Origin of the sequence: Vogesella oryzagri, from assembly GCF_040148885.1 — a bacterium.
Classification (GTDB): Bacteria; Pseudomonadota; Gammaproteobacteria; order Burkholderiales; family Chromobacteriaceae; genus Vogesella; species Vogesella oryzagri.
Map to the genome: position 1 here is coordinate 111,923 of NZ_JBEFLD010000007.1, position 111,813 is coordinate 223,735.

Sequence of the window (111,813 nt, forward strand, 5' to 3'; positions counted from 1 at the left end):
ATCGACCAGAATCAACTTCAGGGTGTCGTGTAGGGACTCCTCCTCTGACCAGTTACGATTGGCCAGTACCTGCAGTTTGTCCCAGGCTTCCTTGCCGTTATTGGCCTGGTGATACTTGATCGCCATTTTGTCGAGCACGCCGCAGATTTCCTTGCGTGCAACGACGGAGTCATCAGCAAAAAACACGTATTGGTCAAGTTCCAGCGGCGCTTGTGGCAGATCCGGGACGTGGGACTCACCTACGACACTGGCTAGGATTTGTTCAACATCCAGAATGGAGACCAGTTTGCCGTCGTCCAGCTCGGTAACGGCGGTAATCAGTGTCTGTTGGGAGGTGCTCATCACGTTTTCCGGGGCTCGCACTTTGTCCCAGTCCACACGGATGATGCGATCAACAGAATCTACCAGGAAGGCCTGCGTGCTCTTGTTGAACTCGGTCACGATCATGGTGCTGTAGCTGACATCCACGGTTTCACACCCAATGAACTTGGCCAGCGAGATAACCGGAATAATGTTGCCACGCAACGACAGTACCCCCTCGACCCCAAACGGCATGTTCGGTGTCTTGGTAATGAACGGGGTCTGCGACACTTCGCGGACCTTGAAAACATTGATGCCAAATGTTTCCCGTGTGCCTAGGGAGAACAGGAGGATTTCCATTTTATTGGAGCCTGCCAGCTTGGTTCTTGCGTCAATGCTGGCCAACAAAGAAGCTTCAGATGCCGCCATAGCGATTCCTTATTTATTCTGGTGTCTCTGGATCAGATCTTCAGCATTTCGCGGATCTTCATCGACAGCTTTTGTGGCTCGAACTTGGAGACATAGGCATCTACGCCCACGGACTCGCCCAGTTTTTGGTTCGACTGGCCGGACAAAGAGGAATGCATCAGTACCGGGATGCCAGCAAAGCGAGGATCGGACTTGACCATCTTGGTGAGCATGTAGCCGTCCATCTCCGGCATTTCCACGTCAGTCAGAATCAGATGCACAACTTCATTGAGTTTGCGCCCGGCCAGGTCCGCCTGACCGGCCATCCGCTGCAGGTCATCCCAGGCACGCATACCGTTAATGGCGTAGGCATATTTCACCTGCATGGCCTGGAAGGTGCGTTCGATCTGCTTGCGGGCAACTGCCGAGTCGTCTGCAAAGTAGACCATGCGTTCTTCGCGCAGCGGCTCGATGTTGATGAACTGGTGTTCGTCGCTGTACATGGCAGTTTCGGCCAGTACTTTTTCCACATCCATCATCATGACCAGCGTACCGTTTTCCAACTCGGTGACGGCAGTTACCAGACCCCCCATCCGGTTGGTGATCATTTCCGGCGGGACGCGCATAGCCGCCCAATCGAGGCGTAGGATGGTGTCCACTGCCTCAACCAGAAAGCCCTGGGTATGACCGTTGTATTCGGTCACGATCATGATTTCGGGCTTCTTGTCGCTGATTACGCCGGCATACTTGGCCAAGTCGATGACAGGGACCAAGCTGCCGCGCAGGCTGACCATACCCTCCACCGATGAAGGCATTTCCGGTGCCGATGTGATCTCCGGAGTACGCATCACTTCCCGGACTTTGAACACATTGATGCCAAAGGTTTCTTTTCTTCCCGTACGCTGGTCTACACCGAGCGAGAAGAGCAGGATCTCCAGTTTGTTGGTGCCTGCCAGTTTGGTACGGGCATCAATTTTTTTAAGCAGTTCTGACACGGAAACCTCCGGAGGGTTGGCCGTCGTGCAACGGGTTCGCTGACAATACTATTAATACAAGTTTCGCGCAAAAAGGCCAGAGTAACCACCTGGCGGTTTTGCAAGCCTTATTTGGGCATCTGGCAGGTCAGCGGGCATTATCATACTGTTCAAGCAAGTTTTACAAATCATGCGCTACTAGTATGTAAGGATTTTAACAATGCAGGGCAATAGTGAGCAGTTGCGCGAGGTGTTCGAGCACTTCAATAGCGTTACCGATGAGCTGATCAGTGCCTATAAGCTACTGGAAGGGCAGGTTGCCGAACTGAACAGCAAACTGCAGCGCGCGAATGATGAGCTGGTGCAGAAGTCTGCAGCCAACGAGCGGCTCGCTGCCAAGCTGACCGCGCTGTTGGCGGCCATGCCGGTGGGGGTTGTGGAGCTGGATGAGGCGGGTACTGTCACGGGAGTCAATGACGCTGCCACCATGTTGTTACCTGACTTGGCTGAGCAGCAGTCCTGGCAGTTGGATGCCTTGTTGGAGCGGGATGCCCAGGACGGTGAGTATTTATGCCGCGGTGCGGATGGCTCGGTTGCTTTTGTCTCCGTGGCGGAGGTGGCGCTGCAGGGGCAGGGGAGTTTCATGCTGCTGGTGGATGTGACCCATCTGCGGCAATTGCATGAACAACTGGCGCAGCAGGCCAAGCTTGCCTCAATGGGGCGGATGGCGGCTTCGCTGGCGCATCAGATACGCACACCGCTGGCAACCGCACTGCTGTATGCGGCCAACCTGCGCAGAGCGGATTTGCCCGAAGAGGCCAGAGGCCGTTTTGCGAGCAAGATTGTGGAGCGGCTGCAGGCGCTGGAGTCTCTGGTGCAGGATATGTTGAGCTTTGTACGCTCTGGCGTAGTGGGGGGCGTGCAGGAGCAGATCGAGGTGAACGCACTGCTGCAGGAAGTGGCATTGATTGTGCAGCCGCTACTAGAAAAGAAGCAGCTCGACTGGGATGTGGGAATGAGTGAGCCCGCTTTTATACAGGCAGTACGGTCCGATTTGGTTGGCGCTTTGACCAATTTGGTTGAAAATGCCTGCCAGTTTTGCCCTGAGCATGGGCAGGTGCGCTTGGACGCATCTGTTCAGGCCGGGCAGCTGCAGCTGCGGGTGGCTAATGAAGGTGAAGCCATTGCCGAGGGGCTGCAACAGCAAATATTCGATCCATTTTTTACCACAAGAGCACATGGCACTGGTCTTGGACTTGCCATTGTCAAAAGAGTGGTCGAGGATATGAATGGAGCGATCAGATACACGCGCGATGGCGAGATGACGGTTTTTGAGTTGAAGCTGCCAATTGCTGTCACTGCTATCACCAAGGGCAAGTAGGGGAGAGTATGAAGCCTATCGTCAGGATCGAAGGTAAAAAAGGGTCGATTGTGCTGGTTGGTCAGTTTGACTTCAATGTGCACAAGGACTTCCGCGCGGCAAGTCAGGAGCTGCTGGAAAACAGCGCTATATCCCATATCGAGGTGGACTTCGAGCAAGTGCCGTATCTCGACAGCTCCGCGCTGGGCATGCTCCTGTTGCTGAAAGAGCGCGCGGGGGCCGCTGGTAAGGAACTGGCACTGGTAAATTGTCGTGACACCGTGCGTCAGGTACTGGAAATCGCCTGCTTCACCAAACTGTTCACCATTCGCTGACCTCTGCCCGCTTGTTGGCAGTGATGTCGCGGAGGAACTGTTTCTTGCTGTAACCCTGCTCACCACAACTCGATTAACGCCCCCCCATTGTACTTGCGGGGCTGACTGGTGGTGGGCAACGGTACATTCCCTGGAATGATTGGATAGCTGGCTATGGCCAAAAAAATACTCACGGTAGATGACTCTGCCTCGATCAGACAGATGGTCACCTTCACTTTGAAAAGCGCCGGTTACGAAGTAGTGGAAGCCGCGGATGGCAACGCCGGTCTTGCCAAGGCACAGGTCTCCCAGGTTGACCTGGTGTTGACCGATCAGAACATGCCAGGCATGGATGGCCTGACCCTGATCCGCTCGCTGCGGCAGCTGCCCAGCTACGCTGCCACGCCAATCCTGATGCTGACTACCGAGTCCAGCGACCAGATGAAGGCACAAGGCCGCGCTGCCGGCGCCACCGGCTGGCTGGTCAAGCCGTTCGACCCACAGAAACTGATCGACGTCGTGCGTCGCTTGGTGGGCTGAAACCTGCGTTGATCTGTCCCAAGGGGGCTGCCGATGTCTTTTGATATGTCCCAGTTTCATCAAGTATTTTTTGATGAAACGGCCGAACACCTGGCCAGCATGGAGTCTTTGCTGCTGGTAATCGATATTGCCCGGCCGGACAGCGAAGATCTTAATGCCATTTTCCGGGCAGCTCACTCTATCAAAGGTGGGGCCGCAACCTTTGGTTTTTCTGATCTGGCCGATCTCACCCATGTACTGGAAAACCTGCTGGACAAGGTGCGCAAGCTGGAGCTGCCTCTCAGCCGGCAGATCGTGGATGCCTCCTTGCAATCTGGTGATTTGCTCAAAGACATGTTGGCACATCATCGTGGTGGCGATGCCGTCGCAGCCGAGCGTGTCCAGGAGTTGAAACAAGTTCTTGTCCAGCTGTCGCTGGCCGAGAAAGTCGTCGTGGCGCCCGCGCCGGTGATTGAGCCGGTTTGCGGGCGTTTACATATCGAGCTGCATCCGCCATTGGCGTTGTCCGAAGAGGATATATGGCAAAGGTTGGCCGCACTGGGGCAGGTGGAAGTCATCAGCAGCCTGCCTGCCGATGGCAGCGCAGGCCTGCCGGCGATTGCCCTGCTGACCAGCGCCGTGAGTTGTGACGATGTCAACGAAATGCTGGCTTTCGTGCTGGAGCCGGCCTCGTTTCGCGTGCTGGCGGATGTCACCACCGAAGATGACGGCTTCGGCCTGTTCGGCCCGGACGAGTCGATGCTGCCGAGCGCTACGTTGCCGGAAGACGTACTGCTGGAAGAGGACGGCTTTGGCCTGTTTGCCCCGTTGCCTGCGGTAGTCGCGGCCACCGACGAACATATCGCTTACGAGGAGCCGGGCTTCGGCCTGTTTCAACCCCTGCCTGCGGCGACTGGTACCGCGACGCCGGTCGTGGTGATGGAAGTGGCGGCAGCGGTACCGGCGGTGGCGGCTCGTTCCGATACGCGTTCGCCCAGCGCTAGCAGTCAGGGCGGTGAGAGTTCCATTCGGGTCAGCACCGACAAAGTGGATCTGCTGTTGAACCTGGTGGGCGAACTGGTCATCACCCAGTCGATGTTGGTGCAGTACGGTGGCGGGCTGGATACCGTGGCGCACGAGAAGCTGCTCAACAGCATCTCGCTGCTGCAGCGCAACTCGCGCGAGCTGCAAGAAGCGGTGATGTCCATCCGCATGATGCCGATTTCCTTTGTGTTCCAGCGTTTTCCACGGGTGGTGCGCGACCTGGCCGCCAAGCTCGACAAGCAGGTGGAGCTGAAAATGGTCGGCGAGGGCACCGAGCTGGACAAGGGCTTCATCGAGAAACTGTCGGACCCGCTGACACATCTGGTGCGCAACAGTCTGGACCACGGCGTTGAGTCGCCGCAGGAGCGGCTGGCCAAGGGCAAGCAAGCCTGTGGTTTGCTGACCCTGCGTGCCTTTCACGAAGGCGGCAGCATCGTGATTGAAGTTACCGACGATGGCGCCGGCTTGCGGCGCGAGAAGATCCTGGCCAAGGCCCGTGAGCGTGGCCTGCCGGTGCAGGACAGCATGACTGATAGCGAAGTGTGGGCGCTGATTTTCGAGCCCGGCTTTTCCACCGCCACGGAAGTGACCGATGTGTCCGGCCGCGGCGTAGGCATGGACGTGGTACGCAAGAACATCGTGGCCATGGGCGGGCGCATCGACATCAGCAGCATGGCCGATATCGGCACCACCATGACCATCCGCCTGCCGCTGACGCTGGCCATCATGGATGGCATGTCGGTGATGGTGGGCGACGAAACCTATGTGCTGCCGCTGAACTACATTCTGGAGTCGTTGCAGCCGCAGCCGGGCGATGTGAAGAACATCGTTGGCCGCGGGCGCATTGTCAGCATTCGTGGCGAATACCTGCCGATCATCAGTATCGCCGAAGTCTTCGAGATCACCCCGCAGCATCCCCAGCCAGAGCAGGCCATCCTCATCGTGGTGGAGGCCGGCGGGCAAAAGTTTGCGCTGATGGTGGACGAGCTGCTGGGGCAGCAGCAGTTCGTGGTGAAGAATATCGAAGCGAATTACCGGAAGGTGGCCGGTCTGTCCGGCGCCACTATCCTGGGGGATGGACGCGTGGCGCTGATTCTGGATGTTGGCGCGATTGTCCGAATGAATATGCAGAAAGCGCCGCAGACCGATGCGGTCGCGGTCTGATCCAACCGTAACAGGATGCGGCAAACATCATGGTGGATATGAGAACAATGGCAGAAGCCGACGCCCAGCGCCGGGAGTTCCTGGTGTTCACGCTGGGGCAGGAGGAGTACGGCATCGACATCCTGAAGGTGCAGGAGATCCGCGGCTACGATGCGGTGACCCGGCTGGCGAAGTCGCCGGACTTCATCAAGGGGGTGATCAATCTGCGCGGCCACATCGTGCCGATCATCGACATGCGCATCAAGTTCGGGGTCGGCAACATCGTCTACAACGACTTCACCGTGGTGATCATCCTCAACGTGCTGGGGCGTACCGTGGGCATGGTGGTGGACGGCGTGTCCGACGTGATCGAGCTGTCCGGGGACGATATCAAGCCTGCACCGGAGTTCGGCTCAGTCATGGACACCGCCTACATTCAGGGGCTGGGGGCCATCGGTGAGCGCATGATCATCATGGTGGATATCGAGAAGTTGATGAGCAGTCAGGAAATGGCGCTGATGGATACCGCGCTGGCGGCCAACGTGTAAGGGGCGGAAAACATGAAAGTAAAGAACCTGCTGGTGTTGGGCTTTGGCATCTTGCTGCTGCTGATCGCGGCGACCTCGCTGCTAGGCATTGCCCGGCTAAACCTGATCTCGTCGGAGATCGTGGCGGTGTCGCAGGATCACCTGCCGCGTGCGGCGGCGGCCAACCATGTGTCCGACCACGTCAACGAAACCGCGCGCGTGGTGCGCACCGCGCTGCTGAGCCCGGATGCCACGCTGGCAGCACAGCAGATCAAGGCGGCCGATGATGCCGTGCGTGCCATCGATACAGCGCTCGAGCAACTGAAGCAGCACCCAGCCACCACCGAAGCCCAGCCGCTGGAGGCCGCGATGAAGCAGGCCGACCTCAGCTATCGTGCCGACCTGCTGCATTTCCGCCAGCTATTCAATGCCGGGCAAACAGAGGAGGCCAAAGCGTTCCTGTTCGCCCGTATGCGTCCCAGCCAGCTGGCCTACCAGTCCAGCATCGAAAAGCTGGTTGAGTATGAAGAGGGTCAGGCCCAGGCGCGTGCCTCCAATATGCGTCAGGCTGCCGACAGCACGCTGCAGATGACCATCGTACTGCTGGGGGTGTCGCTGCTGGTAGGCGTGCTGGCTGCCTGGCTGATCAGCCGCAGCCTGTTCCGTACCCTGGGTTGCGAACCGGCGGTGGCGGCACAGGTAATGAAAGAGCTGGCGGCTGGTAGCCTGGAAACCAATCTGCAGGTGGCAGACGGCGATAGCAGCAGTCTGGCGCATTACATGAAGTTGGCCGCAGACAAGGCGGTGGACAATATCCTGGTTCGCAACGCGCTGGATGTCGCCGCCACCAACATCATGATCGCCGACGCCAACGGCGTGGTGGTGTATGCCAACCGTGCGGTACAGGACATGTTGGCCAATGCCGAAGCCGATATCCGCAAGGAACTACCCAACTTCAGCGCCCGCAGCGTGGTGGGCAGCAATATCGACGGCTTCCACAAGCACCCAGACTACCAGCGCAAGCTGCTGGCCAACTTGCGTAGCGCCCATCGCGCGCAGATCGCCGTGGGCGGCCGCTCCTTCGTGCTGCTGGTGAACCCGATCAGTGATACCAAGGACCGTGGTATCGGCATGGTAGTGGAGTGGCAGGACATCACCGAACAGCTCAAGCTGCAGGCGCTGGAGCAGGACAAGCGTCAGGAAGAGCTGCGCCTGATGGCGGAGAACACCCGCATCCGCAAGGCGCTGGACAATGTGTCGTCCAACGTGATGATTGCCGATCCCGAGCGCAACATCATCTACATGAACCGCAGCGTGCAGGACATGCTGCGCAATGCCGAGGCCGACATCAAGAAGGCGCTGCCGAACTTCGACTCGCGCACTCTGCTGGGCAGTAGCATGGACGGCTTCCACCGCAACCCGGCGCACCAGCGTGAACTGCTGGCTTCGCTCAAGCAGACCTACGCCGCACAGATCATGGTGGGCGGCCGTACCTTCCGCCTGATCGCCAACCCGGTGTTCAGCGATGGCGGCGAGCGCCTGGGCTCGGTGGTGGAATGGGCCGACCGCACCGACGAGGTGCGCGTGGAGAAGGAAGTGTCCGACATCGTGGGGGCCGCGGTACGTGGCGACTTCCTGCAGCGCATTCCGATGGACGGCAAGAGCGGCTTCTTTGCCTCCCTGTCCGAGCAGATCAACCAGCTGATGGAAGTTTCCAACCAGGGGTTGTCCGATGTGGCGACCGTGTTGGCCGCATTGGCCAAGGGTGATCTGACCCACACTATTGCTGCCGATTACCAGGGCATGTTTGGTCAGCTGAAAACCGACACCAACATGACTGTGTCGCGGTTGCGGGAAATCGTCGGCAATATCCAGGATGCCGCCTCGGCCATCAATACCGCTGCGCGCGAAATTTCCGCCGGCAACAGCAACCTGTCCAGCCGTACCGAGCAGCAGGCCGCCAGCCTGGAAGAAACCGCGTCCAGCATGGAAGAGATCACCAGCACCGTGAAGCAGAACGCCGACAACTCGCGCAAGGCCAACAGCCTGGCGGTGGGCGCTTCGGACATCGCCTCGCGCGGCGGGGTGGTGGTGGGGCAAGTGGTGTCCACCATGAACGAGATCAACCAGAGCGCCACCAAGATCGTGGACATTATCAGCGTGATCGACGGTATCGCTTTCCAGACCAACATCCTGGCGCTGAACGCCGCGGTGGAGGCCGCGCGTGCCGGCGAGCAGGGCCGCGGTTTTGCCGTGGTAGCCAGCGAAGTGCGCAACCTGGCACAGCGTTCCGCCGCCGCCGCCAAGGAGATCAAGGGACTGATCGGCGATTCGGTGGACAAGGTGGAGTCCGGTACCCGTCTGGTGGATGAGGCGGGCCGCACCATGGAAGAGATTGTGTCGTCGATCCGTCGCGTTGCCGACATCATGAGCGAAATCTCCGCCGCCTCCATCGAGCAGAGCTCCGGCATCGAACAGGTGAACTTGGCGGTAAGCCAGATGGATGAAAACACCCAGAAGAACGCCGCGCTGGTGGAAGAGGCCGCCGCCGCCGCCGAGTCGCTGGAAGAGCAGGCCTCGGTGCTACTGGATGCTGTCTCCATCTTCCATCTGGATGGCAGCGTCGCTCGTGCGCCGGCCAAGTTGGCCGCAGCGGCGCCGGTAAGGCAGGCCGCCATCGTACTACCCAAGCCTGTGGCCGCCGCCCCACAGCCAAGCGTACTGAATAACCGAGCGTCCGCCGTGCATTCCCCGCTGCACCCGGTACCGACTGACGAAGGCGAGTGGGAGGAGTTCTGAGAGCGCTAGCCGATACCGAGGCGATCTTTCCGCGCGATCTGCATTTTTCCGAGGCAGATTTTCGCGCGGTAAGGTCGCTGCTGTACCACAAGACCGGCATCGCACTGAGCGATGCCAAGAACCACATGGCGTATGCGCGGCTGGCCAAGCGGGTGCGCCACCAGGGCTTCAAGTCGTTTGCCGATTACCTGGCGTTGCTGGACTCCCCTGAGGGAGCGAACGAGTGGGAGCATTTCATCAATGCGCTCACCACTAACCTGACGTCGTTCTTCCGCGAAAATCACCATTTTGATCTGCTGCAGCAGCATGCACGGCAGTATGCTGGCGGCGCCGATGCATATCGGGTGTGGAGCTCGGCCGCCTCTACCGGCGAAGAGCCTTATTCCATTTTGTTTACGTTGGCGCAAAGTCTGGCGGCCCGCAGTTACGATATCGTGGCGTCGGATATCGATACACAGGTACTGGCCAAGGCGGCGGCGGGGGTATACGGCTATGACCGGGTGTCCAAGCTTGCGCCGGCGCTGCTACAGCGGTTTTTTGTGCGCGGTGTGGGCAGCAATGCCGGCAAGGTCAAGGTCAAGGCGGCCTATGCGCAGCAGATCCAGTTCCGCCAGCTCAATCTGGTTGACGACAGTTGGCCGCAGCTGGGACTGTTTGACGTGATCTTCTGCCGCAACGTACTGATTTATTTCGATAAGCAAACGCAAGCTGGCATTCTGGAGCACTTTGCCCGACACCTGAAGCCGCATGGCCTCTTGCTGCTGGGGCATTCCGAGAATATCCAGCACATCAGCAATACCTTTGCGCCTTGTGGCAAGACGGCTTATCGCCTGGCGCGTGGATAACGATATGGTGCAGGGGCGCAAGATCCGGGTAGTGGTGGTGGATGATTCCGCGCTGATCCGCGAAGTGCTGGGCAAGATCATCAATGCTGCACCGGATATGGAAGTGGTGGCGCTGGCGCCCGACCCGGTGGCGGCACGCGAGCGTATCCGTGAAACCAATCCGGACGTGATCACGCTGGATGTGGAAATGCCGCGCATGGACGGGCTGGAGTTTCTGCGCCGGCTGATGAGCCTGCGGCCAACCCCGGTGCTGATGATTTCCTCTTTGACCGCTGCCGGCTCCGACATCGCCCTGCGCGCGCTGGAACTGGGCGCCGTGGACTGCATCGCCAAGCCGCAGGGGGATATCGGCCGTGGCATGCAGGGGTATGCCGAGCTGATCTGCGAGAAAATCCGCACCGCCGCTGCTGCGCGCGTGCAGTTACCGAGCCGCTTCATCCAGCAAACGGCGACGCCGCTGGCCACCGCGCCCGGCATGACCATCCTGCGCAAGGAGGCGGTGATCGTGGTGGGCGCCTCCACCGGCGGCACCGAGGCGCTGCGCGAGTTCCTCAGCAGCCTGCCGGCCAATACCCCGCCGGTGCTGGTGGTGCAGCATATGCCGGAGCATTTCACCCTGTCGTTTGCGCAGCGACTGGACCAGTGCTGCGCCATGACCGTGTGCGAGGCAAGCGATGGCCAGCCGCTGGCTGCCGGCAATATCTATATCGCCCCCGGGCACTCCCATTTGAGCATCGTCAGTCGTGGCGGGCAGCTGTTTACTCACCTGGCGCAGAGCGAGCCAGTGAATCGCCACCGCCCGGCGGTGGATGTGCTGTTCGATTCGGCGGCCACGCTGCTGGGCAAGCGGGCGGTGGGGGTGATTCTTACCGGCATGGGCAAGGATGGCGCCGCCGGCATGCTGCGCATGCGTGAAGCCGGTAGCTACAACTTCGGCCAGGATCAGTCCTCGTGCGTAGTGTATGGCATGCCGCGTGCCGCCTACGAGCTGGGCGCGGTGCATGAGGTCGTACCGCTGCCGTGCATGGCCGAGCGGGTGCTGGCCTATCTGTGCGGCCAACGTAAGCGGGAGGACTGATGCCAAAAGGTCATGCCGCGCACCGTTATTTCGATAAGCATTTCAACAAGAATGCCGCCAAGCTGTTGCCGGGCGAATATCAGGCCACCGACGACGGTCTGCTGCTGGTGACGGTACTGGGCTCCTGCGTGTCGGCCTGTCTGCGCGACCGGGTTACCGGTATCGCCGGCATGAACCACTTCATGCTGCCGGATCAGGGCAGCAGCAGCAGCGACCGGCTGATGCCGGCCCGCTTCGGCACCCATGCCATGGAGCTGCTGATCAACGACATGCTCAAGCTGGGCGCCAACCGCCGCACGCTGGAAGCCAAGGTATTCGGCGGTGGCAGCGTACTGGATGGCATGACCAAGGTGAATATCGGTCAGCGCAATGCCAGTTTCGTGCATGCCTTCCTGGCACAGGAACATATCCCCATCGTGGCGGAAGATTTGGGGGCGGATATTGCGCGCAAGGTGTATTTCTTTACTGATAGCGGCAAGGTGCTGATCAAGAAAATCCGCCCGCAGCAGACCCTGGTGCAGGAAGAGGACAGCTACCGCCGCCGTATCGACCGCGATACGGAAAGCAAGGGCAGCGGCGATATCGACCTGTTTATCTGAGCCGCCGCGTCAGCGTTCCAGCAGATCCCGCTTGTCGCTGACGCCGGCCCAGTGCTCGTGGTCGGACAGCGGCTCTTTCTGGCTGACGATCACTGGCCAGGTTTTCGACAGCTCGGCGTTCAGCGCCAGCATCACCAACTGGCCCGGCGGCAGTTCCTCTTCGGTGGTGATGGCGTCGATCGGGCATTCCGGCACGCACAGCGTGCAGTCGATGCATTCGTCCGGGTCGATCACCAGGCAATTGGGGCCTTCATGAAAGCAGTCCACCGGACACACTTCCACGCAGTCGGTGTATTTGCATTTGATGCAGGCTTCAGTTACAACGTGCGTCATTTCCCGCCCTCCGTCAGTCGCCGGCCGCCCCGTGCCAACGGGGGCCTGTCTGTGATTATTGTCTGCCCGTCCTCGTATGTCTGCCCTGAATCCTGATTATCGTGGTCGTTTCGCCCCCAGCCCCACCGGCTTGCTGCATGCCGGTTCGCTAACCACGGCGGTCGGCAGCTATCTCGAAGCCCGCTGCCGTGGTGGCCAGTGGTTGCTGCGCATGGAAGATCTGGACCCGCCGCGTGAAATGCCGGGCGCTGCGGCCAACATTCTGCGCACGCTGGAAGCGTTCGGCTTCGAATGGGACGGCGAGGTGGTGTACCAGAGCCAGCGCCACCCGTTGTATCGCGCGGCACTGGACCAGCTCATTACCCAAGGCGATGCCTACGGTTGCGCCTGCACGCGCAAGGAAATCAGCGAGCACGGTCGGCGCGGCGTCGATGGCATGGTCTACCCCGGCACCTGCCGCCATGGCGTGGCAACGGGTCGCTCACCGCGCGCCTGGCGGCTGGCAGTGCCGGAGACCGAGCTGAGCTTCGACGACCGGCTGCAGGGGCATTACGTGCAGCAGCTACAGCGCGACATCGGCGACTTTGTGCTGCTGCGCGCCGACGGCTTCTGGGCCTACCAGCTGGCGGTGGTGGTGGACGACATCGCGCAGGGCATCAATGACATCGTGCGCGGCGCTGATCTGCTGGTGTCCACGCCGCGCCAGCTATGGTTGCGCCAGTGTCTGGCGGGGCCGGCGGTGACGCACTGCCACCTGCCGCTGATGGTCAATGCCGCCGGCGAGAAGTTGTCCAAGCAGACGCTGGCACCCGCCATTTCACCGCAGGCGGCGGCAGGGGAGTTGCGGCTGGCGTTGCAACGGCTCGGGCATCTGCCACCGGCGGAGCGGCAGTCGCTGCCAGAGCTGTGGCAGTGGGCACTCGCCAACTGGTCGCTGGCCCGCGTGCCGGCTGGCCCGGTGACTATCGCTTGAGTTAAGGCGCGGCTGGTTATCGCGCCAGTGCTGTCAGGCGGGCTAAGGGGTTGGCCGCAAAGCGAAATATCATGATTGCCAGCTGTGCACTTGCCGCAAGTGCCTGAAAAATGGACAAAACCCGACTTGCCAAGCTGGCGGCGGACAACGATAATCCGGGCATTCCGCAGGAGAGTGTAGCCGCTGCTAGCGCAGTAGGCTGCCGCCGAAGGCGCAAGTGCACCCGCAATCGCTCAGGCAAAAGGACTGCAAGAATCGGATCGCAAGGTCCGTAGAATCTGGAGAGCGGCGCAATACGCGCCCACCGAAGGGGCTAACGGCGCAATGCCGGAAAATCTCAGGTGCAGGGACAGAGGGGTGTGAGCTAGCGGAAAAACTCACTCCGAGGACTTGCCCATGACGGCCCCGAAACGTACCCCCCTGTTTGATGCGCACATCGCCGCCAATGCAAAGATGGTCGACTTTGCCGGCTGGGAAATGCCCATCCATTACGGCTCGCAGCTGAAAGAACATGAAATCGTGCGTAGTGACGCCGGCATGTTCGATGTTTCCCACATGACCGTGGTGGACATCAGCGGCAGCGATGCCAAAGCCTGGCTGCAAAAGTTGATTGCCAACGACGTGTCCAAGCTGGGCTTCGAAGGCAAGGCACTGTACTCCGGCATGCTCAACGAGCAAGGCGGCGTGGTGGACGATCTGATCGTGTACCTGGCCGCCAACGGCTACCGCATGGTGATCAACGCCGGCACCACCGACAAGGATCTGGCGTGGATGGACAAGCAGTCCGCCGGCTTCGACGTGCAGCTGCAGGTACGCCGCGATCTGGCCATGCTGGCAGTGCAAGGCCCGCAGGCTATTGCCAAAGTCTGTGCCGTGAAGCCGGACTGGGCCGCTTCCATCCAGGGCCTGAAAGTATTCCAGGGTCTGCCGTTCGGCGACTGGTTTGTGGCCCGCACCGGTTACACCGGTGAAGACGGCCTGGAAATCATGATCCCGGCCGCCGAAGCCATCCCTTTCTTCCAGCAGCTGCAGGCAGCCGGCGTAGCGCCGATCGGCCTGGGCGCGCGCGACACCCTGCGTCTGGAAGCCGGCATGAACCTGTACGGCCACGACATGGACGAAACCGTGTCGCCGCTGGAAGCTGGCATGGGCTGGACCATTGCCTGGAATCCGGAAGAGCGTGACTTCATCGGCCGCCAGGCACTGCAAGCGCAGAAAGCCGCCGGCGTGGCCATGAAGCAGGTCGGCCTGGTGCTGGAAGGCCGCGGCGTGCTGCGCGAAGGCCAGAAAGTAGTGGTCGATGGCCAGGAAGGCATCATCACCAGCGGCACCTTCTCCCCGACCCTGAAACACTCCATCGCCATCGCGCGTGTCCCGGCCACTACCGGCGCTACCGCCCAGGTGGACCTGCGTGGCACCCTGACCGAGGTGCGCGTGGTGAAAATGCCGTTCGTGCGCAACGGCAAGAAAGTTTTTGAATAAGCTGGTGTATAACGACGTGGCGAGAGCGTCACCCCGGTAATACCCAATCAAGATCCAAACTATCTGCATCAGGAGAATCACATGAGCAACATCCCCGCCGAACTGAAATACGTTTCCAGCCACGAATGGCTGCGTCTGGAAGCTGACGGTACCGTTACCGTGGGCATCACCGAGCATGCACAAGAGCTGCTGGGTGACATCGTGTTCGTGGAACTGCCGACCGTAGGCAGCGCACTGGGTGATGGCGAGCAGGCTGGCGTGGTGGAGTCGGTAAAAGCCGCCTCCGACATCTACGCCCCGATCGCCGGTGAAGTGCTGGAAGTGAACGGCGAACTGGAAGCCACTCCAGACCTGGCCAACAGCGAGCCGTACGGCGCAGGCTGGTTCTTCAAGATCAAGCCGGCCAACGCCGCCGATCTGGACAAGCTGCTCGACGCCGCTGCCTACGCAGCCGAAATCGGCGCCTGATCGAATGGCCCTGCTGTCACAAGACAGCGGGGCTTTTTTGCTTTTAGCCACGAAAGCACACGGAAGGACATGGCCATGACCGCCGCTGCGGCCAACCTTGTCGCCTGTGTTTCCGTGTGTTTTCGTGGCAATGAAATACGGAACCGAAGACATGTCGCTCTCGCAACTCTTCAATCATCAAGAATTCATCGAACGCCACATTGGCCCGTGCGAGGCCGAGAAGGCCGAGATGCTGGCCTATGTCGGCGCCAGCTCCTTCGAGGACCTGGTGGCACAGACCGTGCCGGCCAATATCCGCTTCAACCGCAACCTGGATCTGCCGCCGGCGCAGCGTGAAGCCGACGCCCTGGCCGACCTGAAAGCGGTGGCCAGCAAGAACGTGGTGAACAAGTCCTTCATCGGCCTGGGTTACTACCCGGTGCTGACCCCGGGCGTGATCCTGCGCAACGTGCTGGAAAACCCGGGCTGGTACACCGCCTACACCCCGTACCAGGCGGAAATCGCCCAGGGCCGCCTGGAAGCGCTGCTGAACTTCCAGCAGATGGTGATCGACCTCACCGGTCTGGAAATCGCCAACGCCTCGCTGCTGGACGAAGCTACCGCCGCCGCCGAAGCGATGGCCATGGCACGCCGCGTGTCAAAGTCCAAATCCAACCAGTTCTTCGTCGACAGCCGCGTGCTGCCGCAGACCCTGGACGTGATGCAGACCCGCGCCGAATACTTCGACTTCGAACTGGTGCTGGGTCACCCGGAAGAAGCCGGCAATGGCGACTACTTCGGCGTGCTGTTCCAGTACCCGGGCGAATCCGGCGAGCTGCTGGACCTGACCCCGTACATCGCCGCGGCCAAGGCCAAGGGCGCACTGGCGGTGGTTGCCGCCGACGTGATGGCACTGGTGGCACTGAAGTCGCCGGCCGAAATGGGCGCCGACGTGGCGGTGGGCAACACCCAGCGCTTTGGCGTGCCGATGGGCTTCGGTGGCCCGCACGCTGCCTTCTTCGCGTTCAAGGACGAGATGAAGCGCTCCGCCCCGGGCCGCATCATCGGCGTATCGGTGGATGCCAAGGGCAAGACCGCGCTGCGCATGGCGCTGCAGACCCGCGAACAGCACATCCGCCGCGAGAAGGCCAACTCCAACATCTGTACCAGTCAAGTTTTGTTGGCCAACATCGCCGGCATGTACGCCGTGTACCACGGTGCCGAGGGCGTGCAGCGCATCGCCGCACGCATCCACCGCATGGCCGCCATCTTCGCCCACGCGGTGAAGGCCGCCGGCGGCAAGCTGGTGTTCGACCGCTTCTACGACACCGTGCAGGTTGAGCTGGGCGCCAATGCGGCCAACGTTTACGCCGCAGCACTGGCTGCCGGCATTAACCTGCGCGATGCCGGCAACGGCGTGCTGGGCGTGGCCTTCCACGAAGCCGCCAGCGAAGCCGATCTCAAGCAGCTGATCGAGATCTTCACCGGCAAGGCCGCCGACATCGCCGCGCTGGACGCCGCCGCGGCCGACGCCATCCCGGCTGCACTGAAACGCGAATCCGCCATCCTGTCGCACCCGGTGTTCAACACCCACCACAGCGAACACGAGATGCTGCGCTATCTCAAGAAGCTGGAAAACCGCGACCTGGCGATGAACCACTCCATGATCAGCCTCGGCAGCTGCACCATGAAGCTGAACGCCACCAGCGAGATGATCCCGATCACCTGGCCGGAATTCGCCAACATGCACCCGTTCGCCCCGCGCGACCAGGCTGTTGGCTATCTGGAAATGATCGACGCGCTGCAGCAGCAGCTGCTGGCCATCACCGGTTTTGATGCCATCTCCATCCAGCCGAACTCCGGCGCACAGGGCGAATACGCCGGCCTGCTGGCCATCCGCCGCTACCACGCCAGCCGTGGCGACGCGCACCGCACCATCTGCCTGATTCCGCAATCCGCGCACGGTACCAACCCGGCTACCGCGCAGATGCTGGGCATGCAGGTAGTGGTGGTGAAGACCGACGACAACGGCAACGTCGACATGGCCGACCTGCGTGCCAAGACCGAGCAGCATGCGGCCAACCTGGGTGCACTGATGATCACCTACCCGTCCACCCACGGTGTGTTCGAGGAAGGCATCAAGGAAATCTGCGAGATCGTGCATGCGGCCGGCGGCCAGGTGTACATGGACGGCGCCAACATGAACGCGCAAGTGGGCCTGACCCGTCCGGCCGACATCGGCGCCGACGTGTTGCACATGAACCTGCACAAGACCTTCTGCATTCCGCACGGCGGCGGCGGCCCGGGTATGGGTCCGATCGGCATGAAGTCGCACCTGGCGCCGTTCATGGCTAACCACGTGGTGTCCGAGGTTCCGGGCGCCGTGGCTGGCCAGAGCGCGGTATCAGCCGCGCCGTTCGGCTCCGCATCGATCCTGCCGATCTCCTTCATGTACATCCGCATGATGGGCTACGAAGGCATGAAGCACGCCACCGAAATGGCGCTGCTGAACGCTAACTACCTGATGCAGCACCTGTCGGCGCACTACCCGGTGCTGTACACCGGCCGCAATGGCCGCGTGGCGCATGAGTGCATCATCGACCTGCGCCCGCTGAAGGCTGCCTCCGGCGTGACCGAAGTGGATGTGGCCAAGCGCCTGATGGACTACGGCTTCCACGCCCCGACCATGAGCTTCCCGGTAGCGGGCACGCTGATGATCGAGCCGACCGAATCCGAATCCAAGGCCGAGCTGGACCACTTCATCGCCGCGATGTTGTCCATCCGTCAGGAAATCGACAAGGTGCAGAACGGTGTATGGCCGGCGGACAACAACCCGCTGGTGAATGCACCGCACAGCAAGGCAGACATCGCCGGCGAGTGGACCCGCCCGTACAGCCGCGAAGAAGCGTTCTTCCCGCTGCCGTACGTGCTGGAAAACAAGTTCTGGCCGAGCGTGAACCGTATCGACGACGTATACGGCGACCGCAACCTGATCTGCAGCTGCCCGTCCATCGACAGCTACCAGTAAGCCGGCAAGGTTGGCCGCATGCGGCCAACCCGGCATGGCAAAGCCCCGCGCAAGCGGGGCTTTTTGTTTGTGCAGGAAGTGTTAGAACTTGTGGGCAAGCTTATGGGTTGTATCACTCAACGATGGCTGCAGATGTTTCCCAGATCAGACCGATACATGCTTGCAGCCACTATACTGTTGCACCCAACTTGCCCCACGGGGAGCGCCGGTCAAAATGGTATTCGCCAGGTTTTAAGACGGCAGCTGAGCCGTTTGACGTTAGCAAACGGCGAATTGCCGGCGCCTGGCGAGTTCCTTTTTGGCCGGGGTTTCGCGGACCATTGGGGCGAGCGGGGTTGCCAGGGGGCGGCGGCACGCCCCCTTGCCCGTGCGCCGGGCGGAACCGGCGACTTCAAACATCATCCGCGTAGCGGATTCCACTGCTTGCATCATGCGCAGCGCCGCACCGTCCACAGCGCGCCGCCCAGCAGCATCAGACCACCAAACTGCAGCGGGCCCAGCGCATGACCGTAGGCCAGCCAGTCGATGACGATGGCGGTGGCCGGGTAGATGAACTGCAGCACCGCGATGCGGCTGGTGGGCAGGCGGCTCATGCCGGCATACAGCAGCACGTAGGCAAGGCAGGTGTGCAGGCTGCCCAGGCCGATCAGCCAGCCCCAGGTGGCACCGGCCGGCGGCAAGCCATGCCATAGCGGCCACCAGGCGCTCAGTAGCACGCCCACCGCACACTGCCACCACGCCAGCGCAAAGGCGCTGACACCGGGCGCCAGCTTGGCGATCAGCGGCACGCCGGCATAACACAGCGAGCCGATCAGGCACAGCAGCAGGCCCTTGATGTAGCCGGCGGTCAGCACCTGTTGTGCCGGCTGGTCGAACAGCCCGGTGGCCAGCGCCAGGCCCAGCAGCGCCACACCACAGGCTAGCGAACGCGTGGATGACAGGTGCTCGCGCAGCAGCCAGGCGCCCAGCAGCAGCACCCAGAACGGCTGCAGGTGGAACACCACCGTGCTCACCCCGATGGAGGTCAGCGGGATGGCGGCAAAGAACAGCGCCCAGTTACTCACCATCAGCACGCCTGCCAGCACGGCGGCCAACAGCGTGCGCCCGCTCAGGCGCAACTCGCCCAGTCGGCCACTGGCCGCGCCCCACAGCAGCAGCGCCAGGCCGCCGAACAGGCAGCGGAACAGCACCGTGGTCACCGGGTCCTGGCCGGCTTCGGTAACGAAAATGCCGATGCTGCCCAGCAGCACGCCGCCAAGCGTCATCAGCAGCGTGCCGCGCTGTTCGGCGGCGGTGCCGCTGCCGGTGGCAGCAGCGCTCAGGGTGGAGGTAGCGGTCTTCATGCAGGCATTGTGGAAGCTGCGCGATATCGCGAAAAGCGGATTTATGGCGATGCTATCATTCGATTTTCGAATGCATGGAGTGGCCATGAACAGCACCGATCTGCAGCTGGACTGGCTGCGCGCCTTCGTTACCGTGGTGGACAGCGGTTCGCTTACCGCCGCGGCGCGGCAGCTGTATCGCTCCCAGTCGGCGATCAGCATGCAGCTGAAGAAGCTGGAAGACGCCGCCGGGCGGCCCTTGCTGGCCCGCGGCCCGCGCCACCTGGTGTTGACCGTGGCGGGTAGCGAGCTATTGCCGCATGCGCGCCGCATGCTCGCCGTACATGCCGAGGCGCTGGCGGTGCTGCATGGCCCGGCAGTCAGCGGCCGCATCAGCCTGGGCGCGCCGGACGATTACGCCATGGCCTACCTGGCGCCGGTGCTGCGCACCTTCTCCAGCCGCTACCCTGGGGTGGAGATCACCCTGGTATGCGAACAATCCACGGTGCTGATTCCGCGCGTGGAGCGCGGCGAACTGGACCTGGCGCTGGTAACGCGCGACCAGCCGCAGCGTGGCGAGCTGCTGTTCCGCGAGGCGCTACTGTGGGTGGCGGCGGAAGAGCACGAAGCCTGGCGCCGCGAGCCGCTGCCGATTGCCGTGTACGAAGCTGGCAGCCGCGCGCGCAACGAAGCGCTGGCGGCCATCGAGGCACAGCGGCGCGCCTACCGCATCGTCTACTACAGCCCCAACGTGGCTGGCCAGCTGGCGGTGGCCTACAGCGGCATGGCGGTGGCGGTGCTCAGTCGCTGCAGCCTGCCGCCAGACCTGAAAGTGCTGGACGAACGCCATGGCCTGCCGCCGTTGCCGGCACAGTCGGTGGCGCTGATCCGCAGCGATGCTTCGGCGCGCAGTCCGGCAGTGGATGCCATGTACGAGCAACTGCTGCGCACCCTGCGGCGCGAGGGCGTCAGCTAGCCGCTGGCAGGTCGACCACCACCCGCCACAGCGCATGGCCGGAGTGGTGGTATTTGCGCTCGAACGGGGTGAGGAAGTCTTGCGGCTGCCAGCGTTCGGCGTGGCAAGGTTGACCGCAGAGCTGGCTTACCGCCAGCGCATGCTCTTCGGCATAGGTCTGCCAGTTGCTGCGCAGCTCCAGCCGGCCGCCCAGCGCTAGCGCGATGGGGAAGACCGCGTGGCCGTGCCAGCGGCGTTGCAGGTGTTCCGGCTTGGGCCACGGGTTGGGGTACAGCATCCACTGCTGCGCCGGGCGGATGCCGTCGGCGGCCAGCAGGCGCCAGATGTCCACCATGTCGGCGCGTAGCAGCAGTGCGTTGTCCGGCAGCGGCGCCGGTTTGCCGCGCTGCAGGCGATCCAGTGACTGGTCGATGCCGACGATGAAGTGATCAGGCTGCTGTGCCGCCAGGTTCAGCGTGGAAGCGCCCACGCCGCAGCCGGTGTCCAGCACCAGCGGCGCGCGGCCGTCCCAGGCGGCCAGCAGCGTGGCGTAGGCGGTACGGTTGTAGTCGGCGAACGGCTTCTGGAACGGGTGCTGCGCATGGCGCGCCACCACCTCGGCCAGGCGGCTGTGCGGGCCGGGTTGCGAGCTGGTTACGGGGCGGGAGTTGGCGAACATGGTGAATCCGGTAACGGGAAAGGTTAGCCGCAGGCGGCCAACCTGGGTGAATCATTTGCCACGCATGAACAGGTTGTCCAGGTCGCGCATGCTGAGGCGGCTCCAGGTGGGGCGGCCGTGGTTGCATTGGCCGGAGCGCTCGGTGGCTTCCATGTCGCGCAGCAGCGCGTTCATCTCCGGCAGCGTCAGCTGGCGGTTGGCGCGTACCGCGCCGTGGCAGGCCATGGTGGCCAGCAGCTCATTGCGGCGCTCGGTCAGTACCTGGGTGAGGCCGAATTCGCGCACGTCCTTCAGCACCGCGCGCGCCAGCTCCACCGGGCTGCTGTCCTGCAGCCACACCGGCACGCCGCGCACCGCGATCTGGGTCGGCGATAGCGGCGCCAGCTCGATGCCGAGGCGCTGCATATCGGCGCCATGCTCATGCACGGTGGCGACTTCGAACTTGTCGGCGGCGAAGGATACCGGCAGCAGCAGCGGCTGCATCGGAATGGTGTCGGCTTCCAGCGCGGTTTTCAGCCGTTCGTAGACGATGCGCTCGTGGGCGGCGTGCATGTCCACCACGATCAGGCCGTCCTCGCACTGGCTGAGGATGTACACGCCGTGCAGCTGCGCCAGCGCGAAACCCAGCGGCGGGATGCCGTCGCTGGCATCCGGCAGGCGCTGCGGCGTGCTGCCGGCCGGCGGCAGGGTGTTGCTGACTGGGGCGGGGGCCGGGCCGCGCTCTTCGTCGCGCAGGCCGGAGAACATCTTGTCGTACACGCCGACTGCCTCACGTGCCACGTTCAGCGGAATGCTCTGCTGCTGGTAGCGGAACGGCTGCGGCAGCGAGCTGCGGCCAACGTTGCCGCCATCCGTACTGCCGCCGCTGCTGTAGCTGGTACGTGGGGGGAACAGCGCATCCTGGGTCGGGGTCTGGTTGCCATGGCCGCCAGGGGCGGCCGCGGCGGCAGGTTGGCCATCGGCCAGCTGCACCGCCGGGCTGGCGCCGGCGGTGGTACTGGCCAGCGCGCGATGCACGCTGTGGAACAGGAACTGGTGCACGCCCTGGCTTTCACGGAAGCGCACCTCGATCTTGGTGGGGTGCACGTTGACGTCGACATTGGCCGGGTCCAGCGTGAAGAACAGCGCGTAGGCCGGGTGGCGGTCGTGGTGCAGCACATCGCGGTAGGCCTGGCGCAGCGCGTGCTGTGCGGTCTTGTCGCGCACGAAGCGGCCGTTGACGTAGAAATACTGCGCGTCGCGGCTGGCCTTGGAGTAGGTGGGGCTGGCGATGAAGCCGGTCAGCGTCAGGCCGGCGGCCACGGTTTCCACCTGCAGCGCCGCCTCGACGAAATCCTTGCCCAGTAGTGCCGACACGCGTTCGGCCAGGCTCTGCTGCGGCAGGCGCCATACCACCTTGCCGTTGTGGCGCAGGATGAATTCCACCCGTGGGTGCGCCAGTGCGATGCGCTCGAAGGTGGCGGCGCAGTGCGCGTACTCGGTGTTCTCGCTCTTGAGGAATTTGCGCCGCGCCGGGGTGTTGAAGTACAGGTCCACCACTTCCACGCTGGTGCCTTCCGGGTGCGCCGCCGGCTCCACCGGGTGCAGCGTGCCGTCGATGGCGATGATCTGGTGCGCGTGATCGGCGTCATGCTGGCGGCTGGTGAGGGTGAGGCGCGACACCGAGGCGATACTGGCCAGCCCTTCGCCACGGAAGCCGAGGGTGCCGACGCTTTCCAGGTCGTCCAGGCTGCCGATCTTGCTGGTGGCGTGGCGGTCCAGCGCCAGCGGCAGCTGTTCGGCCGCGATGCCGCCGCCGTTGTCGCTGACGCGAATCAGCTTGATGCCACCCTGTGCCAGGTCGACGGTGATCTTGTCGGCGCCGGCATCCAGGCTGTTTTCCAGCATCTCTTTCAGTGCCGAAGCCGGGCGCTCCACCACCTCGCCGGCGGCGATCTGGTTGACCAGATGGTCCGGCAGCTTGCGGATCGGCTTCATGCCTGCCCCGCCTTGCCGGCCAGCTTGCTGCGCAGCACGGCGATGACGGTGGGCGCCAGCGAGATGGCGATGATGGCCAGCATCAGCAGCGACAGGTTGTTGCGCACTACGGGCAGGTTGCCGAAGGCGTAGCCCAGCAGGCAGAAACCACCGACCCACAGCACGGTGCCGGCAACGCTGGAGGCGAGGAAGCGCGGGTAGGGCATGTGGCCCATGCCGGCGATGAACGGCGCAAAGGTCCGCACGATGGGGGCGAAGCGCGCCAGGATGATGGTCTTGCGGCCATGCTTGGCATAGAACGCTTCGGTGGTGTGCAGATACTGGCGGCGGAAGAGGCGCGAATCCGGGTTGGCGAACAGGCGCTTGCCGATGGTGCGGCCGATCAGGTAGTTGCAGGAATCGCCGAGGATGGCTGCCGTCGCCAGCGTGGCCAGCACCAGCGGCAGCGACATGTCGCCGGTTGCCGCCAGCGCGCCGGCCATGAACAGCAGCGAGTCGCCCGGCAGGAACGGGGTGACCACCAGCCCGGTTTCGCAGAACACGATCAGGAACAGGATGGCGTAGATCAGCGTGCCGTACTGGGCGATCAGCTCGGCCAGATGCACGTCGATGTGCAGGATGAAGTCGATCAGGAAGCTAATGATTTCCATGCGGGATTACCGGAGTGGCTGACAGGGCAGGGCTGCGGGCAACCCGGCTGTGTCAGGCACCCAAACAAAGTTGGCCGCAGGGTATGCGGCCAACCTTGAGGGCGACGGGGCCGTGGTTTACACCACTGCCTCTTCCTTCGCTTTCACCACCTTGATCATGTGCTCGCGCTTGGTACCCAGCGCCAGCGCCAGTGGGCTGGCCACCAGTACCGACGAGTAGATGCCGAACACGATGCCGATGGTCAGCGCCATGGCAAAGCCGTGCAGCGCCGGGCCTCCGAATACCAGCATCGACAGCACCATGGTTTCGGTGGAGCCGTGGGTGATGAAGGTACGGCTCATGGTGGCGGTAATGGCGTTGTCGATCACCTCGGCAGTACTCTTGCCGCGCATCGCCGGACGGCGGAAGTTCTCGCGGATCCGGTCAAACACCACCACCGATTCGTTCACCGAGTAGCCCAGCACCGCCAGCACGCCGGCCAGCACGGTGAGGCTGAACTCCCACTGGAAGAAGGCGAAGCAGCCGAGGATGATCACCACGTCGTGCATGTTGGCGATGATGGCCGACAGCGCCAGCCGCCATTCGAAGCGGATCGCCAGGTAGAGCACGATGCCCAGGCACACCAGGGAAATAGCGGTCAGGCCGTGGGTGACCAGTTCTTCGCCGACGCTGGGGCCGACGAACTCCACCTTGCGCAGCTGCACGCTGCCGTCGCCCTGCTTGAGCAGGCCCATCACCTGTTCGGACAGCTTGGCCGAGTTGGTGCCCGGCTTGTTGGCCAGGCGGATCATCACGTCGCGACTGGTGCCCAGGCTCTGCACCTGCACCTCGCCCAGCTTCAGGCCTTCCACGCGGTGGCGGATATCCGGCAGGTTGGCCGCCTGCTGGTACTGCACTTCCATCACCGTACCGCCGGTGAATTCCACCGACAGGTTCAGCCCCTTGGTAAACAGGAACACGACGGCCAGGATGAAGGTCACCAGCGAGATCGCGGTGGTCACCTTGCCGTAGCTCATGAACGGGATGTCCCGTTTGATGCGGAAAAACTCCATCTTGCAGGATCCTTAGTTGTTTTCCGGTTTCCACACCTGACCGATAGACACGGTAGTCAGGCGGCGACGACGGCCGTACCACAGGTTGACCACGGCGCGCGATACCAGCACGGCGGAGAACATCGAGGTCAGGATGCCCAGGCAGTGCACCACGGCAAAGCCGCGTACCGGGCCGGAGCCGAAGATCAGCAGCGCCAGGCCGGCGATCAGCGTGGTGACGTTGGAGTCCAGAATCGTTGCCCAGGCGTGGCCGTAGCCGGCGTTGATCGCCGATTGCGGTGGCACGCCGTTGCGCAGTTCTTCGCGGATACGTTCGTTGATCAGCACGTTGGCGTCGATGGCCATACCCAGCGTCAGCGCGATCGCCGCGATACCCGGCAGCGTCAGCGTGGCCTGCAGCATGGACAGGATGGCCACCAGCATGAACAGGTTGGCCGCCAGCGAAATCACCGAGATCACACCGAAGGCGCCGTAGTAGATCATCATGAACACCGCGATGGCGGCAAAGCCCCACATGGTGGAGTGGAAGCCCTTCTCGATGTTCTCTTTACCCAGGCTCGGGCCGACGGTGCGTTCTTCGATGATGTTCATCGGTGCGGCCAGCGAGCCGGCGCGCAGCAGCAGCGCGGTGTCGTTGGCTTCGGCCGGGTTCATGCTGCCGGAGATCTGCACGCGGCCACCGCCGATTTCACTGCGGATGACCGGTGCGGTCACGACTTCGGCCTTGCCTTTTTCCACCAGGATCATCGCCATGCGCTTGCCGATGTTCTGCGCGGTTACGTCGCGGAAGATGGCGGCGCCGGCGGCGTCCAGGTTGATGTGCACGGCAGCGCCGCCGTTTTCGTCAAAGCCGGCCTGGGCGTCGTTGATGTTGTCGCCGGTCAGCTCCACATCTTTCTTCACCAGGATTTTCTGCGGGCCTTGCGGCGTCAGCTCGTCCAGCAGGTCGTAGCCGGCGGGCGTGCTGCCAGCCAGCGCTTCGGCCATCTTGGCGGAGTCGTCTTCCACCATGCGTACCTGCAACGTGGCGGTACGGCCGAGGATGTCCTTGGCCTTGGCGGTGTCCTGCACGCCCGGCAGCTGCACCACGATGCGGCTGGGGCCGGCCTGCTGGATCACCGGCTCGGCCACGCCCAGCTCGTTGACGCGGTTGTGCAGGGTGGTGATGTTCTGTTTCACCGCATCGCCCTGCACGCGGCTGATTTCTTCCTGTTTCAGCGTCAGGATCAGGCGGTTGCTGGCCTTGTCCGGGCTGAACGACAGCGTCGGCAGGGTGCGCGCCAGGGTATCGGCGGCGGCGGTCAGGGTGGCTTCGTCACGCAGCTGTACTTCCAGCACGGTGTTGCCGCTGCGCTTGATGCTGCCGTAACGGATCTTGGCATTGCGCAGTTCGCGGCGGATGTCGCCGGCGTAGCGCTCCATGGTCTTTTCCACCGCGGCCTTCATGTCCACTTCCAGCAGGAAGTGCACGCCACCGCGCAGGTCGAGGCCGAGGAACATCGGGCTGGCATGCAGGCGGGTCAGCCAGTCGGGGGAGGCCGGCAGCAGGTTCAGCGCGATGATGTAGTTGTCACCCAGCAGTTGCTGGATGGCATCGCGCGCCTTGATCTGGGTATCCGGATCCTTGAAGCGGACTTTCAGGCTGTTGCCGTCCAGGAAAATGCCCTGGGGGGCGATGCCCTGTTGTTTCAGGGCGTCTTCAATGCGGGCCATCAGCGCCGTATCCACCGGAATGGACTGTCGGCTGCTGGACACCTGGACCGCCGGCGTTTCGCCGAAGAAATTGGGCAGGGTGTAGATCGACGACGTGATCAGCACCAGCGCAATGAGTAGGTATTTCCAGATCGGGAAGCGGTTCATGGAAGCTAGGCAGGAAAAGGGCCGCACACGCGGCCCGGGGTTTTACAGGGACTTGATGGTGCCTTTTTCCAGCTTGGAACCCACGGCGCCACGCTGAACATTGATTTCTACACCACTGGCGATTTCGATGCTCAGATACTGCTCGCCGGTCTTGGTAACGCGGCCGATGATGCCGCCCTGGGTGACCACTTCATCGCCTTTGACGATTTCGGACAGCATCTTCTGGTGTTCCTTGGCGCGTTTCTGCTGCGGGCGAACCAGCAGGAACCAGAACAGCACGAAGATGACGATCATCGGCAAGAACTGCATGAATTCGGTGGCGTTAGCCATGGGGGTCTCCCTTGAAGGTGTTGATCTTGTATGCGGGACGGGCATTGTAGCCACGGCCTGCGGGTTTTCCAACCGCACTAAAGGTTGGCCGCAACGGCGTGAGACTGCGGCCAACCCTGCGGGTTCACTCTTGCCTCAGTTCACGCCACGGGCGCGGCGCTCGTGGAAGCCGGCTTTCCAGTCTTCGAACTGGTCGGTATCGATGGCATCGCGCATTTCCTGCATCAGCGCCTGATAGTAGTACAGGTTGTGGATGGTATTCAGTCGGGCACCGAGGATTTCGCCGGTACGGTGCAGGTGGTGCAGGTAGGCGCGGCTGAAGTTGCGGCAGGTATAGCACTGGCAGTGCTCGTCCAGCGGCTTCTTGTCGGCCTTGTAGCGCGCGTTCTTGATCTTGACGTCGCCCCACTGGGTGAAGATCCAGCCGTTGCGCGCGTTGCGGGTCGGCATCACGCAGTCGAACATGTCGATGCCGTTGGCCACGCCGTGCACCAGGTCTTCCGGCGTGCCCACACCCATCAGGTAGTGCGGCTTTTCCGCCGGCAGCATGTCTTTCAGCTCGGTGAGCATGCGGTACATTTCCGGCTTCGGTTCGCCCACCGACAGCCCGCCGATGGCGATGCCGTCAAAGCCGATCTGCATCAGGCCGTCGAGCGATTCCTGACGCAGGTCGCGGTACAGGTTGCCCTGCACGATGCCGAACAGTGCATTGGGGTTCTTCAGTTCGTCGAAGGCGCGGCGCGAGCGCTCGGCCCAGCGCAGGCTCATGCGCATCGATTTGGCGGCGGTGGCGTGGTCGACCTGGCCCGGGGTGCATTCGTCGAAAATCATCACGATGTCGGAATTCAGTACTTTCTGAATTTCCATCGATTTTTCCGGCGACAGGAACAGCTTGTCGCCATTCACCGGGCTCTGGAAGGTGACGCCTTCCTCGGTAATCTTGTTCAGTGCCCCCAGGCTGAACACCTGGAAGCCGCCGGAGTCGGTCAGAATGGGTTTGTCCCAGCCGATGAACTCGTGCAGGCCGCCGAATTGCTCGATGATTTCCAGCCCCGGGCGCAGCCACAGGTGGAAGGTGTTGCCCAGAATGATCTGGGCGCCGATGTCGGTCAGCTCGTGCGGGCTCATCGCCTTCACCGAGCCGTAGGTGCCCACCGGCTGGAACACCGGGGTTTCCACGGTGCCGTGGTTCAGTTCCAGCGTGCCGCGACGGGCGCCGCCGGAGGTCTTGTGTAGGGTAAACTTCAGCATGTGCTTGATATTAATCGCGAGATTTCCGAATTCAGCCGCGCAGTATACACCGCCGTACCGGGCTCTGCGCGGCGGCGGCTTGTCAGTGCGCTGATTTGCCGCTAGTATTGCTCCCCTAAGACAACAGGCACGTAGCTCAGCTGGTTAGAGCACCACCTTGACATGGTGGGGGTCGTTGGTTCGAGTCCAATCGTGCCTACCAAACAGAATCTCGCTGTGGAGACAAACATGGTTTTCCGAACTACCACCACCCGTATCTCGAAATGAGTTCGAGCCTACGGGTGTTGCTTGCGTAATGCGGAACACTCCTCAGCAAAAAAGTGCGGCTCAAGGCCGCACTTTTTTTTTGCCGTTTTAAAAACTGTCCACCTTTGAGTTGGAGTTGCTATGCCTGACATTCGCCTGCCCGACGGTTCTATCCGTTCCTTCGACAAGCCGGTAACCGTGCATGAAGTGGCGGCGTCCATCGGCACCGGTCTTGCCCGTGCGGCGCTGGCTGGCCGTGTGGACGGCAAGCTGGTCGATACTTCGTACCAGATCGCGGCCAACGCCGACCTCGCCATCATCACCGACAAGGATGCCGACGGTCTGTCCATCATCCGCCACTCCACCGCCCACTTGCTGGCCTATGCGGTGAAGGAGCTGTTCCCGGATGCGCAGGTGACCATCGGCCCGGAAATTGAAAACGGCTTCTACTACGATTTTGCCTACAAGCGCCCGTTCACCCCGGAAGACCTGGTGGCGATCGAGAAGAAGATGGCCGAACTGGCGAAGAAGGACATCCCGGTCGAGCGTTACGAGCTGCCGCGTGACGAGGCGATTGCCTACTTCAAAAGCATTGGCGAGGCCTACAAGGCCGAGATCATCGCCTCTATTCCGCAGGGCGAAGTGCTGTCGCTGTACCGCGAAGGCGAGTTCACCGACCTGTGCCGCGGTCCGCACGTGCCGTCCACTGGCAAGCTCAAGGTGTTCAAGCTGATGAAAGTGGCCGGTGCCTACTGGCGCGGCGACAGCAACAACGAGATGCTGCAGCGCATCTACGGTACTGCCTGGGCCAAGAAAGAAGACTTGGAGCAGTACCTGCACATGCTGGAAGAGGCAGAAAAGCGCGACCACCGCAAGCTGGGCAAGCAGCTGGATCTGTTCCATCTGCAGGACGAAGCGCCGGGCATGGTGTTCTGGCACCCGAAAGGCTGGCAGCTGTGGCAGAGCATCGAGCAGTACATGCGCAAAACCTTGACTGCAGCCGGCTACCAGGAAATCCGCACCCCGATGGTGATGGACCGCGTGATGTGGGAGAAGTCCGGCCACTGGGAAAACTACCGCGACGCCATGTTCACCACCGAGTCGGAAAAGCGCGACTACGCGGTGAAGCCGATGAACTGCCCGGGCCACGTGCAGGTGTTCAACAGCGGCCTGCGTTCCTACCGCGAGCTGCCGATGCGCCTGGCCGAGTTCGGCGCCTGTCACCGCAACGAGCCGTCCGGCGCGCTGCACGGCATCATGCGCGTGCGCGGCTTCGTGCAGGACGATGCCCACATCTTCTGTACCGATGAGCAGATCATTGCCGAAGCCAAGGCTTTCAACGAGCTGACCATGGCGGTGTACCAGCGCTTCGGCTTCGAGCAGGTGTCGGTGAAACTGAGCCTGCGTCCGGAAAAATACGCCGGCACGCTGGAAACCTGGAACCGTGCCGAGGAAGGTCTGCGCGAAGCGCTGCGTGCCTGCGGCATCGAGTGGGAAGAGCTGCCGGGCGAGGGCGCTTTCTACGGTCCAAAGATCGAATACCACATCAAGGACGCGCTGGGTCGCTCCTGGCAGTGTGGCACGCTGCAGCTGGATTACGTGCTGCCGGAACGCCTGGGGGCGGAATACGTGGCCGACGACAACAGCCGCAAGCGCCCGGTAATGCTGCATCGCGCGGTGCTGGGTTCGCTGGAGCGCTTCATCGGTATCCTGATCGAAAACCACGCTGGCGCCTTCCCGCTATGGCTGGCGCCGGTGCAGATGGTGGTGATGAATATCACCGGCAACCAGGCCGAATATGCCGGCCAGGTGGCGGCAAAACTGCGTGAACATGGCTTCCGTGTCGATCTTGACTTGAGGAACGAAAAGATCGGCTATAAAATCCGCGAACACAGCCTGCAAAAGCTTCCATATCAAGTCGTTATCGGCGACAAGGAAATGGAGGGCGGGTTGGTGGCCGTGCGTGCCCGTGGTGAAGACTTGGGCCAGATGTCGGTGGACGCCTTTGTGCAGCATCTGAACGCTGCGCTGGCGCAACGCTGATTGCCGCGCGGCCAATTTGAATTTTTTAAGGAGTAACAGCTATAGCTCAGGAACGCGAATCACGGATCAACGGCGAGATTACCGCTCGCGAAGTCCGTCTGGTAGGTGAAGAAGGCGAACAGCTCGGCATCGTTAGCGTGCGTGAAGCACTGGCACTGGCCGAGGAACGTGATGTGGATCTGGTGGAGATTTCTCCGACTGCCCAGCCGCCGGTATGCAAACTGATGGACTACGGTAAATTCAAATACCAGCAGTCCAAGAAGAAGCATGAAGCCAAGCTGAAGCAGAAGCAGGTGCAGATCAAGGAAATCAAGTTCCGCCCGGGTACGGACGACGGCGACTACAACGTCAAGCTGCGCAACCTGATCCGTTTCCTGGGTGAAGGCGACAAGGCCAAGATCACGCTGCGTTTCCGTGGCCGTGAAATGGCGCACCAGGATATCGGTCTGGCGCTGCTCAAGCGAGTAGAGGCTGATCTGGCCGAGGTTGGCACCGTGGAACAGTTCCCGAAACTGGAAGGTCGCCAAATGGTCATGATGATTGCCCCGAAAAAGAAATAATCGGGTATAATCATTGACTTCCGCACGGCAGGCTCGCCTGCCGTGTTGGTTTTGTGGGCCGCAAGGCCTGCAACAAAAGCGTGACGCAGTGGTTTCAAGTGCCGATGGCCACCCTGTGTCTAATCTAACGAAAATTCAGCAGGAGATTTCCATGCCGAAGATGAAAACCAAGTCGAGCGCGAAAAAGCGTCTCAAAGTGCTGGGTAACGGCGGCGTTAAGCGCTCCATGGCCTTCAAGCGTCACATCCTGACCAAGAAGACCACCAAGAGCAAGCGTCAGCTGCGCGGTACCACCATGGTACACGCTACTAACATGGCCTCTGTTCGCGCCATGATGCCCTACGCATAAGGAGACTGAATAAATGCCACGCGTAAAACGCGGTGTAACCGCACGTGCTCGTCACAAGAAAATCCTAGCCCTGGCGAAAGGCTATCGCGGCCGTCGCAAGAACGTCTATCGCATCGCCAAACAGGCGGTGATGAAAGCCGGTCAATATGCATACCGCGACCGTCGTCAGAAAAAGCGTCAGTTCCGTCAACTGTGGATTGCTCGTATCAACGCAGCTGCTCGTGAAAACGGCCTGCCGTACAGCAAGTTCATGAACGGTCTGAAGAAGGCTCTGATCGAAATCGACCGTAAGGTTCTGGCCGATCTGGCCGTTTTCGACAAGCCGGCATTTGCTCTCATCGTTGAGAAAGCGAAAGCCGCCCTCGCTTAATCGCAGGACATCTGAAAGGGAGGCTGATGCCTCCCTTTTTTTTCGATCTTCCCCCGAAGAGTGCTGATTCGAGCGGCCAACGTTCCGGTCAGTTTTCTTACGCATACTGGTGCGACCCATGAGCAATGTTGACGTGATTCTGAAGGAAGGTCTGGCGGCACTCGACACCGTGACAGACCTCGTGGAACTGGAACAGGTCAAAGCCCGCTACCTCGGCAAGAGCGGTGCGATGACCGAGCTGCTCAAGCAGCTGGGCAAGCTGTCGCCGGAAGAGCGCAAGACCGCCGGCGCGGCCATCAACGCCGCCAAGCAGGCATTCGAAGGCCGCCATAACGAAGTGCGCGACGGCATCAACAACGCCAAGCTGGAACAGCAACTGGCAGCAGAGGCGCTGGACGTATCTCTGCCGGGCCGCGGCCAACTGCCGGCCGGCCTGCATCCGGTGACGCTGACGCTGGAGCGCATCACCGAGTTGTTCGCCACCTTGGGTTTTGCCGTGGCCGACGGCCCGGAAATCGAAAGCGATTTCCACAACTTCCAGGCGCTGAACATCCCGGAAAACCACCCGGCGCGAGCCATGCAGGACACCTTCTACGTGGAAGGTGGCGACGTGCTGCGCACCCATACCAGCCCGATCCAGGTGCGCTACATGCTGGACAACCAGCCGCCGATCAAGATCGTGGCCCCGGGCCGGGTGTACCGCGTGGATTCCGACGCCACCCACTCGCCGATGTTCCATCAGATGGAAGGCCTGTGGATCGACCGCGACGTCAGCTTCGCCGATCTGAAAGCCACTGTTACCGACTTTCTGCGCCGCTTCTTCGAGCGTGACGACCTGCAGGTGCGTTTCCGCCCGTCCTTCTTCCCGTTCACCGAGCCGTCCGCCGAGATCGACGTACTGGGCGAGCGCGGCTGGCTGGAAGTGGGTGGCTGCGGCATGGTGCATCCCAATGTGCTGCGCAATGTGAACATCGATCCGGAACAGTTCACCGGCTTTGCCTTCGGCATCGGCCTGGATCGCTTTGCCATGCTGCGTTACGGCGTCAACGATCTGCGTCTGTTCTTCGAGAACGATCTGAACTTCCTCAAGCAATTCAACTGAGCGCGCGGAGACCGAAGCAATGCAATTTTCCGAACAATGGCTGAGAAGCTGGGTTAATCCGTCGCTGTCCACCGACGAGCTGTCCTACCTGCTGACCATGGCAGGGCTGGAAGTGGAAGAAGTCGAGCAGGCCGCACCGGCCTTCAGCGGCGTGGTGATCGCCGAAGTAAAACAATGTGAAAAGCACGAAAACGCTGACCGCCTGCGCGTCACTAAGGTGGATGCCGGGACCGGTGAACTGATCCAGATCGTATGCGGCGCGCCGAATGTGGCAGTCGGCGTGAAGATCCCGTGCGCGCTGCCAGGCGCCATCCTGCCGGGCGATTTCAAGATCAAGCCGACCAAGATGCGCGGCGTGGAATCCGGCGGCATGCTGTGTTCCGGCAAGGAACTGGGCGTACCGGACGAGGCCGACGGCCTGCTGCTGCTGCCGGCCGATGCACCGGTCGGGCAGAGCATTCGTGACTACCTGGGCCTGGACGACGCGCTGTTCACCCTGAAGATCACCCCCAACCGCGCCGACTGCCTGTCGCTGCGCGGTATCGCTCGCGAAGTGGCCGCACTCACCGGCGCGCCGCTGGCGCCGATCAGCATCAACGCGGTCACCCCGCAGTGCGACGACAAGCGCGCGATCCGCATCGATGCGGCCAACGCTTGCGGCCGCTACATCGGCCGCGTCATCAAGGGCGTCAATGCCGCTGCGGTGACCCCGGAATGGATGCGCCGCCGCCTGGAGCGCTCTGGCCTGCGCTCGATTTCCGCCATCGTCGATATCACCAACTACGTGCTGCTGGAGCAGGGGCAGCCGATGCATGCCTTCGATCTGGCCACGCTGGATGGCGGCATCACCGTGCGCTTTGCCCGTGCCGGCGAAAAGCTGGTGTGCCTGAACGAAAAAGAAGTGGCGCTGACGCCGGAGCTGCTGGTGATTGCCGATGACAGCAAGCCGTTGGCTATTGCCGGCATCATGGGCGGGCTGGAAAGCGGCGTGACCACTGCCAGCAGCGACATCTTCTTCGAAAGTGCGTTCTTCAATCCGGACACCATCGCCGGCAAGGCGCGTGAGCTGGGCTTTGGTTCCGATTCCTCCTATCGCTACGAGCGTGGCGTGGATTTCCAGCTGCAGCAGGACGCTATCGAGCGCGCCACCGCGCTGACGCTGGAAATCTGCGGCGGCGAAGCCGGCCCGCTGGTGGAAACCGTGGGCGAGCTGCCGGCGCGCAACCGCGTCAAGGTACGCACCGCACGCGTAGCCAAGGTACTGGGCGTAACGTTGGCCGCAGAGCAGATCGCCGCCATCTTTACCCGCTTGGGCTTTGCGTTCGACGCGGTGGAAGACGGCTTCGTGGTGGAGGCGCCGAGCTTCCGCTACGACATCGCCATCGAGGAAGACCTGATCGAGGAAATCGCCCGTGTATACGGTTACGACGCGATTCCATCCGACGCGCCGCGTGCCCGCCTGGCGATGCTGCCGCAGCCGGAAACCCTGCGTCCGCGTAGCGAAGTGCGCCGCCTGCTGGCTGGCCGCGATTTCCAGGAAATCGTCAGCTACGCCTTCGTGGAAGAGAAGTGGGAGCGCGATTTTGCCGGTAACAGCAACCCGGTACGCTTGCAGAACCCGATCGCCAGCCAGATGAGCGTAATGCGCTCCAGCCTGATCGGCGGCCTGGTGGACGTGCTGGCGGCCAACCTGAACCGCAAGCACAGTCGTGTGCGAGTGTTCGAGATCGCCCGCGTGTTCCTGAAGCAGGCCGACGGCAGCGTACAGCAGCCGGAACGTGTCGCCGGCCTGGCCTATGGCAGCCGCGTGGCCGAACAGTGGGCCAGCAAGGCTGAGCGCGTGGATTTCTACGATGCCAAGGCCGAGGTGGAAGCACTGCTGCACCCGCGCGTGGCCGAGTACCGCAAGGGCGAGCACCCGGCGTTCCACCCGGGCCGTTGCGCCGAGGTGGTGCTGGATGGCGCCGTGGTCGGCCATGTCGGCGAACTGCACCCGCGCTGGGTGCAGGCTTACGGCCTGAGCACCGCGCCGGTGCTGTTCGAACTGGCCGCCGAGGTGGTGGAACAGAGCCGCCGCGTAGCGGTGCAGCCGGTCAGCAAGTTCCAGCCGGTGCGTCGTGACCTGGCGCTGGTGGTGGCCGAAGAGGTGACCTTGGCCAGCCTGCAGCAGGCGATGCTGGCCGCCGCACCGGAGTTCGTGTGCGAACTGGCGCTGTTCGACGTGTACCGCGGCAAGGGCGTGGTAGAAGGCAGCAAGAGCCTGGCGCTGCGCATCATCATGCAGGCGACGGACCGTACCCTGGTGGACGAGGAAGTGGAGCAGGGCGTGGCCGCCATGCTGGCTGCCGCCCAGGCCTGCGGCGCCGAGCTGCGCGCCTGAGCGCCGTCCAAGCCGATTGTTATCAGTTAAGCCACCCGCACGGTGCGGGTGGCGAGTTCAAGCATCTGTTTTGTAGTGAGGAATTGTCATGACTTTGACCAAGGCCGAGTTGGCCGATTTGCTGTTCGATAAAGTGGGTTTGAACAAGCGCGAAGCCAAAGACATGGTGGAATCTTTTTTTGAAGAAATCCGTGCCACGCTGGAATCCGGTACCAGTGTAAAACTGTCCGGTTTCGGTAACTTCCAGTTGCGCGACAAGCCGCAGCGCCCGGGCCGCAACCCGAAAACCGGCGAAGAAATTCCCATCACCGCCCGACGCGTGGTAACTTTCCACGCAAGCCAGAAACTCAAGGGAATGGTTGAACTCTATCATGCCGACAAACAAGGCTGAGCTGCCGCCGATCCCGGCCAAGCGCTACTTCTCCATTGGAGAGGTCAGCGAGCTGACCGGTGTGAAGCAACACGTACTGCGCTACTGGGAGCAGGAGTTCTCTGAGCTGCGCAACGTTACCCGTCGCGGCAACCGCCGCTATTACCAGCATGCCGAGGTGCTGCTGGTACGTCGCATTCGCGAGTTGCTGTATGACGACGGTTTCACCCTGCACGGTGCGCGCCAGCGCCTGTCCAGCGATGAACCGGCGCCGATGACCGCGCAGCAGGTGCGGGCGGAGTTGCAGTCTCTGGTCGATTGGCTGGATATCTCGCTTGGCAAGAATTGATTCATTGCCTATAATTGTGCCCTCTTTCGTCGGGGCGTAGCGCAGCCTGGTAGCGCACCTGCATGGGGTGCAGGGGGTCGGAAGTTCGAATCTTCTCGCCCCGACCAAAGAACCCGTTTCAGACAAAAAAGCCATCCAGCCGGATGGCTTTTTTGCGTTCTGCGTACGTGCAGTGTTTGTCAGATCGTGCCATGTGGTGCCCATCTTGCTGCTGCATGCGGCATACTTTGCCGCATTACCAGCTGATGCCTATGGGAGCTCAACATGAAACACTGGCTGTGTGCCGTCACGCTGGCGGCGTTGCCGCTGCTGGCGCAAGCGGAAAAAGTGGGCGACGTATCCACCGCCTTCAAGCTGATCGGCCCCAACCACAAGATCGTGGTCGAGGTGTTCGACGACCCGCTGGTAGCCGGGGTGAGCTGCTACCTGTCACGGGCGAAGACCGGTGGCGTGTCCGGTGCGCTGGGGCTGGCGGAGGACAAGGCGGAAGCGTCGGTGGCCTGCCGCCAGGTGGGGCAGATCGCCTTCAAGGGGCCGTTGCCGCAGGAGGACGAAGTGTTCACCGAGCGCGCGTCCATCCTGTTCAAGCACGTACGGGTGGTGCGCATGGTGGATGCCCGCCGCAACACGCTGGTGTACCTGGTGTATTCCGACCGGCTGATCGACGGCAGTCCGCAGAACAGCGTCACCGCAGTGCCGGTGCCGACGACGCTGAGAATTCCGCTCAAGTAAGGCTCGCGGCCAACGCTGGCCGATGACAAACCGCCCTGTCGTGTTATGCGCCAGGGCGGTTTCGTTTCCGGCGCGGCGCAAGGTTGGCCGCATGCTGTCTCAGGCCGTGAACGAGAAGCTGCGCAAGGTATACGGCTGCTCGCCCAGCTGCGCTTCGCGCCGCGCCAGGGTGACGACATGCTCGTGCTGCGGTGAGCGCTCGCATACCGGGTCCAGAGTGTCGGCGCTGCCGGCCAGCGCCAGCGCCTGGCAGCGGCAGCCGCCGAAGTCGCGTTCCTTGTGCTCGCAGCCACCGCAGGGTTCCGGCATCCAGCTGGTGCCGCGGTAGGCGGCAAAGGCCGGCGAATCGTACCAGGCTGCGGCCAGCGTGCTGTGCGGCACGCGCGGAAACTGCAGATGCGCCAGCGTCTGCGCCGCGTGGCAGGGCAGCAGGGTGCCGTCCGGCATTACGTTGAGGAAGCGCTGCGCCCAACCACCCATACAGGCCTTGGGGCGGCGCGCGTAGTAGTCGGGGATCACGTAGTCGATCACCATGCGGCCGCGGGTATGCTCACGCCATTGCGTCACCGTGGCGGTCATCGCGTCCAGCTGTGCCTCGCTGGGAATCAGCGCTGAGCGGTTTTGCAGCCCCCAGCCGTAGTACTGGGTGTTGGCTACTTCCACGCGGGCGATGCCGTGCTGGTCGGCGTAGTGCAGCATGGCGTCCAGCTCGTGGGCGTTGCTGCGGGTGATGACGAAGTTCAGCGTTAGCGCCAGCCCGCTTTGCTGCACCAGCGCCAGTGCGGCCTGTTTTTTCGCCACTCCGCCGCGAAAGCCGGACAGCCGGTCCGCCTGCGTATCCTCCAGGCCCTGGAAGCTCAGCTGCACGTGGTTGAGGCCGGCCTGCTGCAATGCGGCCAACCTTGGCGCATCCAGCAGCACGCCGGAGGTGATCAGGTTGCTGTACAGCCCCAGCTCGCTGGCGTAGGCCACCAGCTCGGTGAGGTCGCTGCGCGCCATCGGCTCGCCGCCGGAAAAATGCACCTGCAGCATGCCCATGTCGGCGGCCTGGCGCAGCACCTCGCGCCAGCCGGCGGTGTCCAGCTCCTGGCTGGCCGGGGTGAGCGTCAGCGGGTTGGAGCAGTAGGCGCAGCGCAGCGGGCAGCGGTGGGTAAGTTCCAGCAGGATGGCCAGCGGCGGTTCCGGCTGGCGCGGGGAAGTCGAATCAGTCGCGGGCGAATCAGTCGCGGTGGTGTCAGTCATGGCGCAGAAAGCCTTTCTCGCTCATGGTGGTGAACAGAGCCAGCACGTCCTGCTGTACGGTGGTCAGCGGCGCGGCAAACTCCGCGGCCAGCCCTTCGCACAGCTGGCCGATGTTCACGCCGGCGCTGCGTTCCAGGCACAGCCGCGCCAGCTCGTCGATGATCAGCATGCGCTCCGGCCCCAGCAGCACCCAGCGCTGGCGTACCTTGTCGTGTTGCAGGCGGGTGCCGGGGGCCAGCCGCACGCTGTGGCTCAGGGTCAGCATGGCGGCAGTGCCGGGTCGAAGGCGCCGGGCGGGATCATGCCGGGCGCCACGTAGGCGCTGTACAGCGCGTCCAGCTGCGCCCACAGCACATTGCACTTGAAGGTCAGCGCGTCCAGCACGCCCTGCTGCTCGGCCACAGTCAGCGCGTGGCGCTTGACGTAGTCCAGCGCGAAGTCGGCATCGCGCGGCGCCTGCGACAGGCGGCGGCGGAAGTAGGCCAGCACCTTGTCGTCGATAAAGTCATAGTTTTCCAGCAGCCCGACGATGCGTTCCTGGTGGATGGCCGGGGCGAACAGCTCGGTCAGGCAGGAGGCCACCGCCACTACCGGCGGGTGGCGGGCGACGAAGTCCACGTAGGCCTCCACCGCGAACACCGTGGCCGGCAGCGCGCCCTGGCGCGAGATCACGTAGTCGCGCGGCAGGCGAAGGCCGTCGGTGAGCACCAGCCAGCGCTCGATGCCGCCTTCCTCGTCGCCGTAGCCGTCGTGGTCCAGGATGCGCTGCACCCATTCGCGGCGCAGTTCGCGGTCGTGGATGCGGCTGATCAGCGCTGCGTCCTTGCGCGGAATCGCCGCCTGGTAGCAGTAGCGGTTCAGCGCCCAGGCTTGTACCTGGCCGAATTCCAGCTTGCCGCCGTGCAGCAGGTGGTGAAAAGGGTGGCGATTGTGATAGCGCGCATGGCCGATGGTGCGCAGCGCGTCTTCCAGTTCCGCCGGCGACAGCGGTGCAGTGAGTGGCTTATTCAACGCTGAACTCCATGCCGTCATGCGCCAGCTGCCAGCCGGCGGCGGCGATGGCGGCGCGCTCGGGGCTGTGCGGCAACAGGACGGGGTTGCTGTTGTTGATGTGAATGAAACGCTTACTGGCCAGTGGCACATCGCGCCACAGCGCCATGCTGCCAGCCTCGCCGCTCATCGGCAGGTGGCCCATGCGTGCGGCGGTCTTGCTGCCGAGGCCGGCGCGGATCATCTCGTCGTCGGTATAGGTGGTGCCGTCGAACAGCAGGCTGTCGCCGGGGCGCAGCCGTGCCTTGATATCCGACGGCAGTGCAGCGCAACCCGGCAGGTAGATCAGCCGGCCCACGCTGTCGGCGGTGGAAATCGCCAGGCCGATGGTGTCTTCCGCCACGCTGCCAAAGTTGGCCGCAGCCGGGTCTTCCAGCCACAGCGCCACCTTGCCGGGTATGGTGAAAGCCTCCACCCGCACGCCGCTGTCGGCGCCATCGGCGTCCAGTACCGCTTGTTCTGTGTCCAATGCCAGCGCGCGGCGCGGTACCAGCTGGCGGTCCAGCACATTGAACACCGCATTGGCGGCAACAATGCCCTGTACCCGCCCGGTGGCGTACAGCGCGAACGGCTGCCCCTCGCGCAGCGACAGCAGGCCGGCGATGTGGTCGACATCGGCATTGGTCAGCAGCACGGCACGGATCGGGGTGGAACGGGGAAAGTGTTGCGGTTGCAGCGCCGGCGTGGCAGCCAGCTGCTGGCGGATATCGGGCGAGGCGTTGATCAGCACCCAGTGCGCGCCATCGGCCGACACGGCGATGGAGGATTGCGTCTGCGGCGCCAGCCGGCCGGCACGGGCAGCACGGCAGGCATCACAGCCACAGTTCCATTGCGGCAGGCCACCTCCGGCCGCCGCACCCAGCACGATGACGCGCAACATGGTGGCTGCCTCAGCGCTCGGCGCACATATAGCAGTTGATTTCGCAGCCGAGGGATACTTCGATCACTTGCGGGGTTGTCCAGGTACGCATGGTGAATCCTCCAGAGGGGTAAGCAATGCCGGGATGGCCAGACCACTATAAGAAGCTGGCGCCGCGGCGAGAATGCGACTTTAGTCGCAGGGGGGCGCGCCGCGTGGCAGATAAAAAAACACCCGCCGTAGCGGGTGCCAAAAGGCCCGAACATTTGCCGCCCGGAGGAGGTGGGCGGTGGCAGCGGGGGCTGCCGTTCGGGGCCGGGGGTGATCGGTGTCGGCTGCCTCAGCGGCCGTCCACGGCCGGCAGGGCGGCTTGTTCATAGCGGCCATACAGAAAGCCGACGCTGCGGCGCCATTCGTCGCGCGCCTCCGCCCAGGCGGCGAACTCGGCGGGAACCGGCAGCGCCATCACCTCGTTGGGGGTCAGGCCGCGGCCTGCCGCCTCGCGCAGGCTGCCATCCAGCCATTGCAGATAACGGCGCGTGGCGTGGATCGGGCCGGCATCGCGGGTCACCGGTCCATGTCCCGGCACCAGCACTTTAAACGGCAGCGCCTGCAGCCGGTCCAGCGCCGCCAGCCAGTCGGCAATGCTGGCATTGGGCAGCGTCGGGGTGCGGCCATTGAACACCTGGTCGATGGCATACAGCACGCCGGTGGTGTGGTCGAACACCGCGATGTCGGACTGGGTATGGCCGGCGACGGCGATGAACTCCAGCCGGTGGCCGCCTACCACGCGCAGGCCGGTGGGCAACGGCGCGGTGGGCAGCTGCACCTCGGTGCCCTGCATGCGGTCGCCCACCAGCCGGTACAGGTTCTCGGCCAGTCCTTCCGCTTCGCTGCGCAACATGGCGCTGGTGCGTTCGTCGGCGCGGATCGGCACATCGCGGAACGCCTGGTTGCCGAGGAAATGGTCCGGGTGCTTGTGGGTAATGATCAGCTCGCGCACCGCCTGGCCGGTGGTGTGTTCGATGACGCGGCGGTATTGCTCGCCAAAGGCGCGCGAGGGGCCGCTGCCGAGCACCACCACGCCGTCGCCGGTGGCGATAAACGCGGTGTTGACTAGAAAGCCGCCGTTGGCCGGGGTGAAGTAGCCGGTATCGGCCACCACCACCCAGCTGTCCGCGGCAACCTGCTGCGGCTGGATCGGGTAGTCCTGCGCCTGCGCCATAGGGGCCAGCAGTGCCAGCCACAGGCAGAAAGGTTGGCCGCAAAATCTCATGGTTGCTCCTGCAGCCGGCCGTGATAGAAGTTGCCATCGCTGTCGCTGGCGCTGACTTGCAGCGGGCCAGGGGCCGGCTGCGCCAGCTGCAGGGTAAACAGCGGGTTTTCCGCCAGCGGCGCCTGCAGCTCGAACTCGGCCAGCGGCTGGCCGCTGGCATCGCTCAGCCGCAGCGTGTCCAGGTGGAAGCGGGCGATATTGCCCACCAGCCCGGTATCCATCGGATGCATGATGCGCAGGCGGATGCGCTGCTGGCCGTCGGCCTGCCAGACGCGGCCATACAGCCGGCCCAGCAGCGTGCCCCAGTCGGTACTGTTGCGGGTGGCGGTGGGCAGCGCGCAGCCGCCGCCCGGGGCATCCACCAGCTGGCCGCCGACATGCCACACACCATCGGCGGTGCGGGCCGCGGCGCGTACCGGCGTGGCCTGGTTGACGCGCATTGCCACCGAAAACACCGGCTGCAGCCGCAGCGGCGTCATGCGCAGCGCCAGCGGCAAGGGGTTGTAATCGGCAAACAGCAGCAGCTCCTGTACCTGCCCCAGCGCCGTGGCATCCACGCTGACCGGCACGCGCTGGCCGTCTTCCACCTGCCGCGGCAGGCTGACCTTGACGCGGTCATCGAATACCGCCGGCGCGCCGTGCAGCACATTGCGTTGCATCACGTCCCACATCACCGAGTGCAGGGGGTCGTCGGCCTGACTGGCGGCCTGGGCGGACAGCGGCAGCAGGCACAGCAGCGACAGCAGGCACAGCAGCGACAGCAGGGCCACGCTGCGGCCAACGTTGGCCGCAGCTTGCCTGGCATCAGGGCTGCGCTTGGCGGCGGCGGGCAGCGTGCGCGGTGGGATGGCGGCGGTCATCATGCGGCGGCTCAATGTTCATCCGGTGGACGATAGCTGGTGTGATAGCGCTGGAAGATCGCCGCCAGTTCACCGCTGGCGCGCAACTCGGCCAGCGCATCGCTGACTGCCCAGGCCAGATCGCGCAGGCTTTCCTTGGTGGCCATGCCTACTTCCCAGCCGGCCTTGAGCAGACCGGGCGTCTGTGGCTGGCCCAGCTGCCAGTTGCCGCCGTGCAGCTGCCACTCCAGCTCGCTTTGCGTGCCGAAGGTGGCGCTGGCGCGGCCATCCTGCAGCGCGGCGCTGGCGGCGGCCGATGTGGGGTAGTGCTGCAGCTGGCCGCGCAGGCGGCCGGCCTGCAGTGCCGACAGGTACAAGTCGGCCAGGCTGTCGTTTTCCACCGCGATGCGCTCGCTGCCGATCTGCCAGGTGGACGCCGGCACGCTAGCGCCGGCCCAGGCCAGGTGTTCCTTGTAATAGGCGCCAAACAGGAAGGCATTGTCGTTGCGCCGTGCCAGCTCCGGGTCGAACGGCACATGCAGCATCAGGTCGGCGGTGCCGCCACCCAGATAGTGGCCTTTCCACACCGCGTTGCGCAGGTCGCCGTCGACATCGTCCGCCGGGGTCAGCGGCATGAAATTCACCGTCAGCCCCAACTTTTTGCCGATGGCGCGTGCCAGCTCGACATCGATGCCGCCCAGCTCGCCGTTGTGCACGAAGGAGAACGGCGGGAAGTCGCGATACACCGCCACCCGCAGCACGCCACCGGCTTTCAGATCGTCCAGGTTGGCCGCACGGGCGGCCGGCAGGGCGAGCAGGGGGGCCAGCAGCAGGGCGGCCAACAGCTGACGGCGGCGCATGTGCTTACTCCTGGTGCACGGTGTCGAGCCAGGAACGGATGGCCCAGGCGGCTTCCTGCGACAGGATGCCTTCGAACGGCGGCATATAGGTCACGCCGTTGCGGATGGAGCCGAAGCGGAAACGGCCCTGCAGGATGGCGTCGCCTTCCTCGCCTTCCGGTAGTTTGCGCAGGTCTGGGGCGATGCCGCCGGAGATGGCGTCGATGCCGTGGCAGCGGGCGCAGTTCTGCGCGAAGGCGGAATGGCCGATGCGGATGGCTTCCGGGTTGCCGCGGTAAGGGTTGACGTCCAGCCAGTCCGGGCCGAGTTTTTTCAGATTGCCGGTATCCACCGGCTGCGGGGTCACATCGCCATGGGCGCCGGCCAGGCCGGACAGGGTCAGGCTGCCGGTACAAACCAGCAGAGTCAGGGTAAGCAGGCGGCGGGTAACGGCTTTCATGGGGTGTTTCCTTGCGCGGTGGTGGGGGAATTCTTGGCCAGTTCGGCCAGTTCTGCATCGCTGAACAGGCGCGAGCGGGTGATGAAGCGCACCCCTTCGGGGGCCTCCACCGAGAAGCTCGAGCCACGACCGGGCACCAGGTCGATCGTCAGGTGGGTGTGTTGCCAGTATTCGTACTGAAAGGCGCTCATGTAGAACGGGGTGCCGGCGATCTCGCCCAGCAGCAGATCCTGCGCGCCAAGGTGGAACTCGCCCTGCGGGTAGCACATCGGTGCGCTACCATCGCAGCAGCCGCCGGACTGGTGAAACATCAGCGGGCCGTGCCGGGTGGTGAGCATGCGCACCATGTCGGCGGCAGCGGGGGTAATATCGACGCGGCTGAGCATGTGAGCCTCCGGTGGCGCGGCAGCGGTGTGCCTGTGTATTGGGTGGTTAACAACAGTGCTTGGATCGGTAGGGCGGATGCCCCGGGGGGGCGATCCGCTAACCGGTCAGGTGGTTCAGATTGCAGCGGGATGCCTGTTGCGAGGCTTCCGCCCCATGGCTGCAGTCTGCGGTGGCGTGCATCGCGAGCGGGTCGCGGCTGGTGCGAGAAGCACGGCGGTACAAGTGGTACCGCGAGCATCACAGCGCCGGCCACGGCCGCACATCAGCACGGTTAACTTCCAGTAAGTCTGCGGTGGCGTGCGTCGCGAGCGGGTCGCGGCTGGTGCGAGAAGCACAGCGGTACAAGTGGTACCGCGAGCATCACAGCGCCGGCCCCGGCCCGCGCAGCCGCAGGCCAACCAGACTCAGAAGAAGCCCAGCGCGTTGGGGCTGTAGCTCACCAGCAGGTTCTTGGTCTGCTGGTAGTGGTCCAGCATCATCTTGTGGGTTTCGCGGCCGATACCGGACTTCTTGTAGCCACCGAACGCGGCGTGCGCCGGGTACAGGTGGTAGCAGTTGGTCCATACGCGGCCGGCCTTGATGCCGCGGCCCATGCGGTAGGCCAGCGAACCGTCGCGGGTCCATACCCCGGCACCCAGGCCGAAGCTGGTGTCGTTGGCCAGCTGCAGCGCTTCTTCGCGGGTCTTGAAGGTGGTTACCGCCACCACCGGCCCGAAGATTTCTTCCTGGAACACGCGCATCTTGTTGTGGCCGGCCAGGATGGTCGGTTCCACGTAGTAGCCGCCGGCCAGCTCGCCACCCAGTTCCGCGCGGCGGCCGCCGGTCAGCACTTCGGCGCCTTCCTGACGGCCGATGTCGATGTAGGACAGGATCTTGTCCAGCTGCTCGGCGGAAGCCTGGGCACCGATCATGGTGCTCATGTCGTACGGGTTGCCCTGCTTGATGGCTTTCACGCGGGCCACGGCGCGCTCGATGAAGGCGTCGTAGATGGATTCCTGTACCAGCGCGCGGCTCGGGCAGGTGCACACTTCGCCCTGGTTCAGCGCGAACATGGCGAAGCCTTCCAGTGCCTTGTCGAAGAACTCGTCATCGGCGTTCATCACGTCTTCGAAGAAGATGTTCGGCGATTTTCCGCCCAGTTCCAGTGTTACCGGAATGATGTTCTCGGACGCGTACTGCATGATCAGGCGGCCGGTGCTGGTTTCACCGGTAAACGCCACCTTGTTGATGCGGGTGTTGGTGGCCAGCGGCTTGCCGGCTTCCAGGCCGAAGCCGTTCACCACGTTGAGCACGCCCGGCGGGATCAGATCGCCGATCAGCTCCATCAGTACCATGATGGCCATCGGGGTCTGCTCGGCCGGCTTCAGTACCACGCAGTTGCCGGCGCCCAGCGCCGGGGCCAGTTTCCAGGCGGCCATCAGCAGCGGGAAGTTCCACGGAATGATCTGACCCACCACGCCCAGCGGCTCGTGGAAGTGGTAGGCGATGGTGTTCTCGTCGATCTCGCTCAGGCTGCCTTCCTGGGCCCGCACGCAGCCGGCGAAGTAGCGGAAGTGGTCGATGGCCAGAGGGATGTCGGCGGCGTTGGTTTCACGCAGCGGCTTGCCGTTGTCGGCGGTTTCCACCGCGGCGATGAACGGTGCGTACTGTTCCAGGCGGTCGGCGATGCGCAGCAGCACGTTGGCGCGCTCGGTCGGCGAGCTGCGGCCCCAGCGGTCGGCGGCGTTGTGGGCGGCATCCAGCGCCAGTTCGATGTCTTCGGCGGTGGAGCGGGCGATTTCGCACAGCGGCTGACCAGTCACCGGGCTCAGGTTGGTGAAGTACTGGCCGCGTACCGGGGCCACCCACTTGCCGCCGATGAAGTTGTCGTACTGGCTACGCAGCGGGATGGTGTTCTGGATTGCATTCAGGGTCTGTTGCAACATGATGTTCCTCCGGGTTCTGGTGTCGTGCCGGCAATGTGATCAGTGGCCTGGCAGTGATTGCATTGTGCGAAGCGAACGGAGGTTCGACCATGCTACTTTGGTCGCAGATGCAGGCGGGGCAAGGGCTGGCGGGGAGGGAGGGCAGGCACGGGTTGCGGCTAACCCGGTGCCTGCATGTGTTTGCCGCTGGCGGTAGTGGCGGGTTCAGGGGTTGGCCGCAGCCTGGGTCAGGTGCGCCAGCAGTGTGCGCAACCGGGCCGGGCGTACCGGCTTGCCCAGCCACGCCCAGCCGCCGTCGTCGGCCAGCTGGCGCACTTCGTCGCTGCGGTCGGCGGTGATCAGCGCCGCCGGCAGCTCGCGCCCCAGATAGTGGTTCACACTGCGGATGGCATCCACGCCGGTGGCGCCGTGGTCGAGGTGGTAATCGGCCAGAATCGCGTCCGGCACCACATTTTGCTGCTGCAGCAGCGCAATCGCCTCGCTGGCCGAGGCCGCCGCCAGCGGGCGGTAATGCCAGTCGGCCAGCAGCGTGCACATGCCTTCCAGAATGCTGGCTTCGTTGTCGATCAGCAAAATGGTGGCGCCCTGGCGCTGGGCCGCTTGCGGCAGGGCCGCCGGGGCTTCCGCCGGCGGCGCGCTGCGCACCGCGGCGGCATCGCCATACGGCACTACCACGCCAAACAGCGAGCCGCGGCCAAACTGCGAGCGCACCACGATGCGGTGCCCCAGCCGCCGCGCCAGCCGGCTGACGATGGCCAGCCCCAGGCCCATGCCTTTCGGGCACAGGCTGTGGTGTTCCGGCAGGCGCTGGAACTCGTGGAATACCAGTGCCAGCTTGTCGGTGGGGATGCCCAGCCCCTGGTCCCACACCCCGATCAGCAGCCCGTCCGGCTGCGGCCGGCAGCCCAGCAGGATGCCGCCAGTGCGGGTGTAGCGGATGGCGTTGGACAGGAAGTTGCGGATCATGCGCCCCAGCAGCACCCAGTCGCTGTGCACGATGGCGCGGCTGCCATGCAGTTGCAGCCGCAGCGATTTGGCCTCGGCCAGCGGGCCGAACTCTTCCGCCACCTGCTCCAGCAGGCTGGCGACCGGGAAGTGGCGCAGCTCGGTTTCTACCGCGCCGGCATCCAGCCGCGAGATTTCCAGCAGGGTGTTGATCAGGTCGTCCACCGCCTCCAGCGCGGTGCCGGTCTTGTCCACCAGCGGTCGCGCGGTGGGCGACAGCGCCTGGCCGGCCAGCGAGGCCAGGAACAGCCGCGCCGCGTTCAACGGCTGCAGCAGGTCGTGGCTGGCGGCGGCAAAGAAGCGCGTCTTGCTGTGCTGCGCGTCCTCGATGGTGCGGATCGCCTCGCGCAGGCGGCCGTTGGCCACCGACAGCTCGGCGGTGCGCTCGGCCACCCGCACTTCCAGTTGCTCCTTGGCCTGTTGCAGCGCCTGGGCGGCATGGCGGCTTTCGGTGATGTCCTGGATCAGTGCGAAGAAACCCAGCACGCTGCCGTCGGCGGCAAAGTGCGGGATGAAGGTGGCGCGCGCGAATTCGATGTGCTGGCGTGGTGCCGGCAGCTCCAGCTCGAACACCGAGGCCTCGCCGGCCAGCGCCTTCTCCACGTAGTGGCGGCGGGCGTCGAACAGCTCCGGCCCCAGCACCTCGCGCATGGCGCGGCCGTTGATCTCGGAGCGCGGCATGCCGAACCAGCTCTCGTAGCCGAGGTTGGTGAAGCGGTAGATCTGGCGGTTATCGACATAGGCGATCAGCGCCGGCATGGCATCGGTCACCAGCCGGATCTTGGCCTCGCTGTCGCGCAGCGCCTGCTCTGCCTGCTTGCGCTCACTGATGTCGGTGTAGCTCATCACGAAACCGCCGCCGGGCATCGGGTTGTACTGCACCTCCAGCGTCAGCCCGGCCGGGGTGGCGTGCTCCAGCGTGCCGCCCAGCGGGCAGCAGCGCGCCCACTCCGCCAGTTGGCCGCTGGCCAGCTCGGCCTGGCTTGGCTGGATCAGCTCGACGAAGCGCTGGTTCCACTCCATCAGCCGGCCGTCGCTGTCGAACACGGCAATGCCCTGGCGGATGCTGTTCATGGTGGCGTGCAGCAGTTGCGAGTGCGCCGCCAGGTCGCGTTCGCGCAGCAGGGTTTCCTGGCGCTTGATCTCGGTGATGTCGGTGTAGATCGCCACCCGGCCGCCGCCGGCGATCTCGCGCTCGCTCACCCGCTGCCAGCTGCCGTCGCTCATTGCCAGGATCAGGCTGTCCTGCGCCGCCTGCTGCTGCGCCAGACGCATGGCGATCCAGCCGGCCGGGTCGGCGTCGGCATCGCGGATCAGCCGCGCCGCCACCGCGGCGCGCACCAGGGTCTCGAACGGCAGGCCGGGGGCGATCAGCTGGCGCAGGGTGGGGAACATCTCGGCAAACTTGCGGTTGCAGTGCAGCAGGCGGTTGTCGCTGTCCCACAGCGCAAAGCCGTCGGCGATGGTTTCCACCGCTACATTGAGCTGGTTCTTGGCCAGCTCGGCGGCCAGCTTGGCCTCCTGCAGCGCAAAGTTGCTGGCTTCCAGATCGGCCATCGCTTTTTCCAGCGCGCGGGTGCGTTCCTGGATGCGGGTTTCCAGCTCGGCCGCCACCTGGAAGAAGGTGAACGAGTTGCCATTGTCGGCCAGCCCCAGCTCCACGCGGCGCATCAGCGCCTCGTTGATCTTGCGTAGCTTGGCGTTGTCGCGCTCCAGTGCGGCCAACCTGTCGGTGTCGTGTTCAGTCATGGCCGTGTCCGTAGCCGATGGCGATGCCGGTGAAGGTCTGGTTCACGTGCATGGCCTGGTATTGCTCGCCGTAGGTGGAAAAGCCGATCACCGCGTTGGCGGCCAGCAGCCCGGACAGGCGGGCGATGGCGTCCGATTGCAGTAGCGGCAGGGTGCGCAGGATGCAGTCGAAGCCCAGCACGATCTGGAACTGTCCCAGCCGGCTGCGCAGGTCGTGGAAGGTACGCGCCAGGTTGTCGACGATGTCCACCGCGCGGGTGCCGGACAGCACGATGCCTTCGTCCACCGCGCAGAAAAAGCTCAGGCTCAGGTCCGGGTTGATGCGCTGGATGGAGCGCACATACGGCACGCCGCCGACATTGAGCACCAGCGGGTGGGCAGCAAACGACAGCGGCGACAGCTTCTCCGGCGACACCCCCAGCAGGCGCGCGTATTCGGCGGCGGCCGGCTCGGCGTTGATCTCGGTCACCAGCCGGCGCTCGCTGTCGGCCTCGGTCACCACCAGCCGCTCGCCGTTGCGCACGGTGTGCTCGGACTTGAACACCTCGAACGGGTGCGGCGTGGCCACCAGCACCAGCACCGCGCTGTCGCTGACAAACTGGCCGTCCACCAGGATGTAGGTGCGCTCGAAGCGCATATTGTCGCCGGCCGAGCCGCCGCAGATCGGGATGTCGCCCAGCGCGCGCGCCAGCCGGCCGGCCAGTTGCTCCTCGCGCGCCGACAGCCCGTCCACCAGCAACAGCGCGAAAGTGCGCCGCTCCAGCGGAAACCCGCACTTCTGCCCCAGCGCATAGCGCGCCGCCATCACCGTGCCCAGCGCATCGGACAGGTCGAAATCCGGCAGCGCGTCGATGCGCTTGATCACCGAGAAAAAATCCGGCGCGGCAAAGCTGGCGCCGACGATGGAATGACAGCGGTAGCCGTCGGGGCTGATCTCGCCGGCGGTGGTACAGCCCACCACCGGCACGTCGCCAAAGCGGCGTGCCAGCGCGGCGGCCAACTTGTCGAGCTGGTAGTCGGGCGCCACGAACAGCAGCACCAGCGAGCAGTCCGGCTGCCACAACTGCTGGTAAAGCTCGTCGGCGGCCTGTTCCGGGTCGGCGCTGTACACGTGGCAGCGTCGTACCGGCTGGGTTTGGCTGGCAATCATCGGTTTCCATCCATCCTGTAGTGTTGTGTCGCCGTCGCTGGCGTTGTTCTTGTCGACAGTTGCAGCATAAAACGAAAGTCGAATGGCGGCACCCCTGGCGCCTTGCCATGCTGGCAGCGTGTCATCCAAGGAGCCGCCGCCATGAGCCTGTCGCGCATCAGTGTTGCCCTGTTATTGCTGCTGGGCAGCCATCAGTTGTGTCATGCCGGGCCGGTGGCGCTGCCCGACGGTTACCGCCTGCAGCACTACCGCGCCCCGACGCCGGAGATCCTGCCGGGCGCCACGGTGCTGGATACCGCTGCACTGCAGGCGCTGTTGGCCGCCAGCCGGCCGCTGCTGCTGGACGTGATGGCGGCCGGGCAGGTCACCGATGATGCCGGCATCGCACACTGGCTGCCGGCCAAGCCGCGCCTGCATTTGCCGGGCAGCGTGTGGCTGCCCAATGTCGGCTACGGCGAGCTGGAGCCGGCTATCGCCGGCTACTTCCAGCGCGAGCTGGCGCGGCTGAGTGGCGGCAAGTTCGAGCAGCCGCTGGTGTTTTATTGCCTGCGCGACTGCTGGATGTCGTGGAACGCCGCGCGCCGCGCGCTGAGCCTGGGCTATCGCAATGTGTTCTGGTACCCGGCCGGCAGTGACGGCTGGGTCGAGGCCGGGCTGCCGCTGGTGGCGGCGCAGCCGGTGCCGATGTAGGCCCGGTATTTCTCTTCTTCATGTTGCCGTGGCCGCTTGCATCCCCGGATGCGCTGCGCTTATCCGGGCTACGGGCTATGGTTGTTTATCTTTTGTGTCCGCTGCGCGGACGCTGTTTTTGCTTGCAGCTTTCCGTACCTTTCTTTTGCACTGTCTGTGCCGAGCCTGCGCAGTGCCCGATGCAACAAGCTGATTGGCGAAGCGGGGTGTGGCAATGCCAGAGCCTGTTGTGACCGTGCCCCAGTCCCGTTGGGACGCGCCGGCCAAAAAGTTGGCCGCAAGGTTTTAAGGCGGCGCCTGAGCCGTTTGGCGTTAGCAAACGGCGAATCGCCGACGCCTTGCGGGCGGCTTTTTTGCCAGGGTTTTGCGGCAGATCGGGTCGCCTTTTTTTTGGTACCTTTCTTTTGGCGAGGCAAAAGAAAGGTACCCGTCCGCCGCGCGGAAGCGGCAATGCAATCACTGTCCGCGCAGCGGACACCCCATGCGGCCAACCTTCATGCCCGCTGCCGCGGCCGGTAGCCCAGCAGTGCCAGCAGCAGGCATACCGCGGTAGCCAGCAGGGTGCCTACGATGGCGTCCTGCTGCCACTGGCCGTACAGCGCGAAGCGGATCATCTCCACCGCATCGGTAAACGGGTTGAAACGGCACAGCAGGTATACCCACTCGCTGGCCTCCTGCATCTTCCACAGCGGATACAGCGCCGAGGACAGGAAGAACAGCGGGAACACCACAAAATTCATCACCCCGGCAAAGTTCTCAATCTGCCGCACCTGCGACGATAGCACCATGCCGGCGGCACCCAGCAGCAGGCCGGTGAGCACCAGCGCCGGCAGCACGCTGATGAAACCGGCCCACGGCAGATCGACGCCGGACAGGCGCGCGATCAGCAAAAAGGCATACACCTGCAGCAGCGACACGCACATGCCGGCAAACAGCCGCGAGAACAGCAGAAACGGCAGCGGCTGCGGGCAGGTCAGCAGCACGCGCATGCTGCCCATTTCGCGGTCGTACACCATCGACAGCGAGTTCTGCATGCCGTTGAACAGCTGCACCATGCCTACCAGCCCCGGCACGATGTACACGTCGTAGGTGATATAGGTGTCGTACGGCGGGGTAATGGCAATGCCCAGCGCGGCGCGGAAGCCGGCGGCGAAGACCAGCAGCCAGATCAGTGGCCGCACCAGCGCGCCGAAGAAGCGCGAGCGTTGCTGCAAAAAGCGCCGCATCTCGCGCACGATTACCGCCCACAGTATGCGCAAGCTCGTCATGAGGTGGCTCCGGTGTGGTGTTGGAACCAGCCGCCCAGATCATGGCAGCCGGCATCGGCCAGCAGCGGCGCCACTGCGCCGGACGCCAGCAGGCGGCCACGGTGCAGCAGCGCCAGCTGGTCGTGTTGCGGGTCGATCTCGTCCACCAGGTGGGTGGCCCACAGCAGCGCCAGGCCTTCGTCGCGCGCCAGCGCATGCAGGTAGTCGATCAGCTGCTGGCGGGTGGGCAGGTCCAGCCCGACGGTGGGCTCGTCCAGCAGCAACAGCGCCGGGCGGTGCAGCAGCGCGCGGGCGATTTCCACTCGCCGGCGGTGGCCGCCGTTGAGGTCGCGCACCCGTTCGCGGCGGCGTGCGGCCAACTGTAGCCGCTCCAGTTCCGCGCCGATGCGCTGTTGCAGCGCCTTGCCATGCAGGCCCTGCAGGGCGCCGAAGTAGCTCAGGTTCTGTTCCACCGTCAGATCCAGATCCAGCGTCGGCTGCTGGAACACCACGCCGACACGCGCCAGCGCCTGCGCCCGCAGCGGCTGGCCGAAGATGCGGATGCTGCCCTCGCGCACCGCCAGCAGGCGGGTGAGCAGGCCGAACAGCGTGCTTTTGCCGGCGCCGTTGGGGCCGAGCAGGATGCAGCACTGGCCGGCGTCCACCTGTAGGCTGAGCTTGTCCAGCGCCTGGCGGCTGCCATAGCGGTGGCTCAGGCCGTCGATATGCAGCGCGGCGCTCATGAGCCGCTCACCACCACGCCCCACGGGTAGCGTCCCACCGGGATGGACTTGATCACTTTCAGCTCGGTGACGTCGATCAGCGACACGTCGTTGCTGATGCCGTTGGTCACCCACAGCTGTTTTTCGTCGGCGGAAAACTCGGCATGCCACACGCGGCGGCCCACCAGCAGGTATTTCAGCGGCTGATAGCTCTTGGCGTCGATCACCGCCACATGGTTGGCCGGCCCCAGCGGCACGAAGGCGTAGCGGCCATCGCGCGACAGGCGGATGCCCACCGGCTGGATACGGTCCTTGGGGATGCCGGTAATGGCGAAGCGGATGGTTTGCACGCGCTTGCGGCTGGCAACGTCGATCACCGACACCGTGCCGCCCACCTCGCTGCTGACCCACAGCAGCTTGCCGTCCGGGCTGAAGCGGGCGTAGCGCGGGCGCTGGTCCACCAGGGTGTTGTCCACCAGCTGGCGGCTGCGGGTGTCGATCCAGTGCACCATATTGGTGGTCTCGGAGGTATTCACCGCCCAGCGCCCGTCCGGGCTGACCGCCATGCCTTCCGGCTCCACGCCGACATCGACCTGGCCGGCCACGCGGCGGCTGGCGAGGTCGATCATGGTCACCACATTGTTGTTTTCGTTGGCGATGTACAGCGTCTTGCCATCCGGTGCCAGCGCGAACTGCTCCGGGTCTTCGCCGGAAGGCAGGTTGTGGCTGATCTTGCCGCTGGCCAGGTCCAGCACCTGCACGGTGTTGTCGTCGCTGGCGCAGATGTACAGCGACTTGCCGTCCTTCGACAGCGTCAGCCCGCGCGGGCGCTTGCCCACCGCGATGGTCTTCACCACCTTCAGGCTGTTGCTGTCGATCACCGACAGGGTGTTGTCCTTTTCGTTGGACACGTAAACGTTGGCCGCAAGTGTCAGCTGGCTGGCGGCCAGCAGCGCGGGCAGGGCAAGCAGGTGTAAGGGGCGGGTAGTCATCGGGTGTCCTTGTCGGTGCGGGGCTACTTGCCCTTGCAGCTCACTTCCGGGGCGTCGAAGCCCAGGGTGTCCAGATCGGTACGCGGGTGCAGAAAGCCGTCCTGCGGCGACAGGCTGACCAGCGAGCGCGGCTGCGCCACCATCATTGGCTGGCGCAATTCGCCGTTCCACGGTCGGTACGACAGCGTGCGGCCCTTGAAGCCGGCCAGCTGGAAATCTGGGCCGCGGATGTAGGCGGCCAACTTGGCGGCATCGCCGCTGCCGGTGCGGCTGGCGGCTTCGCCTACGCTGCGCACCGCCGCCCAGGCGGCGTAGTCCACCGCCTGCATGCTGCGGCCGCTGTGGGCGCGGAAGCGGTTTTGCAGCTGCACCGCACCCCATTGCTCGGCGGCGGCATGCCAGCCGTCGGCGGTCAGGCCCTGGGTGCCGGCCACCGGCCGCGGCAGCCAGGTGCGGTAGGACAGGTAGTCGCCAAAATCGCCGCTTTCATCCGCCACGATCAGCACGTCGTAATCGCCGCCCTGGGTAAACACCGGCACTTCGCCCTGTGCGGTGCGGCGCGCGTCGTGGCCGTAGTTCCAGCTTTTATCCAGCACGATGCGGCCGCCAAAGCGCTTGGCGGCACGGCGGATGGCGGCGGCGTACAGCTTGTCTTCCGGGCGCGGCCCGGTGACCAGAAACCACTTATTCCAGCGCCGGGTGGCCAGGTATTGCGCCAGCGCGTCGGCCTGCATGGCGCGGCCGGGCAGCGGGTGCAGCAGGTTGGCGCGGCACTGGCTCTGGCGCAGGCGGTCGTCCGCGGCGCCGGTATTGAAGAACAGGTAGCGGCTGGCCGCCGGCTGCTGCAGCAGGCGGTCGATGGCGGCGGCGCTGACATTCAGCACCACCAGACCGGCGCCCTGCTTGTCCAGCCGCGCCAGCATGTCGGCGCCGCTGGCGCCCAGCGGCACATCGATGCGCTTCAGCTCGAAACGCTGCTGCAGGAAGCGGCCGGTGGTGTTGTTGTCGGCCAGGCCCAGCTCGGCGCCGGCGCGGCCCAGATCGGCCGGACGCGGCTCGATATTGGCCAGCGGGTTGGCCGCGGCGCGAGCTTCTTCCAGGTAGCTGATGCGGATGCTGGTCTGCGCCGCGGCGGCCAGGCTCAGCAGCACGGCAGCGGCACAGGCGGCAAGTCGGGGCAGGGTGGACATGGCGCGGCCTTGCGGGTGGGTGTTGGCTGCAGCGTGGCGCAGCGTGCCGGCAGCGTCCATTCGACTTAAGTCGCATGCCTGTGACGGCAATTTGCGACTTAAGTCGAATTGGCCACCCGCTGGCGGCTACCCAGAATGCAGAGCGTGTTCCCCCACCGGTTGCCGCGGCAACAGCAGGACGGACACCACCGGCCCGGAGCCGTGTTCCGATCCGGCACCCACTACAACATCAGGAGAGCGAGATGAGAAAACCCCAGACACAGCGACACTGGCGCCTGACCGCGCTGTCATCCTTGTTGGCCGCAGCCCTGCTGACGCCGGTGGCCGGCGCAGCGGTCAGCGACAAGGACATTGTCAACGACAGCAAGACCCCGCAGGACGTGGTGTCCTATGGCATGGGGCCGCAGGCGCAGCGCTTCAGCCCGCTGACCCAGATCAACAGCAAGACGGTGAAGAAGCTGGTGCCGGCCTGGAGTCTGTCGTTCGGTGGCGAGAAGCAGCGCGGTCAGGAAGCGCAGCCGCTGGTGTACGACGGGGTGATCTACGTTACCGCCTCCTATTCCCGCGCCTATGCGGTGGACGCGCGTACCGGCCGCAAGCTGTGGGAATACAACGCCCGCCTGCCGGACGGCATCATGCCGTGCTGTGACGTGGTGAACCGCGGCATGGCCATCTACGGCGACCTGGTGTACTTCGGCACGCTGGATGCGCGCCTGGTGGCGCTGGATCGCAAGACCGGCAAGGTGGTGTGGACCAAGAAGGTGGGCGAGTACAAGGAAGGCTATTCCTACACCGCCGCGCCGATGGTGGTGAAGGGCAAGCTGATCACCGGCGTGTCCGGTGGCGAGTTTGGCGTGGTGGGCAAGGTGGAAGCGCGTGATGCGCTGAGCGGCGAGCTGGTGTGGTCGCGGCCGGTGATCGAAGGCCACATGGGCACGCTGAACGGCAAGGACAGTACTGTCACCGGCAAACTGAACGCCAGCTGGGAAGGCGACCAGTGGAAGCAGGGTGGCGGCGCCACCTGGCTGGGCGGCACCTACGATCCGGAAACCGACACCATCTTTATGGGCACCGGCAACCCGGCGCCGTGGAACTCGTGGACGCGCAAGGGCGACAACCTGTACACCGCCTCCACCCTGGCGCTGAACCCGGATACCGGCGAGATCAAGTGGCACCTGCAGACCACGCCGCACGACGGCTGGGACTTTGACGGCGTCAACGAATTCATTCCCTTCGATCTGAAGAAGGACGGCAAGGTGATCAAGGCCGGTGCCAAGGCCGACCGCAACGGCTTCTTCTTCGTGGCCGATCGCACCAACGGCGACCTGCTGGGCGCCTATCCGTTTGTGTCCAAGATCACCTGGGCCAAGGGCTTCGACCTGAAAACCAAGCGCCCGATCTACAACACCGAAGGCCGCCCGACCAATCCGTTCGATCCGGCCACGCAGGGCGAGGACGGCAAGGGCAAGCCGGTGTTCGCCGCGCCATCGTTCCTCGGCGGCAAGAACTGGATGCCGATGGCCTACAGCCCGAAATCCGAGCTGTTCTACGTGCCCAGCAACGAGTGGGGCATGGATATCTGGAACGAGCCGATCAGCTACAAGAAAGGCGCGGCCTACCTGGGCGCCGGCTTCACCATCAAGCCGCTGTATGAAGACCACATCGGCGTGCTGCGCGCCATGGACCCGAAAACCGGCAAGATCAAGTGGGAATACAAGAACCCGGCACCGCTGTGGGCGGGGGTGATGAGCACCGCCGGCAACCTGGTGTTTACCGGCACGCCGGAAGGCTACCTGAAGGCGTTTGATGCCGAGAACGGCAAGCAGCTGTGGCAGTTCCAGACCGGCTCCGGCATCGTCGGCAGCCCGGTGACCTGGCAGATGGACGGCCAGCAGTACGTGGCGGTGGTGTCCGGTTGGGGCGGCGCGGTGCCGCTGTGGGGCGGTGAGGTGGCCAAGAAAATCACCAATATCTCGCAGGGCGGCAGCCTGTGGGTGTTCAAGCTGAGCCAGTAACTCTTTACCAGCGCAGCGGCGGGGGAGCTACCCGCCGCTGCCGGGAGCAAACATGATCAAAGCAATGCATATCGTGCTGGCAGCCACTCTGCTGCTACCCGGCTTGGCTGCGGCCGAGCCATCGGTTGGCGAAACCCTGGCCAAGAAAAGCGGCTGCTTTGCCTGCCACAGCGTGGCGCGCAAAGTCATCGGCCCGGCTTACAAGGATGTGGCCGACCGTTATGATGGCGACAAGGGCGCCATGGACAAGCTGGTGCGCAAGGTGAAGGATGGCGGCAGTGGCGTGTGGGGACCGGCGGGCATGCCGCCGCATCCGCAGCTGAAGGATGACGACATCCGTACTATCGTGAGCTGGGTACTGGTGCAGAAGTAAGCGCCGGCGGCCAGCGCATCATTCCCGGCTTGCTGCCGCGCCCGTGCTGTCCGTGGTGTCAGCGGGCTGCTCTGCGGTTTCACCGGCGCCCTGTTAGCGTGGCTGCGCTGCCTGTTCGGCAGGCGGCTTGATCAATCCGACAACCGGCGGCTGCCGGTTGTCCTGTTGTGCAGGTGAGCGAGCATGGATGCGACGGTGCTGATTGCGGATGACCATCCGCTGTTTCGCGAGGCGATGCGGCTGGTGGTGGCCAGTGCGCTGGGCGAGGGCTGCGAGATTATCGAATGCGAATCGCTGGATGCGGCGCTGGACTCGGTGCGCGCCAATCCGGCCATCGAACTGGCGATGCTGGATTTGAACATGCCCGGCATGGACGGCCTCACCGGGCTGGCGCGACTGCGGCAGCAGGCGCCCACGCTGCCGCTGATCGTGGTGTCGGCCGACGAGCGCATCCATACCGTGGAGTCGGTGCTGGCGGTGGGGGTATCCGGCTTTATTCCCAAGTCGTTCTCGCGCGAGCTGATGAGCGCGGCGGTGAATGCGGTGCTGGAGGGCGAAATCTTCCTGCCGCCGGCGCTGGCCGACCGCGATACCGGCGCGCCGGCCAGCGATCCGCAGCAGTTGCAGGATCTGGCCAGCCGCCTGGCGCTGCTGACGCGGCAGGAGCGCACGGTGCTGGACTACATCGTCAACGGAAAGTCCAACAAGGTGGTGGCGATCGAGCTGAATATTGCCGAAAGTACGGTCAAGGCGCATGTGTCCGCCATCCTGCGCAAACTCAAGGTGTCCAGCCGCACGCAGGCGGTTATCAAGGTGGGGGCGCTGCTGCGGGTGTGAGCGCGGCAGTGACACTGGTCATGCCAACTGCTTTGGCGTAGGGTTGGCCGCAGGCGCCGCATGGCGCGTGCCTTTGTTTATTACCCTCGCAAGGAGCTCTCATGCGCAAACTGCTGCTTTCCCTGCTGCTGGTCGGCAGCTTGTCCGGCTGCGGCTACAACAATCTGCAGGCGGGTGACGAAGAGATCAAGGCCAGCTGGTCCGAGGTATTGAACCAGTACCAGCGCCGTGCCGATCTGGTGCCCAATCTGGTGAATACCGTCAAGGGCTACGCCACGCATGAACAGACCGTGCTGCAGCAGGTGACGGCCGCGCGGGCGCGGGTGGGCAGCATCCAGGCCACACCGGAACTGGCGGCCAACCCGCAGGCGCTGGCCCAGTTCCAGGCGGCGCAGACGCAACTGGGCAGCGCGCTGTCGCGGCTGCTGGTGGTGTCGGAGAACTACCCGCAATTGAAGGCCGACGCCGGTTTCCGCGATCTGCAGGCGCAGCTGGAAGGCACCGAAAACCGCATCACCGTGGCGCGCAACCGCTATATCAAGTCGGTGCAGGAGTACAACATCACCGTGCGCAGCTTTCCGTCCAATCTCACCGCCATGGCGTTCGGCTACCAGGTGAAACCCAATTTCAGCGTGGAGAACGAAAAAGCGCTGGCCACTCCGCCGCGGGTGGACTTCTCGGCATCGCCGGCGCAATGACCATGCGCACGCTGTGGCAACGTGGCCTGCTGCTGTTGTGGCTGTGCCTGGCCAGCAACCTGCTGCTGGCGCAGGTGGCGGTACCGGCGTTGAGCGCGCGGGTAATCGACCAGACGGCCACGCTCAATAGCCAGCAGTTGGCGGCACTGGAACAGAAGCTGCAGGCATTCGAGCAGGCCAAGGGCAGCCAGCTGGCGGTGCTGATCGTACCGACCACTGGCGAGGAAACCATCGAGCAGTATTCGCTGCGCGTGGTGGAGCAGTGGCGGCTGGGGCGCAAGAAAGTGGATGACGGCGCGCTGCTGCTGTTGGCCAAGAATGATCGGACCCTGCGCATCGAGGTGGGCTACGGCCTGGAAGGTGCACTGAATGATGCCACCAGCAAGCGCATCATCAGCGAGGTAATCGTGCCGCACTTGCAGCAGGGGGATTTCTACGGCGGCATCGATGCCGGGGTGACGCGCATCATCGCCGTCATCAATGGCGAACCGCTGCCGCCGCCGGCGGCCAACGTGGCTGACAGCAGCGACGAGGTGTGGACCTTTGTGCCGTTTGCGGTGGTGTTTGCCACCATCCTCGGTGGCGCGTTGCGGCAGATGCTGGGCCGCTGGCTGGGCGCTGCCGGCAGTGCCGCGGCGGTGGGCACGATGCTGTGGTACCAGCTGGGCTGGGTATGGCAGGCCGGGCTGGTGGCGGCCGGGGTATTTTTGCTGACACTGCTGTTGCGGCCGGGCCGTGGCGGTGGGGGCGGGTTTGGTGGTGGCCGCGGCGGTGGTTTTGGTGGCGGGCGCGGCGGTGGTGGCGGCGGCTTTGGTGGCGGCGGTGGCGGGTTCGGCGGCGGCGGCGCATCCGGGCGCTGGTAAGGTTGGCCGCAGCGACTTGCCAGCTGGCTGGCAGACGCTACACTGCGGCGCTGTAAGCCGAATCGAACAGGAAAGACATGCAGCAACAAGCAGAAACGCCCTGCATTGGCGTGTGTTCCACCGCCATTGGCGATGATGTCTGCCAGGGCTGTGCGCGCACTTTTGCCGAAATCAGTTTCTGGTACGAGCTGGATGCCGCCGCCAAGGCGCGGGTGTGGGCGGTGCTGCCGCGCCGGCGCGTGTGGCAGGCGCTGGCCAAGGTGGCCGGCGGCCACTTGCAGATCAGCGACGGGGTGGCGGGTGAGCAGGCGCTGTTGCAGCTGGCCGATGGCCGCCTGCTGCAGATGGCGCTGCCGCAGCAGCAGGCCGGCGAGCGTTATGTGCCGCTGCAGCTGGGCGGGCAGCAGCTGTCGCTGACCGTTTCCGATGCAGACTGGCCGCAGCGGCTGCAGCAGTTTTTGTCGTTGCCGCTAGCCGGGTGATGAGCCGGTATTTGCTGGCTACGCGCATGGCGGCTGCCGACCGGCTGCGCCATGGACGGCACAGCAACAGTGGGAGTGAATGGGCAAGATGGCAGTGAATAGTGGCGATGCCGCCTTTTGGGATATCCGTTACCAGCAACACAGCATGCCGTGGGACAGCGCGGGACTGCCGGGGGGATTTGCCGGCGAGGCTCAGCGGTTATTGGCTGCCGGTGCGCGGCGCGTGCTGGTGCCGGGCTGTGGCTCCGCCTATGAGGTCGAGGCGTTGTTGCAGCATGGCGCCCAGGTACTGGCGGTGGATTTCAGCGCCCCGGCGGTGGCGCGTGCCAGGGCGCTGCATCCGCAGTGTGCCGATGCCATCGTGGAGGCCGATTTTTTCTCCGCGGCGGTCAGCGGCGAGTGGGACTGGGTGTACGAGCGCGCCTTCCTGTGCGCGCTGCCCCCGGCGCTACGGCCGCAGTACGCGGCGAAGATGGCTGCGCTGCTGCCGGCGGGCAGCTGCCTGGCCGGCTATTTTTACCTCGGCGACAAGCGCGGCGGCCCGCCCTATACCATTGCCACCGACAGCCTGCAGGCGTTGCTGGGGCCGTATTTCACGCTGGAACAGCAGCTGCAGCTGCCGGGCAGCCTGCCGGTGTTCGGCCAGGACGAGTACTGGATGGTATGGCGCAGAACGCAGGAAACTTGATCACTATCAACGGTTACTGAATAGTCAGTGCCTGAATTTATAGATAACATCGATAACGACCACCGGCCCTGATTCATAACCGACGGTACACAACAAAAAACCAAGAGGAGAAAGCGCGCATGGACTGGTTCTGGAAGACCTATGACTTGATCGAGAAGACCTTCTGGAATTCTCTGACCAAAAAACTGTGCGCTTTTTTCTTCATCAGCCTGTTCCAGCTGATTCTCATCGGCTACGTCTACCTGGCGTTGAGCGACATCCGTGAGCTGGTGAGCAGCCAGACGATTAATAGCGCCAGCCTGGCACAGATTCATGCGTTGCTGGACCGCACCATCTACTGGTCGTTCGCCATCTGGGGCCTCTCGCTGCTGTTTATCGCCTTCATGGTGTGGTACCTGCGCTACCTGATTGTGCGGCCGATGCAGATGATCATCGATATCTTCCGCGAGATCGGCGCCGGCGAGGGCGATCTGTCGCGCGAGATTCCCACCATTACCCATGATGAGATCCGCGATCTGTCGCTGTCGTATAACGAGTTCCTGCACAAGATGCGCGAGATCATCAGCAATGTGCGCACCATGACCATGCGCATTGCCATGGATTCCGCCCGCACCCGCAAGACCATTCACGAGTCGGTGGAAAGCGCCGGCCAGCAGGCCCAACTGGCCAGCCAGGTCAGTGTGTCCAGCGAGCGTTCCAGCAGTGGCGTCACCCAGGTGTCCGCCGATACCCAGCAGATTTCCGAAACCACGCTCAACAACCTGGACATCGCCCGCGCGTCGTATGCAGAGTTGCAGGATGCGGCCAACAGGATCGGCAGCGTCAGCGAACGGGTAGGGCAGTTCAACCTGACCGTGGACGAACTGTCGACACGGTCGGCCAGCATCAAGGCGATTGTCGATCTGATCAAGGAAGTATCGGAGCAGACCAACCTGCTGGCGCTGAACGCGGCGATTGAGGCGGCCCGTGCCGGCGAGGCCGGCCGCGGCTTTGCCGTGGTGGCCGACGAGGTGCGCAAGCTGGCCGAGCGGGTGAAGGTGGCCACCGACGAAATCTCCGGCAACATCGACGGCATGCTGGGGCTGGTGAAGAACACCAAGGACGAAACCAACCTGATTACCTCCGATACCCATCAGGCGCGCGAGGTGGTGAACCGCTCCTCGCAGCACTTTGGCCGCATGATGGGCGACTTCGAGAGCACCGCGCACAGCATGACGCAGATCGCCGGCACCATGAACGACTTTGCCAGCGCGAATCGCCAGATCACCGCCAACGTGTCGGAGATCCACGCGCTGAGCAACACCGTGGCCGACAGCCTGAAACAATCGGAAGATGTCTCGGTGGCGCTGTCGCGCGCGGCGGAAGAAGTGCAGGAGCTGGTGGCGCGCTTCATCCTGGGCGAGGGCGTGCTGGATGAGTCCATCGCCATCGCCAAGCAGGCGCGCGAACAGCTGCAGAAAACCCTGCAGCAGGCGGCACAGGAAGGCAGCGATGTGTTCGATCAGCGTTACCAGCTGATTGCCGGCACCAACCCGCCGAAGTACCACACTAATTACGACGTGAAGCTGGAGAAGTCGCTGCAACAGGTGTACGACCGCGTGGTGCAGCAGGTGAGCGGTGGCCGCTTCTGCGTGATGGTGGACAACAACGGCTATGCGCCGACCCACAACAGTTTCTATTCCAAGCCGCTGACCGGCGATGCCGCTGCCGATCTGGTGGGCAGCCGCGACAAGCGCCTGTTCAATGATCCGACCGGCATCAAGTCGGCGCGCAACCAGCAGCCGTTCCTGCTGCAGACCTATATGCGCGATACCGGGGAGATCCTGTCGGAAATCGCCTTGCCGATCAGCATGAACAACCGCCACTGGGGGGCGATCCGCGTCGGTTTCGACCCGATGGTGATGCTGGAGGCTGGCAACAAGAAGTAAACGTTGGCCGCGGCGCCACGCGTAACAAAACAAGGGGCCCACGCGGGCCCCTTGTTATTGGCGCCGAGCAGGCACTCAAGCCATGAAAGTCAGTACCCCGACTACCACGAACAGGCCGGCGGCCACGCGGTGTACCAGTTCGGTAGGCAGTTTGCGGGCGGCCACTTCGCCCAGCAGCACCGCCGGGATGTTGGCGATCATCATGCCCAGCGTGGTGCCCAGCACGACGGAGACGGTGTCGTGATAGCGCGCCGACAGCGCCACGGTGGCGATCTGGGTCTTGTCGCCCATTTCGGCCACGAAGAAGGCGACACAGGTGGCACCGAACACCCCCAGCTTGTCCAGCAGACGGGTCTGATCATCCAGCTGGTCCGGAATCAGCATCCACACCGCCATGGCGATGAACGATGCCCCCAGCAGCCATTTCAGCACGTCCATGTTGATGTAGCTGCTGGCAAACTGCCCCAGCCAGGCGGCGCCGAAGTGGTTCAGCACGGTGGCCACGAAAATGCCGAGGATGATGGGCACCGGCTTCTTGAAGCGGGTCGCCAGCAGTAGCGCCAGCAACTGGGTTTTATCGCCGATTTCGGCCAGGGAAACAATGCCGGTAGAGAGCAGGAAAGCTTGGGATAGCATGAAGACTCCAAAGGGGCTGCGTGCGACACATGACCCGTCAAGACGCAGCCCCTGCAAGGTCTGTGACGAATCATGAGTCTTGCCAGACATTGCTGTCGCTTGCGCCATGGCTGAACAGCCAAGTGTGTTGACGCAAGCCCCCGCTTTCTCGCGGGTCGGCTACTCCCTCAGGATGGGGCGGATGATACCGTCACCGCGCGGCGGCGGCAAGGTTGGCCGCATAAAAAAACCGGCAGCGCAGGCTGCCGGTTTTTTGAACAGAAACGGCTGATTAGGCACGTTTCTTGAATTCGTTGGTGCGGGTGTCGATTTCGATCAGGTTGCCGATTTCAACGAAGGCCGGAACCGGGATTTCCAGGGTGGTGCCCTTGATGCGTGCCGGCTTCAGTACCTTGCCGGAGGTGTCGCCACGAACGGCCGGCTCGGTGTATTCCACTTCGCGTACCACGGTGGTCGGCAGCTCAACGGAGATGGCCTTGCCGTTGTAGAAGGTTACTTCGCACTTGTCTTCCATGCCGTCGATGATGAACGGCACAACTTCTTCCATGTTCTCGGCTTCAACTTCGTATTGGTTGAACTCGTTGTCCATGAACACGTACATCGGGTCGGCAAAGTAGGAGTAGGTGCACTCGCGCTTTTCCAGTACCACAACGTCGAACTTGTCGTCTGCGCGGTAAACGGCTTCGGAAGCCGAACCGGTCAGCAGGTTCTTCATCTTCATTTTTACAACGGAGGAGTTGCGGCCGGATTTGGAGAATTCGGCTTTCTGCACGACCATCGGGTCGCTACCCACCATGAATACGTTACCAGCGCGGAGTTCCTGAGCGGTTTTCATGCGTCTAAAGTCCTAAAGTCTTGAATCAGAATCGGAAACGAGTTTCCAGAAAACCCGCTATTGTAGCTGCTTTTTCGTAAATTGCACCAGATTCGTCGCCAGGTCGCCATGGGCCAGTTGCTGCTGCGGCCAACGTGTGGCGTGTGCCTGCCACGCCGGCAGTGCCGCCAGCAGTTGCGGCCAAGCCTCCGCCGGCAAGTGGTCGCGGTTCCAGCCCAGGTTGAAGCTGCGGATGGCGTCGGCGGTAGGTGCGGCCACATCGGCCAGGTAGTGCTGTAAAAACGCCTGCAGTTTTTCCATGTGCGCGTCTTCATCCTGGCGGTAGATATGCCAGGCAAACGGCCGCCCGGCCCACTGCGCCCGCACGAAGCTGTCTTCACCGCGCACGATATTGACATCGCAGCTCCACAGCAGGCGGTCGTAGCCGTCCTGATCGCTCATCGGTAGCACGTAAATGCTCAGCGCGCCGTGCTGATAGACATCGCCGGCATGGCCGGGTTGGCTGATGCCGATGCCGGCCAGCACATCCGACAGTACCCGGCCATGCGGCACCAGTAACTGCACCGGCGGCGTGCCTGCGGCCAACGTTGCGCTCCATTGCGCCGCAGCCGGGGTGTCGTAGGCGAACAGGCTGATGCGCAGCCCACCGGCCGGGCAGGGCGGCACGCCGCGCGCCTGCCAGTAGGCATCCTGTGCCGCACGGTCGGCCTGCCAGGCGTCACGGGCGGCCAGCAGACAGCCTTCGCACAGCAGGCCGCCGGTATTGGCGCCAAAACCGGGAAAGAAGAAATACTTGGTCAGCGCCAGGCGCGGATGCGGCGAGGCCATGCCATGACAGCCGGCTACCCAGTCTTCCGCCGACAGATATTCCAGATTCAGCCATACCGGCTTGCGCGCGCGCGCGGCCATTGCCTGCTGGTAACTGGCCGGCAGTTCGCAGGCGAAGGCCTCAATCACCACGTCGGCTGGTGTGAAATCGCTGGTAAACGGCTTGTCCCAGCGCCGTATGTGGATGTCGCCCAGCATTTGCGTGGCTAGCGTGGGGTCCAGCGCCGGGGCGATGCGGGCGAAGCTGGCCAGGTCATCCACCCACAGCGTGATATCGGCCGCATGCTCGGCGGCCAGCTGGCGCGCCAAACGCCAGGTGACGCCGATGTCGCCGAAGTTGTCGATCACGGTGCAGAAAATATCCCAGCGCAGGCGCGGCATGTCGGTCTCCTTGAATGGCTGCGCAGCATAGCGCAGGCGCTACGGCGAGACAAAGCCGATGCCGCAGGCTCAGCGGCAGGCTTTGCCCGGATAACCCGGCAGCTGGCTGGCGGCGGCGCTGCAGGCCAGTTGTTGCGCCTGCTTGAGCTGCTGCTTGAGACTGCCGCGATCGATGTTGGCCCAGTGCAGTTGCTGCCCCAGCCAGCTGGCCCAGGCAAACTCGACAAAATAGACCTCGTCCTGTTTGGCGACATAACCCTTGTCCTGCAACAGACCGGCCAGCGAACGGTAGGGGTCGTCCGGCAGCGCCGCCAGGGTTGCGGGCAGCGCGCTTGCCGCCAACGGGCGGCCCTGCTGGTCGCGCAGCCAGCTCCAGTGCCGCGCCGCCATGTCGTGCCAGAAAGTGTCCGGCTGCGTTAGCCGGCCGATTACCTGCACGCTGGCGGCAGCCACGCCGAGGCGCAGCAGCGCACTGGCAAAGTGGTGGCGATCCACCAGGTACAGCGTACCGCCGGGGCCGATCACCACCGGGATGGCCTTCTTGCGGATCTTGGCCGCCAGCTTGTCGGCGGAGAGCTCGCGCAGTTCGGCGGCTTCGTTCTCCACCTGCAGCTGGCCAATGCCGGGCTGGGTGGGATGCAATGCGGCTAACGGTGTGTCGCACCATTGCCCGATCGGGGTGTCGGCTTGGCAGGGGGCGGCGCTGGCGAGGGCGGTGCTCAGTAGCAGCGGCAGAGCAAGCAGCAAGTGGCGCATGGGGGCATCCGGCGGGTGAAAGCCGTCACGCTAAGCCGCGCCGGCACGGTCTGGCAAGCGGCAAGCAAAACGGCCGGGCGCATGGCCCGGCCGTGAGAGTGCGGTGGTGGCTTACACGTGCAGCAGCAGGAAGCGACGCTCCCACGGGCTGATCACGTCGAAGTACTCGCGGTACTCGACTTCCTTGATCGCGCTGTAGGTGCGGATGAAGTGCTCGCCAAAAATGTCGGCCAGCGGCTTGCACTTGAGCAGCATGTCGATGGCGTCGTCTAGGTGGCGCGGCAGTTGGTGCGGCTGCTCGTAGGCGCTGCCGCTCAGCGGCTCGGCCGGCTGGATGCGCTGCTGCATGCCCAGGTAACCGCAGGCCAGGCTGGCGGCCATCGCCAGATATGGGTTGACGTCGACGCCGGCGAGGCGGTTTTCCACCCGCCGCGCCTCCGGCCCGGAATGCGGCACGCGCAGGCCGCAGGTGCGATTGTCGTAGCCCCAGCTCAGGTTGATCGGTGCCGAGGTGAAGCGGCTCAGGCGGCGGTAGCTGTTCACGTACGGCGCGAAGAACGGCATCGCCGCCGGCAGGTAGGTCTGCAGCCCGCCGATGAAGTGGAAGAAGGCATCGGCCGGGCTGCCGTCGGCGTTACTGAAAATGTTGTTGCCGGCGGCATCCACCACGCTCTGGTGGATGTGCATGGCGCTGCCCGGCTGGCCCTGCATCGGCTTGGCCATGAAGGTGGCGTACATATTGTTGCGGATCGCCACCTCGCGCACGGTGCGCTTGAACAGGAACACCTGGTCGGCCAGCGCCAGCGGGTCGCCGTGATCGAGGTTGATCTCCATCTGCGCGGTGCCCATCTCGTGGATCAGCGTATCCAGGTGCAGGCCCTGCGCCTCGCACCAGTCGTAGATCTCGTCGAAGATGTTGTCGTATTCGTTTACCGCGTCGATGCTGAAACTCTGCATCCCGGCCTCGGTGCGCTTGGTGCGGCCAACCGGCGGGCGCAGCGGGATGTCTTCGTCGGGCTCTACCTCTACCAGGTAGAACTCCATTTCCGGCGCCACGATGGCGGACAGGCCTTCCTGCTCGTACAACTTGAGGATGCGCTTGAGCACATTGCGCGGCGCCAGCTCGGCAGCGCTGCCATCAAAATTGACGCAATCGTGGATGATCTGGGCGGTCGGTTCCTTCGCCCATGGTACCGGGCGGATGGTGCTGGCATCCGGAATCAGCCGCATGTCCGGGTCGGCTACCGAGGTGAAGTCCTGCTCGGGAAAGTCGCCGGTCACGGTCATGCTGAGCACGGCTTCCGGCAGGCGCAGGCCCTCGGCCGGATTGTATTTGTGGCGCGGCACGATCTTGCCGCGCGCCAGTCCGGTCATGTCCGGAATCAGGCATTCCACTTCGGTGATGCGATTGTCGTCCAGCCATTGCTGGATCTGCTGGGCATTGTTCATAAAGGGTCTCGATCAGGTATGGGCGCCGGAACTGGTAATGCGGCGCTCGTGGTTCAGCAGCGTTTTGCGGCGCTGTGCCAGGGTCAGAAAAGCCAGCGTGGCGCACAGGCGCTGGTCGCTGGGGTGGCGGGGCAGGGGCTGGCGCTGGAAGCCCAGCCCGGTCAGATCAATCAAAATGCGTGTCCTTTCGCGGTATAGAATGAAAGATGAAAATCGCCGCTGATATTTGATGTTTAAAATCATCATCGGGCGAGCGTCATGCTAAAAGCAGCAAGCGCCCGGCGGCAACTGTGCCGCGCGTTTGCCACGGGCTGTTGTGGAAGAAAGACCACAATCATGTCCAGTGCTACAGGACTGTTTAATTATGAATGAAACCAATCCGCCGGAAACCGCGGCTGCCCGCCCGTCAATCGCCCGCCGCTGGGGGCGCCGCCTGGGCTGGAGCGCCACTGCGCTGGCGGCGCTACTGGCCGGACTGTGGGCCGGGGTGCCCAAAGCGGTGGATTACGCCGCGGGCAACTGGGCCAAAGACATTGGCCGCAGCCTGACACTGGGCAAGGTGGAGTTTGCGCCGTGGGCGCTGCGGCTGACCCTGCACGACGTGGCGCTGCGCGACCGCGACGGCAGCCCGCTGTTTAGCGCCGCCCGGCTGAACGTGGATGCCGAAGGGCTGCCGCTGCTGATCGGCCGCTTCCAGTTTGCCGACATCGCGCTGGACACGCCGCAGCTGTGGGCCAAGCGCAATGCGCAGGGGGAGTGGAACTGGAGCCGGCTGCTGCAGGACGCCAGCGGGCCGCCGCAGCCGGAACAGGAAAAATCGTCGCAGCCGCCCAAGCTGCTGATCCGCATGCTGGCGCTGAACAAGGGTCAGGCGCATGTGCAGGATGCGCTGGGCGGTGATGTGCAGCACCAGGTGTTGCCGCTGGACTTCCACCTGCAGAACCTGTCGACGCTGCCGGACAACCACGGCCGCTACCAGCTGGCGGCGGAGCTGGACGATGGCACCCGGCTGGCGTGGCAGGGCAGCCTGCTGCTGCAGCCGTTGCAGTCGGACGGCGTGCTGAAAGTGGAAGGCTTCACCCTGGCCAGCATCTGGCCCTATGCGCAGCCGCACCTCAAGTTGGCCGCACCGCAGGGCAAGCTGGCCGCCACCGTGCCTTACCATTTTGACCTGGCCGGCGTTTCGGCCAGTGCCTGGTCGCGCGGTTTCAGCGCCCGGCTGGATGGCCTGGCGCTGGCGGCGCCGCAGAGCGGCAGCCCATTCAAGCTGGCCAGCCTGGCGCTGACCGGCGGCCAGTTCGACCTGGTCAACCGCCAGCTGACCCTGGGCAGCCTGACCCTGGCCGGCGGCGAGCTGGCCACGGTGCTGGATGCGCAAGCGCAGCCGGACTGGCTGGCCGCCATACCAGTGGCCCAGCCGGCGGCGGCAGCCAAACCTGCGGCCAACCATGCCGCCGCGCCGGGCTGGCGCGTCAACCTGCCGCGCATCCGGCTGGAAAACTGGCAGCTGCGGGCCACGCACCAGGGCTTTATCGCGCCGCTGTCCGCCAGCCTCAAGCTGGACAGTATGCAAGCCGCCGTCGCCGTCGATGCCAACGGCGGGGTGAAGGTGCAGGGCGCCACACTGGCGCTGTCGCAGTTGACCGCTGCCAGCGGTGGCCAGCCCGCATTTGCCAGCCTGGCCGGCGTGCAGCTGGCCAGCAGCGAGTTGGATCTGGGCAAGCACCGCATTGTCCCGGGCAACATTACGCTGCAGGGACTGCAGCTGGCGGTGAACCGCAGCAAGGACGGCAAGCTGGATATTGCCGAAGCACTGCGCCAGCGAACGCCCGCCACTGCCGCGCCGGCAGCTGCAAGCGGGCAGCCGGCAGCACCAGCCTGGCAGATTCACTACCCCGAGTTGACGTTGGCGGGCGGCAGCGTCAGCTGGCGCGACAGCAGCACCGCCACGCCGGTGGCACTGCAGCTGGCCGATGTGGCGGCCAGTGTGTCTGGTGATCCGCAGCAGGGCTGGGCGCTGCAGCTGGGCGGCGGCCTCGGCCAGGGCAAGTTGCAGCTGGATGCCACGCTTGCGGCCAACCTGCAGGACATCAAGGGCCAGTTGCAGGCCAGCCGTTTGCCGCTGGCCGGCGTGGCGCCGTATGCGCTGGAACAGACCGTGCTGCGCTTTGGCGGCGGCGAGCTGTCCGCCGAGCTGGGCTTTGCGCTGGCCGGCAGCCGCTGGCAGGCCGATGGCAAGGCGCAGCTGGATAAACTGGCGCTGTTCGAGCCGGGCCGGCGCGAGCCGCTGCTGGGCTGGCAACAGCTGGCCGTCAGCGGCATCAAGGCGCAGCCGCAGCGGGTGAGCATTGCCGACGTGCGGCTGGTGGCGCCGCAGCTGCGTTTCATTCTCGATGAAAAGCGGGTGCCCAACTTTGCGCACCTGATGAAGCCGCAGCCGGCCACGGCCAAGCCGGCCGCCAGCGCCAAGCCGGCGACAGGCAGCGCCGCGCCGGTGGTGGACGTGCGCGCCATCCGCGTGCGCAATGCGCGCATGGATTTTGCCGACCTGGGGCTGCAGCCCAGTTTCGGTACCCGCATCCACTCGCTGTCCGGTACCGTGCTGGGGCTGTCCAGCAAGCCGGGCCGCCGCGGCACGGTGACGCTGGATGGCCGCGTCGACCAGTTCGGCGACGTGCGCATTCGTGGCGCGCTGTCGCCGTTCGAGGTGACGCGCGATCTGGACATGACGCTGAACTTCCGCAACATCCCGCTGGGCAGCCTCAACCCGTACTCGATGACCTTTGCCGGCTGGCAGATCACCGATGGCCGCCTCAGTACCGAGCTGCGCTACCTGTTGAAAGACCGCCAGCTCAACGGTGACAACCGCGTGGTGATCGACCATATCCAGCTGGGCAACGAGGTGGCCAATTACGACGGTACCCGCCTGCCGTTGCGGCTGGCGGTGGCGCTGCTGGAAGACAGCGATGGCCGCATCGACCTGTCGTTGCCGGTGGCCGGCAGCCTGGACCAGCCGGACTTCTCCTACGGCCACCTGGTGTGGCAGGCGATCCGCAACATCCTGGTGAAAGTGGTGACCGCACCGTTCCGCGCGCTGTTCGGTGGCGAAGGCTTCGACGAGATCTACGCCGATGCCGGCGACGACCGCATTCCGCCGCCGGAACGCGAGAAACTGGGCAAGCTGGCCGACTTGATGGCCAAGCGGCCGAAGCTGGCGCTGGCCATCGGCGGCGGTTACGCCGCCGAGGAGGACAGCCGCGAGCTGGCGCGCTACCGCGTCGACAGCGACATCCTCAAGCGCGCCGCCTACCAGCTGCAGACCGACGAACCGTTGCCGCTGCCGGATATGGGCGACCCGGCGATCCGCAAGGCGGTGGGCGATGTCTACGCCGCGCAGATCGGCCGCTTTGCCTGGCTGAAACGGGTGGCCAGCGAGAAGGACACCGCCGAGCGCGCGCAGGCGATGCGCAAGGAGTTGCTGGCGGCGCAGAAGGTGGATCAGGCGGCACTGAACGCGCTGGCCAAAGCGCGCGGCGAGGCAGCGCGGCAGTTGCTGCTGGCGGCGCAACCGGCCCTGGAAGGCCGCATCAGCGTGCTGGAACCGGACAAGGTGAAGGCCGACAAGGATGGCGTGCCGCTGTTGATCAAGCTGAAATAAACCAGCACCCATCGGGGGTATGTCGTGCTGCGGCCAACCTTGTCACCAGGTTGGCCGCAGTTGTTTTGGCGCTGCGGAGCGGGCTGTTGCATCGGCACTGCAGCCGCGGTCAGCCGGGCTGGCCACTGGTACAGCTTTGATGGCTATCAAGGTCAATACCCGCTATATCTAGTTAGATTCCATTTTTTCTGACACCACATATAGCGGGGATGGCATGAACCGGGACAACAGCGCCGTGTTTGCGGAACAGGATATTTCGCGCGAAGTATTGCTGGAAAAATACGCCAAGAACGGCGAACAGTCGGTAAGCGAAGTGCGCCAGCGCGTGGCGCAGGCGCTGGCCGCACTGGAGCAGGATCCGCAACGCTTTGCCCCGCTGTTCTTCGAGGCGCTGGATGGCGGCTTCATCCCCGGTGGCCGTATCAATTCCGCCGCCGGCACCGATCTCAAGGCCACGCTGATCAACTGCTTCGTGCAGCCGGTGGGCGATGCGGTGTCCGAATCCGAAAACGGCAAGGTCGGCATCTACGAGGCGCTGTTGCAGTCGGCCGAGACCATGCGCCGTGGCGGCGGCGTCGGCTACAACTTCAGCCGCATCCGCCCCAAGGGCGCGCGGGTGAAGGGCACCAACAGCCGCGCTTCCGGCCCGGTGTCCTACATGCGCGTGTTCGACCGCAGCTGCGAAACGGTGGAATCCGCCGGCGCGCGTCGTGGCGCGCAGATGGGCGTGCTGGACGTGAGCCACCCGGACATCGAAGCCTTCATCCACGCCAAGGACCAGGGCGACCTGGCCAACTTCAATATCTCGGTGGGCGTGTCCGATGCCTTCATGCAGGCGGTGGACGCCGACGGCGACTGGGAGCTGACCCACGCGGTGGCGCCGGCGTCCGATGCCTTCCCCGGCAGCTACCAGCGCGGCGATGGGTTGTGGGTGTACCGCAAGGTGCGCGCGCGCGAGCTGTGGCAGCAGATCATGCATTGCACCTATGACCACGCCGAGCCGGGCGTGCTGTTCATGAGCAAGATCAACGCCGACAACAACCTGTCGTACTGCGAGGTGATCGAGTCCACCAACCCCTGCGGCGAGCAGCCGCTGCCGGACTACGGCTGCTGCGACCTGGGCTCCATCAACCTGTGCAAGTTCGTGCGCCAGCCGTTTGGTGAGGCGCCCAGCTTCGACTTCAAGGCCTTCGAGAAGGTGGTTCGCACCTCGATCCGCATGCTGGACAATGTGCTGGACCTCACCGTGTGGCCGCTGGCGGAGCAGCAGCGCGAGGCGCAGAACAAGCGCCGCGTCGGCCTGGGCTTCACCGGCCTTGGCGATGCGCTGATCATGCTCAAGGTGCGCTACGACAGCGAGGAGGGCCGCAGGTTGGCCGCCAGCATTTCCGAACACATGCGCGATGCCGCCTACGATGCCTCGGTGGACCTGGCCATCGAGAAGGGCGCCTTTCCGCTGTTTGATGCCGACAAGTACCTGGCGGCGCCGCACTGCGCCAGCCGCCTGCCGGACAAGATCAAGTCGCGCATCCGCAAACACGGCATCCGCAACTCGCACCTGCTGTCCATCGCGCCTACCGGCACCATCTCGCTGGCCTTTGCCGACAACGCCTCCAACGGCATCGAGCCGCCGTTCAGCTGGTACTACACCCGCAAGAAGCGCATGGCCGACGGCACGCAGCAGGAATACCTGGTGGAAGACCACGCCTACCGCGTGTACCGCATGCAGGGCGGGGATACCAATGCGCTGCCGGATTACTTTGTCAGCGCACTGCAGATGAGCGCGCTGGACCACATGCGCATGGTGGCGGCAGTGGCGCCGTACGTGGATACCGCCATCTCCAAGACCGTGAACGTGCCGGGCGATTACCCGTTCGCCGATTTCGAAAGCCTGTACCTGGAAGCCTGGCGCGCCGGGCTGAAGGGCATCACCACCTATCGCCCCAACAGCGTGCTGGGTTCGGTGCTGTCGGTGGAGCCGACGCCTGCGGCCAACCCTGCACCCAGTCAGCAGCTGCCGCAGGACCTGGGCAACCAGAACGACCCTGACCGCCGCATCACGCTGAACACCGCGCCCAGCCCGGCGCTGGCCAGCCTGAAGTGGCCGCACCGCCCCAAGCTCAAGCAAGGCAACCCGTCGTGGACCTTCATGGTGGAAGGCGAGGAGGGTGACTTTGCGGTAATGGTCGGCCATATCGAAGGCCAGCAGCCGGGCGAGGCGCCGCTGCCGTTCGAATGCTGGGTAAACGGCGACGTGCCGCGCGGCCTGGGGGCGATTGCCAAGACGCTGTCGATGGACATGCGCTGCCGCGACCGCGCCTGGCTGGCCGCCAAGCTGGACGCGCTGGCCGCCACCCGCGGTGATCGCCACTACCGCGCCGAATTGGGTGATGGCCCTGTGGGCAGCAGCGCCGCCGCCGCCGCGCTGGGCCGGGTGGTGAAATACCGTGTTGAACAGCTGGGCGCGCTGAGCCTGGCCGACGGCGATGCCACCCCGGTGATGGACGCGCTGTTTGCGCGCAAGGAGCCGAAATCCGGCACCGACGGCACCATCAGCTGGTCGGTGGACGTGAACAACCCGCAGACCGGCGACGATTTCGTGCTGTTCGTGAAGGAGCTGGTACTGCCCAACGGTCAGCGCCGGCCGTACTCGCTGTGGCTGGCCGGCCACTACCCGCGCGAGCTGGACGGCTTGTGCAAGATGCTCAGCCTCGACATGCGGGTGATCGACCCGGCGTGGATCGGCATGAAGCTGCGCAAGCTGCTGAGCTACGCCGAGCCGCAGGCCGACTTCTTTGCCCGCACCCCGGGCAGCGACAAGTCGCAGAGCTGGCCGTCTACCGAGGCCTATCTGGCGCGACTGGTGATCCACCGCTACGCCATGCTGGGCATCCTCAGCGAGGAAGGGGTGCCGGTGGAGGAAATGGGGGTGATGGTGCCGGAGCAGGGCGATCTGTTCGAAAGCGCGGTGGTGAGCGTGGCGCCGGCACAGATGGCCGGCAAGGCCTGCCCGGAATGCGGCAACCGCGCGCTGATCAAGAAGGACGGCTGCGAGTTCTGCACCGCCTGCGGTCATGTCGGCGCCTGCGGCTGATACCGCTTGCCGCCGATAAAAAAAGCCGCCCCATCGGGCGGCTTTTTGCTGTTTGCGGCCAACGTTCAGCAACGGCCTTTCATCGCCTGGCCCGGCGGGCAGAAGCCGCCGCGGCGATGGTGGTGGTCGTAGTCGTCGTCATAGTCGTAAACCGGACCAACCAGCACCGGCTCCAGCACGATGGGGGAACGCACGTGCACGCGGGCCGGCTGCACTACGCAGGCAGACAGGCTGCCGGCGGCGATCAGGGCAAATAACAGGGTTTTCATGGTGTTCTCCGTGATGGCTGGGGTACCCCCGTGACGGGGGTACCCGGAAATTGGTGCCTGGCGGCCGGCGATGGCGGCGGTGGGCCCCGCTCGCGGGGGAGGGTGGCGGCAGCAAGGGTGCCGCTTGTTGCGACCATGGCTGGCAGGAGTGGCCTGCCGGGCAGGCCCGGCACGCAGCCGGTGGCGCAGGCACTCCGAGCATAAGCCAAGCTGGCGGGCAGCCCTAGTGGAAAGCTGCTAACAATTATTAAGGTTGTATCGACTTGATGACGGCCCCGCCAAGCGCCCGCCGGCGCCGGCGTGGCGGCCAACTGGACCACGCTATGCAAGCACCCGCCATTATCAGTGATGCCACGCTGGCATTCATCGAGCGCGAAGTGGCGATCGATGTCGCCAGTTGCGGCCTGGATCTGCTGCCCAGCACCGCGCGCGGCTACGGTTGCCAGGTGGCGGCCGATCGCAGCCGCATCACGTTGTTTCTGAAACGCAGCGAGGCCGGCCAGCTGCTGCACGACGTGCTGGTGCATGATCGCATCGCGGCGGTGTTCTGCCTGCCGGCAACCGAGTCGGCGCTGCAGATCAAGGGCCGCGCGGTGTCGCTGTCGCTGGCGGATGTCGCCGGGCTGGCCGTGGTGGCGCAGCATGCGCGCCAGTTTGTGGCCGGCGTGCTGCCGCTGGGGCACGAGCGCACCTTCGCCGAGGCCTATATGCAGATTGCGCCCGCCGATACCGTGGCGTTGAGCTTCAGCCCGGAAGTGGTGTTCGAACAGACGCCGGGGCCCGGCGCCGGGCGGCCGCTGCAGGATCAGGTCACGGCATGAGCGTCGACATCACCGGGCTGCGGCATTGCATGGAGGGCGCCATCCCCAGCCCGATTGCCACCTGCGCGCTGGATGGCACCCCCAATATCGCCTACCTGTCGCAGGTGCAGTACGTGGACGCGTGCCACATCGCGCTGACCTTCCAGTTCTTCAACAAGACGCGGCAGAACATCCTGCAGCACCCGCACGCGGTGGTGAAGGTGGTGGACCCGCATAGCGGCAGCAGCTACCGGCTGCATGCGCGCTACCTGCGCACCGAAACCAGCGGGCCGCTGTTCGAAAAAATGAAGGCCAAGCTGGCCGGCATCGCCTCGCACACCGGCATGGTCGGCATTTTCAAGCTGCAGGGTGCCGATGTGTACGAGGTGAACAAGGTGGAGGCCTTTGTCTCGGCGGCGCAGTTGCCGCCGCAGCCGTCCCCGGCGGCCTGCCTGCCCACGCTGCGCGACGCCAGCAACCGCCTGAATGGCAGCGGCGATCTGGATGACTTGTTCGACACGCTGCTGACAGTGCTGCGCGAGCTGTACGCCATCGACCACGCCATGGTGCTGAAGCTGGACGAGGCGCGCGAGTGCCTGTTCACCGTGGCCAGCGCCGGCTATGCGCAGGCCGGCATCGGCTCGGAAATCCCGCTCGGGCATGGCGTGATCGGGGTGGCGGCGCGCGAGCGCACGCCGATCCGCATCTCGCACATGACCAGCGAGTACATGTACGGCAAGGCGGTGCGCGCCAGCGCGGCGGCGCAGGGCTTGCAGCAGCAGCTGGAAACCGCCATCCCGCTGCCGGGGCTGGAGCAATGCCGCAGCCAGCTGGCGGTGCCGATCCTGGCCGGCAGCGAGTTGTATGGCGTGCTGTACGTGGAAAGCCCGCAGGATCTGCGCTTTGGCTACGACGACGAAGACGCGCTGCAGACGCTGGCCAACCAGTTTGGCTGGATGGCGCGCGGCATGGCCTGCCAGGCGGCGGTGGAGCCGGCGGCGGCCGCCGGTCACAGCCTGCCGGCGCCGCCGCTGCCGGAGCTGGGCGACAGCCTGGTGCAGGTACGCTACTTTGCCGCCGATCACAGCGTGTTCCTCAACGACGACTATCTGATCAAGGGTGTGGCCGGCGCCATTTTCTGGAAGCTGGTGCACTGCTATTGCGCCGAGCAGCGTCGGCAGTTCAGCAACCGCGAGCTGCGGCTGATGCCGGACCTGGGGCTGCCGGAAATCAGCGACAACCTGGAGGCGAGGCTGGTGTTGCTGCAGCGCCGGCTGCAGGAGCGCCAGGCCTGCGTGCAGATGCTGAAGACCGGCCGTGGTCGCTTTGTGTTGCAGGTCAGCCAGCCGCTGCTGCCGGTGGCCGAAGGCTAGCGCTTGGCCAGCCGCTTGGTGCGGTTTGCACGGTGCCGGCAAGCGGCCGGATGCCGGATGGCGGCCGTGCTTGGCCATCGGTGATAGGGCTGCAGCTGGTTTGGTTGCGGCCGGATCCGGGCGCATTCAACGGTCTGCGCAAAGCAGGCGCATACGGCGCCAAGGTTGGCCGCAATGTGTGCGGCCAACCTTGGCCGCCATCAGTGCAGTGCCTGCTGCTGTGGCAGCGGTTCGCCACGCGCGGCGCTGACCGTGTCGTGCTCGAGGTTGCGCAGCAGGTTGAGCGCAAAGCTGAGGAATGCCAGCGCCACCAGCAGCGAACCGACGCCGGTCAGCGGCTCGCCCCAGCCGTAGCCGTGCAGCAGGCCGTACAGCCCCAGCAGCATCAGCGGCAGCCCGCCGTTGTGCAGCCAGAAGTGGACGGCTGCCCAGCGGCTGTGCTGCAGCTGCGGGTACAGCCGATAGATGATGCCCATCACGGCCATCGACACCCAGCCCACCAGGTTGGCATGCACGTGGATGCCGCGATTGAGAAACTGGCCGCTGGCGCCCATGTAGACGCCGAGGCCAATGCCGAACAGTGCATATAGCACCGCGATACGCAGGAAACGGTTTGCCAGCATGATGGGCTCCTTAGGCCGCCAGTGCCTGTTGCAGCTGGCACCAGTCCTGGGTTGGCAACAGGCTGCCGGCCTGGGCCAGTGTCTGCGCAAAGATGTCTGGTGGCATGCCCTGGCGCATGCCGGCAAACATCGCTACCCGCTCGCCATGCGCGATATGCGGCACGATCCAGCGAAACCAGTGCGCCATTTCTTCCGGCGCAATGCCGGCAACCAGCACGTCGTGCAGCTCGATCAGCTCGGCATCGCTGTAGTGCGCCCACAGCACCGCCATATTGGCTTGCTCCTCCTGCAGCATGTGCACGAAGTTGTCGGCCACGAACAGGCTCAGGCGGCCGTACAGCAGTTGCCAGGCGGTAGGCTGCGCCTGTGCCGGCAGCGCGGCCAGCGCGGTGGCCTGCTGCTGCAGCGCGGCGATTTCGGCCAGGTGGTGCTGGTGCTCGGCATCGCGGTCGGCGCTGCTGCCGGGGGCGCGGGCTTCCATCGCGCGGTGCAGGTGCTGCTCTTCGTGCTGAAGGTGGCAGCGGCATAGCTGCAGTACCTGCTGCAGTTGCGCCAGGCGGCGGGCGCTGTCTTCCGCGTTGTGGCCATCGCTGCGGCCAACGTTCAGCAGCAGATCGGCCAGCATGGCGCGCAGGCCTTTATGCACTGCCTGGTACAGGTTGAAGCGGGTGGCGGTCTGGGTGGACTGCGGGGCGAACTCGGTGATGCTTGCCATGTTTCGGACTCCAGGATTGCTGCACGACATGTGCGGCATTCGGTGTCGTCAATCTAGGCGCGGCAGTGACAAGCGTTTCGTAAATCTCTATCCGCAGAATCTTAAAAAAACATAAGCCGCCGCCCAGGCTGCGGCGCGTGGACGGTTTGTCATCAGCGGGTAACGGCGCGCGCTTACCGTGGGTGGCAACAGCTGATAGTTCCCGTCTGCTGCCGTGTGTGTTTGTTTGGCCCGCCTGGCGGGCCTTTTTTCTTGGCCGTGTGGCGGGTGGCGCTAGCCCGGCGGCGAGAGCGCCGCGGTTTACGGCGTGTTCACTGGCGCCAGCGCCTGGTTGATGCGCTGCAGTAGCAGCTGGTTGGCCGCCGTGCGCGGCAGCGCCAGATAGGTCGGGTTGGTGGCAAACACCCCCAGCGCTTCCAGCTGGCCGCCCAGCAGCGGCTCGATGCTTTCGCGGATGCCGATCAGGTAGTCCAGCCGTCCCAGTTTGAGTTTTTCCACGTTTTGCGCATCGCGGCTGGCTTCGTCCGCCTGCAACGCGCCGCGGTCGCGCGCCTGGCTGAATTCATCGGAATAGAACCAGCCGGACAGCACGCCCACGCGGCGGCCGTTGAAGCTGCTGATATTGTTGTAGCGCGGGCTGGCGGCCGCCTTGCGGCCATACACGGTCAGCACTTCGTGATACAGCGGCTTGCTGAACAGGTAGCGCTTCTGCCGCGCCGGGTTGCTGTAGATACCGGCCACGCCGTGGCTGCCGCGTTCCAGGTAGGCCAGCGCCCGCTTCCACGGCATGGTCTCGATGCTGATGGCGATGCCGCTGCGGCGCGCCAGCGCCTGCAGTTGCTCGGCGTACAGCCCGGCCGGGCGGCCGCTGCTGTCGGCATACATGAACGGCGGGTTGTTGGCATCGATGGCAACCTGCAGCCGTGGCTGCTGGGCGTGGGCCGGCGGCAGTAGGCAGAGCAGCATCCAGGCAAACAGACGAGTGGGCATCGCTTATCCTTGCGCGAGTGGCGGCCGGCATCCGGCGCATCCATGCGGTTGGGTCCTGCCGGGCAGCGCTGGCGTGCCGGCAGCAGGGGCTGCTGTCTGTAGCGTAGACGGCCAGCTGGCCTGCCGCCGTATTGTAACTGCATAAATTGCCGCGCCGGCACTGCACCAGCGGGCAGCCTGCTACCGCCAGGGTTGGCCGCCGCAGGCTGCTCGCGCTAGCGCTCAGGCCTGCCAGTGGCCGTGGTCGAAGAACTGGCGGTAGCGTGCCAGCCACGGCTGGATGTCGTGGCCGCCGGCGGCCAGCCAGCCGGCATCGTAGTAGCTGTTCAGGTAGCGGTTGCCGTCGTCGCAGATCAGGGTGACGATGCTGCCGCTGTCGCCGCGGCGCAGCATCTCGTCCATCAGCACGCACACGCCGTAGAAGTTGGTACCGGTGGAGCCGCCGCACTTGCGCCCCAGCACCTGTTCCAGAAAATGAATCGCCGCATAGCTGGCCACGTTGGGCACGCGGATCATGCGGTCGATCGCGGTCGGGATGAACGACGGCTCCACCCGTGGCCGGCCGATGCCTTCCACCCCGGAGCCACCCTCGCAGGTGCAGGCAGGGTCGCCGCTCTGGTAGCTGGCGTAGAACGCCGAGTTTTCCGGGTCCACCACGCAGATCTGCGTGTTCTTCTGCTGGTAGCGCACGTAGCGGCCAAAGGTGGCGCTGGTGCCGCCGGTGCCGGCGCCGTTGATGATCCAGCTCGGTTCCGGGTGTGGTTCCAGTGCCATCTGCTTGAAGATGGTATCGGCGATATTGTTGTTGCCGCGCCAGTCGGTGGCGCGCTCGGCGTAGGTGAACTGGTCCATGTAGTGGCCGTTCAGCTCGCGCGCCAGGCGCATCGATTCGTCGTAGATGGTGGCCGGATCGGTAACCAGATGGCAGCGGCCGCCGTAGAACTCGATGGCGCGAATTTTTTCCTGCGAGGTGCTGGCCGGCATCACCGCAATGAACGGCAATCCCAGCAGGCGGGCGAAGTAGGCTTCCGACACCGCGGTACTGCCGCTGGAGGCCTCGATCACCGGCGTGCCTTCGCGGATCCAGCCATTGGATAGTGCGTACAGGAACAGCGAGCGTGCCAGCCGGTGCTTGAGGCTGCCGGTGGGGTGGGTGGACTCGTCCTTGAAATACAGCTGGATGTCCGGGGCGGACGGTATCTGCAGCGGAATCAGGTGGGTGTCGCTGGAGCGGTTGAAGTCGGCCTCGATCTTGCGGATGGCCTGCATCAGCCAGGTTCTCATGGGTGTCTCCCGTTGTGCATTATTCGGTTATGGCGTGCATGCCGGCAGCGGTGCGCGCCGGCTGAAGGTTGGCCGCAGTCATGCTGCCGCCGTGCCGTGTTGTTGCCCGACTCCCAGCAGGGTGCTGACAAACGCCGCCACCAGCGGCGAGCTGTCGTGCTGGCGCCAGGCCACCGCGAGGGTCATGTAGGCGTCGGCATCGTTCAACGGCAGGTAGTGGATGTTCGGCAGGTGCACACATTGTAGCGGCGTGGGCAGCACGGCGATGCCCAGACCGGCGGCCACCAGCCCGATCTGGGTAGTAGCCTCGCCGGCCAGCTGGTGCACCTGCCAGTCAAAGCCGCTTTGCCGCGCCAGGCTGTGCAGGCGGGCGTTCAGCCAGTTGCCGTTGCCCGCCGGGTAGCCGATCACCCGCTCGCCGGCCAGCTCGGCAAGGCTGACGCTGTCACGCGCGGCCAACCGGTGGCCGGCGGGCAGCACCACGCTCAGCCGGTCGCGCTTCACCTCGCGCACCTCCAGCCCCGGCGTGTCTTCGTCGCGGTTGAAGCGCACCACGCCGACATCCAGCTTGCGCTGGCGCAGCAGCTGGAACTGCTCGCGGGTGAACTGTTCGTGAAAGTGCAGGGTAACGTCCGGATGGCTGGCGCGAAACTGCTGCAGCGTGGCCGGCAGCACCGCCATCAGCGGCAGCGACGAGGTGAAGCCGATGCGCAGCTCGCCGATTTCGCCCCGTGCCGCGCGGCGCGCTTCGTCGGCCGCCAGCCGCGCGTCTTCCAGCAGCGCGCGGGCGCGCAGCAAAAAGCGCTCGCCGGCGGTAGTGAGTCGCACCGCGCGCTGGTGGCGCTCCAGCAGCTGCACGCCTAGTTCCTGTTCCAGCGCACGGATCTGCTGGCTCAGCGGCGGCTGGGCGATATGCAGCCGCTCGGCGGCGCGGGTGAAGTGCAGCTCTTCGGCTACGGCGACGAAGTAGCGCAGATGGCGTAGTTCCATTGATATGTTTTTCGTCTTAAAACACGATGAAATATATATTGGACCTTGCTTGTGCACCAGCCTAGTCTGGCGTTGTCGAGTCAGTTTTTGTGGTGTTGTGATGTCTACTGCGACCTGCGCCGCGTCTGCGGCCAACCTTTCCGCCCAGCCGCATGCCAGCGGCTCTAGCGCCTGGTGGCGCGCCACCTGGGCCGCCGCCATCGGCGGCTTTGCCACTTTTGCCCTGCTGTATGGCGCCCAGCCGCTGATGCCGCTGTTGGCCGCGCACTACGGCCTGTCACCGGCCGCCGCCAGCGGCGTGCTGTCGGTGGCCACGCTGCCGATGGCGCTGATGTTGATTCCGGCCAGCCTGCTGGCCGAGCGCTTTGGCCGCACCCGGCTGATGGTGGCCTCGCTCGCCGGCGGTGTGCTGCTGTCGTGGCTGGCGGCGTTTACCGATAGCTACGGCTGGCTGCTGCTGTGGCGCGGGCTGTTTGGCGTGGTGATGGCCGGCCTGCCGGCGCTGGCGCTGTCCTATCTGTCCGAGGAGCTGGACGCCGGTTCGCTGGGCAAGGCGGTGGGCTTGTATATCGCCGGCAATGCGCTGGGCGGCATGAGCGGCCGCTATCTGGCCGCGGTGGTGGCCGATGCCGGCGGGGTGCAGCAGGGGCTGCTGGCGCTGGCGGCGCTGGGCACGCTGGCTGCCCTGGGCTTCTGGAAGCTGTTGCCGGCATCGCGCCGCTTTGTCGCCCGGCCGGTGTCGCTGGCCAGCGTGCTGTCCGACAGCCGCCAGCACTGGCGCGATCCGGGGCTGGCGCGCTTGTTCGTGCTTGGCTTCATGCTGATGGGGGGCTTTGTCAGCCTGTACAACTACCTGGGCTTCCGCCTGCAGGCGGCGCCGTTCTCGTTGAGCCAGAGCACCATCGGCCTGATCTTCCTGCTGTACGTGGTGGGCATGGCGGCGTCCACGCTGGCCGGGCGTATGGCCGACCGCCTGGGGCGGCGCGAGGTGCTGTGGAAGATGGTGGCGCTGATGCTGCCGGCCATCGCGCTGACGCTGGCGCACAGCCTGTGGCTGGTGGTGATCGGCGTCGGGTTGTTCACCTTCGGCTTCTTCGCCGCGCATGCGGTGGCGGCCAGCTGGGTGGGGCGCCGTGCCAGCCATGCGCGCGGGCTGGCGTCGGCGTTTTATCTGACGTCTTATTATGTCGGTTCCGCCTTTCTGGGCTCCGGTTCCGGGCTGATGTGGCGACTGGATGGCTGGCTGGGTGTGGCCGGGCTGATCGCCGTGCTACTGTTGCTGTGCCTGTGGCTGACTTGGCAATTGCGCCGGGTGGAGCCGCTGCCACAAGTGGTCTGAGGAGGAGAGATGTCAGCAGAACAAACGTTGGCCGCACACTGCGCCGATGTCGGGCTGGACCCGGCGGAAGCACTGCAGATCGGCGGTCATTACACGCCGGTGTTGCGGCATGGCGATGAGGTGTTCATCAGTGGCCAGGTGCCGCGGGTGGGCGACGCGGTGGTGGTAACCGGCAAGGTGGGCGACGACTGCAGCGAAGACGCCGCCTGTCATGCGGCGCGTATCAGCACCTTGCGCTGCCTGATTCTGCTGCAGCAGACGCTGGGCTCGTTGCAGGTGGTGGCGCGGGTGCTGCGCATGAATGTGTATGTGCAGAGTGCGGCGGGCTTTAGCCGCCAGAGCGAGGTGGCCAATGCCGCCTCCGAGGTGCTGTACCGGGTGCTTGGCGACGCCGGCGTGCATACCCGCACCTCGCTGGGGGTGTATCAGCTGCCCAAGAACGCCGCGGTGGAAATCGATATGCAGGTGGCGGTTCGCCCCTCAGACGCGGAAACCGCGTAGCGATTGATCCAGCTTGCCGGCCAGCGTCACCAGCTGGCTGGTTTCATCCGCCACTTCCCGCGCGCTGCCCAGGCTATCTTTGGCCATCATCGACACCTGGTCGGCATCGCTGGCAATGGTGTGGCTGGTGTCCACCTGCTGTTGCAGTTCGTCGTGAATCCGCTGCATGGTCTGGGCACTGTCGCGGGTGCCGGTTTCGATGTCTTCGATGGCGCTGCCGGCGCGCTGTGCCTGCTGCGAGCTTTGCTCGACCTGGCGAATGCTGTCTTCCATGGCCTGCACGGCCTGGCGCGCCGACTCTTGAATGCCGGCCACAATCTGCTGGATTTCCACGGTGGCATTGCTGGTGCGCACCGCCAGCGCACGCACCTCGTCGGCCACCACGGCAAAGCCGCGGCCGGATTCCCCGGCCCGGGCGGCCTCGATGGCGGCATTCAGCGCCAGCATATTGGTCTGCTCGGCAATGCCGCTGATGGTGGCGACCACCTGGCTGACATCCCGTGCCCGGTTGTCCAGCGAGTGAATCACCCCGGAAACATGCTGCACCGACTGGCTGGCCGCCAGGATGGCGTTGGCCGCCAGCGTGACGGTCTGGCTGCTGTCGCTGGCCTGCTGGCCGGCATGCACCGTACGTTGCAGCGCATGGTGGGTGCCGGCGCTGACATTGCCCACGCTCTGGCTCATGCGGCTGATGGCGCCGCTGATGCGCTCCGCCGCCGCGCTCTGGGTTTCGGCATCCTCGTGCAGCCGGCGGGTCAGCCCGCCAATGTTGGCCGCACTGTGCTGCAGCGAGTCGCTGACCTGGCGCAGGTGGCCGACCAGCGTCTGCTGCGATTGCAGCATGCCGTTGAAGGCACGGATGGCGATCGATAGCTCCAGACCGCCCTGTTCGTCCACCCGCAGGGCCAGATCACCGCTCTGGCTCACCTGATTCGCCGTGTGTGTCAGCCGCTGCAAGGGCTGCAGCAGGATACGCAGCAGGTAAAAGGCGTAGCACAGCAGCAGCAGGGCCGCCGCCGCGCCCAGTGCCAGGCTCAGCACGGCCTGGGTATTCATGGCATGGGCGACGCCGCTTTCCGAGCTGCTGGAGCTGGTTTCGATGCTGTCGGTCAGCGCCTCCATGCCGTCTTCCAGCGTCTTGAAGTCGCGCTCGAAGCCCGGCAGGGCCGCCAGCGCCTGATCCATCTGGCTGCCCGCGGTGCTGGCGATGCTGGCGGCGCTGGTGATGTAGCGTTCGACCAGCGGCAGCACCCGGGCAAGCTCCGATGCCAGCGGGCTGCTACCCGCCAGCTCATGGTTGGCCGCCATCAGCCGGCGAAAATTGTCGCCATGTTCCTTGAGATCCTGCTGGATGCCCGGCAGCTTGTCGGCCTCGCCGCGGCCCAGCCGGTACAGTACCGACAGCACATCCGCGCGGATGGCGTCGTGCATCATGTCGGCCTCGGTTTGCTGGCGGATCATCTTCTGGGTGATCAGCAGCTTGTCGACCTCGCCGGCCAGGTAGCGGCTGCTGCCCAGCCCGGACAAGGCCAGTGCGATACAGGCCAGAATGGCGCCGCCAACCAGTAACAGCAGGTGGGTGCGCAGGGAACGTTGACGCATGATGGGGCCTCCATGGCGTATGCATTTTGCCGACCGCGTTGCTGTTGACTATAGCCAGCAATTGCTTTGGCCGCCCCGGGCATCTTGCCGGCAACCATGCCGGCCGGCTGGTGAAATTGGCGCGGGCATGTAGAATGGAGTCTTCTGCGTAAGAAGGGGTCTCCCTGTCCAATGGACGTGCTCATATTAGTTGTCCTGTTTTTGCTTAACGGCATTTTTGCCATGACCGAAATCGCCATCGTCTCCTCGCGCAAGGTTCGCCTGCAGCAGTGGGCAGACGAAGGCAACCGCGGCGCCGCCGCCGCGCTACGGCTCGCCGAAGAGCCGACCCGTTTTCTCTCCACCATCCAGATCGGCATCACCTTGATCGGCATTCTGTCCGGTGCCTTCGGTGAGGCCGCCATTGCCGACCGCCTGCAAGCCTATCTGCTGACCGTGCCGCTGCTGGCCGAGCTGGCGCGCCCGATCGCGCTGGGCGTCACTGTGATCGGCATTACCTATTTCTCGCTGATCATCGGCGAGCTGGTGCCCAAACGAGTGGGCATGCAGAACCCGGAGCTACTGGCCTCCATCCTGGCCCGTCCCATGTTGCAGCTGGCCCGCTTCACCTCGCCGCTGGTGCGCCTGCTGAGCCTGTCCACCGAGGCGGTGTTGCGCCTGCTGGGGGTGAAAAAGAACACCGACCCGTCGATCACCGAAGAAGAAATCAAGGTGCTGATGGAGCAGGGCGCCGAGGAGGGCATCTTCGAGCGCGCCGAGCAGGAGCTGGTGGAAAACATCTTCAGCCTGGACGAGAAGAAGGTGGTCGCCATCATGACGCCGCGCAAGGACATCGTGGTGCTGGACGTGGAAGACCCGATCGAGGAAAACCTGCGCATCGTGCGCGGCAGCGTGTTCACCCGCTACCCGGTGGTAAGGGGCGGCTTCGAGAACGTGCTCGGCTTCGTGCAGGCCAAGGATCTGCTGCACCGTCTGCTGGAAGACAAGTCGGTGACGCTGGAAGGGCTGACCCACCCGCCGCTGTACGTGCCGGAAGCGATCTCTCCGATGCAGTTGCTGGAGCAGTTCAAGCGCACCCGCAACCACACCGCGCTGGTGGTGGACGAGTACGGCGAAATCGAAGGCCTGGTGTCGATCAACGACGTGCTGGAAGCCATCGTTGGCGATCTGCCCACCGATATTTCCGATAGCGACCAGGAAATCGTGCAGCGCGACGACGGCAGCTGGCTGGTGGACGGCATGATGGCGCTGGACGACTTCAAGGAACACTTCGACCTGGACAGCATCGAGGGCGAGGAGTCCGGCGACTTCCAGACCCTGGGCGGCTTCGTGATGTTCATGCTGGGCAAGGTGCCGGCCGCCGCCGACAAGGTGGAGTGGCACGGCTTCGTGTTCGAGGTGGTGGACATGGACCGCACCCGTGTCGACAAGGTGCTGGTGATCGCGCCGCCGGCCGAGCTGGACGCCGCGTCGTAAGCGCCGCGCCTGCTGCATGCAAAACGCCCCGCTGTCGCGGGGCGTTGTCATGTTGGCCGCAGCTCGCTACCTCGCCGCTGCAGAGGCGGCTAGCCGGGCTGCTGGCAGAACGCCAGGTAGTCCGCCTCCGGCATCGGCCGCGCCAGGTAGTAGCCCTGCACGTAGTGGCAGCCGTGCCGTTGCAGGAAGGCCAGCTGCTCGGCGGTTTCTACTCCTTCGGCCACGGTTTGCACGCCGATGGCGCGCGCCAGCGCCAGGATAGCTTCCACCACCGCCTGGTTGCGCGGGTTGTCGGGCAGGCTGCCGATAAAGCGCTGGTCGATCTTCACCTTGTCCACCGGCAGCTCCACCAGATAGTTGAGCGAGGAGTAGCCGGCGCCAAAGTCATCGATGGCGATGCGGAAGCCGGCGGCGCGCAATTCTTGCAGGATGCCGCCGATGGCGGCCAGATCCTGGATCAGCGTGGATTCGGTGAGTTCAAGCTCCACGCACGACGGATCAATGCCGCTGGCCTGCAGCTGCCGCGTCAGCTTGCCCGGCAAGTCTCCCAGCGCCAATTGCTTGGCCGACAGGTTGATGCTGACAATCTGCGGCAGGCCGGCATCGCGGCTGCGGGCGACAAAATCGCAGGCGCTATCGAGTACGAAGTCGCCGATGGCCTCGATCAGGCCGTGGTTCTCGGCAAACGGGATGAAAACGCCCGGCGAGGCATTGCTGCCGCCCTGCGGCCAACGTAGCAGCGCCTCGGCATACGGCGCCAGCCCCGGCTGTTGCGGCACTACCGGCTGGTAGTGCAGGGTGAAGGCGCGCTGCTTGACCGCGCTGCGCAGATGGGTGAACAGCGCCATTTCCTCTTTCAGCCGCTCGCCGATGGCCGGCTCGAAGAAGCTGTAGCGATTGCGCCCCATGGCCTTGGACTGGTACATGGCGGCATCGGCATGCTTGAGCAGGGTGGTGACGTTGTCGCCATCCTCCGGGTACATGGCAATGCCCAGGCTGCCGCCGATCTCGGCATCGCGCTCGGACAGGCGGAACGGCAGGCCCAGCACCTGCAGCAGCGCTTCGCAGATCAGTGCCACCTGGTTCGGTGTGCTGTCGCGCAGCACCAGACAGAACTCGTCGCCGGACAGCCGCGACACGGTATCCTCGATGCGCACGGTGCCGCGCAGCCGCTCGGCCACGTCCATCAGCAGCTCGTCGCCGGCCTTGTGGCCCATGGTGTCGTTGACGAACTTGAAGCGGTCCAGGTCGAGCATGATCACGGCGAAGCTTTGCTGCTCCTGGCGCGCGATCTCGATTTCGTGCTCCAGCCGGTTTTTCAGCATCACCCGGTTGGGCAGCGCGGTCAGCGGGTCGAAGTAGGCCATGCGCCGCAGCTGGTTCTCGGCGGCCTTCATCTGGGTGATGTCGGACAGGATGCCCACGTAGTGGGTGAGGCTGCCATCCGTGTCGTAGACGGCATTGATCGCCAGCAGCGCATGCACCAGCGCGCCATCGACATGACGGTTGACGATCTCGCCCTGCCAGCGGCCGCGGTGCGACAGCTCCTGCCACAGCTGCTGGTAAAACTCGTTCGGCTGGTGGCCGGAGCGCGAGATCGGCGGCCGTTGTCCCACCAGCTGCTCCAGCGTCAGGCCGGTCATCTGCAGATAGGCCTGGTTGGCGGTGATGATGCGGGTGTCCGGCGTGGTGATCAGCACCGCGTTGTCGGTGTTGCGAAACACGATCTCGTACAGGCGGCGGTGTTTTTCCGCTTCGCGGCGCTGGGCGATTTCACCTTCCAGCTGCTGGTTGGCCGCCTGCAGGTGGGCGGTGCGCTCGGCCACCTGTTGTGCCAGCTGCTGCTGGGTCTGGCGGTTGCTTTCCAGCGACTGGCGAAAGCGCAGCAGCGCGGTGACGATGGGCTGGAAGCTGCGTTCCGGCAGCGGCGGCAGGCTGATGGCGGTGTCGCCGGCGCTCAGCTGCAGCAGGGTGCGCTCGGTCAGGCGCATCTGGCTGCCGATGCGGCGGAAGGTGCGCATCAGCAGCAGCAATACCACCAGCATCAGCGACAGCAGCGGAATCTCCACCAGCTGGAAGCGAGTGGCGGTGTCGCGCAGGTTGCTGTCGAACGCCTGCTGCGTGGCCTGTTCCTGCAGTTGCACCAGCTCGGACAACTGCTCCATGTCGTCGCGTACCTGGCGGGTGACAAAAATGGCTTGGCGCTGGGCGTGGCGGCTGTCGGCCTGCACCAGCAGCAGCAAGCCGGCCACCTGCTGGCTGAAGCTGCGCAGGTTGTGGCCGATCTGCTGCTGCAACTGCACGATTTCATCGTGGCGCAGCTGGCCGGGCGGGGGCGGCTGCAGTTGCGCCGGCAGCTCTTCCAGTTGCGCCAACCGGGCTTCGATGCTGGCGATGCGGCGGTTGACTTCCAGATACTTCAGCGTGTCGTCGTTGTCGTCTTCCAGCAGCTGGCTGAGCTGGTTCTGGATGATGCCCAGCAGGTTGAGCAGCTTGCTGCTGGTCTGCAGGTTGGCCGCATGCACGCGGTTGATGCCGTTGAGTTCGCGCACCATGCGCTGGTTGGCATGGTGGTAGAACAGCACGATGCCGCCCAGCATCGCCAGCAGCAACAGCAGCATCCAGCCCAGCTGTTTGCTGGGCGACTGCCTGGAAAAGAGTGGGCGCAATGACATTGGCACGATAGTGGCTAAAGGCTACTGCAGCATAGATGAAATAAGGTTGGCGGGCTGCTCGCTCTAAGGTCAGGCCGGTGGCGGGCGATCTTGATCAAGTTATGCAAAATTATTATTTTGTTGTGTCGCAACATGGGGTTAAGGTGGAGCGCGGCTGCATTTTCCGCCAGCCGTTCAATCAATACAACCCAACGGGACACAAAGAGATGAGCAACAAAGCACTGAAGCTGGAAACCATTGCCGTGCACGGCGGCTACAGCCCGGACCCGACCACCAAGGCGGTGGCGGTGCCGCTGTACCAGACCACCAGCTATGCCTTCGACAGCACCCAGCACGGCGCGGACCTGTTCGACCTCAAGGTGCAGGGCAATATCTACACCCGCATCATGAATCCCACCACCGCGGTGCTGGAGCAGCGCGTGGCCGAGCTGGAAGGCGGCATCGGCGCGCTGGCGCTGGCCTCCGGCATGGCCGCCATCACCTACGCCATCCAGACCATTGCCGAGGCCGGTGACAACATCATCGCCACCAGCACGCTGTACGGCGGCACCTACAATCTGTTCGCGCACACCTTCCCGCAGCTGGGCATCACCGTGCGCTTCATCGACCCGCGCGAGCCGCAGGCGATTGCGGCCAACGTGGACGCGCGCACCAAGGCGGTATTCTGCGAATCCATCGGCAACCCGCTGGGCAATGTGGTGGACTTCGGCGCCTTTGCCGAGGAAGCGCACAAGCACGGCCTGCCGCTGATCGTCGACAACACCGTGCCGTCGCCGTACCTGTGCCGTCCGTTCGAGCACGGTGCCGACATCGTGGTGCACAGCCTGACCAAGTACCTCGGCGGCCACGGCACCAGCATCGGCGGCATCATCGTCGATTCCGGCAAGTTTCCGTGGGGCGAGCACAAGGAGCGCTTCGTGCGCCTGAATACGCCGGATGTCAGCTACCACGGCGTCAACTACGTGGAGGTGCTGGGCGCCGCCGCCTACATCGCCCGCGCCCGCGTGGTGCCGCTGCGCAATATGGGCGCCGCCATCTCGCCGTTCAATTCGCAGCAGATCCTGCTCGGCATCGAAACGCTGGCGCTGCGCATGGACCGCATCTGCGACAACACCCAGAAAGTGGCGCAACGCTTGGCCGCACACCCGGCGGTGGCGTGGGTGGAATACGCCGGGCTGGAAGGGCATGCCCAGCGTCCGCTGGTGGATAAATACCTCGGCGGCCGCGCCTCCGGCATCCTGTCGTTCGGCATCAAGGGCGGGGTGGAAGCCGGCGGCCGCTTCATCGATGCGCTGCAGCTGGTGACCCGGCTGGTGAACATCGGCGACGCCAAGAGTCTGGCCTGCCACCCGGCCTCCACCACCCACCGCCAGCTGTCGCCGGAAGAACAGCTGCGCGCCGGCGTGCGGCCGGAGATGGTGCGCCTGTCCATCGGCATCGAGCATATCGACGATATCTGGGCCGACATCGAGCAGGCGCTGCAGGCCGCCAGCTAAGGCGTCGCTGTCTGCAAAACAATGCGGCCAACCTGGGAGGGTTGGCCGCATTTTTCATGGCGGGTGTGGCTCGGGCCGCCGCGCTTACCACTCAGCCCGGCAGCGCCAGGTGCTCGACCACATCGTCGCGGCCCAGGATCTGGCACATGAAGGTCTGCATACAGGCGGTGTCGCCGGTGCTGACGAAGCGGTAACGCGCCTGCGCCGCCGGTGCCGCCGCCAGCTGGTGACGGTCCAGCAGCCGCGCGGTCTGGCGCACCACCGCGTCGCTGGGGTCGATCAGGTCAATGTGTGGCGGCAGCAATTCGCGCAGCAGTGGCGCCAGGAACGGGTAGTGGGTGCAGCCCAGCACCACGTGGTCCACGCCGGCGGCCAGCAGCGGCGCCAGCGCGCGGCCAACTGTGTCGCGTGCCTGCGCGCTGGCCAGATCGCCGCTTTCCACCAGTTCGACAAAGCCGTCGCCCGGCTGGCTGACAATCTGCACGTGCTCGCTGAACTGCTCGGCCAGCTCGCGGAACTTGCTGCCGGCCAGCGTGGCGCGGGTGGCCAGCACGCCGACGCGGCCGCTCTGCGTCGCCTGCACCGCCGGCTTGATCGCCGGCTCCATGCCGACGATCGGCAGCGCCGGATGGCGGGCGCGCAGGTGGCGCACCGCGGCGCTGGTGGCGGTGTTGCAGGCGATCAGCAGCAGCGTGGCGCCCTGCGCCAGCAGGTAGTCGGTAATCAGCTCGGAACGGGCGATGATTTCCTGCTGGCTGCGGCCGCCGTACGGGCAGTAGCCCTGGTCGGCCAGGTACAGCACCGACTCCTGCGGCAGCGCCTGCACCAGCTGGCGCCATACCGACAGGCCACCGAGGCCGGAATCGAACATGCCGATCATGCGTTGTCCTGCTCAGTTGTTCTGGATCACGATCTTGGGGATCTTGCCGGAGAAGTCGCGCGCCTTGTCGCCGACCTTCACCGCCAGCTTGCGGGCGATCTGCTGGTAGCGGGCGGCCAACTTGCCGTCCGGCTCGGCCACCACGGTGGGCTTGCCCTCGTCTGTGGCCAGGCGGATCGACAGCTCCAGCGGCAGCGAGCCCAGCACCGGCACGCCGTACTGCGCCGCCATTTTTTCGGCGCCGCCGTGGCCGAAGATGTGCTCTTCGTGGCCGCAGTTGCTGCACACGTGCATCGCCATGTTCTCGACGATGCCCAGCACCGGCACGCCTACCTTCTCGAACATCTTCAGACCCTTCTTGGCGTCCAGCAGCGCGATGTCCTGCGGCGTGGTGACGATGATGGCGCCGGTGACTGGCACCTTCTGCGACAGCGTCAGCTGCACGTCACCGGTGCCCGGCGGCATGTCGATCACCAGGTAATCGAGGTTGTCCCACAGCGTGTCGTTCAGCAGCTGCTGCAGCGCCTGGCTCACCATCGGGCCGCGCCACACCATGGCCTGGTCCTCGTCTACCAGGAAGCCAATGGACATGACCTGCACGCCGTGCGCCAGCAGCGGCTGTAGCTTGCCGGCGTTTACCTCCGGCTTGTGCCCGGCCAGACCCATCATCAAGGGCTGCGACGGGCCGTAGATGTCGGCATCCAGCAGGCCGACGCGGGCGCCTTCGGCGGCCAGCGCCAGCGCCAGGTTGGCCGCGGTGGTGGACTTGCCCACACCGCCCTTGCCGGATGACACGGCGATGATGTTCTTCACCCCCGGCAGCGGCGACAGGCCGCGCTGCACGGCATGGCTGGTGATCTGGCTGCTCACGTTCACCACCGGCTGGCGGCCGGCGGCAAACGGCGCCAGCGCGGCCAGGAATTCATCGCGGATGGCTGCAAAGCGGCTCTGCGCCGGGTAGGGCAGCGCCACGTTGACCATCAGCTGCTGCGCATCGTTGGCCGCAATGCTCACGCCCTTGGCGTGGCGGTACGGCTTGCCGGTATCGGGGTCGATCAGGTTGCCGATGGCGGCCAGGATGTCGTCGTCGCCGTGGGTCGAGGTTGGAGTCATGGTGGAGTTCCGTGCGGAAGCGTCGGCGCCGGCGCCGAACAGTTTGCCTAGTCGGGAGAACATAGCGTGTGATGGCCTGGTTGGATAGCCGACTATTTTAGTCGACTTTTCGCCGGCCAGCGAGCCGGCAACAAATGCCGGAAATAATAGCCCAAAGCCCGTGGCTTGTGACTGCCGGGCGGGTGGCCGGCGCTGCACGGTTGGCGGCCGGCTAACAAGCGTTTGCGTTGTGGCTTGGCTAAGTAGCTGATTTGTCGTAGAATCCGCCCCTTTTTTTCCAAAAGACCGGGGCGTTAGCAGCGCCCCGTTGGCTTTTGTCCCGAGGTCGAGTTTTGAGTCAGCAAGAAAAGATTTCCCGTTTGAACCTGGCCACGCTGCTGTTTCCGCTGGCGCTGGTGTTGTTCGAGTTTGCCGTCTACATCGGTAACGACATGGCGCAGCCGGCCATGCTGCAGGTGGTGCAGGAATTCGGCGTCGATGCCTCCTGGGTGCCGCTGTCGATGACCGCCTACCTGCTGGGCGGCGCACTGCTGCCGTGGCTGTCCGGCCCGCTGTCCGACCGCTATGGCCGTCGCCCGGTGCTGTTGTTCGGCGTGGCGTGGTTTACCGCCAGCTGCCTGGCCACCTATCTGGTCAGCGACATCCACAGTTATATGTTGCTGCGCGTGCTGCAGGGCTTCGGGCTGTGCTTCATCAATGCCGTCGGCTATGCCGCCATCCAGGAGGCGTATGCCGAAAACACCGCGGTGCGCGTGACCGCGCTGATGGCCAATGTGGCGCTGATCGCTCCCTTGGCCGGCCCGCTGGCCGGCGCGGCGCTGATCACACTGGCGCCGTGGCGCACCGGCTTTTTGCTGATCGCACTGTGCTCGCTGCTGGCGCTGCTGGGGCTGTGGTGGAAGATGCCGGAAACGGTGCAGCCATCGGCGGCGGTGAAGCTGACGCCGCGTGCGCTGTGGCACGGTTATACCCGTTTGCTGCGCGATGGCCGCTTTGTCCGCTCGGCGCTGTGCATCCCGTTGCTGGCGATGCCGCTGATGGCGTGGATCGCGCTGTCACCGCTACTGCTGGTGGAAGACCTGCACCTGTCGGCGCTGGAATACGGCCTGTGGCAGCTGCCGGTGTTCGCCGGGCTGATCGGCGGCAACCTGCTGCTGGCGCTGGTGGCGGAACGTTGGCCGCTGGGGCGATCGGTGCTGGTGGGCATGTGGCCACTGGTGGGTGGCCTGCTGCTGATGCTGGCCGGCGTGCTGTACGGCGGCCAGCAGCATGTGTTCCTGGTGCTGGGTATGTCTCTGATGGCGCTGGGTGAGGGGTTGTCGTTCGGCGTGCTGTACCGTTTCGCGCTTACCGCCAGCCCGCAGGCCAAGGGCATCGTCTCCGCCGGCATGAGCATGCTGTCGATGGCCGGCTACGCGCTGGGGATCGAGCTGTTCCGCTGGGGCTATCTGGCGGGCGGCATTACCGGCTTTGCGCTGCTGTCGGTCTGCACCGCGCTGGGCTTCGTGTGGCTGGCGCGCCCGCAGGTAAAACGGGCGATGGCCGAGCGTGCCGACCCGGACCTACTGCCGCAAGGGATATAAGCCAAAGGTTGGCCGCATGCTGATGCGGCCAACCTTTGCCGCTATAATCGACCGTTTTCAGAATACCAACCGGGATGCACCCAATGACCAAAGCCAGCAAACGCAAGATTCTGGTAACCAGCGCATTGCCGTACGCCAACGGCGCCATTCACCTTGGCCACATGCTCGAGCACATCCAGACCGACGTCTGGGTGCGTTTCCAGAAGATGCGTGGTCATGATTGCCATTACGTGTGTGCCGACGACACCCATGGCGCGCCGATCATGCTGGCGGCGGAAAAGCAGGGCATCACCCCGGAGCAGCTGATCGAACGCGTGAAGACCGAGCACCTGGCCGACTTCACCGGCTTCCACATCGGCTACGACAACTACTACAGCACCAACTCGCCGGAGAACAAACACTTCGCCGAGCACATCTACAAGACGCTGAAGGCTGACGGCAAGATCGTCAGCCGCACTATCGAGCAGCTGTTCGACCCGGAAAAGCAGATGTTCCTGCCGGACCGCTTCGTGAAGGGCGAATGCCCGAAGTGCAACGCCAAGGACCAGTACGGCGACAACTGTGAAGTGTGCGGCGCCACCTACAACCCCACCGAGCTGAAGAACCCGTACTCGGCCGTGTCCGGCGCCACCCCGGTGCTGAAGACCTCCGAGCATTTCTTCTTCCGCCTGGGCGAGTGCGTGGACTTCCTCAAGGGCTGGACCAGCGGCAGCAGCGTGCGCGCCGACGGCGTCAGCCAGCCGCACCTGCAGCCCGAGTCGCTGAACAAAATGAACGAGTGGATCGAGGGCGGCCTGCAGGACTGGGACATCAGCCGCGATGCGCCGTATTTCGGCTTCGAGATCCCGGATGCGCCGGGCAAGTACTTCTACGTGTGGCTGGACGCGCCGATCGGCTACATGGCCAGCTTCAAGCACCTGTGCGAACGCAGCGGCATCGATTTTGATGATTACTTCCGCGCCGATTCCGACGCCGAGATGTACCACTTCATCGGCAAGGACATCCTGTACTTCCACGCGCTGTTCTGGCCGGCGATGCTGAAGTTCGCCGGCTACCGCGCGCCGACCGGCGTGTTTGCCCACGGCTTCCTGACTGTGGATGGCCAGAAGATGTCCAAGTCGCGCGGCACCTTCATCACCGCCAAGAGCTACCTCGACTGCGGCCTGAACCCGGAGTGGATGCGCTACTACATCGCCGGCAAGCTCAACGGCCGTATCGAAGACATCGACCTGAGCCTGGCCGACTTCGTGGCGCGGGTGAATTCCGACGTGGTGGGTAAGTACGTCAACATCGCCAGCCGTGCCGCCGGTTTCATCTCCAAGCGCTTCGGCGGCCTGCTGGCGGCCAACGTTGAAGACGAAACCCGCCTGCTGGGCAATATCGCGGGTGAAGCGGAAAACATCGCCGCCGCCTTCGAGGCGCGCGAATACGCCAAGGCGCTGCGCGAGATCATGTCGATTGCCGACATCGTCAACGGCTACGTCGATGCCAACAAGCCGTGGGATCTGGCCAAGCAGGAAGGTCAGGACGCGCGCCTGCACGAAGTGTGCAGCGTGCTGATCAACGCCTTCCGCCTGCTGACCATCTACCTGAAGCCGGTGCTGCCGAAGCTGGCCGAAAGCGTGGAAGTGTTCCTCAACATCGAACCGCTGCAGTGGGCCGATGCGCAGCAATTGCTGCTGAACCACCACATCAAACCGTACCAGCACCTGATGCAGCGCATCGACCCGGTGCTGATCGACAAACTCATCGAAGCGAACAAACAGAGCATGGAAGCACAAGCACCGGCCGCTGCGGCCAACTACGAGCCGCTGGCCGACACCATCAAGATCGACGACTTCGCCAAGCTGGACCTGCGCGTCGGCAAGGTATTGGCCTGCAACTTCGTGGACGGTTCCGACAAGCTGCTGCAGTTCAGCGTCGACCTGGGTTTTGAAACCCGCAACATCTTCTCCGGCATCCGCGCTGCCTATCAGCAGCCGGAAGCGCTGGTTGGCCGCAAGGTGATCGTGGTGGCCAACCTGGCCGAGCGCAAGATGCGCTTTGGCGTGTCGCAGGGCATGATCGTGTGCGCCTCCGGCGTGGAAGATGGCTCCGGCCTGTTCCTGCTGGACGCCGACGACGGTGCCCAGCCGGGTATGCGAATCGGTTAAACCGCAACACCTGCCGGCTGTCTGCAAAACGCCCCGCATTGCGGGGCGTTTTGTTTGCACCTGTCACGGCGCTGTCATCTGCCATCGCTAAGCTGCTGTTGTAGCGACCGATACGACGACCACGCGTGTTGCCGGTGCCGTCAGCGCTGGCAACGGTATGTGCCGAAAAGTTGCGCCAGCGCAAGGCGGGAACCCAGTGAAACTACGTATGGTCAATTCAATCGTAAGCCAGTACCTTGTTGAGTTAATCTATCATTCAGTACCAATGTTCATAACAAGAATGACAATGTAAGGAAGAAATCATGCGAATCAATGAATTGCTGCCAGGCCATAACATCCTGGAAACCACCGACAACGGTGAAACCCTGCGTTTTGAAGTCGTGACCGTGCGCGCCATCGGTCGCCGTTACGAAATCACCATGCGTACGCCGGCAGGGCTGGAAAGCGTGCTGTACCCGGCCAACGCCTACGTGCAGATCGCCGCCTGAGCCGGCCAGTAAAGTTTTTCGACAAATAGCTTGACGTACCCACGGGGGTTGGGTATTATTGGTCTTCTCTGCCGCGGGGTGGAGCAGTCTGGTAGCTCGTCGGGCTCATAACCCGAAGGTCGTAGGTTCGAATCCTGCCCCCGCAACCAAATACAAGAACCTGATTCAATTGAAGAACTGAATCAGGTTCTTCGCATTTTCAGCTTACCTAAAACTGTCACAAATCTACGTTGTGACAGATCTGTGCCAACTCCAAGCACTAGTCTGTGACAGAGGGGTCAACAAACTGACCTTTGGGGATGAACAGCCTTCTCGTCTTTTTCGTAGTCACGCACCGAGCGTGGTGCAGCACCTTAAGTGTCCTTACTTTTCAGTCTTTCTGTATTTGTACAGCGCTGTTTAGCTTCTTTGGCTGGGCGTTCTGTCACAGAGAATTTTGTGGAAGACCACGTCTGGGCTAGCTTTCGGAAGAGTCCTCTGTTGTGACATCTTCGGGAATGTAAACAACTAGTTCGCCGATCTCACAGCTGAAGTAGCGACACAGTCGGTCGAGGTTGTCCGTGACGGTACTGTAACCGCGCTGACCTGCAATTTTTGACAATGTCATTCTGTTGATTCCGCATGCTTCAGCAACTTCTGCGATGGTGATGCGCCTGCCTTCTTTGAACTCCTTCTCTGCCATGAGCTCCTTGACGCGAAATCTGATCATATAAATCACCAAAAGCTAAAAAAAATAATCAAAAGCTACTTGAAACGATCTCTTTGGTGCGCTAAATTTTGATCGAACGCTAATATTTCTTAGCATTCGATCAATGAATTGCTCAAAGGATTAGATCATGTCGCACACCTATCTTACTACTACACAACTTGCCGAGCGAATTCAGTACAACGCTCGTACCATCCGCACACAACTGGTAGATACGTGCCTATTTGAAGGGCGGCACTACGTACGGCCATTTGGTCGCCGCAAGATGCTCTTCATCTGGGAAAACATTGAATCGGATATGTTGACTGAAGCGGTAGACACGATTGCCATGCCGACTGCAGGACAGGGGGCATGATATGGGGCAGGTGAGAGTACGAAAGGAGACGGGGAAGCTGTATCTGGACTTTCACTACCAGGGTGTCAGGTGCAGGGAGCAAACACGGTTACCCAACATCATGTCGACTCGCTGGACAGGCTCAAGGCCATCGAGTTTCTCGATGCATCCTGGCTGAATGCCATGGCGCTGCCAGAGGAGTTGAAGCTATTTGGTGTTACCAGCCAGCTTGCAATTGGCGAGTTGGCTGAAGCTTTGAGACAGTTTCAGCAGGACAACCCCGGGGCTGAGATACTGTTTTGGCCTGAGGGTGAGTTGTCTGACTGGGACATCCCGGTGGCTAATAGCTTGTTTGCTCAGCTACGACACGGGCTATCTTTTGGCTACAAGCTGTCTTTAATGTTACCAACTGAGCACTTGACCAAACTCGATGAAGGTAGCCGCCGAAAACTGCTTGCGCTGACTGAGTTGGGTCTGTCGCTGTTCACAACATCCGCAAAACGTTTGGAGAGCAAACAGCTGAAACTGGCGGTGTTGGCACGCTCTACGCAAGGGGTAGTACATGCGTGGGCCGTCAATAGCAATTTCTCCCTGGTCCCCGATGAGTCATGGGGCCAAAGTCAAGACGGCATTCATGTCATTGAGGGGCGGCTGGACGGTTGGCCAGCTTTGGCTACTGTTGTCCCTGACGCCCTGCAGTTGAACGCTCAACAAGATCAGCAGTTGATAGTCCAGTCCGAGTGTAATGGTGCCTTGCAGGGATTCGGTAGCCGGTTGTGGGGGTATTTATGTAGCCAGACACCAAAGTTGGCGGCGTTGCTTAACGATGAGCAGAATGCTATTACGGCAATTAGCTACTCTGATCGCTACCTTAGATCTCCTTTGGTATTGGCTTTGCTGTTGGAGTTTTTGTATGCGCTTGGTAAAACCCCTGCTGGTGAGAAGGGGCTGCCCACTATTGATCTGCGAACCAGTACATTCTCTCGTCCGCACATTACCGCCACAGCAAGGAACAGTGCGAGCCAATTTAGACACCATGACTGGAGTGATGAGGAAATTCGCAATCAGGTACTGACAGGTATTTTCGAATATGCAGGCCTGGCTATGATGGCGGATCCTGTGGTTGGAAAAATACCACATGCCCGAGAGTTGTTCCTATCTTTTGCAAGCGGCGAACAAGTTCGAATCTGCCTTGATCAAGGGGTTTCTTACTGGGCAACTGCGGGTCGGGAGTTTTTTGACTTTCATGCCAGTATTGATCAGCAAATAGATGCAGTAGCTAATATGTCTGGGAGTGTATTTGGCTATGCGCCCCATGCGACGCTAGTTTTTATCAAGTTTTTATGATTCGTCTGACTGGTTTGCTTGGCTATTCTGTTATTGACTCAATTTTTTAAGAGTAAAAATATTTGGTTTTTCAGCGAGCTTAAAGAGATACTCAGGGGCGATGATATGGTAGATCGCTTCATTTAAAATAGATGGCAATGCCTATTTGATTGATGGGCTGTTTTCATAGTGGGGCGGCCACATATGTAGTTGTATAAAATATGGGTAATTAATACTTAAGATTTGTAGAAAGACCCCAGCGGCTTTAATGTAAAGTGTGATCATAGATGTTATTGGGAGTGTGTGTTTTCCAAGTTTTGGCTAAATATGTATTGATTTTTTGTGGTTTTGAGAAATGCATATTAAGCCATTTTTATGTTGTGGAAGGTAAAATGCATTATCCAGAGTATTTGCAGATGTTTTCAAATAATGGTCAAGGGAAAATTCATGTTTCCTTGAGGGGGCATGAAGGAATTGTTAAAGATTTGGCTTTTAGTCCAAGAGAGGTAATGGCTCTGCTTAGTGATGGTGGGGATGGATTTCATCGCTACATTCGTTTTGATGATTATGTGTTTGAGGTGGTCAAATATGAAATTGACCCCCGCACACAGACCCTAACTATTACTGCCAAGCCAAAAGAGTAATATTAAAACTTCCTTCGTTTACTAGATGCATTTTTCTGTGGCTTTTAAAGTGAAAGCAATTATTCCATTTGGCATGATAGGGTCCGTTCTGGTCGACCACTTGACGCTGCGTTAGCCTAAATGGGGAAAGTTCGGTCAAGGCGGACTGCCACAAGCATGTGTGACTACGTCCGCTGCTGAGTTAGCCAAAAGTTATCTAGGAAAGTGGAGGGCAACCGGACAGTACGGTCTTATCGCCGGCCCGTGGGTTAATTTCGATGTTAAGCGTCCAGGAGGAGAAACTATGCGCAGCCCACAGTCTGTTGAGGCGCTCGAAAGCCTTGGCCGCGTTCGGTTGTCGCGCACGTTCTTTATGCGCGACTTCTTGTATAGCGAGATCAGCAATTTTTACGGTGTACCGAACATTCCTGATAACCCTGATCTTGCTATCCAGAACGGCAAGCATCTATGTGAGGAACTCCTTGAGCCCTTGCAGGCCACTTTTGGCCGCATCGCCATTCGATCAGCCTACCGATCGCCAACCGTCAATGCTCTTGGAAATGAAAAGGGCCACAATTGCGGGTCGAATGAAAGCAACGCAGCGGCACACATCTGGGATTGCCCAGACAAGAATGGGAAGTATGGGGCCATGGCCTGTGTGGTCGTTCCTTGGTTCCTCGAGCGGTATGAGGCGGGCACCGATTGGCGAGCCATGGCCTACTGGGTTCATAACCACCTGTCCTACAGCCAGCTTCAGTTCTTCCCCAGGCTTTGTGCCTTCAATATCGGTTGGCACGAAGAGCCGCAAAGGATCATCCATAGTTACGTTGAGCCGAAGGGTACATTGCTTCGCGGTACACTGCCCAATCCAGAATTTGCATCTTATTACCAAGGCTTCCCATCTCTGGCGCGTGGTGCATAACTGCGAATGCGGTTGATCAATATAGGCGGTGTTGGGCTTGGGGCAGAATAAGTCCTCTAGTCCTGATTTTCTCTGAGGAGACGGCTGAAGCGATGGGGCGGGTTTGTGATGGTATGAACGGCCCTGTGCTTCGAGATTGTGAGGCGAAAGGGTGTTGTACTACCGAAAGGTGCTGTTCAAGAATAAGGTGAAGGCACTTCCCCCTGTTTGCTTTCTGGGCAACGGCAATAATGCATAGGAGAGCAGATTATGACTTCGATCGTTTTTTTCGCGGCAGTCGCTGTGCTACCGGCTTGCCAGAGATCACATCCCCGATTTTTCTTATTGCAGCATGGTCAACTTGGCGACCATCTATAACAAATGCTAGTGCATCTTGAGCTGACATCGGGAGTAGGGGGGCTTGTTTTGGGGTTTGTCGGCTTGTCATCGTTCAATCTTTATCACTAAGCAAAGAAGGCTAGTCGGGGGGGCTGGGCTATCTTCATTTTGTGTAATTACCTGGCCATCGCTGCTCCCCCAAGGAAGTAGCTTAGCGTCGAGATCAACACAGAAAGTAGAACTTCAAGTATCTCTGCAGAGGGTCATGGCTTACTTAACCCGCCACTGTGCAAGCTTTGGTGCAAAGCGCGGATCTGGTTTCGCCGCCGGGGTGATACGTTGCGGCTGACCAAAGGCGGTAACAAGCTTGGCCTGACTCCCTTGGTGGGCTGTCTGCGAGGCTGGTTCACGCTCACTGGGGACCGGAAATTTCCACATAGCAACTCCTGATCTTTACCATTATGTATATTCTATAGTCGGCCGCGAGCGACTCAAGTACTTTAACCTCGCTTTCGACCAATATAAATCTCTGCTTTCCCGACTGTGGTGAGATGATCAGCCATGTCAGGCTGCCAATTTGTCTCGTTGGCGTCGTATGCCGTCAAAAATAGCTTCGGCCACATCAGCAGGAAAATCTAGCGCGAGTTTGCTCTCAACTTCATGCAAGACCCTATCTGTGCAATCTGCCAATTCGCTTAGCAGATCCTTGGCCCACGCTTCGGTCAGGCCGCTGCTATGCGCTTGCGCTAGCCAGTGGCGTGGTTTGATGCGATCGATCAGGTAGTGGTTGCTGTGCCCGCGTACTGCCATCGCGAGCTTGGCTTTTTGCGGCGCAATTTTGCCGGCGCCATGGCCGATGACGGGATGTGCGGACAGAATGTCGTATAGCGGTGTGGCACGGTAACGACCTCCCGGCAGATGTAACAGACTGAAGTTCTTGGCGTGACCGTCGGTGGCGGCCAACAACCAGAACACCACTTGAGCCTTGAAGAACTGACGACGGTCGGCTTCGCTGTTTTCTGATCCTGCTAGAATATCGAGGATGCGTGCAATGCCTGGGCCTCCATCGCTCTGGTACTTGAGGTGGGGCGGAGTGGCCGTGGCTTGGCAGAGGTCTTCTTGTGGCAGGCGTATCAACCAGCTGCCGTTGGTGGACAGACGTCGGTCAAAGCGTTCGACAGCTAGTACTTTCTGTTCTTCAAAGCGGGCGATGTCGCACCGGGCTACCGGTAGGCCGAATGCGGCGACCAGCTGCGCGCACAACCACTCGTTCTCGACCGAACTGCGCATGTCGGCCCGCATGCCACCTACCAGCCCCAGTGGCAGTTTCAAGATATGAGTGGTGGGTGTGCTGCCCAGTGGGCGTTGCCAGAGGCCATCGTGATATAGCAGTGCGGTTTTTTCTTGCGCCCCAGCGATGGACAGGCGCAAGTCAGCGTCGGGGGCTATCTGACCTGATAATTCAGATTGTACCGTTTGTCGCAGTAGGTTAGCGATGTCAGCCTCTTCTAGGGGCTCGCCGGTGATGCTCTGCAAGTCTTGTGGTGTTTCGTCTTCCGGTAACAGTTGTAGTGCACCCACACAGTCGCGACCTAGCGCCGCCAGCAGGGTAAACGACGCGCTGTCGCTTAGCCGGTAGCGTTGTGCCAGACGGCGGCGGATGGTATCGCTATCTGGTAGCAGGTTATCGAAATAGGCGTTGACCACTGCGCCACGATAGACGGCATTGCCGGGCAAAAACGGCAACGATAGTGACAGTGGTCGCGCTTGTGGGTGGTTGAGCCAGCTGTTGTGGTAGGAGAAAGTTTCGCCGTTGCGGGTGAGAGCCCATTCGCCGACCAGCAGGCCATTCATCCACACATTCAGCTGTTGCCGGTGACTTTTGCGGCCCATCTCACCATGCCTCGTCGCTGACTACTGCCTGTTTATCATCACGCGTATGTATCACCAGCTCCGCATCCAGTGCGCGTAGCAGTTTGCTTAGGCGCTCCACGCTGGCTGCGGCAGGGCGCGCTTCCAGTCGCGCATAACTTTGTTGGCTGATGCCAACCCGTTCTGCCAGCTGCGCCTGGGTCAGCCCGGCGCTCTGTCGAAGGCCGCGCAACATGGCGGGTAACTGTTCCGGAGTGATGATGGGATAGTGCATGGTCTCTGGTTCTGCATGATGGCTGTCATACATACTATGAGTTGTAAACAAAAAATACAACTTATGTGCTGTATTTTGTATTTACAACATATGGGGTGTGAGAGTTCAGGTTAGTTTTGCAAGGACCTGGTTGCGATTACTTGTGGTTGTGTTGGAGAGGCGGTGCGGCCAATCTGCCCGGCCTGGTTTCCCGTCAGTTGGGGCTGCTACATAGTGTCTGAGCTCTGCGGATCTGGGTAGTGGTGGCCGGGATATTGTCAGCGGCGCACTGTGTGTTGCTGCCAAGCCGAAGCGAAGGGGGAGGCAGGAAAAACGGCAGACCGAAGGTCAAAAGACCTGCAAATCACCCCAAAAAAGTGTGACACCTTTTACGCGCCACTCACATGTGGTGGCAGCCGAGGGAGCTTAAGGTGGTTTTCTGTAAGTATTTGGTATCCAATGCTATTTAAGGAGTTTGTGATTTGGTGGTGATATTGGTGACGGTGAAAATTGGCCCTCATAACCCGAAGGTCGTAGGTTCGAATCCTGCCCCCGCAACCAAATACGTAAAAGCCGCAAGTCCTCTGGACCTGCGGCTTTTTGCATTGTGCGGCATGCCGCGCAGACGGCATGCACCGTCTGCGGGTTTCAGCTTACTTCGAAATGGCCGGCCAGCTGTGCCAGGTTGCAGGCTTGCCGCGCCAGCACGCGAATGGTCTGGTTGGCGGCATCGATATGCTGATGCGACTCTTCGAATTGGGCGGCGATGTGCGTCATGCGCTCGGCCAGATGGGTGGCGCTGGCCGATTGCTGGGCATTGGCACTGGCAATTTCCTGCATCATGCCGTTCACGTTGCCGACATCGCCACGCACGGCATGCAGCTGGGTGCTGGTGCGCTGCTGTGCCTCCAGCCCGGCGCGGGTCTGGCTGGTGATGCTGGCGATGGCGCCTACCGTGCTGTCCGCTGCGCCGCGTACGTTGGCGACCAGGGTGTTGATTTCATCGGTGCTGCTGCTGGTGCGCTCCGCCAGTTTGCGTACTTCATCCGCTACCACGGCAAAACCACGGCCGAATTCGCCCGCCCGTGCGGCCTCGATGGCGGCGTTCAGAGCCAGCAGATTGGTCTGCTCGGCAATGTCATGAATGGTCTGCGTCACCACGGTAATGCCGGTGATGGCGGTGGTGAGTTCGGTAATCACGCCCTGCGTGCTTTCCACCGTGCCGGCGGCGACGGCGCCACGCTGGTGCGCAGTCTCCATCTCGGCGGCGCCGTGCTGCAGTTGCTGCTGAGAGTGCAAGCTCAATTCGGCGGTTTCGGCGGCATTCTGCGATACCTGCTCGATCGAGGCGGACAGTTCCTCGATAGAGGCGCTCATCTGCAGCACGCTGCTGTTGGCTGCCGCCATGCGCTGGTGGATATCGGCAATCGTGTGCTGCATGCGATCGGTTTCTCCGGCTACTTCGTGGGCGGTCAGTTGCACATCGTCCAGCATCACTTTCAGATGGACCTGCATGTAGGCTAGCGCGGTTTCCAGCTGCCCCAACTCGCCGGCGGCATCGATGTCCAGCGTATTGGTGAGCTTGCCTTCGGCAATATTGAAGCAGGCGCTCAGCAGGCGCTGCTGTTCCCGTCGCCGCCGTTGCTCCAGCCACCACCAGCCGCCGCTGAGCGCGATCGCGCCGGCGGCCAGCGTCCAGCCGGCGGTACCGTCCAGCAGCAGGCCGGCGCCGGTGGCCAGGCTGGTCATGCCGACGGCGTACAGGGTCTGGAAATGCGCCAGCAGGCGGCGGCGCGGTGCCGGCTTGCGCAGCGGCGCGCCCTGCAGCAGCGGCGGGTAGCTGGCTTCCGCCTGACGGATGGCTTCCCGCGTGGCCGGGCTGCGTACCGACATATAGCCGCTGATCTGACCTTTTTCCTTGATCGGCACCACGAAGGCATCCACCCAGTAGTGATTGCCGTTCTTGCAGCGGTTCTTCACCAGCCCGCGCCAGCAGTGGCCGCTCTTGATGGTGCGCCACAGGTCGTCGAACAGCACCGGCGGCATGTCCGGGTGGCGGACGATATTGTGGTTTTGCCCGAGCAGCTCATCCCGACTAAAGCCGGAAATGGCGACAAATGCATCGTTGGCATAACTGATCGCACCTTTAAGGTCGGTACGGGTAACGATAATGCCCGATTCGAATGGGGTTTCCACGCCGCTTACCGGTAAATTCTTTTTCATGACCTAACCTGGCTGACAGTGACAGCTGCGCATCATATCGACGGGGCCGGGTGCTGGCCGCTTATCCATTTGATCAAAGTCAACCGGTTGCCATTCGTTAGTAAAGGCTTATAAATAGCGCGGCTTTTACCATGGTTAGTCTAGGCGTTCTCATCGCTGGCCTGGTGTATGCTGTTGCGTTTGCGGGACGAATTATCAGGAGTTAGCCGGATGAAGATCGCCGTTTTCGATACCAAACACTATGACCGCCTGGCGCTGGATGCGGCCAACCTGGTGGCGCAGCACGAGCTGCAGTATTTCGAGCCGCGGCTGAATGCCGCCACGGTAGAGCTGGCGGCCGGCTTCGACGCGGTGTGCCCGTTTGTGAATGACCGCCTGGACGCCGCGGTGGTGGCCAGGTTGGCCGCAGTGGGGGTCAAGCTGGTGCTGTTGCGTTGTGCTGGCTACAACGGCGTGGATCTGGCCGCCTGCGCCCGGCACGGCCTGAAAGTGGCGCGGGTGCCGGCCTATTCGCCGCACGCGGTGGCCGAACATGCCTTTGCCCTGCTACTGGCGGTGAACCGCCGCATCCACAAGGCCTATGTGCGGGTGCGGGAGATGGATTTCTCGCTGGACGGTCTGGTGGGCTTCGATCTGCATGGCAAGACCTTCGGCGTGGTCGGCACCGGTCGCATCGGCGAGGCGGCCATGGCCATCGCCCGCGGCTTCGGCATGCGGGTGCTGGCCAGCGATGTGCAGCCGGATGCGACGCTAGAGGCGCGGCTGGGGTTCAGCTACGTGCCACAGGCGCAGCTGCTGGCCGAGGCCGACGTGGTCAGCCTGCATCTGCCGCTGTTGCCGCAGACCCGGCACCTGATCAACACCGGCACGCTGGCGGCGATGAAGCCGGGCTGCGTGCTGATCAATACCAGCCGCGGCGGCTTGGTGGACACCGCCGCGTTGATCGAGGCGCTGAAATCCGGCCACCTGGGTGGGGTCGGGCTGGATGTGTACGAGATGGAGGAGGGGGTGTTCTTCCAGAATCTGTCGGGTACCGGCTTGCAGGACGACCAGCTGGCGCGGCTGCTGACCTTTCCCAATGCGTTGGTCACCTCGCATCAGGGCTTTTTGACTGCCGAGGCGCTGCACAATATCGCCAGCACCACGCTGGGCAATGCCACGGTATTTGCCCACGGCGGCGTACTGGAGAACGAAGTCCGGCTGTAAAAGACAAGGTTGGCCGCAGCGCACCACGGCGGCCAACCTTGCGGCGGTTACCGTGCCGCCGGATCGCGGCGGAACACCCAGGTGTTTTCGTCCGAGGCTTCCGGCGCAAAGGCATAACCTTCGGCGTTGAAATCCAGCAGCGCCTGCGCGTCGGCAATGCCATGCTTGACCGCCCAGCGCGCCATCAGCCCGCGTGCCCGCTTGGCGTAGAAGCTGATGATCTTGTAGTGGCCGTTTTTCAGATCCTGAAACACCGGCGTGATCAGCCGGCCTTGCAGCTGTTTCGGCTTTACCGACTTGAAATACTCGTCCGAGGCCAGGTTCACCAGCTGCGGAAACTCATCTGCTGCCAGCAGGCGGTTGAGCTCGTCGGTGACGATGCTGCCCCAGAACTCGTACAGGTTCTTGCCGCGCGGGTTGGTCAACCGGGTACCCATTTCCAGACGGTAGGCCTGCATCAGGTCCAGCGGACGCAACAGGCCATACAGCCCGGACAGGATGCGCAGATGCTGTTGCAGCCATTGCAGCTCCTGCTCTGACAGGCTGGCCGCGCCCAGACCCTCGTAGACATCGCCCATGAAGGCCAGTACCGCCTGCTTGGCATTGGCCGGGGTGAAGGCCGGTGTCCAGTCGTGGTAGCGGCCAACGTTCAGTTCGGCCAGCGCCGGGCTGATGTCCATCAGCTGGCCCAGTTGGACCGGGCTTTGCGCGCGCAGTACCTTGATCAACTCGGCACTGTGGGCGAGAAAATCCGGCTGCGTGAACTGCGCAGTGTGGGCGGGGGTCTCGTAGTCCAGCGTTTTGGCTGGCGAAACGACCATCAGCATGGCGAATCCTTGTCTGGGAGGTGGGCGCTCATTTTAGAATGTCGCGTCCAATGATGGGAGAGATTGATGCGAGTTCTGGTACAGCGTGTGACACAGGCATCGGTGACGGTGGAAGGGCAGATCAGCGGGCAGATTGCTGCCGGCCTGTTATTGCTGGTCGGGGTGGAGGACAGCGATGGCGATGACGACATCGGCTGGTTGGTGCGCAAGATCAGCCAGCTGCGCATTTTCAACGATGCCGACGGAGTGATGAACCGCTCGGTGCTGGAGGCCGGCGGCGATGTGCTGGCAGTGAGCCAGTTCACGCTGTTTGCCAGTATCAAGAAAGGTAACCGCCCCGGCTACAGCCGGGCGGCACGGCCGGAGCTGTCGCAACCCTTGTTCGAGCGCTTTGTGCAGCAGATGCAGACCACACTGGACAAGTTGGTGCCAACCGGGGTTTTTGGCGCCGACATGCAGCTGGCGCTGGTGAACGATGGTCCGGTGACCATCTGGCTGGATAGCAAGGCGCCGGAGTAGGCCGCCACGACTCGCGACGGCAGCGCCGCGCGGGCAGGGTAAAAAGCACAAGGCCGCAGCGTATGCTGCGGCCTTGTGCTTGTGGCTGGTATGGCTTACAGGCCATCGGCCTCCGCCAGCACGCGGACTTTCTGTCCTGGTTGCAGGCGCGTCAGCTGATCCGGGTCGTTCCAGCGCAGGATGTCGGTGTGCGACACGCTGAACTTGCGGGCGATGCTAAACACGGTATCGCCGCGCTGTACCACGTAATCGGTCGGTACCGGGCCCGCTGCCGGTTGGCGCACGCTGTAGGACACGGTGCGCAACGGGCTGGCTGTGCTGCTGGCCAGCGCGCTGGCGGCTGGCAGGCTGCTCAGCACTTTCAGGCTTTGTCCCAGCTTGATGGCATTGTCGTCCAGGCCGTTGAGCTGTTTCAGGTCGGTCACGGTCATGCCGTAGCGGCGCGAGATATTGAACAGGGTATCGCCGACGGCCACGGTATGCAGGCCGGCACTGGCGGTGACCACCCGGTCCGGGCTGCTCAACAACAGCTCGCGGCCAACGTTGCCATCGTTGCGGGTGATGATGCGCACCGGTTCGCTACGTTCCGCTTTGTTGTCGACGCGAATGACCACACGCGGCGCTTCGCTGCGTACTTCCGGCTTGGCGTCGACCACGCGTGGCGCCGGACTGGCGGCGGCGAGCACATTGCTGCCGGCGGCAACGCTGGCCACGGCCGTCTGCGGCTTGCTATCGGCAACCATCACCGCGCTTGCAGTCGCTTTGACGGTGGGCGCCACACTGGCGATGGCAGTGACTGGCGGCTTGGCAGCTTCAGCCGGTTTGCTGTCGACGGCGACGCTTTGCGGCTTGCTGACCAGGCTGGCTGGCGTGACGCTGGCAACAGACTGCACCGGGGCGGCGACTGTTGCCGGGGTGGGGGCGGTGTTGGCGGCAAAAGCCACCAGTGTGGCGGCTTCGCTGGCCGGTGCGGCGATATCGGTGGCATCCAGCTGCGGTGCGGCATTGCCGTTGCCATGCAGCGCCACCAGTACCGGGCGGCCTGCCGGCAGCGTGTTGCTGGCCTTGAGATTGTTGGCGGTGATCAGCTCGTTCGGGTTCATCTCGAAGCGGCTGGCCAGCTCGCTGGCGCTGGTATCGCTATCCGGTACATGCACCTGCCAGGTCAGCAGCGGCTTGTCCCACTTGGCCAGATTGGTTTCGAATTTGTGCAGCTTGTTTTCCGGCAGCAGCATCTGGCGGCCGTTCTTGTGGGCGAACACCGGCAGGTTGAACGCCGGGTTGAGCTCCTTGAATTCGGCCACCGACATCTCGGCCAGACGTGCCGCGATGTCGATGTTCATGTGACGGCCGGTGGCGACGGCAACAAACGAGGGCTTGTTGGGCAGCGGCGCCAGGCGCAGGCCGAATTTTTCCGGTTCCTGCAGCAGGTTGCGCACCGCCAGCAGCTTGGGCACGTAGTTACGCGTTTCCTTCGGCATCTGGATGTTTTCGTAGCTTTCCACCTCGCCACGCGCGCGTACCTTGGCGATGGCGCGCGACAGATTGCCTTCGCCCCAGTTGTAGGCGGCCAGTGCCAGGCTCCAGTCGCCAAACATGGTGTACAGGTTCTGCAGGTAGTCCAGTGCGGCGCGGGTGGCTTCTACCACGTCGCGGCGGCCGTCATACCACCAGGTCTGTTCCAGGCCATACTGGCGGCCGGTGGCCGGCATGAACTGCCACAGGCCGGCCGCGCCGACCTGGGACTGGGCGGTGGGCACAAAAGCGCTTTCCACCACTGGCAGCAGGGCGATCTCGGTGGGCATGCCGCGGCGTTCCACTTCGTTCATGATGAAGAACAGGTATTTGCGGCTGCGGTCGACGGTACGGCGGAAGTAATCGATGCGGGCGCTGAAGAAGCGCTCGTGCTGGCGCACCAGCTCCGGGTTGACTTCACCCATCTGGAAGCCTTCGCGGGCGCGCTGCCACACGCTGTCGCCGTTGCGCAGCAGGCTGCTGTTGAGCAGCATCATGTCGAGGCCGGCGGCCAGACCATCATCCACACTGCGTTGCGGCGGGTTCAGACTGACATTGCTGCTGTTGGCGTGCGCCGGTGACAGCACGAATGCGAGGAAAACCGACAATGCGAGCGGGGTAAGCTTTTTCATGGACCTGAGCCTGTATTCCGTATCGGGCGATGCTAACACGCAAGGGCGGACAGTCAAACGCGAAAGTTCACCTTAAAGCATGATTTTTCTGTGTTTTAGTCGATATTTATCGCTGGCAACATCATTTGTCGGCAGGGGGTGAACTTATGCCGGTCGAAAGTGGTTTTTCCACTCGCGCAGTGTGGCAAAAATGGCCTCATCATCGGCAAGGTCTTTACCCGCTTGCCGGTTGGCGGCCTCTGCTACTGCCTTGATATTGGTACGTAAAAACGGATTGCTGGCTTTTTCCAGTGCCAGGCTGCTGGGCAAGGTTGGCCGCTGCGCGTTGCGGCTGGCCTGATCCTGCTGCCAGCGTGCCTGCAGTGCCGGATTGTGCGGCTCCACCGCCAGCGCGAATTGCAGGTTGGATAGCGTGTATTCGTGGGCCGGATAGCACAGCGTGTCCTCCGGCAGCGCCGCCAGTTGCGTCAGTGACTGGTGTAGCTGCGCCGGGGTGCCGTCGAATATGCGGCCGCAGCCGGCGCCAAACAGGGTATCGCCGCAGAACAGGTGCTTGCCCCACAAAAAGGCCAGATGGTTGGCGGTATGCCCGGGCACGGCCAGCACCGTGGCCGGTTGGCCGAAGGCCAGCACCTCGCTACCGGCCATCACCGGCTGGTTGATGTGCGCCACGCCCGCCGGACCGTAGATGTCCAGCTGCGGCCAACGTGCCAGCAGGGCCGGCAGGCCGCCGATGTGGTCAGCGTGATGGTGAGTGATCCATACGGCATCAAGTTGCAGCCGGTGTTCATCCAGGAACGCCAGCAGCGGGGCAGCGTCGCCCGGATCGACTGCAATGGCGCGGGTAGTGTCGTGCAAAACCCAGATATAATTATCGGCAAAGGCACAAACCGGTGTGAGGCGAATAATGTCGGCCATGGGTTACCCCGAAACAATGGAAGCGTTTGCTGACTGGCTGGCCAGCTCGGAACTGGGACAATACCTGCTGTGCCGCGAGCAGGTGTTTTTCGACCGTGCGGTGGCCGATGCGTTTGGCTTTCGCGCGGTGCAGGTCGGGCTCAGCGACTACGACTTTCTGGCCTGCAACCGTATTCCCTGGCATGGCTATGCCGGGCCAGAGGCGGGCGCGGATGTGATCTGCGATGCCGCCTTCCTGCCGTTTGACAGCCGCAGCCTGGATTTGTTGGTGATGCCGCATGCGCTGGATTTTACCAGCGAGCCGCATCAGGTGCTGCGCGAGGCGGAACGGGTGCTGGTGCCGGAAGGGCGGCTGGTGCTCACCGGTTTCAATCCGGTGTCGCTGTGGGGCATCTGCCGCCTGCTGCGCGGCAAGCGCGATGCACCGTGGAGCGGCAATTTTTTCAGCCCGGCACGCATTCGCGACTGGCTCGCCCTGCTGCAACTGGAACCCACCGGCAACGCCTTCATGGCATACTCGCCGCCTTTCGCGCGCGCCGACTGGCTGGCACGCTGGCAATTCATGGACAGTATCGGCGGGCGCTGCTGGCCGATGCTGGCGGGTGTCTACGGCATCGAGGCCGTCAAGCGCCAGCGCGGCATGCGGCTGATCATGCCCAACTGGAAGCCGGCCAAGGCCGGCAGCGGCCTGATGGTCGCCGGCGGCAACGAGCGCCACCCCGTTAATCAATCTGTGCAGGACGAGATACCACATGGCTGACGACACTATCGTCGAGATCTACCCGGACGGCGCCTGCAAGGGCAACCCCGGCCCCGGCGGCTGGGGCGTACTGCTGCGCTACAAGGGGCAGGAAAAGGAAATGTACGGTGGCGAGCCCAATACCACCAACAACCGCATGGAACTCACCGCGGTGATCCGCGGGCTGGAAGTGCTGAAACGCCCGTGCCGCATCGTGGTGCACACCGACTCGCAGTATGTGCAAAAAGGCATCAGCGAGTGGATTCACGGCTGGAAGAAACGCGGCTGGATCACCAGCAACAAGGAGCCGGTGAAGAACGCCGACCTGTGGCAGCAGCTGGACGAGCTGCGCAACCGGCACCAGGTGGACTGGCGCTGGGTCAAGGGCCATGCCGGCCACGAATTCAACGAACGTGCCGACCAGCTGGCCAATGCCGGCGTCGCCAGCCTGCGCTGATGCGGCCAACCTTGTAGAACATTTATGCGCCAGATCATTCTCGATACCGAAACCACCGGGCTGGACCCCAACCAGGGCCACCGCATCATCGAATTTGCCGGCCTGGAAATGGTGAACCGCAAGCTCACCGGCCGCCACCTGCACCTGTACATGCACCCGGAGCGCGACATCGATCCGGA

At 63.5% G+C, this 111,813-nt stretch carries 103 protein-coding genes, 3 tRNA genes, 1 pseudogene and 3 riboswitches (2 of these 110 only partly in view); of the genes and pseudogenes, 56 read left to right on the forward strand and 51 right to left on the reverse strand.

Translation table 11 applies throughout. The annotated features are described in order from the left end of the window. Together ABNW52_RS14005 and ABNW52_RS14010 are read right to left on the reverse strand one after the other, a co-directional pair. Positions 1-729: the 5' portion of a chemotaxis protein gene (locus tag ABNW52_RS14005; protein ID WP_349588981.1), read on the reverse strand. It extends 207 nt beyond the left edge of the window; the window shows 729 of its 936 coding nt (coding positions 1-729); its start codon is at positions 727-729; its stop codon lies beyond the left edge, outside the window. 32 nt (positions 730-761) lie between these two features. Further along, positions 762-1,703 carry a chemotaxis protein gene (locus ABNW52_RS14010; protein WP_349588983.1) on the reverse strand — a complete coding sequence of 314 codons (942 nt, stop codon included), beginning with the start codon at positions 1,701-1,703 and terminating at the stop codon, positions 762-764. 199 nt (positions 1,704-1,902) lie between these two features. Between ABNW52_RS14010 and ABNW52_RS14015 the strand changes: the two genes are divergently transcribed. From ABNW52_RS14015 to cheD, 9 genes are all read left to right on the forward strand, one after another. Further along, the gene (locus tag ABNW52_RS14015) at positions 1,903-3,063 is read left to right on the forward strand and encodes a sensor histidine kinase (protein ID WP_349588985.1); all 1,161 of its coding nucleotides are present in this window, start codon (positions 1,903-1,905) and stop codon (positions 3,061-3,063) included. 8 nt (positions 3,064-3,071) lie between these two features. Continuing rightward, entirely contained in the window at positions 3,072-3,377 is a 306-nt protein-coding gene (locus tag ABNW52_RS14020) for an STAS domain-containing protein (RefSeq protein ID WP_349588987.1), read from the forward strand. 153 nt (positions 3,378-3,530) lie between these two features. Further along, positions 3,531-3,896 carry a response regulator gene (locus ABNW52_RS14025; protein WP_349588989.1) on the forward strand — a complete coding sequence of 122 codons (366 nt, stop codon included), beginning with the start codon at positions 3,531-3,533 and terminating at the stop codon, positions 3,894-3,896. A 33-nt stretch (positions 3,897-3,929) separates the two neighbouring features. Further along, positions 3,930-6,083, forward strand: coding sequence for a chemotaxis protein CheW (locus ABNW52_RS14030; RefSeq protein ID WP_349588991.1), 2,154 nt, complete (start codon positions 3,930-3,932; stop codon positions 6,081-6,083). Positions 6,084-6,130: 47 nt separating this feature from the next. Further along, positions 6,131-6,610: a chemotaxis protein CheW gene (locus ABNW52_RS14035; RefSeq protein ID WP_349588993.1), complete on the forward strand. Its 480-nt coding sequence runs from the start codon at positions 6,131-6,133 to the stop codon at positions 6,608-6,610. 12 nt (positions 6,611-6,622) lie between these two features. Then, entirely contained in the window at positions 6,623-9,388 is a 2,766-nt protein-coding gene (locus ABNW52_RS14040; RefSeq protein WP_349588995.1) for a methyl-accepting chemotaxis protein, read from the forward strand. Next, positions 9,373-10,233, forward strand: a complete 861-nt coding sequence (locus ABNW52_RS14045) for a CheR family methyltransferase (protein ID WP_349588997.1) — start codon at positions 9,373-9,375, stop codon at positions 10,231-10,233. The genes ABNW52_RS14040 and ABNW52_RS14045 overlap by 16 nt, the downstream gene beginning before the upstream one ends. Further along, positions 10,226-11,311 (forward strand): protein-glutamate methylesterase/protein-glutamine glutaminase, encoded by a 1,086-nt coding sequence (locus ABNW52_RS14050; RefSeq protein WP_349588999.1) that lies wholly within the window; start codon positions 10,226-10,228, stop codon positions 11,309-11,311. Before ABNW52_RS14045 ends, ABNW52_RS14050 begins: the two co-directional genes overlap by 8 nt. After that, positions 11,311-11,910: a chemoreceptor glutamine deamidase CheD gene (gene cheD / locus ABNW52_RS14055; RefSeq protein WP_349589002.1), complete on the forward strand. Its 600-nt coding sequence runs from the start codon at positions 11,311-11,313 to the stop codon at positions 11,908-11,910. Before ABNW52_RS14050 ends, cheD begins: the two co-directional genes overlap by 1 nt. A gap of 9 nt (positions 11,911-11,919) precedes the next feature. Here cheD and fdxA read toward each other — a convergent pair whose 3' ends face one another. Continuing rightward, positions 11,920-12,243: a ferredoxin FdxA gene (fdxA, locus tag ABNW52_RS14060; protein ID WP_349589004.1), complete on the reverse strand. Its 324-nt coding sequence runs from the start codon at positions 12,241-12,243 to the stop codon at positions 11,920-11,922. A 76-nt stretch (positions 12,244-12,319) separates the two neighbouring features. On the opposite strand from fdxA, the gene gluQRS reads away from it, so the two are divergent. The 4 genes from gluQRS to gcvP all read left to right on the forward strand — a co-directional run bounded on the left by gluQRS (position 12,320) and on the right by gcvP (position 18,173). Beyond that, entirely contained in the window at positions 12,320-13,216 is an 897-nt protein-coding gene (gluQRS, locus tag ABNW52_RS14065) for a tRNA glutamyl-Q(34) synthetase GluQRS (RefSeq protein ID WP_349589007.1), read from the forward strand. 157 nt (positions 13,217-13,373) lie between these two features. Next, positions 13,374-13,475, forward strand: a riboswitch (glycine riboswitch). Between the two features lie 9 nt (positions 13,476-13,484). Continuing rightward, positions 13,485-13,579: riboswitch (glycine riboswitch) on the forward strand. A 33-nt stretch (positions 13,580-13,612) separates the two neighbouring features. Next, positions 13,613-14,698 carry a glycine cleavage system aminomethyltransferase GcvT gene (gcvT, locus tag ABNW52_RS14070; protein ID WP_349589010.1) on the forward strand — a complete coding sequence of 362 codons (1,086 nt, stop codon included), beginning with the start codon at positions 13,613-13,615 and terminating at the stop codon, positions 14,696-14,698. 81 nt (positions 14,699-14,779) lie between these two features. After that, positions 14,780-15,166: a glycine cleavage system protein GcvH gene (gene gcvH, locus ABNW52_RS14075; protein WP_349589013.1), complete on the forward strand. Its 387-nt coding sequence runs from the start codon at positions 14,780-14,782 to the stop codon at positions 15,164-15,166. Positions 15,167-15,317: 151 nt separating this feature from the next. Further along, entirely contained in the window at positions 15,318-18,173 is a 2,856-nt protein-coding gene (gene gcvP / locus ABNW52_RS14080; RefSeq protein ID WP_349589016.1) for an aminomethyl-transferring glycine dehydrogenase, read from the forward strand. Between the two features lie 428 nt (positions 18,174-18,601). Here the strand turns inward: gcvP and ABNW52_RS14085 are convergent, their stop codons facing one another. Continuing rightward, a complete protein-coding gene (locus ABNW52_RS14085; RefSeq protein WP_349589018.1) occupies positions 18,602-19,516 on the reverse strand; it encodes a DMT family transporter in 915 nt (304 codons plus the stop codon). 85 nt (positions 19,517-19,601) lie between these two features. Between ABNW52_RS14085 and ABNW52_RS14090 the strand changes: the two genes are divergently transcribed. Further along, positions 19,602-20,471, forward strand: a complete 870-nt coding sequence (locus ABNW52_RS14090) for a LysR family transcriptional regulator (protein WP_349589020.1) — start codon at positions 19,602-19,604, stop codon at positions 20,469-20,471. On the opposite strand, the gene trmB is transcribed toward ABNW52_RS14090, so the two are convergent. The 7 genes from trmB to tgt form a co-directional block, all read right to left on the reverse strand. Further along, entirely contained in the window at positions 20,464-21,129 is a 666-nt protein-coding gene (gene trmB, locus ABNW52_RS14095) for a tRNA (guanine(46)-N(7))-methyltransferase TrmB (protein WP_349589022.1), read from the reverse strand. The two genes, ABNW52_RS14090 and trmB, sit on opposite strands and share 8 nt — an antisense overlap. Positions 21,130-21,180: 51 nt before the next feature. Continuing rightward, on the reverse strand, positions 21,181-23,106 hold the full coding sequence (mutL, locus tag ABNW52_RS14100; RefSeq protein ID WP_349589025.1) for a DNA mismatch repair endonuclease MutL: 1,926 nt from the start codon (positions 23,104-23,106) through the stop codon (positions 21,181-21,183). Next, positions 23,103-23,750, reverse strand: coding sequence for a DedA family protein (locus ABNW52_RS14105; protein ID WP_349589379.1), 648 nt, complete (start codon positions 23,748-23,750; stop codon positions 23,103-23,105). The genes mutL and ABNW52_RS14105 overlap by 4 nt, the downstream gene beginning before the upstream one ends. A 123-nt stretch (positions 23,751-23,873) precedes the next feature. Then, on the reverse strand, positions 23,874-24,809 hold the full coding sequence (secF, locus tag ABNW52_RS14110; protein ID WP_349589028.1) for a protein translocase subunit SecF: 936 nt from the start codon (positions 24,807-24,809) through the stop codon (positions 23,874-23,876). A 12-nt stretch (positions 24,810-24,821) separates the two neighbouring features. After that, on the reverse strand, positions 24,822-26,669 hold the full coding sequence (secD, locus tag ABNW52_RS14115) for a protein translocase subunit SecD (RefSeq protein ID WP_349589031.1): 1,848 nt from the start codon (positions 26,667-26,669) through the stop codon (positions 24,822-24,824). Between the two features lie 42 nt (positions 26,670-26,711). After that, positions 26,712-26,999 (reverse strand): preprotein translocase subunit YajC, encoded by a 288-nt coding sequence (gene yajC, locus ABNW52_RS14120; RefSeq protein ID WP_174875290.1) that lies wholly within the window; start codon positions 26,997-26,999, stop codon positions 26,712-26,714. A 135-nt stretch (positions 27,000-27,134) separates the two neighbouring features. Continuing rightward, complete coding sequence (gene tgt, locus ABNW52_RS14125; RefSeq protein WP_349589034.1) at positions 27,135-28,250, reverse strand: tRNA guanosine(34) transglycosylase Tgt; 1,116 nt, start codon at positions 28,248-28,250, stop codon at positions 27,135-27,137. Positions 28,251-28,375: 125 nt separating this feature from the next. Between tgt and ABNW52_RS14130 the strand changes: the two genes are divergently transcribed. The 11 genes from ABNW52_RS14130 to ABNW52_RS14180 all read left to right on the forward strand — a co-directional run bounded on the left by ABNW52_RS14130 (position 28,376) and on the right by ABNW52_RS14180 (position 36,751). Further along, positions 28,376-28,452 (forward strand) — tRNA-Val (locus tag ABNW52_RS14130). Between the two features lie 185 nt (positions 28,453-28,637). Then, positions 28,638-30,539, forward strand: coding sequence for a threonine--tRNA ligase (gene thrS / locus ABNW52_RS14135; protein WP_349589037.1), 1,902 nt, complete (start codon positions 28,638-28,640; stop codon positions 30,537-30,539). A gap of 41 nt (positions 30,540-30,580) precedes the next feature. Next, a complete protein-coding gene (gene infC / locus ABNW52_RS14140) occupies positions 30,581-31,099 on the forward strand; it encodes a translation initiation factor IF-3 (protein WP_349589382.1) in 519 nt (172 codons plus the stop codon). Positions 31,100-31,250: 151 nt separating this feature from the next. Next, on the forward strand, positions 31,251-31,448 hold the full coding sequence (rpmI, locus tag ABNW52_RS14145; RefSeq protein ID WP_017507004.1) for a 50S ribosomal protein L35: 198 nt from the start codon (positions 31,251-31,253) through the stop codon (positions 31,446-31,448). A 13-nt stretch (positions 31,449-31,461) separates the two neighbouring features. After that, the gene (rplT, locus tag ABNW52_RS14150; RefSeq protein WP_017507005.1) at positions 31,462-31,818 is read left to right on the forward strand and encodes a 50S ribosomal protein L20; all 357 of its coding nucleotides are present in this window, start codon (positions 31,462-31,464) and stop codon (positions 31,816-31,818) included. Positions 31,819-31,936: 118 nt separating this feature from the next. Next, the gene (gene pheS, locus ABNW52_RS14155; protein ID WP_349589041.1) at positions 31,937-32,920 is read left to right on the forward strand and encodes a phenylalanine--tRNA ligase subunit alpha; all 984 of its coding nucleotides are present in this window, start codon (positions 31,937-31,939) and stop codon (positions 32,918-32,920) included. Positions 32,921-32,939: 19 nt separating this feature from the next. Beyond that, on the forward strand, positions 32,940-35,300 hold the full coding sequence (gene pheT / locus ABNW52_RS14160; protein WP_349589044.1) for a phenylalanine--tRNA ligase subunit beta: 2,361 nt from the start codon (positions 32,940-32,942) through the stop codon (positions 35,298-35,300). 88 nt (positions 35,301-35,388) lie between these two features. Continuing rightward, the gene (locus ABNW52_RS14165) at positions 35,389-35,691 is read left to right on the forward strand and encodes an integration host factor subunit alpha (RefSeq protein ID WP_174875295.1); all 303 of its coding nucleotides are present in this window, start codon (positions 35,389-35,391) and stop codon (positions 35,689-35,691) included. Then, positions 35,672-36,019 (forward strand): MerR family transcriptional regulator, encoded by a 348-nt coding sequence (locus tag ABNW52_RS14170; RefSeq protein WP_349589047.1) that lies wholly within the window; start codon positions 35,672-35,674, stop codon positions 36,017-36,019. Before ABNW52_RS14165 ends, ABNW52_RS14170 begins: the two co-directional genes overlap by 20 nt. 30 nt (positions 36,020-36,049) lie before the next feature. Next, positions 36,050-36,126 (forward strand) — tRNA-Pro (locus tag ABNW52_RS14175). Between the two features lie 157 nt (positions 36,127-36,283). Continuing rightward, positions 36,284-36,751 carry a CreA family protein gene (locus tag ABNW52_RS14180; RefSeq protein WP_349589050.1) on the forward strand — a complete coding sequence of 156 codons (468 nt, stop codon included), beginning with the start codon at positions 36,284-36,286 and terminating at the stop codon, positions 36,749-36,751. 99 nt (positions 36,752-36,850) lie between these two features. On the opposite strand, the gene pqqE is transcribed toward ABNW52_RS14180, so the two are convergent. The 13 genes from pqqE to nosP all read right to left on the reverse strand — a co-directional run bounded on the left by pqqE (position 36,851) and on the right by nosP (position 49,532). After that, entirely contained in the window at positions 36,851-37,993 is a 1,143-nt protein-coding gene (pqqE, locus tag ABNW52_RS14185) for a pyrroloquinoline quinone biosynthesis protein PqqE (protein WP_349589053.1), read from the reverse strand. Further along, positions 37,986-38,258, reverse strand: coding sequence for a pyrroloquinoline quinone biosynthesis peptide chaperone PqqD (gene pqqD / locus ABNW52_RS14190; RefSeq protein ID WP_349589056.1), 273 nt, complete (start codon positions 38,256-38,258; stop codon positions 37,986-37,988). Before pqqD ends, pqqE begins: the two co-directional genes overlap by 8 nt. Next, positions 38,252-39,004 carry a pyrroloquinoline-quinone synthase PqqC gene (gene pqqC / locus ABNW52_RS14195; RefSeq protein WP_349589058.1) on the reverse strand — a complete coding sequence of 251 codons (753 nt, stop codon included), beginning with the start codon at positions 39,002-39,004 and terminating at the stop codon, positions 38,252-38,254. The genes pqqD and pqqC overlap by 7 nt, the downstream gene beginning before the upstream one ends. Further along, positions 38,997-39,923, reverse strand: coding sequence for a pyrroloquinoline quinone biosynthesis protein PqqB (pqqB, locus tag ABNW52_RS14200; protein ID WP_349589060.1), 927 nt, complete (start codon positions 39,921-39,923; stop codon positions 38,997-38,999). Before pqqB ends, pqqC begins: the two co-directional genes overlap by 8 nt. 10 nt (positions 39,924-39,933) lie before the next feature. Continuing rightward, positions 39,934-40,014 (reverse strand): pyrroloquinoline quinone precursor peptide PqqA, encoded by an 81-nt coding sequence (gene pqqA / locus ABNW52_RS18570; RefSeq protein WP_088964997.1) that lies wholly within the window; start codon positions 40,012-40,014, stop codon positions 39,934-39,936. A gap of 228 nt (positions 40,015-40,242) precedes the next feature. Continuing rightward, positions 40,243-41,178, reverse strand: a complete 936-nt coding sequence (locus tag ABNW52_RS14205) for a quinoprotein relay system zinc metallohydrolase 1 (protein WP_349589062.1) — start codon at positions 41,176-41,178, stop codon at positions 40,243-40,245. Continuing rightward, positions 41,175-42,041 carry a quinoprotein dehydrogenase-associated SoxYZ-like carrier gene (locus ABNW52_RS14210; protein ID WP_349589065.1) on the reverse strand — a complete coding sequence of 289 codons (867 nt, stop codon included), beginning with the start codon at positions 42,039-42,041 and terminating at the stop codon, positions 41,175-41,177. Before ABNW52_RS14210 ends, ABNW52_RS14205 begins: the two co-directional genes overlap by 4 nt. An 8-nt stretch (positions 42,042-42,049) precedes the next feature. Next, complete coding sequence (locus ABNW52_RS14215) at positions 42,050-42,877, reverse strand: substrate-binding periplasmic protein (protein ID WP_349589067.1); 828 nt, start codon at positions 42,875-42,877, stop codon at positions 42,050-42,052. Positions 42,878-42,881: 4 nt separating this feature from the next. Continuing rightward, entirely contained in the window at positions 42,882-43,316 is a 435-nt protein-coding gene (pedF, locus tag ABNW52_RS14220; protein WP_349589070.1) for a cytochrome c-550 PedF, read from the reverse strand. Beyond that, the gene (locus ABNW52_RS14225) at positions 43,313-43,702 is read right to left on the reverse strand and encodes a DUF779 domain-containing protein (RefSeq protein WP_349589073.1); all 390 of its coding nucleotides are present in this window, start codon (positions 43,700-43,702) and stop codon (positions 43,313-43,315) included. Before ABNW52_RS14225 ends, pedF begins: the two co-directional genes overlap by 4 nt. Before the next feature lie 405 nt (positions 43,703-44,107). Then, a complete protein-coding gene (gene adh, locus ABNW52_RS14230; RefSeq protein WP_349589076.1) occupies positions 44,108-45,628 on the reverse strand; it encodes an aldehyde dehydrogenase in 1,521 nt (506 codons plus the stop codon). Between the two features lie 204 nt (positions 45,629-45,832). Then, the gene (locus ABNW52_RS14235) at positions 45,833-48,382 is read right to left on the reverse strand and encodes a hybrid sensor histidine kinase/response regulator (protein WP_349589079.1); all 2,550 of its coding nucleotides are present in this window, start codon (positions 48,380-48,382) and stop codon (positions 45,833-45,835) included. Then, the gene (nosP, locus tag ABNW52_RS14240; RefSeq protein ID WP_349589082.1) at positions 48,375-49,532 is read right to left on the reverse strand and encodes a nitric oxide-sensing protein NosP; all 1,158 of its coding nucleotides are present in this window, start codon (positions 49,530-49,532) and stop codon (positions 48,375-48,377) included. The genes ABNW52_RS14235 and nosP overlap by 8 nt, the downstream gene beginning before the upstream one ends. A gap of 141 nt (positions 49,533-49,673) precedes the next feature. On the opposite strand from nosP, the gene ABNW52_RS14245 reads away from it, so the two are divergent. Then, complete coding sequence (locus tag ABNW52_RS14245) at positions 49,674-50,222, forward strand: rhodanese-like domain-containing protein (protein WP_349589085.1); 549 nt, start codon at positions 49,674-49,676, stop codon at positions 50,220-50,222. A gap of 494 nt (positions 50,223-50,716) precedes the next feature. Here ABNW52_RS14245 and ABNW52_RS14250 read toward each other — a convergent pair whose 3' ends face one another. Genes ABNW52_RS14250 through ABNW52_RS14265 form a run of 4 tightly spaced genes read right to left on the reverse strand, consistent with a single transcriptional unit; the run spans position 50,717 to position 54,433 of the window. Then, on the reverse strand, positions 50,717-51,490 hold the full coding sequence (locus ABNW52_RS14250) for an ABC transporter permease (protein ID WP_349589088.1): 774 nt from the start codon (positions 51,488-51,490) through the stop codon (positions 50,717-50,719). Next, the gene (locus ABNW52_RS14255) at positions 51,487-52,212 is read right to left on the reverse strand and encodes an ATP-binding cassette domain-containing protein (protein ID WP_349589091.1); all 726 of its coding nucleotides are present in this window, start codon (positions 52,210-52,212) and stop codon (positions 51,487-51,489) included. The genes ABNW52_RS14250 and ABNW52_RS14255 overlap by 4 nt, the downstream gene beginning before the upstream one ends. After that, positions 52,209-53,183, reverse strand: a complete 975-nt coding sequence (locus ABNW52_RS14260; protein WP_349589095.1) for a YVTN family beta-propeller repeat protein — start codon at positions 53,181-53,183, stop codon at positions 52,209-52,211. The genes ABNW52_RS14255 and ABNW52_RS14260 overlap by 4 nt, the downstream gene beginning before the upstream one ends. Positions 53,184-53,206: 23 nt before the next feature. Beyond that, positions 53,207-54,433: an ABC transporter substrate-binding protein gene (locus tag ABNW52_RS14265; protein ID WP_349589098.1), complete on the reverse strand. Its 1,227-nt coding sequence runs from the start codon at positions 54,431-54,433 to the stop codon at positions 53,207-53,209. A 182-nt stretch (positions 54,434-54,615) separates the two neighbouring features. Between ABNW52_RS14265 and ABNW52_RS14270 the strand changes: the two genes are divergently transcribed. From ABNW52_RS14270 to ABNW52_RS14305, 8 genes are all read left to right on the forward strand, one after another. Next, the gene (locus ABNW52_RS14270; protein WP_349589101.1) at positions 54,616-56,388 is read left to right on the forward strand and encodes a PQQ-dependent methanol/ethanol family dehydrogenase; all 1,773 of its coding nucleotides are present in this window, start codon (positions 54,616-54,618) and stop codon (positions 56,386-56,388) included. Between the two features lie 52 nt (positions 56,389-56,440). Then, entirely contained in the window at positions 56,441-56,761 is a 321-nt protein-coding gene (locus ABNW52_RS14275) for a c-type cytochrome (RefSeq protein ID WP_349589104.1), read from the forward strand. A 183-nt stretch (positions 56,762-56,944) separates the two neighbouring features. Further along, positions 56,945-57,598, forward strand: coding sequence for a response regulator transcription factor (locus ABNW52_RS14280; RefSeq protein WP_349589107.1), 654 nt, complete (start codon positions 56,945-56,947; stop codon positions 57,596-57,598). Positions 57,599-57,699: 101 nt separating this feature from the next. After that, the gene (locus ABNW52_RS14285) at positions 57,700-58,296 is read left to right on the forward strand and encodes a LemA family protein (protein ID WP_349589110.1); all 597 of its coding nucleotides are present in this window, start codon (positions 57,700-57,702) and stop codon (positions 58,294-58,296) included. A gap of 2 nt (positions 58,297-58,298) precedes the next feature. Beyond that, positions 58,299-59,159, forward strand: a complete 861-nt coding sequence (locus tag ABNW52_RS14290; RefSeq protein ID WP_349589113.1) for a TPM domain-containing protein — start codon at positions 58,299-58,301, stop codon at positions 59,157-59,159. Between the two features lie 77 nt (positions 59,160-59,236). Further along, a complete protein-coding gene (locus tag ABNW52_RS14295; RefSeq protein ID WP_349589116.1) occupies positions 59,237-59,641 on the forward strand; it encodes a DUF1289 domain-containing protein in 405 nt (134 codons plus the stop codon). Positions 59,642-59,729: 88 nt separating this feature from the next. Continuing rightward, positions 59,730-60,329 (forward strand): methyltransferase domain-containing protein, encoded by a 600-nt coding sequence (locus tag ABNW52_RS14300; protein ID WP_349589118.1) that lies wholly within the window; start codon positions 59,730-59,732, stop codon positions 60,327-60,329. Positions 60,330-60,448: 119 nt separating this feature from the next. After that, a complete protein-coding gene (locus tag ABNW52_RS14305) occupies positions 60,449-62,257 on the forward strand; it encodes a methyl-accepting chemotaxis protein (RefSeq protein WP_349589121.1) in 1,809 nt (602 codons plus the stop codon). Between the two features lie 75 nt (positions 62,258-62,332). Here the strand turns inward: ABNW52_RS14305 and ABNW52_RS14310 are convergent, their stop codons facing one another. The 6 genes from ABNW52_RS14310 to ABNW52_RS14335 form a co-directional block, all read right to left on the reverse strand. Continuing rightward, complete coding sequence (locus ABNW52_RS14310) at positions 62,333-62,893, reverse strand: TMEM165/GDT1 family protein (RefSeq protein WP_349589124.1); 561 nt, start codon at positions 62,891-62,893, stop codon at positions 62,333-62,335. A 10-nt stretch (positions 62,894-62,903) separates the two neighbouring features. Further along, positions 62,904-63,065, reverse strand: a riboswitch (yybP-ykoY riboswitch). A gap of 99 nt (positions 63,066-63,164) precedes the next feature. Beyond that, positions 63,165-63,728: an elongation factor P gene (gene efp / locus ABNW52_RS14315; protein ID WP_349589127.1), complete on the reverse strand. Its 564-nt coding sequence runs from the start codon at positions 63,726-63,728 to the stop codon at positions 63,165-63,167. A 57-nt stretch (positions 63,729-63,785) separates the two neighbouring features. Continuing rightward, positions 63,786-64,937 carry an elongation factor P maturation arginine rhamnosyltransferase EarP gene (gene earP / locus ABNW52_RS14320; protein WP_349589130.1) on the reverse strand — a complete coding sequence of 384 codons (1,152 nt, stop codon included), beginning with the start codon at positions 64,935-64,937 and terminating at the stop codon, positions 63,786-63,788. A 69-nt stretch (positions 64,938-65,006) separates the two neighbouring features. Then, positions 65,007-65,693, reverse strand: coding sequence for a ParB/Srx family N-terminal domain-containing protein (locus ABNW52_RS14325; protein WP_349589132.1), 687 nt, complete (start codon positions 65,691-65,693; stop codon positions 65,007-65,009). A 111-nt stretch (positions 65,694-65,804) separates the two neighbouring features. Next, on the reverse strand, positions 65,805-67,142 hold the full coding sequence (locus tag ABNW52_RS14330) for a glutamine synthetase family protein (RefSeq protein WP_349589134.1): 1,338 nt from the start codon (positions 67,140-67,142) through the stop codon (positions 65,805-65,807). 12 nt (positions 67,143-67,154) lie between these two features. Then, positions 67,155-67,316 (reverse strand): hypothetical protein, encoded by a 162-nt coding sequence (locus tag ABNW52_RS14335; RefSeq protein WP_349589137.1) that lies wholly within the window; start codon positions 67,314-67,316, stop codon positions 67,155-67,157. Positions 67,317-67,506: 190 nt separating this feature from the next. On the opposite strand from ABNW52_RS14335, the gene ABNW52_RS14340 reads away from it, so the two are divergent. Then, complete coding sequence (locus ABNW52_RS14340) at positions 67,507-70,800, forward strand: DUF748 domain-containing protein (protein ID WP_349589140.1); 3,294 nt, start codon at positions 67,507-67,509, stop codon at positions 70,798-70,800. Positions 70,801-71,014: 214 nt separating this feature from the next. Further along, positions 71,015-73,894 (forward strand): adenosylcobalamin-dependent ribonucleoside-diphosphate reductase, encoded by a 2,880-nt coding sequence (locus tag ABNW52_RS14345; protein WP_349589142.1) that lies wholly within the window; start codon positions 71,015-71,017, stop codon positions 73,892-73,894. 65 nt (positions 73,895-73,959) lie between these two features. Here the strand turns inward: ABNW52_RS14345 and ABNW52_RS14350 are convergent, their stop codons facing one another. Beyond that, a complete protein-coding gene (locus tag ABNW52_RS14350; RefSeq protein ID WP_349589145.1) occupies positions 73,960-74,163 on the reverse strand; it encodes a vir-repressed protein in 204 nt (67 codons plus the stop codon). Positions 74,164-74,486: 323 nt separating this feature from the next. Between ABNW52_RS14350 and ABNW52_RS14355 the strand changes: the two genes are divergently transcribed. Together ABNW52_RS14355 and ABNW52_RS14360 are read left to right on the forward strand one after the other, a co-directional pair. Further along, a complete protein-coding gene (locus ABNW52_RS14355) occupies positions 74,487-74,984 on the forward strand; it encodes a hypothetical protein (RefSeq protein WP_349589147.1) in 498 nt (165 codons plus the stop codon). After that, positions 74,981-76,336, forward strand: a complete 1,356-nt coding sequence (locus ABNW52_RS14360; RefSeq protein WP_349589150.1) for a GAF domain-containing protein — start codon at positions 74,981-74,983, stop codon at positions 76,334-76,336. Before ABNW52_RS14355 ends, ABNW52_RS14360 begins: the two co-directional genes overlap by 4 nt. Before the next feature lie 200 nt (positions 76,337-76,536). Here the strand turns inward: ABNW52_RS14360 and ABNW52_RS14365 are convergent, their stop codons facing one another. The 5 genes from ABNW52_RS14365 to ABNW52_RS14385 all read right to left on the reverse strand — a co-directional run bounded on the left by ABNW52_RS14365 (position 76,537) and on the right by ABNW52_RS14385 (position 80,938). Further along, positions 76,537-76,959, reverse strand: coding sequence for a cytochrome-c oxidase (locus ABNW52_RS14365; protein WP_349589153.1), 423 nt, complete (start codon positions 76,957-76,959; stop codon positions 76,537-76,539). 10 nt (positions 76,960-76,969) lie between these two features. Next, positions 76,970-77,674 (reverse strand): hemerythrin domain-containing protein, encoded by a 705-nt coding sequence (locus ABNW52_RS14370; protein ID WP_349589156.1) that lies wholly within the window; start codon positions 77,672-77,674, stop codon positions 76,970-76,972. A 300-nt stretch (positions 77,675-77,974) separates the two neighbouring features. After that, complete coding sequence (locus ABNW52_RS14375; protein WP_349589159.1) at positions 77,975-78,664, reverse strand: substrate-binding periplasmic protein; 690 nt, start codon at positions 78,662-78,664, stop codon at positions 77,975-77,977. A 222-nt stretch (positions 78,665-78,886) separates the two neighbouring features. Next, complete coding sequence (locus ABNW52_RS14380) at positions 78,887-79,948, reverse strand: PLP-dependent cysteine synthase family protein (RefSeq protein WP_349589160.1); 1,062 nt, start codon at positions 79,946-79,948, stop codon at positions 78,887-78,889. 78 nt (positions 79,949-80,026) lie between these two features. Further along, on the reverse strand, positions 80,027-80,938 hold the full coding sequence (locus tag ABNW52_RS14385; protein ID WP_349589162.1) for a LysR substrate-binding domain-containing protein: 912 nt from the start codon (positions 80,936-80,938) through the stop codon (positions 80,027-80,029). 100 nt (positions 80,939-81,038) lie between these two features. Between ABNW52_RS14385 and ABNW52_RS14390 the strand changes: the two genes are divergently transcribed. Together ABNW52_RS14390 and ABNW52_RS14395 are read left to right on the forward strand one after the other, a co-directional pair. Beyond that, a complete protein-coding gene (locus ABNW52_RS14390) occupies positions 81,039-82,277 on the forward strand; it encodes an MFS transporter (RefSeq protein ID WP_349589164.1) in 1,239 nt (412 codons plus the stop codon). 9 nt (positions 82,278-82,286) lie between these two features. After that, a complete protein-coding gene (locus ABNW52_RS14395; protein WP_349589165.1) occupies positions 82,287-82,778 on the forward strand; it encodes a RidA family protein in 492 nt (163 codons plus the stop codon). Here the strand turns inward: ABNW52_RS14395 and ABNW52_RS14400 are convergent. Further along, entirely contained in the window at positions 82,758-84,380 is a 1,623-nt protein-coding gene (locus tag ABNW52_RS14400; protein ID WP_349589168.1) for a methyl-accepting chemotaxis protein, read from the reverse strand. The genes ABNW52_RS14395 and ABNW52_RS14400 overlap by 21 nt on opposite strands. Positions 84,381-84,551: 171 nt before the next feature. On the opposite strand from ABNW52_RS14400, the gene ABNW52_RS14405 reads away from it, so the two are divergent. Next, on the forward strand, positions 84,552-85,856 hold the full coding sequence (locus ABNW52_RS14405) for a hemolysin family protein (protein WP_349589170.1): 1,305 nt from the start codon (positions 84,552-84,554) through the stop codon (positions 85,854-85,856). Between the two features lie 89 nt (positions 85,857-85,945). On the opposite strand, the gene ABNW52_RS14410 is transcribed toward ABNW52_RS14405, so the two are convergent. Further along, positions 85,946-88,477 carry a putative bifunctional diguanylate cyclase/phosphodiesterase gene (locus ABNW52_RS14410; RefSeq protein ID WP_349589173.1) on the reverse strand — a complete coding sequence of 844 codons (2,532 nt, stop codon included), beginning with the start codon at positions 88,475-88,477 and terminating at the stop codon, positions 85,946-85,948. Between the two features lie 275 nt (positions 88,478-88,752). Between ABNW52_RS14410 and ABNW52_RS14415 the strand changes: the two genes are divergently transcribed. Continuing rightward, complete coding sequence (locus ABNW52_RS14415) at positions 88,753-90,027, forward strand: O-acetylhomoserine aminocarboxypropyltransferase/cysteine synthase family protein (RefSeq protein ID WP_386108124.1); 1,275 nt, start codon at positions 88,753-88,755, stop codon at positions 90,025-90,027. 91 nt (positions 90,028-90,118) lie between these two features. On the opposite strand, the gene murI is transcribed toward ABNW52_RS14415, so the two are convergent. Continuing rightward, positions 90,119-90,907 carry a glutamate racemase gene (murI, locus tag ABNW52_RS14420; protein ID WP_349589179.1) on the reverse strand — a complete coding sequence of 263 codons (789 nt, stop codon included), beginning with the start codon at positions 90,905-90,907 and terminating at the stop codon, positions 90,119-90,121. Between the two features lie 12 nt (positions 90,908-90,919). Continuing rightward, positions 90,920-92,020: an iron-sulfur cluster carrier protein ApbC gene (apbC, locus tag ABNW52_RS14425; RefSeq protein ID WP_349589182.1), complete on the reverse strand. Its 1,101-nt coding sequence runs from the start codon at positions 92,018-92,020 to the stop codon at positions 90,920-90,922. Between the two features lie 332 nt (positions 92,021-92,352). Here apbC and ABNW52_RS14430 point away from each other — a divergent pair, with 332 nt between their 5' ends. The 4 genes from ABNW52_RS14430 to ABNW52_RS14445 all read left to right on the forward strand — a co-directional run bounded on the left by ABNW52_RS14430 (position 92,353) and on the right by ABNW52_RS14445 (position 96,393). Further along, complete coding sequence (locus ABNW52_RS14430) at positions 92,353-93,603, forward strand: MFS transporter (RefSeq protein ID WP_349589185.1); 1,251 nt, start codon at positions 92,353-92,355, stop codon at positions 93,601-93,603. Positions 93,604-93,686: 83 nt separating this feature from the next. Further along, positions 93,687-95,756 (forward strand): methionine--tRNA ligase, encoded by a 2,070-nt coding sequence (metG, locus tag ABNW52_RS14435; RefSeq protein ID WP_349589188.1) that lies wholly within the window; start codon positions 93,687-93,689, stop codon positions 95,754-95,756. 302 nt (positions 95,757-96,058) lie between these two features. After that, positions 96,059-96,244 carry a hypothetical protein gene (locus ABNW52_RS14440; protein WP_349589191.1) on the forward strand — a complete coding sequence of 62 codons (186 nt, stop codon included), beginning with the start codon at positions 96,059-96,061 and terminating at the stop codon, positions 96,242-96,244. Between the two features lie 72 nt (positions 96,245-96,316). Further along, positions 96,317-96,393, forward strand: a tRNA-Met gene (locus ABNW52_RS14445). Positions 96,394-96,701: 308 nt separating this feature from the next. On the opposite strand, the gene ABNW52_RS14450 is transcribed toward ABNW52_RS14445, so the two are convergent. After that, complete coding sequence (locus ABNW52_RS14450; RefSeq protein ID WP_349589194.1) at positions 96,702-96,926, reverse strand: helix-turn-helix domain-containing protein; 225 nt, start codon at positions 96,924-96,926, stop codon at positions 96,702-96,704. A gap of 154 nt (positions 96,927-97,080) precedes the next feature. Here ABNW52_RS14450 and ABNW52_RS14455 point away from each other — a divergent pair, with 154 nt between their 5' ends. The 5 genes and pseudogenes from ABNW52_RS14455 (at position 97,081) to ABNW52_RS14470 (ending at position 100,155) form a co-directional block, all read left to right on the forward strand. Next, positions 97,081-97,305: a hypothetical protein gene (locus tag ABNW52_RS14455; RefSeq protein WP_349589196.1), complete on the forward strand. Its 225-nt coding sequence runs from the start codon at positions 97,081-97,083 to the stop codon at positions 97,303-97,305. Between the two features lies 1 nt (position 97,306). Further along, positions 97,307-97,360, forward strand: a pseudogene (locus tag ABNW52_RS18575) (hypothetical protein); the annotation flags it as partial. 14 nt (positions 97,361-97,374) lie between these two features. Continuing rightward, positions 97,375-98,631, forward strand: coding sequence for a hypothetical protein (locus ABNW52_RS14460; RefSeq protein ID WP_349589199.1), 1,257 nt, complete (start codon positions 97,375-97,377; stop codon positions 98,629-98,631). A 266-nt stretch (positions 98,632-98,897) separates the two neighbouring features. Then, positions 98,898-99,254 carry a hypothetical protein gene (locus ABNW52_RS14465; RefSeq protein ID WP_349589202.1) on the forward strand — a complete coding sequence of 119 codons (357 nt, stop codon included), beginning with the start codon at positions 98,898-98,900 and terminating at the stop codon, positions 99,252-99,254. 283 nt (positions 99,255-99,537) lie between these two features. Beyond that, positions 99,538-100,155: a hypothetical protein gene (locus tag ABNW52_RS14470; RefSeq protein WP_349589205.1), complete on the forward strand. Its 618-nt coding sequence runs from the start codon at positions 99,538-99,540 to the stop codon at positions 100,153-100,155. Positions 100,156-101,037: 882 nt separating this feature from the next. On the opposite strand, the gene ABNW52_RS14475 is transcribed toward ABNW52_RS14470, so the two are convergent. From ABNW52_RS14475 to ABNW52_RS14485, 3 genes are all read right to left on the reverse strand, one after another. After that, on the reverse strand, positions 101,038-102,366 hold the full coding sequence (locus ABNW52_RS14475) for a type II toxin-antitoxin system HipA family toxin (protein ID WP_349589206.1): 1,329 nt from the start codon (positions 102,364-102,366) through the stop codon (positions 101,038-101,040). A 1-nt stretch (position 102,367) separates the two neighbouring features. Beyond that, on the reverse strand, positions 102,368-102,619 hold the full coding sequence (locus ABNW52_RS14480) for a helix-turn-helix domain-containing protein (RefSeq protein WP_349589208.1): 252 nt from the start codon (positions 102,617-102,619) through the stop codon (positions 102,368-102,370). Between the two features lie 627 nt (positions 102,620-103,246). Beyond that, positions 103,247-104,821, reverse strand: coding sequence for a methyl-accepting chemotaxis protein (locus ABNW52_RS14485; protein WP_349589210.1), 1,575 nt, complete (start codon positions 104,819-104,821; stop codon positions 103,247-103,249). Between the two features lie 210 nt (positions 104,822-105,031). Here ABNW52_RS14485 and ABNW52_RS14490 point away from each other — a divergent pair, with 210 nt between their 5' ends. Continuing rightward, a complete protein-coding gene (locus ABNW52_RS14490) occupies positions 105,032-106,027 on the forward strand; it encodes a 2-hydroxyacid dehydrogenase (RefSeq protein ID WP_349589212.1) in 996 nt (331 codons plus the stop codon). A 47-nt stretch (positions 106,028-106,074) separates the two neighbouring features. Here ABNW52_RS14490 and yaaA read toward each other — a convergent pair whose 3' ends face one another. After that, positions 106,075-106,854, reverse strand: a complete 780-nt coding sequence (yaaA, locus tag ABNW52_RS14495) for a peroxide stress protein YaaA (RefSeq protein ID WP_349589214.1) — start codon at positions 106,852-106,854, stop codon at positions 106,075-106,077. Between the two features lie 66 nt (positions 106,855-106,920). Here yaaA and dtd point away from each other — a divergent pair, with 66 nt between their 5' ends. Continuing rightward, complete coding sequence (dtd, locus tag ABNW52_RS14500; protein ID WP_349589216.1) at positions 106,921-107,373, forward strand: D-aminoacyl-tRNA deacylase; 453 nt, start codon at positions 106,921-106,923, stop codon at positions 107,371-107,373. Positions 107,374-107,468: 95 nt separating this feature from the next. Here the strand turns inward: dtd and ABNW52_RS14505 are convergent, their stop codons facing one another. Together ABNW52_RS14505 and gloB are read right to left on the reverse strand one after the other, a co-directional pair. Then, positions 107,469-109,520 carry a LysM peptidoglycan-binding domain-containing protein gene (locus ABNW52_RS14505; protein WP_349589219.1) on the reverse strand — a complete coding sequence of 684 codons (2,052 nt, stop codon included), beginning with the start codon at positions 109,518-109,520 and terminating at the stop codon, positions 107,469-107,471. A gap of 144 nt (positions 109,521-109,664) precedes the next feature. Further along, positions 109,665-110,438, reverse strand: a complete 774-nt coding sequence (gene gloB, locus ABNW52_RS14510) for a hydroxyacylglutathione hydrolase (RefSeq protein WP_349589222.1) — start codon at positions 110,436-110,438, stop codon at positions 109,665-109,667. Between gloB and ABNW52_RS14515 the strand changes: the two genes are divergently transcribed. The 3 genes in view from ABNW52_RS14515 to dnaQ are tightly spaced (at most 24 nt apart) and all read left to right on the forward strand, a layout consistent with a single transcriptional unit that may run on beyond the window. After that, the gene (locus tag ABNW52_RS14515; protein ID WP_349589224.1) at positions 110,437-111,198 is read left to right on the forward strand and encodes a class I SAM-dependent methyltransferase; all 762 of its coding nucleotides are present in this window, start codon (positions 110,437-110,439) and stop codon (positions 111,196-111,198) included. The two genes, gloB and ABNW52_RS14515, sit on opposite strands and share 2 nt — an antisense overlap. After that, positions 111,191-111,634, forward strand: coding sequence for a ribonuclease HI (gene rnhA, locus ABNW52_RS14520; protein ID WP_349589226.1), 444 nt, complete (start codon positions 111,191-111,193; stop codon positions 111,632-111,634). Before ABNW52_RS14515 ends, rnhA begins: the two co-directional genes overlap by 8 nt. 24 nt (positions 111,635-111,658) lie before the next feature. Next, positions 111,659-111,813, forward strand: the beginning of a protein-coding gene (dnaQ, locus tag ABNW52_RS14525) for a DNA polymerase III subunit epsilon (RefSeq protein WP_349589228.1). The gene runs 574 nt beyond the window's last position; the window shows 155 of its 729 coding nt (coding positions 1-155); its start codon is at positions 111,659-111,661; the stop codon falls past the right edge of the window.

What these genes read in the sequence shown, in the direction of transcription:
- ABNW52_RS14015 (WP_349588985.1), top strand. Translation starts at nt 1,903, where the DNA reads ATGCAGGGCAATAGTGAGCAGTTGCGCGAGGTGTTCGAGCACTTCAAT.
- ABNW52_RS14020 (WP_349588987.1), top strand. Translation starts at nt 3,072, where the DNA reads ATGAAGCCTATCGTCAGGATCGAAGGTAAAAAAGGGTCGATTGTGCTG.
- ABNW52_RS14025 (WP_349588989.1), top strand. Translation starts at nt 3,531, where the DNA reads ATGGCCAAAAAAATACTCACGGTAGATGACTCTGCCTCGATCAGACAG.
- ABNW52_RS14030 (WP_349588991.1), top strand. Translation starts at nt 3,930, where the DNA reads ATGTCTTTTGATATGTCCCAGTTTCATCAAGTATTTTTTGATGAAACG.
- ABNW52_RS14035 (WP_349588993.1), top strand. Translation starts at nt 6,131, where the DNA reads ATGGCAGAAGCCGACGCCCAGCGCCGGGAGTTCCTGGTGTTCACGCTG.
- ABNW52_RS14040 (WP_349588995.1), top strand. Translation starts at nt 6,623, where the DNA reads ATGAAAGTAAAGAACCTGCTGGTGTTGGGCTTTGGCATCTTGCTGCTG.
- cheD (WP_349589002.1), top strand. Translation starts at nt 11,311, where the DNA reads ATGCCAAAAGGTCATGCCGCGCACCGTTATTTCGATAAGCATTTCAAC.
- fdxA (WP_349589004.1), bottom strand. Translation starts at nt 12,243, where the DNA reads ATGACGCACGTTGTAACTGAAGCCTGCATCAAATGCAAATACACCGAC.
- gluQRS (WP_349589007.1), top strand. Translation starts at nt 12,320, where the DNA reads ATGTCTGCCCTGAATCCTGATTATCGTGGTCGTTTCGCCCCCAGCCCC.
- gcvT (WP_349589010.1), top strand. Translation starts at nt 13,613, where the DNA reads ATGACGGCCCCGAAACGTACCCCCCTGTTTGATGCGCACATCGCCGCC.
- gcvH (WP_349589013.1), top strand. Translation starts at nt 14,780, where the DNA reads ATGAGCAACATCCCCGCCGAACTGAAATACGTTTCCAGCCACGAATGG.
- gcvP (WP_349589016.1), top strand. Translation starts at nt 15,318, where the DNA reads ATGTCGCTCTCGCAACTCTTCAATCATCAAGAATTCATCGAACGCCAC.
- ABNW52_RS14085 (WP_349589018.1), bottom strand. Translation starts at nt 19,516, where the DNA reads ATGAAGACCGCTACCTCCACCCTGAGCGCTGCTGCCACCGGCAGCGGC.
- ABNW52_RS14090 (WP_349589020.1), top strand. Translation starts at nt 19,602, where the DNA reads ATGAACAGCACCGATCTGCAGCTGGACTGGCTGCGCGCCTTCGTTACC.
- trmB (WP_349589022.1), bottom strand. Translation starts at nt 21,129, where the DNA reads ATGTTCGCCAACTCCCGCCCCGTAACCAGCTCGCAACCCGGCCCGCAC.
- mutL (WP_349589025.1), bottom strand. Translation starts at nt 23,106, where the DNA reads ATGAAGCCGATCCGCAAGCTGCCGGACCATCTGGTCAACCAGATCGCC.
- secF (WP_349589028.1), bottom strand. Translation starts at nt 24,809, where the DNA reads ATGGAGTTTTTCCGCATCAAACGGGACATCCCGTTCATGAGCTACGGC.
- secD (WP_349589031.1), bottom strand. Translation starts at nt 26,669, where the DNA reads ATGAACCGCTTCCCGATCTGGAAATACCTACTCATTGCGCTGGTGCTG.
- yajC (WP_174875290.1), bottom strand. Translation starts at nt 26,999, where the DNA reads ATGGCTAACGCCACCGAATTCATGCAGTTCTTGCCGATGATCGTCATC.
- tgt (WP_349589034.1), bottom strand. Translation starts at nt 28,250, where the DNA reads ATGCTGAAGTTTACCCTACACAAGACCTCCGGCGGCGCCCGTCGCGGC.
- thrS (WP_349589037.1), top strand. Translation starts at nt 28,638, where the DNA reads ATGCCTGACATTCGCCTGCCCGACGGTTCTATCCGTTCCTTCGACAAG.
- rpmI (WP_017507004.1), top strand. Translation starts at nt 31,251, where the DNA reads ATGCCGAAGATGAAAACCAAGTCGAGCGCGAAAAAGCGTCTCAAAGTG.
- rplT (WP_017507005.1), top strand. Translation starts at nt 31,462, where the DNA reads ATGCCACGCGTAAAACGCGGTGTAACCGCACGTGCTCGTCACAAGAAA.
- pheS (WP_349589041.1), top strand. Translation starts at nt 31,937, where the DNA reads ATGAGCAATGTTGACGTGATTCTGAAGGAAGGTCTGGCGGCACTCGAC.
- pheT (WP_349589044.1), top strand. Translation starts at nt 32,940, where the DNA reads ATGCAATTTTCCGAACAATGGCTGAGAAGCTGGGTTAATCCGTCGCTG.
- ABNW52_RS14165 (WP_174875295.1), top strand. Translation starts at nt 35,389, where the DNA reads ATGACTTTGACCAAGGCCGAGTTGGCCGATTTGCTGTTCGATAAAGTG.
- ABNW52_RS14170 (WP_349589047.1), top strand. Translation starts at nt 35,672, where the DNA reads ATGCCGACAAACAAGGCTGAGCTGCCGCCGATCCCGGCCAAGCGCTAC.
- ABNW52_RS14180 (WP_349589050.1), top strand. Translation starts at nt 36,284, where the DNA reads ATGAAACACTGGCTGTGTGCCGTCACGCTGGCGGCGTTGCCGCTGCTG.
- pqqE (WP_349589053.1), bottom strand. Translation starts at nt 37,993, where the DNA reads ATGACTGACACCACCGCGACTGATTCGCCCGCGACTGATTCGACTTCC.
- pqqD (WP_349589056.1), bottom strand. Translation starts at nt 38,258, where the DNA reads ATGCTGACCCTGAGCCACAGCGTGCGGCTGGCCCCCGGCACCCGCCTG.
- pqqB (WP_349589060.1), bottom strand. Translation starts at nt 39,923, where the DNA reads ATGTTGCGCGTCATCGTGCTGGGTGCGGCGGCCGGAGGTGGCCTGCCG.
- pqqA (WP_088964997.1), bottom strand. Translation starts at nt 40,014, where the DNA reads ATGCGTACCTGGACAACCCCGCAAGTGATCGAAGTATCCCTCGGCTGC.
- ABNW52_RS14205 (WP_349589062.1), bottom strand. Translation starts at nt 41,178, where the DNA reads ATGAGATTTTGCGGCCAACCTTTCTGCCTGTGGCTGGCACTGCTGGCC.
- ABNW52_RS14210 (WP_349589065.1), bottom strand. Translation starts at nt 42,041, where the DNA reads ATGATGACCGCCGCCATCCCACCGCGCACGCTGCCCGCCGCCGCCAAG.
- ABNW52_RS14215 (WP_349589067.1), bottom strand. Translation starts at nt 42,877, where the DNA reads ATGCGCCGCCGTCAGCTGTTGGCCGCCCTGCTGCTGGCCCCCCTGCTC.
- pedF (WP_349589070.1), bottom strand. Translation starts at nt 43,316, where the DNA reads ATGAAAGCCGTTACCCGCCGCCTGCTTACCCTGACTCTGCTGGTTTGT.
- ABNW52_RS14225 (WP_349589073.1), bottom strand. Translation starts at nt 43,702, where the DNA reads ATGCTCAGCCGCGTCGATATTACCCCCGCTGCCGCCGACATGGTGCGC.
- adh (WP_349589076.1), bottom strand. Translation starts at nt 45,628, where the DNA reads ATGTTGCAACAGACCCTGAATGCAATCCAGAACACCATCCCGCTGCGT.
- ABNW52_RS14235 (WP_349589079.1), bottom strand. Translation starts at nt 48,382, where the DNA reads ATGACTGAACACGACACCGACAGGTTGGCCGCACTGGAGCGCGACAAC.
- nosP (WP_349589082.1), bottom strand. Translation starts at nt 49,532, where the DNA reads ATGATTGCCAGCCAAACCCAGCCGGTACGACGCTGCCACGTGTACAGC.
- ABNW52_RS14245 (WP_349589085.1), top strand. Translation starts at nt 49,674, where the DNA reads ATGAGCCTGTCGCGCATCAGTGTTGCCCTGTTATTGCTGCTGGGCAGC.
- ABNW52_RS14250 (WP_349589088.1), bottom strand. Translation starts at nt 51,490, where the DNA reads ATGACGAGCTTGCGCATACTGTGGGCGGTAATCGTGCGCGAGATGCGG.
- ABNW52_RS14255 (WP_349589091.1), bottom strand. Translation starts at nt 52,212, where the DNA reads ATGAGCGCCGCGCTGCATATCGACGGCCTGAGCCACCGCTATGGCAGC.
- ABNW52_RS14260 (WP_349589095.1), bottom strand. Translation starts at nt 53,183, where the DNA reads ATGACTACCCGCCCCTTACACCTGCTTGCCCTGCCCGCGCTGCTGGCC.
- ABNW52_RS14265 (WP_349589098.1), bottom strand. Translation starts at nt 54,433, where the DNA reads ATGGACGCTGCCGGCACGCTGCGCCACGCTGCAGCCAACACCCACCCG.
- ABNW52_RS14270 (WP_349589101.1), top strand. Translation starts at nt 54,616, where the DNA reads ATGAGAAAACCCCAGACACAGCGACACTGGCGCCTGACCGCGCTGTCA.
- ABNW52_RS14275 (WP_349589104.1), top strand. Translation starts at nt 56,441, where the DNA reads ATGATCAAAGCAATGCATATCGTGCTGGCAGCCACTCTGCTGCTACCC.
- ABNW52_RS14280 (WP_349589107.1), top strand. Translation starts at nt 56,945, where the DNA reads ATGGATGCGACGGTGCTGATTGCGGATGACCATCCGCTGTTTCGCGAG.
- ABNW52_RS14285 (WP_349589110.1), top strand. Translation starts at nt 57,700, where the DNA reads ATGCGCAAACTGCTGCTTTCCCTGCTGCTGGTCGGCAGCTTGTCCGGC.
- ABNW52_RS14290 (WP_349589113.1), top strand. Translation starts at nt 58,299, where the DNA reads ATGCGCACGCTGTGGCAACGTGGCCTGCTGCTGTTGTGGCTGTGCCTG.
- ABNW52_RS14295 (WP_349589116.1), top strand. Translation starts at nt 59,237, where the DNA reads ATGCAGCAACAAGCAGAAACGCCCTGCATTGGCGTGTGTTCCACCGCC.
- ABNW52_RS14300 (WP_349589118.1), top strand. Translation starts at nt 59,730, where the DNA reads ATGGCAGTGAATAGTGGCGATGCCGCCTTTTGGGATATCCGTTACCAG.
- ABNW52_RS14305 (WP_349589121.1), top strand. Translation starts at nt 60,449, where the DNA reads ATGGACTGGTTCTGGAAGACCTATGACTTGATCGAGAAGACCTTCTGG.
- ABNW52_RS14310 (WP_349589124.1), bottom strand. Translation starts at nt 62,893, where the DNA reads ATGCTATCCCAAGCTTTCCTGCTCTCTACCGGCATTGTTTCCCTGGCC.
- efp (WP_349589127.1), bottom strand. Translation starts at nt 63,728, where the DNA reads ATGAAAACCGCTCAGGAACTCCGCGCTGGTAACGTATTCATGGTGGGT.
- earP (WP_349589130.1), bottom strand. Translation starts at nt 64,937, where the DNA reads ATGCCGCGCCTGCGCTGGGATATTTTCTGCACCGTGATCGACAACTTC.
- ABNW52_RS14325 (WP_349589132.1), bottom strand. Translation starts at nt 65,693, where the DNA reads ATGCGCCACTTGCTGCTTGCTCTGCCGCTGCTACTGAGCACCGCCCTC.
- ABNW52_RS14330 (WP_349589134.1), bottom strand. Translation starts at nt 67,142, where the DNA reads ATGAACAATGCCCAGCAGATCCAGCAATGGCTGGACGACAATCGCATC.
- ABNW52_RS14340 (WP_349589140.1), top strand. Translation starts at nt 67,507, where the DNA reads ATGAATGAAACCAATCCGCCGGAAACCGCGGCTGCCCGCCCGTCAATC.
- ABNW52_RS14345 (WP_349589142.1), top strand. Translation starts at nt 71,015, where the DNA reads ATGAACCGGGACAACAGCGCCGTGTTTGCGGAACAGGATATTTCGCGC.
- ABNW52_RS14350 (WP_349589145.1), bottom strand. Translation starts at nt 74,163, where the DNA reads ATGAAAACCCTGTTATTTGCCCTGATCGCCGCCGGCAGCCTGTCTGCC.
- ABNW52_RS14355 (WP_349589147.1), top strand. Translation starts at nt 74,487, where the DNA reads ATGCAAGCACCCGCCATTATCAGTGATGCCACGCTGGCATTCATCGAG.
- ABNW52_RS14360 (WP_349589150.1), top strand. Translation starts at nt 74,981, where the DNA reads ATGAGCGTCGACATCACCGGGCTGCGGCATTGCATGGAGGGCGCCATC.
- ABNW52_RS14365 (WP_349589153.1), bottom strand. Translation starts at nt 76,959, where the DNA reads ATGCTGGCAAACCGTTTCCTGCGTATCGCGGTGCTATATGCACTGTTC.
- ABNW52_RS14370 (WP_349589156.1), bottom strand. Translation starts at nt 77,674, where the DNA reads ATGGCAAGCATCACCGAGTTCGCCCCGCAGTCCACCCAGACCGCCACC.
- ABNW52_RS14375 (WP_349589159.1), bottom strand. Translation starts at nt 78,664, where the DNA reads ATGCCCACTCGTCTGTTTGCCTGGATGCTGCTCTGCCTACTGCCGCCG.
- ABNW52_RS14380 (WP_349589160.1), bottom strand. Translation starts at nt 79,948, where the DNA reads ATGAGAACCTGGCTGATGCAGGCCATCCGCAAGATCGAGGCCGACTTC.
- ABNW52_RS14385 (WP_349589162.1), bottom strand. Translation starts at nt 80,938, where the DNA reads ATGGAACTACGCCATCTGCGCTACTTCGTCGCCGTAGCCGAAGAGCTG.
- ABNW52_RS14390 (WP_349589164.1), top strand. Translation starts at nt 81,039, where the DNA reads ATGTCTACTGCGACCTGCGCCGCGTCTGCGGCCAACCTTTCCGCCCAG.
- ABNW52_RS14395 (WP_349589165.1), top strand. Translation starts at nt 82,287, where the DNA reads ATGTCAGCAGAACAAACGTTGGCCGCACACTGCGCCGATGTCGGGCTG.
- ABNW52_RS14400 (WP_349589168.1), bottom strand. Translation starts at nt 84,380, where the DNA reads ATGCGTCAACGTTCCCTGCGCACCCACCTGCTGTTACTGGTTGGCGGC.
- ABNW52_RS14405 (WP_349589170.1), top strand. Translation starts at nt 84,552, where the DNA reads ATGGACGTGCTCATATTAGTTGTCCTGTTTTTGCTTAACGGCATTTTT.
- ABNW52_RS14410 (WP_349589173.1), bottom strand. Translation starts at nt 88,477, where the DNA reads ATGCTGCTGTTGCTGCTGGCGATGCTGGGCGGCATCGTGCTGTTCTAC.
- murI (WP_349589179.1), bottom strand. Translation starts at nt 90,907, where the DNA reads ATGATCGGCATGTTCGATTCCGGCCTCGGTGGCCTGTCGGTATGGCGC.
- apbC (WP_349589182.1), bottom strand. Translation starts at nt 92,020, where the DNA reads ATGACTCCAACCTCGACCCACGGCGACGACGACATCCTGGCCGCCATC.
- metG (WP_349589188.1), top strand. Translation starts at nt 93,687, where the DNA reads ATGACCAAAGCCAGCAAACGCAAGATTCTGGTAACCAGCGCATTGCCG.
- ABNW52_RS14440 (WP_349589191.1), top strand. Translation starts at nt 96,059, where the DNA reads ATGCGAATCAATGAATTGCTGCCAGGCCATAACATCCTGGAAACCACC.
- ABNW52_RS14450 (WP_349589194.1), bottom strand. Translation starts at nt 96,926, where the DNA reads ATGGCAGAGAAGGAGTTCAAAGAAGGCAGGCGCATCACCATCGCAGAA.
- ABNW52_RS14455 (WP_349589196.1), top strand. Translation starts at nt 97,081, where the DNA reads ATGTCGCACACCTATCTTACTACTACACAACTTGCCGAGCGAATTCAG.
- ABNW52_RS14465 (WP_349589202.1), top strand. Translation starts at nt 98,898, where the DNA reads ATGTTATTGGGAGTGTGTGTTTTCCAAGTTTTGGCTAAATATGTATTG.
- ABNW52_RS14470 (WP_349589205.1), top strand. Translation starts at nt 99,538, where the DNA reads ATGCGCAGCCCACAGTCTGTTGAGGCGCTCGAAAGCCTTGGCCGCGTT.
- ABNW52_RS14475 (WP_349589206.1), bottom strand. Translation starts at nt 102,366, where the DNA reads ATGGGCCGCAAAAGTCACCGGCAACAGCTGAATGTGTGGATGAATGGC.
- ABNW52_RS14480 (WP_349589208.1), bottom strand. Translation starts at nt 102,619, where the DNA reads ATGCACTATCCCATCATCACTCCGGAACAGTTACCCGCCATGTTGCGC.
- ABNW52_RS14485 (WP_349589210.1), bottom strand. Translation starts at nt 104,821, where the DNA reads ATGAAAAAGAATTTACCGGTAAGCGGCGTGGAAACCCCATTCGAATCG.
- ABNW52_RS14490 (WP_349589212.1), top strand. Translation starts at nt 105,032, where the DNA reads ATGAAGATCGCCGTTTTCGATACCAAACACTATGACCGCCTGGCGCTG.
- yaaA (WP_349589214.1), bottom strand. Translation starts at nt 106,854, where the DNA reads ATGCTGATGGTCGTTTCGCCAGCCAAAACGCTGGACTACGAGACCCCC.
- dtd (WP_349589216.1), top strand. Translation starts at nt 106,921, where the DNA reads ATGCGAGTTCTGGTACAGCGTGTGACACAGGCATCGGTGACGGTGGAA.
- ABNW52_RS14505 (WP_349589219.1), bottom strand. Translation starts at nt 109,520, where the DNA reads ATGAAAAAGCTTACCCCGCTCGCATTGTCGGTTTTCCTCGCATTCGTG.
- ABNW52_RS14515 (WP_349589224.1), top strand. Translation starts at nt 110,437, where the DNA reads ATGGGTTACCCCGAAACAATGGAAGCGTTTGCTGACTGGCTGGCCAGC.
- gloB (WP_349589222.1), bottom strand. Translation starts at nt 110,438, where the DNA reads ATGGCCGACATTATTCGCCTCACACCGGTTTGTGCCTTTGCCGATAAT.
- rnhA (WP_349589226.1), top strand. Translation starts at nt 111,191, where the DNA reads ATGGCTGACGACACTATCGTCGAGATCTACCCGGACGGCGCCTGCAAG.